The 114,674-nt window shown below is 59.6% G+C and carries 102 protein-coding genes, 1 tRNA gene, 2 rRNA genes, 1 pseudogene and 1 riboswitch (2 of these 107 running past the window's edge); of the genes and pseudogenes, 75 read left to right on the plus strand and 31 right to left on the minus strand.

Annotation, left to right across the window (positions count from 1 at the left end; genetic code table 11):
- From ACTG2S_RS03120 to ACTG2S_RS03130, 3 genes are all read left to right on the plus strand, one after another.
- Positions 1–2,144 (plus strand): 23S ribosomal RNA (locus ACTG2S_RS03120) (it extends 746 nt beyond the left edge of the window).
- 125 nt (positions 2,145–2,269) lie between these two features.
- Positions 2,270–2,384 (plus strand): 5S ribosomal RNA (gene rrf, locus ACTG2S_RS03125).
- A 95-nt stretch (positions 2,385–2,479) separates the two neighbouring features.
- A tRNA-Asp gene (locus ACTG2S_RS03130) sits at positions 2,480–2,556 on the plus strand.
- Between the two features lie 477 nt (positions 2,557–3,033).
- On the opposite strand, the gene ACTG2S_RS03135 is transcribed toward ACTG2S_RS03130, so the two are convergent.
- Together ACTG2S_RS03135 and fabR are read right to left on the minus strand one after the other, a co-directional pair.
- The gene (locus ACTG2S_RS03135) at positions 3,034–3,399 is read right to left on the minus strand and encodes a YijD family membrane protein (RefSeq protein WP_201998577.1); all 366 of its coding nucleotides are present in this window, start codon (positions 3,397–3,399) and stop codon (positions 3,034–3,036) included.
- Between the two features lie 19 nt (positions 3,400–3,418).
- A complete protein-coding gene (gene fabR, locus ACTG2S_RS03140) occupies positions 3,419–4,039 on the minus strand; it encodes an HTH-type transcriptional repressor FabR (protein WP_005339921.1) in 621 nt (206 codons plus the stop codon).
- Positions 4,040–4,186: 147 nt separating this feature from the next.
- On the opposite strand from fabR, the pseudogene ACTG2S_RS03145 reads away from it, so the two are divergent.
- A pseudogene (locus ACTG2S_RS03145) lies at positions 4,187–5,305 on the plus strand (fatty acid desaturase).
- A gap of 211 nt (positions 5,306–5,516) precedes the next feature.
- On the opposite strand, the gene ACTG2S_RS03150 reads toward ACTG2S_RS03145, so the two are convergent.
- A complete protein-coding gene (locus tag ACTG2S_RS03150; protein WP_005348505.1) occupies positions 5,517–5,672 on the minus strand; it encodes a hypothetical protein in 156 nt (51 codons plus the stop codon).
- 175 nt (positions 5,673–5,847) lie between these two features.
- Here ACTG2S_RS03150 and ACTG2S_RS03155 point away from each other — a divergent pair, with 175 nt between their 5' ends.
- Positions 5,848–6,474, plus strand: a complete 627-nt coding sequence (locus tag ACTG2S_RS03155) for a lysoplasmalogenase (protein ID WP_005348507.1) — start codon at positions 5,848–5,850, stop codon at positions 6,472–6,474.
- Positions 6,475–6,552: 78 nt separating this feature from the next.
- Here the strand turns inward: ACTG2S_RS03155 and ACTG2S_RS03160 are convergent, their stop codons facing one another.
- Together ACTG2S_RS03160 and ACTG2S_RS03165 are read right to left on the minus strand one after the other, a co-directional pair.
- Complete coding sequence (locus ACTG2S_RS03160) at positions 6,553–8,106, minus strand: DHA2 family efflux MFS transporter permease subunit (protein ID WP_274161694.1); 1,554 nt, start codon at positions 8,104–8,106, stop codon at positions 6,553–6,555.
- Complete coding sequence (locus tag ACTG2S_RS03165; protein WP_005348510.1) at positions 8,106–9,158, minus strand: HlyD family secretion protein; 1,053 nt, start codon at positions 9,156–9,158, stop codon at positions 8,106–8,108. The genes ACTG2S_RS03160 and ACTG2S_RS03165 overlap by 1 nt, the downstream gene beginning before the upstream one ends.
- A gap of 96 nt (positions 9,159–9,254) precedes the next feature.
- On the opposite strand from ACTG2S_RS03165, the gene ACTG2S_RS03170 reads away from it, so the two are divergent.
- Both ACTG2S_RS03170 and ACTG2S_RS03175 read left to right on the plus strand, forming a co-directional pair.
- The gene (locus ACTG2S_RS03170) at positions 9,255–10,157 is read left to right on the plus strand and encodes a LysR family transcriptional regulator (RefSeq protein WP_151287169.1); all 903 of its coding nucleotides are present in this window, start codon (positions 9,255–9,257) and stop codon (positions 10,155–10,157) included.
- A gap of 9 nt (positions 10,158–10,166) precedes the next feature.
- Positions 10,167–10,481 carry a putative signal transducing protein gene (locus ACTG2S_RS03175; RefSeq protein WP_005339933.1) on the plus strand — a complete coding sequence of 105 codons (315 nt, stop codon included), beginning with the start codon at positions 10,167–10,169 and terminating at the stop codon, positions 10,479–10,481.
- Positions 10,482–10,492: 11 nt separating this feature from the next.
- Here the strand turns inward: ACTG2S_RS03175 and ACTG2S_RS03180 are convergent, their stop codons facing one another.
- Positions 10,493–11,776, minus strand: a complete 1,284-nt coding sequence (locus tag ACTG2S_RS03180) for a dicarboxylate/amino acid:cation symporter (RefSeq protein ID WP_151287168.1) — start codon at positions 11,774–11,776, stop codon at positions 10,493–10,495.
- Positions 11,777–11,985: 209 nt separating this feature from the next.
- Between ACTG2S_RS03180 and ACTG2S_RS03185 the strand changes: the two genes are divergently transcribed.
- Both ACTG2S_RS03185 and ACTG2S_RS03190 read left to right on the plus strand, forming a co-directional pair.
- The gene (locus ACTG2S_RS03185) at positions 11,986–12,231 is read left to right on the plus strand and encodes a YecH family metal-binding protein (protein WP_274161693.1); all 246 of its coding nucleotides are present in this window, start codon (positions 11,986–11,988) and stop codon (positions 12,229–12,231) included.
- A 99-nt stretch (positions 12,232–12,330) separates the two neighbouring features.
- A complete protein-coding gene (locus ACTG2S_RS03190) occupies positions 12,331–12,930 on the plus strand; it encodes a YhgN family NAAT transporter (RefSeq protein ID WP_100647036.1) in 600 nt (199 codons plus the stop codon).
- Positions 12,931–13,006: 76 nt separating this feature from the next.
- Here the strand turns inward: ACTG2S_RS03190 and ACTG2S_RS03195 are convergent, their stop codons facing one another.
- A complete protein-coding gene (locus tag ACTG2S_RS03195) occupies positions 13,007–13,975 on the minus strand; it encodes a LysR family transcriptional regulator (protein ID WP_005357635.1) in 969 nt (322 codons plus the stop codon).
- Between the two features lie 276 nt (positions 13,976–14,251).
- On the opposite strand from ACTG2S_RS03195, the gene tatA reads away from it, so the two are divergent.
- The 3 genes from tatA to ACTG2S_RS03210 all read left to right on the plus strand — a co-directional run bounded on the left by tatA (position 14,252) and on the right by ACTG2S_RS03210 (position 16,383).
- The gene (tatA, locus tag ACTG2S_RS03200) at positions 14,252–14,413 is read left to right on the plus strand and encodes a twin-arginine translocase TatA/TatE family subunit (protein WP_005339944.1); all 162 of its coding nucleotides are present in this window, start codon (positions 14,252–14,254) and stop codon (positions 14,411–14,413) included.
- 16 nt (positions 14,414–14,429) lie between these two features.
- Positions 14,430–14,732, plus strand: coding sequence for a YfcZ/YiiS family protein (locus tag ACTG2S_RS03205; RefSeq protein WP_005339945.1), 303 nt, complete (start codon positions 14,430–14,432; stop codon positions 14,730–14,732).
- A gap of 229 nt (positions 14,733–14,961) precedes the next feature.
- The gene (locus ACTG2S_RS03210) at positions 14,962–16,383 is read left to right on the plus strand and encodes a transglycosylase SLT domain-containing protein (protein ID WP_429109768.1); all 1,422 of its coding nucleotides are present in this window, start codon (positions 14,962–14,964) and stop codon (positions 16,381–16,383) included.
- Here the strand turns inward: ACTG2S_RS03210 and ACTG2S_RS03215 are convergent.
- Entirely contained in the window at positions 16,361–16,537 is a 177-nt protein-coding gene (locus tag ACTG2S_RS03215) for a hypothetical protein (RefSeq protein ID WP_005339947.1), read from the minus strand. The genes ACTG2S_RS03210 and ACTG2S_RS03215 overlap by 23 nt on opposite strands.
- Before the next feature lie 73 nt (positions 16,538–16,610).
- On the opposite strand from ACTG2S_RS03215, the gene ACTG2S_RS03220 reads away from it, so the two are divergent.
- On the plus strand, positions 16,611–17,864 hold the full coding sequence (locus ACTG2S_RS03220) for a phospholipase D-like domain-containing protein (protein WP_439981973.1): 1,254 nt from the start codon (positions 16,611–16,613) through the stop codon (positions 17,862–17,864).
- Between the two features lie 532 nt (positions 17,865–18,396).
- Here the strand turns inward: ACTG2S_RS03220 and ACTG2S_RS03225 are convergent.
- The 6 genes from ACTG2S_RS03225 to ACTG2S_RS03250 form a co-directional block, all read right to left on the minus strand.
- Positions 18,397–20,952 carry a TRAP transporter permease gene (locus ACTG2S_RS03225; protein WP_274161691.1) on the minus strand — a complete coding sequence of 852 codons (2,556 nt, stop codon included), beginning with the start codon at positions 20,950–20,952 and terminating at the stop codon, positions 18,397–18,399.
- Positions 20,953–21,055: 103 nt separating this feature from the next.
- Positions 21,056–22,027, minus strand: a complete 972-nt coding sequence (locus ACTG2S_RS03230; RefSeq protein ID WP_252413139.1) for a TAXI family TRAP transporter solute-binding subunit — start codon at positions 22,025–22,027, stop codon at positions 21,056–21,058.
- Between the two features lie 414 nt (positions 22,028–22,441).
- Entirely contained in the window at positions 22,442–24,595 is a 2,154-nt protein-coding gene (locus ACTG2S_RS03235; protein WP_274161690.1) for a S9 family peptidase, read from the minus strand.
- Positions 24,596–24,829: 234 nt separating this feature from the next.
- Positions 24,830–25,261: a DUF411 domain-containing protein gene (locus ACTG2S_RS03240; RefSeq protein ID WP_005339953.1), complete on the minus strand. Its 432-nt coding sequence runs from the start codon at positions 25,259–25,261 to the stop codon at positions 24,830–24,832.
- Positions 25,262–25,307: 46 nt separating this feature from the next.
- Complete coding sequence (locus tag ACTG2S_RS03245; RefSeq protein WP_005348554.1) at positions 25,308–25,631, minus strand: hypothetical protein; 324 nt, start codon at positions 25,629–25,631, stop codon at positions 25,308–25,310.
- Between the two features lie 88 nt (positions 25,632–25,719).
- On the minus strand, positions 25,720–26,442 hold the full coding sequence (locus ACTG2S_RS03250; RefSeq protein ID WP_421340792.1) for an SDR family oxidoreductase: 723 nt from the start codon (positions 26,440–26,442) through the stop codon (positions 25,720–25,722).
- 142 nt (positions 26,443–26,584) lie between these two features.
- On the opposite strand from ACTG2S_RS03250, the gene ACTG2S_RS03255 reads away from it, so the two are divergent.
- The 5 genes from ACTG2S_RS03255 to ACTG2S_RS03275 all read left to right on the plus strand — a co-directional run bounded on the left by ACTG2S_RS03255 (position 26,585) and on the right by ACTG2S_RS03275 (position 31,706).
- Positions 26,585–27,427, plus strand: coding sequence for a LysR family transcriptional regulator (locus ACTG2S_RS03255; RefSeq protein ID WP_439981974.1), 843 nt, complete (start codon positions 26,585–26,587; stop codon positions 27,425–27,427).
- 101 nt (positions 27,428–27,528) lie between these two features.
- Positions 27,529–28,125, plus strand: coding sequence for a glutathione-regulated potassium-efflux system oxidoreductase KefF (gene kefF, locus ACTG2S_RS03260; RefSeq protein ID WP_068978326.1), 597 nt, complete (start codon positions 27,529–27,531; stop codon positions 28,123–28,125).
- Between the two features lie 67 nt (positions 28,126–28,192).
- On the plus strand, positions 28,193–30,049 hold the full coding sequence (locus ACTG2S_RS03265; RefSeq protein ID WP_439981975.1) for a monovalent cation:proton antiporter-2 (CPA2) family protein: 1,857 nt from the start codon (positions 28,193–28,195) through the stop codon (positions 30,047–30,049).
- A complete protein-coding gene (locus ACTG2S_RS03270; protein WP_274161688.1) occupies positions 30,046–30,432 on the plus strand; it encodes a SirB2 family protein in 387 nt (128 codons plus the stop codon). Before ACTG2S_RS03265 ends, ACTG2S_RS03270 begins: the two co-directional genes overlap by 4 nt.
- Before the next feature lie 287 nt (positions 30,433–30,719).
- Positions 30,720–31,706 (plus strand): helix-turn-helix transcriptional regulator, encoded by a 987-nt coding sequence (locus ACTG2S_RS03275; protein ID WP_005339987.1) that lies wholly within the window; start codon positions 30,720–30,722, stop codon positions 31,704–31,706.
- An 855-nt stretch (positions 31,707–32,561) separates the two neighbouring features.
- On the opposite strand, the gene ACTG2S_RS03280 is transcribed toward ACTG2S_RS03275, so the two are convergent.
- The gene (locus tag ACTG2S_RS03280; RefSeq protein WP_005342853.1) at positions 32,562–32,873 is read right to left on the minus strand and encodes a DUF1145 domain-containing protein; all 312 of its coding nucleotides are present in this window, start codon (positions 32,871–32,873) and stop codon (positions 32,562–32,564) included.
- On the minus strand, positions 32,857–33,486 hold the full coding sequence (gene rsmD / locus ACTG2S_RS03285) for a 16S rRNA (guanine(966)-N(2))-methyltransferase RsmD (protein WP_439981977.1): 630 nt from the start codon (positions 33,484–33,486) through the stop codon (positions 32,857–32,859). Before rsmD ends, ACTG2S_RS03280 begins: the two co-directional genes overlap by 17 nt.
- A 110-nt stretch (positions 33,487–33,596) precedes the next feature.
- Here rsmD and ftsY point away from each other — a divergent pair, with 110 nt between their 5' ends.
- From ftsY to hutH, 10 genes are all read left to right on the plus strand, one after another.
- Positions 33,597–35,402: a signal recognition particle-docking protein FtsY gene (gene ftsY / locus ACTG2S_RS03290; protein WP_376889916.1), complete on the plus strand. Its 1,806-nt coding sequence runs from the start codon at positions 33,597–33,599 to the stop codon at positions 35,400–35,402.
- An 89-nt stretch (positions 35,403–35,491) separates the two neighbouring features.
- On the plus strand, positions 35,492–36,160 hold the full coding sequence (ftsE, locus tag ACTG2S_RS03295; RefSeq protein ID WP_005339995.1) for a cell division ATP-binding protein FtsE: 669 nt from the start codon (positions 35,492–35,494) through the stop codon (positions 36,158–36,160).
- A complete protein-coding gene (ftsX, locus tag ACTG2S_RS03300; RefSeq protein ID WP_005339996.1) occupies positions 36,160–37,113 on the plus strand; it encodes a permease-like cell division protein FtsX in 954 nt (317 codons plus the stop codon). The genes ftsE and ftsX overlap by 1 nt, the downstream gene beginning before the upstream one ends.
- 451 nt (positions 37,114–37,564) lie before the next feature.
- Complete coding sequence (rpoH, locus tag ACTG2S_RS03305; protein WP_005339997.1) at positions 37,565–38,419, plus strand: RNA polymerase sigma factor RpoH; 855 nt, start codon at positions 37,565–37,567, stop codon at positions 38,417–38,419.
- A 125-nt stretch (positions 38,420–38,544) separates the two neighbouring features.
- Positions 38,545–39,204 carry a carbonate dehydratase gene (gene can / locus ACTG2S_RS03310; protein ID WP_005339998.1) on the plus strand — a complete coding sequence of 220 codons (660 nt, stop codon included), beginning with the start codon at positions 38,545–38,547 and terminating at the stop codon, positions 39,202–39,204.
- A gap of 11 nt (positions 39,205–39,215) precedes the next feature.
- The gene (hutC, locus tag ACTG2S_RS03315; RefSeq protein ID WP_257699653.1) at positions 39,216–39,920 is read left to right on the plus strand and encodes a histidine utilization repressor; all 705 of its coding nucleotides are present in this window, start codon (positions 39,216–39,218) and stop codon (positions 39,918–39,920) included.
- A gap of 154 nt (positions 39,921–40,074) precedes the next feature.
- Complete coding sequence (hutI, locus tag ACTG2S_RS03320; RefSeq protein ID WP_274161687.1) at positions 40,075–41,310, plus strand: imidazolonepropionase; 1,236 nt, start codon at positions 40,075–40,077, stop codon at positions 41,308–41,310.
- The gene (hutG, locus tag ACTG2S_RS03325) at positions 41,303–42,247 is read left to right on the plus strand and encodes a formimidoylglutamase (RefSeq protein WP_439981979.1); all 945 of its coding nucleotides are present in this window, start codon (positions 41,303–41,305) and stop codon (positions 42,245–42,247) included. Before hutI ends, hutG begins: the two co-directional genes overlap by 8 nt.
- Positions 42,248–42,300: 53 nt before the next feature.
- Entirely contained in the window at positions 42,301–44,010 is a 1,710-nt protein-coding gene (gene hutU, locus ACTG2S_RS03330; protein ID WP_274161685.1) for a urocanate hydratase, read from the plus strand.
- Positions 44,011–44,014: 4 nt separating this feature from the next.
- Positions 44,015–45,547, plus strand: a complete 1,533-nt coding sequence (hutH, locus tag ACTG2S_RS03335) for a histidine ammonia-lyase (protein WP_279498961.1) — start codon at positions 44,015–44,017, stop codon at positions 45,545–45,547.
- A 145-nt stretch (positions 45,548–45,692) separates the two neighbouring features.
- On the opposite strand, the gene ACTG2S_RS03340 is transcribed toward hutH, so the two are convergent.
- Both ACTG2S_RS03340 and ACTG2S_RS03345 read right to left on the minus strand, forming a co-directional pair.
- Positions 45,693–46,790, minus strand: a complete 1,098-nt coding sequence (locus ACTG2S_RS03340) for a calcium:proton antiporter (protein WP_005357691.1) — start codon at positions 46,788–46,790, stop codon at positions 45,693–45,695.
- A gap of 310 nt (positions 46,791–47,100) precedes the next feature.
- Entirely contained in the window at positions 47,101–48,627 is a 1,527-nt protein-coding gene (locus ACTG2S_RS03345; protein WP_439981981.1) for an EAL domain-containing protein, read from the minus strand.
- Positions 48,628–49,131: 504 nt separating this feature from the next.
- Here ACTG2S_RS03345 and ACTG2S_RS03350 point away from each other — a divergent pair.
- Positions 49,132–51,060, plus strand: coding sequence for an EAL domain-containing protein (locus tag ACTG2S_RS03350; protein ID WP_439981983.1), 1,929 nt, complete (start codon positions 49,132–49,134; stop codon positions 51,058–51,060).
- 76 nt (positions 51,061–51,136) lie between these two features.
- Here the strand turns inward: ACTG2S_RS03350 and ACTG2S_RS03355 are convergent, their stop codons facing one another.
- Positions 51,137–52,060 (minus strand): 1-aminocyclopropane-1-carboxylate deaminase/D-cysteine desulfhydrase, encoded by a 924-nt coding sequence (locus ACTG2S_RS03355; protein ID WP_439983221.1) that lies wholly within the window; start codon positions 52,058–52,060, stop codon positions 51,137–51,139.
- Positions 52,061–52,146: 86 nt separating this feature from the next.
- Here ACTG2S_RS03355 and ACTG2S_RS03360 point away from each other — a divergent pair, with 86 nt between their 5' ends.
- The 26 genes from ACTG2S_RS03360 to tldD all read left to right on the plus strand — a co-directional run bounded on the left by ACTG2S_RS03360 (position 52,147) and on the right by tldD (position 80,894).
- The gene (locus ACTG2S_RS03360; RefSeq protein ID WP_005340015.1) at positions 52,147–53,010 is read left to right on the plus strand and encodes a hypothetical protein; all 864 of its coding nucleotides are present in this window, start codon (positions 52,147–52,149) and stop codon (positions 53,008–53,010) included.
- A complete protein-coding gene (locus ACTG2S_RS03365) occupies positions 53,010–53,603 on the plus strand; it encodes a PilN domain-containing protein (protein ID WP_064338907.1) in 594 nt (197 codons plus the stop codon). The genes ACTG2S_RS03360 and ACTG2S_RS03365 overlap by 1 nt, the downstream gene beginning before the upstream one ends.
- On the plus strand, positions 53,603–54,250 hold the full coding sequence (locus ACTG2S_RS03370) for an MSHA biogenesis protein MshJ (RefSeq protein ID WP_439981985.1): 648 nt from the start codon (positions 53,603–53,605) through the stop codon (positions 54,248–54,250). Before ACTG2S_RS03365 ends, ACTG2S_RS03370 begins: the two co-directional genes overlap by 1 nt.
- Positions 54,243–54,572, plus strand: a complete 330-nt coding sequence (locus tag ACTG2S_RS03375) for a SctD/MshK family protein (protein ID WP_005342886.1) — start codon at positions 54,243–54,245, stop codon at positions 54,570–54,572. Before ACTG2S_RS03370 ends, ACTG2S_RS03375 begins: the two co-directional genes overlap by 8 nt.
- Before the next feature lie 70 nt (positions 54,573–54,642).
- Positions 54,643–56,316, plus strand: coding sequence for a pilus (MSHA type) biogenesis protein MshL (mshL, locus tag ACTG2S_RS03380; protein WP_058056298.1), 1,674 nt, complete (start codon positions 54,643–54,645; stop codon positions 56,314–56,316).
- 92 nt (positions 56,317–56,408) lie between these two features.
- Positions 56,409–57,299: an MSHA fimbrial biogenesis protein MshM gene (gene mshM / locus ACTG2S_RS03385; RefSeq protein ID WP_216947826.1), complete on the plus strand. Its 891-nt coding sequence runs from the start codon at positions 56,409–56,411 to the stop codon at positions 57,297–57,299.
- Complete coding sequence (locus ACTG2S_RS03390; RefSeq protein WP_439981987.1) at positions 57,296–58,375, plus strand: tetratricopeptide repeat protein; 1,080 nt, start codon at positions 57,296–57,298, stop codon at positions 58,373–58,375. Before mshM ends, ACTG2S_RS03390 begins: the two co-directional genes overlap by 4 nt.
- A 74-nt stretch (positions 58,376–58,449) precedes the next feature.
- Positions 58,450–60,159 carry an MSHA fimbrial ATPase MshE gene (gene mshE, locus ACTG2S_RS03395; RefSeq protein ID WP_005348611.1) on the plus strand — a complete coding sequence of 570 codons (1,710 nt, stop codon included), beginning with the start codon at positions 58,450–58,452 and terminating at the stop codon, positions 60,157–60,159.
- 3 nt (positions 60,160–60,162) lie between these two features.
- Entirely contained in the window at positions 60,163–61,383 is a 1,221-nt protein-coding gene (locus ACTG2S_RS03400; RefSeq protein ID WP_439981988.1) for a type II secretion system F family protein, read from the plus strand.
- 77 nt (positions 61,384–61,460) lie between these two features.
- Entirely contained in the window at positions 61,461–61,922 is a 462-nt protein-coding gene (locus tag ACTG2S_RS03405) for a hypothetical protein (protein ID WP_069555198.1), read from the plus strand.
- A 77-nt stretch (positions 61,923–61,999) separates the two neighbouring features.
- The gene (locus tag ACTG2S_RS03410) at positions 62,000–62,671 is read left to right on the plus strand and encodes a prepilin-type N-terminal cleavage/methylation domain-containing protein (RefSeq protein WP_005348617.1); all 672 of its coding nucleotides are present in this window, start codon (positions 62,000–62,002) and stop codon (positions 62,669–62,671) included.
- A 14-nt stretch (positions 62,672–62,685) separates the two neighbouring features.
- Positions 62,686–63,135, plus strand: a complete 450-nt coding sequence (locus tag ACTG2S_RS03415; RefSeq protein WP_021231582.1) for a prepilin-type N-terminal cleavage/methylation domain-containing protein — start codon at positions 62,686–62,688, stop codon at positions 63,133–63,135.
- Positions 63,136–63,191: 56 nt separating this feature from the next.
- On the plus strand, positions 63,192–63,680 hold the full coding sequence (locus ACTG2S_RS03420) for a prepilin-type N-terminal cleavage/methylation domain-containing protein (RefSeq protein WP_076493522.1): 489 nt from the start codon (positions 63,192–63,194) through the stop codon (positions 63,678–63,680).
- The gene (locus ACTG2S_RS03425) at positions 63,667–64,326 is read left to right on the plus strand and encodes a type IV pilus modification PilV family protein (RefSeq protein ID WP_069528451.1); all 660 of its coding nucleotides are present in this window, start codon (positions 63,667–63,669) and stop codon (positions 64,324–64,326) included. Before ACTG2S_RS03420 ends, ACTG2S_RS03425 begins: the two co-directional genes overlap by 14 nt.
- Positions 64,326–65,222, plus strand: coding sequence for a PilW family protein (locus tag ACTG2S_RS03430; RefSeq protein WP_236272298.1), 897 nt, complete (start codon positions 64,326–64,328; stop codon positions 65,220–65,222). The genes ACTG2S_RS03425 and ACTG2S_RS03430 overlap by 1 nt, the downstream gene beginning before the upstream one ends.
- Positions 65,212–65,682, plus strand: a complete 471-nt coding sequence (locus tag ACTG2S_RS03435; RefSeq protein ID WP_439981989.1) for an MSHA biogenesis protein MshP — start codon at positions 65,212–65,214, stop codon at positions 65,680–65,682. Before ACTG2S_RS03430 ends, ACTG2S_RS03435 begins: the two co-directional genes overlap by 11 nt.
- Positions 65,682–69,401, plus strand: a complete 3,720-nt coding sequence (locus ACTG2S_RS03440; protein ID WP_439981990.1) for a DUF6701 domain-containing protein — start codon at positions 65,682–65,684, stop codon at positions 69,399–69,401. The genes ACTG2S_RS03435 and ACTG2S_RS03440 overlap by 1 nt, the downstream gene beginning before the upstream one ends.
- A 204-nt stretch (positions 69,402–69,605) precedes the next feature.
- A complete protein-coding gene (locus ACTG2S_RS03445; protein ID WP_005340051.1) occupies positions 69,606–70,646 on the plus strand; it encodes a rod shape-determining protein in 1,041 nt (346 codons plus the stop codon).
- Between the two features lie 42 nt (positions 70,647–70,688).
- Complete coding sequence (gene mreC / locus ACTG2S_RS03450) at positions 70,689–71,579, plus strand: rod shape-determining protein MreC (protein ID WP_005340053.1); 891 nt, start codon at positions 70,689–70,691, stop codon at positions 71,577–71,579.
- On the plus strand, positions 71,579–72,064 hold the full coding sequence (gene mreD, locus ACTG2S_RS03455; protein ID WP_005340054.1) for a rod shape-determining protein MreD: 486 nt from the start codon (positions 71,579–71,581) through the stop codon (positions 72,062–72,064). Before mreC ends, mreD begins: the two co-directional genes overlap by 1 nt.
- 2 nt (positions 72,065–72,066) lie before the next feature.
- On the plus strand, positions 72,067–72,654 hold the full coding sequence (locus tag ACTG2S_RS03460) for a Maf family protein (RefSeq protein ID WP_005340055.1): 588 nt from the start codon (positions 72,067–72,069) through the stop codon (positions 72,652–72,654).
- A gap of 95 nt (positions 72,655–72,749) precedes the next feature.
- Positions 72,750–74,219, plus strand: coding sequence for a ribonuclease G (rng, locus tag ACTG2S_RS03465; protein ID WP_005340056.1), 1,470 nt, complete (start codon positions 72,750–72,752; stop codon positions 74,217–74,219).
- Positions 74,220–78,113 (plus strand): YhdP family protein, encoded by a 3,894-nt coding sequence (locus ACTG2S_RS03470; RefSeq protein ID WP_439981991.1) that lies wholly within the window; start codon positions 74,220–74,222, stop codon positions 78,111–78,113.
- A 34-nt stretch (positions 78,114–78,147) separates the two neighbouring features.
- The gene (locus ACTG2S_RS03475; protein WP_439981992.1) at positions 78,148–78,468 is read left to right on the plus strand and encodes a Dabb family protein; all 321 of its coding nucleotides are present in this window, start codon (positions 78,148–78,150) and stop codon (positions 78,466–78,468) included.
- A 25-nt stretch (positions 78,469–78,493) separates the two neighbouring features.
- Positions 78,494–79,312, plus strand: coding sequence for a carbon-nitrogen hydrolase family protein (locus ACTG2S_RS03480; protein WP_439981993.1), 819 nt, complete (start codon positions 78,494–78,496; stop codon positions 79,310–79,312).
- Between the two features lie 133 nt (positions 79,313–79,445).
- A complete protein-coding gene (gene tldD, locus ACTG2S_RS03485; RefSeq protein WP_439981995.1) occupies positions 79,446–80,894 on the plus strand; it encodes a metalloprotease TldD in 1,449 nt (482 codons plus the stop codon).
- 131 nt (positions 80,895–81,025) lie between these two features.
- Here tldD and ACTG2S_RS03490 read toward each other — a convergent pair whose 3' ends face one another.
- The 3 genes from ACTG2S_RS03490 to ACTG2S_RS03500 all read right to left on the minus strand — a co-directional run bounded on the left by ACTG2S_RS03490 (position 81,026) and on the right by ACTG2S_RS03500 (position 83,569).
- Positions 81,026–81,229: a hypothetical protein gene (locus ACTG2S_RS03490; protein WP_005340062.1), complete on the minus strand. Its 204-nt coding sequence runs from the start codon at positions 81,227–81,229 to the stop codon at positions 81,026–81,028.
- A 159-nt stretch (positions 81,230–81,388) separates the two neighbouring features.
- The gene (locus tag ACTG2S_RS03495; RefSeq protein ID WP_005348656.1) at positions 81,389–82,111 is read right to left on the minus strand and encodes a MarC family NAAT transporter; all 723 of its coding nucleotides are present in this window, start codon (positions 82,109–82,111) and stop codon (positions 81,389–81,391) included.
- A gap of 138 nt (positions 82,112–82,249) precedes the next feature.
- On the minus strand, positions 82,250–83,569 hold the full coding sequence (locus tag ACTG2S_RS03500) for an MFS transporter (protein WP_274161401.1): 1,320 nt from the start codon (positions 83,567–83,569) through the stop codon (positions 82,250–82,252).
- A gap of 166 nt (positions 83,570–83,735) precedes the next feature.
- Between ACTG2S_RS03500 and ACTG2S_RS03505 the strand changes: the two genes are divergently transcribed.
- Entirely contained in the window at positions 83,736–84,410 is a 675-nt protein-coding gene (locus ACTG2S_RS03505) for an adenine nucleotide alpha hydrolase (protein ID WP_139495042.1), read from the plus strand.
- Positions 84,411–84,517: 107 nt separating this feature from the next.
- Entirely contained in the window at positions 84,518–85,237 is a 720-nt protein-coding gene (aphA, locus tag ACTG2S_RS03510) for an acid phosphatase AphA (RefSeq protein WP_005342927.1), read from the plus strand.
- 72 nt (positions 85,238–85,309) lie between these two features.
- Here the strand turns inward: aphA and ACTG2S_RS03515 are convergent, their stop codons facing one another.
- Positions 85,310–85,576: a hypothetical protein gene (locus tag ACTG2S_RS03515; protein WP_005348674.1), complete on the minus strand. Its 267-nt coding sequence runs from the start codon at positions 85,574–85,576 to the stop codon at positions 85,310–85,312.
- A gap of 169 nt (positions 85,577–85,745) precedes the next feature.
- Here ACTG2S_RS03515 and ACTG2S_RS03520 point away from each other — a divergent pair, with 169 nt between their 5' ends.
- Together ACTG2S_RS03520 and ACTG2S_RS03525 are read left to right on the plus strand one after the other, a co-directional pair.
- Complete coding sequence (locus ACTG2S_RS03520; protein WP_005357745.1) at positions 85,746–86,567, plus strand: HDOD domain-containing protein; 822 nt, start codon at positions 85,746–85,748, stop codon at positions 86,565–86,567.
- A gap of 128 nt (positions 86,568–86,695) precedes the next feature.
- A complete protein-coding gene (locus tag ACTG2S_RS03525) occupies positions 86,696–87,193 on the plus strand; it encodes a GNAT family N-acetyltransferase (protein WP_076495867.1) in 498 nt (165 codons plus the stop codon).
- A 153-nt stretch (positions 87,194–87,346) separates the two neighbouring features.
- Here the strand turns inward: ACTG2S_RS03525 and ACTG2S_RS03530 are convergent, their stop codons facing one another.
- Together ACTG2S_RS03530 and ACTG2S_RS03535 are read right to left on the minus strand one after the other, a co-directional pair.
- Complete coding sequence (locus ACTG2S_RS03530; protein WP_005340085.1) at positions 87,347–87,523, minus strand: hypothetical protein; 177 nt, start codon at positions 87,521–87,523, stop codon at positions 87,347–87,349.
- A 506-nt stretch (positions 87,524–88,029) separates the two neighbouring features.
- On the minus strand, positions 88,030–89,307 hold the full coding sequence (locus ACTG2S_RS03535) for a cation:proton antiporter (RefSeq protein ID WP_021231596.1): 1,278 nt from the start codon (positions 89,305–89,307) through the stop codon (positions 88,030–88,032).
- Positions 89,308–89,523: 216 nt separating this feature from the next.
- Between ACTG2S_RS03535 and metH the strand changes: the two genes are divergently transcribed.
- Together metH and rimK are read left to right on the plus strand one after the other, a co-directional pair.
- Entirely contained in the window at positions 89,524–93,219 is a 3,696-nt protein-coding gene (metH, locus tag ACTG2S_RS03540) for a methionine synthase (RefSeq protein WP_439983223.1), read from the plus strand.
- Positions 93,220–93,450: 231 nt separating this feature from the next.
- Positions 93,451–94,347, plus strand: coding sequence for a 30S ribosomal protein S6--L-glutamate ligase (rimK, locus tag ACTG2S_RS03545; protein WP_005340088.1), 897 nt, complete (start codon positions 93,451–93,453; stop codon positions 94,345–94,347).
- A gap of 95 nt (positions 94,348–94,442) precedes the next feature.
- Here the strand turns inward: rimK and ACTG2S_RS03550 are convergent, their stop codons facing one another.
- A complete protein-coding gene (locus ACTG2S_RS03550; RefSeq protein WP_204384956.1) occupies positions 94,443–95,687 on the minus strand; it encodes a sensor histidine kinase in 1,245 nt (414 codons plus the stop codon).
- Positions 95,684–96,352, minus strand: coding sequence for a response regulator transcription factor (locus tag ACTG2S_RS03555; RefSeq protein ID WP_019446511.1), 669 nt, complete (start codon positions 96,350–96,352; stop codon positions 95,684–95,686). The genes ACTG2S_RS03550 and ACTG2S_RS03555 overlap by 4 nt, the downstream gene beginning before the upstream one ends.
- A gap of 88 nt (positions 96,353–96,440) precedes the next feature.
- Between ACTG2S_RS03555 and ACTG2S_RS03560 the strand changes: the two genes are divergently transcribed.
- The 12 genes from ACTG2S_RS03560 (at position 96,441) to thiH (ending at position 108,560) form a co-directional block, all read left to right on the plus strand.
- Positions 96,441–96,863, plus strand: coding sequence for a hypothetical protein (locus tag ACTG2S_RS03560; RefSeq protein WP_005340092.1), 423 nt, complete (start codon positions 96,441–96,443; stop codon positions 96,861–96,863).
- An 86-nt stretch (positions 96,864–96,949) separates the two neighbouring features.
- Positions 96,950–97,435, plus strand: coding sequence for a hypothetical protein (locus ACTG2S_RS03565; protein WP_279498977.1), 486 nt, complete (start codon positions 96,950–96,952; stop codon positions 97,433–97,435).
- 260 nt (positions 97,436–97,695) lie between these two features.
- Complete coding sequence (gene aerA / locus ACTG2S_RS03570) at positions 97,696–99,159, plus strand: aerolysin AerA (RefSeq protein ID WP_279499140.1); 1,464 nt, start codon at positions 97,696–97,698, stop codon at positions 99,157–99,159.
- Positions 99,160–99,283: 124 nt separating this feature from the next.
- Positions 99,284–99,697, plus strand: a complete 414-nt coding sequence (locus tag ACTG2S_RS03575) for a DUF350 domain-containing protein (protein ID WP_088870288.1) — start codon at positions 99,284–99,286, stop codon at positions 99,695–99,697.
- Between the two features lie 7 nt (positions 99,698–99,704).
- Positions 99,705–100,253 (plus strand): DUF1190 domain-containing protein, encoded by a 549-nt coding sequence (locus ACTG2S_RS03580; RefSeq protein WP_021231603.1) that lies wholly within the window; start codon positions 99,705–99,707, stop codon positions 100,251–100,253.
- A gap of 2 nt (positions 100,254–100,255) precedes the next feature.
- On the plus strand, positions 100,256–101,410 hold the full coding sequence (locus tag ACTG2S_RS03585) for a glutathionylspermidine synthase family protein (RefSeq protein ID WP_274161402.1): 1,155 nt from the start codon (positions 100,256–100,258) through the stop codon (positions 101,408–101,410).
- A 74-nt stretch (positions 101,411–101,484) separates the two neighbouring features.
- Positions 101,485–101,597, plus strand: a riboswitch (TPP riboswitch).
- 279 nt (positions 101,598–101,876) lie between these two features.
- Positions 101,877–103,868, plus strand: a complete 1,992-nt coding sequence (gene thiC / locus ACTG2S_RS03590) for a phosphomethylpyrimidine synthase ThiC (protein WP_274161403.1) — start codon at positions 101,877–101,879, stop codon at positions 103,866–103,868.
- Positions 103,865–105,472 carry a thiamine phosphate synthase gene (gene thiE, locus ACTG2S_RS03595; RefSeq protein WP_216947844.1) on the plus strand — a complete coding sequence of 536 codons (1,608 nt, stop codon included), beginning with the start codon at positions 103,865–103,867 and terminating at the stop codon, positions 105,470–105,472. Before thiC ends, thiE begins: the two co-directional genes overlap by 4 nt.
- Entirely contained in the window at positions 105,462–106,256 is a 795-nt protein-coding gene (locus ACTG2S_RS03600; RefSeq protein WP_274161404.1) for a HesA/MoeB/ThiF family protein, read from the plus strand. Before thiE ends, ACTG2S_RS03600 begins: the two co-directional genes overlap by 11 nt.
- Complete coding sequence (gene thiS / locus ACTG2S_RS03605; RefSeq protein WP_274161405.1) at positions 106,253–106,459, plus strand: sulfur carrier protein ThiS; 207 nt, start codon at positions 106,253–106,255, stop codon at positions 106,457–106,459. Before ACTG2S_RS03600 ends, thiS begins: the two co-directional genes overlap by 4 nt.
- 85 nt (positions 106,460–106,544) lie before the next feature.
- Positions 106,545–107,312, plus strand: coding sequence for a thiazole synthase (locus ACTG2S_RS03610; RefSeq protein ID WP_005357775.1), 768 nt, complete (start codon positions 106,545–106,547; stop codon positions 107,310–107,312).
- A gap of 21 nt (positions 107,313–107,333) precedes the next feature.
- Positions 107,334–108,560 carry a 2-iminoacetate synthase ThiH gene (gene thiH, locus ACTG2S_RS03615; protein WP_274161406.1) on the plus strand — a complete coding sequence of 409 codons (1,227 nt, stop codon included), beginning with the start codon at positions 107,334–107,336 and terminating at the stop codon, positions 108,558–108,560.
- A 376-nt stretch (positions 108,561–108,936) separates the two neighbouring features.
- Here the strand turns inward: thiH and ACTG2S_RS03620 are convergent, their stop codons facing one another.
- The 4 genes from ACTG2S_RS03620 to ACTG2S_RS03635 form a co-directional block, all read right to left on the minus strand.
- On the minus strand, positions 108,937–110,583 hold the full coding sequence (locus ACTG2S_RS03620) for an RNA-directed DNA polymerase (RefSeq protein ID WP_439981999.1): 1,647 nt from the start codon (positions 110,581–110,583) through the stop codon (positions 108,937–108,939).
- 305 nt (positions 110,584–110,888) lie between these two features.
- Positions 110,889–111,314, minus strand: a complete 426-nt coding sequence (locus tag ACTG2S_RS03625; RefSeq protein WP_274161755.1) for a GNAT family N-acetyltransferase — start codon at positions 111,312–111,314, stop codon at positions 110,889–110,891.
- Positions 111,315–111,342: 28 nt separating this feature from the next.
- Positions 111,343–111,978, minus strand: coding sequence for a Vat family streptogramin A O-acetyltransferase (locus tag ACTG2S_RS03630; protein ID WP_274161754.1), 636 nt, complete (start codon positions 111,976–111,978; stop codon positions 111,343–111,345).
- A gap of 23 nt (positions 111,979–112,001) precedes the next feature.
- Complete coding sequence (locus ACTG2S_RS03635) at positions 112,002–112,319, minus strand: DUF6968 family protein (protein WP_005355042.1); 318 nt, start codon at positions 112,317–112,319, stop codon at positions 112,002–112,004.
- A 348-nt stretch (positions 112,320–112,667) separates the two neighbouring features.
- On the opposite strand from ACTG2S_RS03635, the gene ACTG2S_RS03640 reads away from it, so the two are divergent.
- Positions 112,668–113,558 (plus strand): sensor domain-containing diguanylate cyclase, encoded by an 891-nt coding sequence (locus tag ACTG2S_RS03640; RefSeq protein WP_376897335.1) that lies wholly within the window; start codon positions 112,668–112,670, stop codon positions 113,556–113,558.
- Positions 113,559–114,028: 470 nt separating this feature from the next.
- A protein-coding gene (locus ACTG2S_RS03645) for an amino acid permease (RefSeq protein ID WP_005340121.1) crosses the window boundary here: on the plus strand, positions 114,029–114,674 show its 5' portion. The gene runs 629 nt beyond the window's last position; the window shows 646 of its 1,275 coding nt (coding positions 1–646); the start codon lies at positions 114,029–114,031; the stop codon falls past the right edge of the window.

Consider the following 114,674-nt stretch of genomic DNA (forward strand, 5'->3'; position numbering starts at 1 on the left):
GGGATGACCTGTGGCTGGGGGTGAAAGGCCAATCAAACTCGGAGATAGCTGGTTCTCCCCGAAAGCTATTTAGGTAGCGCCTCGGACGAATACTACTGGGGGTAGAGCACTGTTTGGGCTAGGGGGTCATCCCGACTTACCAACCCCATGCAAACTCCGAATACCAGTAAGTAATATCCGGGAGACACACGGCGGGTGCTAACGTCCGTCGTGAAGAGGGAAACAACCCAGACCGCCGGCTAAGGTCCCAAAGTTCTGGTTAAGTGGGAAACGATGTGGGAAGGCTCAGACAGCTAGGATGTTGGCTTAGAAGCAGCCATCATTTAAAGAAAGCGTAATAGCTCACTAGTCGAGTCGGCCTGCGCGGAAGATGTAACGGGGCTCAAACCAGGCACCGAAGCCGCGGATTCACACTTATGTGTGAGTGGTAGGGGAGCGTTCTGTAAGTCTGCGAAGGTGTATCGAGAGGTATGCTGGAGATATCAGAAGTGCGAATGCTGACGTAAGTAACGATAAAGGGGGTGAAAAGCCTCCTCGCCGGAAGACCAAGGGTTCCTGTCCAACGTTAATCGGGGCAGGGTGAGTCGACCCCTAAGGCGAGGCCGAAAGGCGTAGTCGATGGGAAGCAGGTTAATATTCCTGCACGACTTGTAATTGCGATGGGGGGACGGAGAAGGCTAGGTGGGCCAGGCGACGGTTGTCCTGGTGAAAGTGCGTAGGTGGTGTTTCTAGGCAAATCCGGAGACACAACACTGAGACACGAGACGAACACACTACGGTGTGGAAGCCATTGATGCCCTGCTTCCAGGAAAAGCCTCTAAGCTTCAGATTACAAGTCATCGTACCCCAAACCGACACAGGTGGTCGGGTAGAGAATACCAAGGCGCTTGAGAGAACTCGGGTGAAGGAACTAGGCAAAATAGAACCGTAACTTCGGGAGAAGGTTCGCTCTTGATGGTTAAGTCCCTTGCGGATGGAGCTGTCGGGAGTCGCAGTGACCAGATGGCTGGGACTGTTTATCAAAAACACAGCACTCTGCAAACACGAAAGTGGACGTATAGGGTGTGACACCTGCCCGGTGCCGGAAGGTTAATTGATGGGGTTAGCGCAAGCGAAGCTCTTGATCGAAGCCCCGGTAAACGGCGGCCGTAACTATAACGGTCCTAAGGTAGCGAAATTCCTTGTCGGGTAAGTTCCGACCTGCACGAATGGTGTAACCATGGCCATGCTGTCTCCACCCGAGACTCAGTGAAATCGAATTCGCCGTGAAGATGCGGTGTACCCGCGGCTAGACGGAAAGACCCCGTGAACCTTTACTACAGCTTGGCACTGAACATTGAACCTACATGTGTAGGATAGGTGGGAGGCTTTGAAGGCGTGACGCCAGTTGCGCTGGAGCCGTCCTTGAAATACCACCCTTGTATGTTTGATGTTCTAACGCAGGGCCCTGAATCGGGCTCGCGGACAGTGCCTGGTGGGTAGTTTGACTGGGGCGGTCTCCTCCCAAAGAGTAACGGAGGAGCACGAAGGTTGGCTAATCCTGGTCGGACATCAGGAGGTTAGTGCAATGGCATAAGCCAGCTTAACTGCGAGACGGACAGGTCGAGCAGGTACGAAAGTAGGTCATAGTGATCCGGTGGTTCTGAATGGAAGGGCCATCGCTCAACGGATAAAAGGTACTCCGGGGATAACAGGCTGATACCGCCCAAGAGTTCATATCGACGGCGGTGTTTGGCACCTCGATGTCGGCTCATCACATCCTGGGGCTGAAGTCGGTCCCAAGGGTATGGCTGTTCGCCATTTAAAGTGGTACGCGAGCTGGGTTCAGAACGTCGTGAGACAGTTCGGTCCCTATCTGCCGTGGGCGTTGGATGATTGAAGGGAGTTGCTCCTAGTACGAGAGGACCGGAGTGAACGAACCTCTGGTGTTCGGGTTGTCACGCCAGTGGCACTGCCCGGTAGCTAAGTTCGGAATCGATAACCGCTGAAAGCATCTAAGCGGGAAGCGAGCCCTGAGATGAGTCATCCCTGACCCCTTGAGGGTCCTAAAGGGCCGTTGGAGACCACAACGTTGATAGGCGGGGTGTGTAAGTGCAGCGATGCATTGAGCTAACCCGTACTAATTACCCGTGAGGCTTAACCATACAACACCCAAGAAGTGTTCTAAGGCTTGTAACAGATACCAAGCGAACTACTCAAAATTCAGTGGTAATGACAAAGCAAACTAGCCAAGTTGTTATTCACGTCAGCTTTTCAGATTAAGAATTTGCCTGGCGGCCATAGCGCCGTGGAACCACCTGATCCCATGCCGAACTCAGAAGTGAAACGCGGTAGCGCCGATGGTAGTGTGGCATTCGCCATGCGAGAGTAGGACACTGCCAGGCACCCAATTAAACGGTGATGTGAAAACACATAGCCGGCTGCGAGGATGACACCTCACAAGAAGCAGCAGAAGATTTAGCGAAAGCTAACCGAATGCGGAGCGGTAGTTCAGTCGGTTAGAATACCGGCCTGTCACGCCGGGGGTCGCGGGTTCGAGTCCCGTCCGCTCCGCCACTAATTTGAAGGCCTTCCCGATTGGGAAGGCCTTTTTGCTATGGGCGGTTTGTCCATAAGACCCACATATTTGCACACCAGAATCAACACAAAGCCCGCTCTCACGACCGCGCGTTGGTGTTTTTAGCGTGTTAAACCGCCAATGTCTGGCTTTTACCTGTCGGAAGAATGGCCAGATAGCCGATTATTCCCGCCATTTTCTGGCTATATCCGAGCCTTATCAGCGTCATTTACAGCCATTTGAACGCCTCTACAGATGGTCAAATCAGCCTTCTGCTGCCTGCTGACTACAGGGCAGCTCTATATTGACCACCCCCTCTTCCATTTGCACGTCGATCTTGAAGCCAAGCCGCTTGGCGAGGTTGGGAATACCGAGATTGCCGGATTAATCAGGTACCGTTCAAGCAAAGAGGCCTTCTCGACGGGAAGGCCTCTTTGCTTTATCTATCAGCTGATTACCATCACTCGGTCGATTTATCAGCGCTTCTCTTTGTTGCCAATGCTCAGGCCGAGCTTGATGGAGAGTGCTGCCAGTAACAGCAGCATCATGATCAGGGAGAAGAAGTTGCTGCCAAGCTCCGGGTATTGCACCTTGAGCAGCGCGGAGTGGCCGAAGACACCGATAAAGAAGCAGAGCAGGGTGCAGATGGGGGTGTTGCCCACCATGGGTTCATGGCGATAGTGCTGGAACAGCTGATAGGCCGCCAGCCAGAGGGCAATCAGCGGGAAGAAGGAGAAGGGCACGACTGAGTTTGTCAGTGCGGCCAGAGAGGCATCGCCACAGATACCAATCAGCATGGCCATGGCGAGCGGTTTTTTCGGGATCATAAGCTGTTCAGGCATGTCGTTCTCCATCCTGTGGTCATGGGTGAGGTTCACGGCGCTTCTGGTTTTGTACCTCGGCGCCCATGGCGATCATCCGCAGTTGGCGAATTGTTCGGTCGGAGAGTGCACGGCACTCTTCGCTGGTCATGTCGAGTGCATCGGCACCGGCACTGAAGACGATGGTGACCATGGCTTCTGCCTGGATGTAGGCATCTTCCCGTGGTGCTTCTGTGGTGGCTTCCAGATAATCGGTCAGCTCTGCGATAAAGTGCTGGATTTCGCGAGCCACCGCCTGACGAAAGGCGGCCGAGGTGCCGGAGCGTTCCCGCAGCAGCAGCCGGAAGATGTTGGGGTTGTTCTCGACGAACTCCATAAAGGTCTGCACCGAGGTGCTGATGACACTGCCACCACCGGCAATGCGCTGGCGTGCCTGTCGCATCAGTTGGCGCAAGGTAAGACCTCCTTCGTCAACCAGGGTCAGGCCCAGCTCCTCCATATCGCGAAAGTGGCGATAGAAAGAGGTAGGAGCGATACCCGCTTCGCGAGCGACTTCCCGCAGGCTGAGATTGGAGAAACTCCGATTGGCGCACAGTTGGCTGAATGCAGCATCGATCAATGTACGCCGGGTTTTTTCTTTTTGTTGAGCGCGAATACCCACGAAATCAGTCACCTTCAGCTTAACGAGGACAAATGATAACCCGAAGGCGCCTCAGGATCAGGTTTGTATCCTACTTTTTTACCATTGACCGTGAGGAAATCACCATAGAAAATAGCTAACAGCTGTTCGCTGAAAGGATGCAATGAGATGGCCAGACCCCCCATTATTTTCACCAATACCCTGCTGTTCTCCCTCTCCGGGATAGTGGCGTTGATTGTCGTGCCCTGGTACGGCATGAGCCACGGTTACGATCTCTGGCAGTAGGCCAGTTTCCTGTTGTTGTTCTGCCTGAGTGGTCTATCCATCACCGCAGGCTATCACCGGCTCTGGTCGCACAAGGCCTACAAGGCGCACCCTACTTTGCAGTGGTTGTTTGCCATCGGCGGTGCGTTGGCGCTTCAGAATTCTGCCCTGCACTGGTCGGCCGATCACCGCCGTCACCATCGTCATGTGGATGACAACGATAAAGACCCCTACAGCGCGGGGCGCGGCTTCTGGTATTCCCACATCGGCTGGATGTTGCGGGAGCATCAAGGAGATCGCTATGGCGATTACAATAATGTGCGTGACCTGCAGAACAACCCGGTGGTCGCGTTTCAGCACCGTCACTATCTGACGCTGGCGCTGGCTGCCAATCTGGGGCTGCCGCTGCTGCTCGGCCTATGGCACGGGGATATGCTCGGCATGTTGCTGTTGGCGGGCGTGCTGAGGATGGTGATGACTCACCACACCACCTTCTTCATCAATTCGCTGGCCCACATCTGGGGCAGTCAGCCCTATACCGACCGCAATACCGCTCGCGATAACGGCATCCTGGCTTTTTTCACCTTTGGCGAGGGGTACCACAACTTTCACCACCTGTTCGAGAATGACTACCGCAACGGCATTCACTGGTGGCAGTTCGATCCGACCAAGTGGTTGATTCGGCTCGCCTCCTGGTGCGGTCTGGCGGGGGATCTCAGATCCTCGCCGGAGGAGCGTATCGAACAAGCCCGGCTGCAGATGCAGCTGAAACGGGCACAAGCCAAGTTGCGCAAGCAGGAAGATCGCGAACTGTGGCAGGCGCTGCTGCAGGAGGAGTACGACAAGCTGAGCCAGCAGTTGCAACACTATTACGCCAGTCGCAAGCGGCTGCTGGAGCTGCGCAAGCGCAAGGCGCTGGCGCGCTATGACCGCCTCAAGCTGCAACTGGAGTACCGGGCCCTGCGTGACGGCTTCATCGCTGGTAAACGCAACTGGAGTCGTTTGCTGGCTGGTATTGCATGATGCCGTCCGGTTATCACAGAGACTAAAAGAGAAGACCGCCTGCTGGCGGTCTTCTCTATTTATGATTCAACTCAAGCTAGTTGGCTTGGCTCTGCTGTTGCTGCAACTGATCCAGTGCCTGTTGCTCCTGCTGGCTAAGACCCAGTTGTTCACAGGCCTGCTCAAAGCTAACCCCCGGATGGCACATCATGATATCCAATAACGGGAGGGCTTAGTTGGCTTGGCTCTGCTGTTGCTGCAACTGATCCAGTGCCTGTTGCTCCTGCTGGCTAAGACCCAGTTGTTCACAGGCCTGCTCAAAGCTGATCCCCAGATGGCACATCATGATATCGATGGCGGGCAGATAGTTTTTCATAGCTTCTTCCATGGTGATCCTCCAGACCCGTCACTTATGCCCTGAACCACTCGGGGCGGCAATTAGACTTTAGGCTTAGCCTGCCCATTTGATAAGCACCCCTGCCACTGGGGGAGGGAATTTGTTACCCTGCACCATGATAAAAACGGTTGCCGTATGACTGCGAGCAACAGGTGAGGAGCAGGGCATGTTATTGAGTTTCTTGATCATCGCTTCAGGTTGGTGGCACATCCGTGCGGCCTACGGTTCAGACAGCCGCCAGTTCTATATCAGCAAGCCTCTGACCATGCTGCTTATCATCGCGTTGGCGTTCGGCTACCAGAGTTATGACCACGATGGTTCCCACGCCTGGATCCTGCTCGGCCTTTGTCTCTCGCTGGCGGGCGATGTGCTGCTGATGCTGCCAAGCGATCGCTTCATTCAGGGGTTGGCGGCATTTCTTGTCGCGCATCTCTGCTATATCGTCGGTTTTGCTCAGGGGCCGTTGTTGCTCAATCTGGTGGATGGTTTGCTGCTGTTGCTGATCGCTGGCATGGTTTTTGGCCTGCTGTGGGGCAAGCTGGGGGAGATGCGGATCCCGGTCTTCTGCTACATGCTGGTGATCATTGGCATGGCCTGGGTGGCCGCCGGTGCCTGGCACGCCTCTCTCACTGCCGGTTCGGCCGCCGCTCTGGTGGGGGCGCTGATGTTCCTCTTCTCCGACAGCATGCTGGCGCTCGATCGCTTCCGCCGCCCCTTTCCCCACGCCCGCGCCTGGGTGATGAGCAGCTACTTCGCAGCGCAATTCCTGATTGCAGGGTCGCTGGCGGGATAACGTCTTCTGGTTGAGTGCAGGCAACAGATAACGAAAAACGGGCGCTTGCCCGTTTTTCGTTTTATGCCCTGCGGTTTTTCACGCCTCTAGCGGTTCGGCATCTGCTGCCCGTGGGGCGGGGGATTTGAGCAACAGCATCAGGCCGCTGGCGACCAGCAGGAAGATCCCCATGATGTAGAACACCTGGTTATAGGCCATGATGGCCGCTTCCCGGTTGATGGTGTTGGCGAGTATGGCGTGGGCTTGCTGCTGGGCAATCTCGGGGCCTGAACCCTGCGCCATCATGCTCTGGGCCAGCTGTAGCAGATAGTTTTGCCCCTCGATACTGCTGGCGGCCAGAGTGCTGCCAATCTGTAGCACATGGGTGCGGGTATCGTTGTCGAGCAGGGTCGCAATGATGGCGATACCGAACGCACCACCGAGGTTGCGCAGCACGTTGAGCAGGGTCGAGGAGGAGGGGATCTCGTCGTGGCTCAGGCTGGCGGTGGCGACCAGGGAGAGCGGCACCATGATGAAGGGCTGTCCCAGCGCTCGCACGATGAGCGAATGGATCAGCTGCGGCCCGGCGTAGTCGGCACTCATGTTGACGTTCATAAAGCAGCTGACGGCGAAGATCAGGAAGCCGAAACTCACCAGATAGCGCGGGTCTATCTTGTGGGTCAGTTTGGGCACCAGCGGCAACACCAGCAGTTGCGGCAGCCCCATCCACATCAGGACTTCGCCGATTTCCAGCGCGTTGTAGTTGTGGATCTGGGTCATGTAGAGCGGCAACACATAGATAGATCCCATCAGCGCCATGCCGAGGATCAGATAGGCGAAGCAGGCCAGCGCGAAGCGCGGGTTGTGCAGCAGCCGCAGATTGACCAGCGGGTGACGGCGGATCAGCTGGCTGATAACGAAGAACACCAGCGCCACAGCCGAGATGACCGCCAGTCGCACGATGAAGCTTGAGCCGAACCAGTCTTCCCGGTTGCCCTCTTCCAGTACCACCTCCAGCAAGCCGAGGCCAAGCGCCATGGTGACAATCCCGATGAGGTCTACCCGCTTGATCACGGCCCAGTCCACCGGTTTTTTATCCAGCCCGTGGGCCAGCATGGCCATCACCAGCAGTCCCGGCGGCACGTTGAGATAGAAGATGTAGTGCCACGACATCTGCTCGGTGAGCCAGCCACCGAGGGTCGGGCCGATGGCGGGGGCGAAGGTGGCGCAGAGGCCAAACAGCGCCATGCCGGTGGCCCGCTTCTGTAACGGCAACAGGGTGACGATGAGGGAGAAGGCCATCGGGATCAGCGCCCCGCCGGTGAAGCCCTGCAGCGCCCGGAAGACGATCATGCTGGTGAGGTTCCAACTGAACGAACAGAGCACAGAGGCGGCGATAAAGGCACCGGTGGTCCAGAGCAGGTAGCGGCGCACGCTCAGCCCCCGGCTCAACCAGCCGCTCAGGGGGATGGCGATCATCTCCGCCACCAGATAGGAGGTGGAGATCCAGGAGCTCTCGCTCAGGGTGGCCGACAGGGCCCCCTGAATGTCCTTCAGGGAGGCATTGGTGATCTGGATATCGAGGATGGCCATGAAGGCACCGATAAGGCCCCCCATGACCGCGATCCAGTTGCGACGTGGAATGGGTTCCATCAGTTGGCAGCCACCACGGGATCAGGGGTACGGGTATCCACGATCACTTCGGTAGAGAGACCCGGCAGCAGCTTGCCTGCCAGCGGGCCCGGCTCGGGGATGCGGATCTTGACCGGCACCCGTTGCACGATTTTGGTGAAGTTGCCGGTGGCATTCTCCGGCGGCAGCAGGGCGAACTTGGCGCCGGTCGCCGGGGCCAGGCTGTCGATGATCCCCTCGACCGGTTGATCCGGGTAGGCATCGAGCACCACTTCGACCTTCTGGCCCGGCTGCATATGGGCGAGCTGGGTCTCCTTGAAGTTGGCTTCGACCCACACCTGCTGCAGCGGCACCAGGCTGGCGACCTGCATACCGGACTGGACGTAGAGGCCTTCCCGCAGACTGCGCTTGCCAATGATGCCGTCAGCAGGCGCCCGCAGTTCGGTGTAGCCGAGCTCCAGCTTGGCCTGCTCCAGTTGTGCTTCGCTCAATGCCAGCTTGGCCAGATTCTGTTTGCGCTCGGCATCCAGTACCAGCAGTCGTTCACGAGCCGCCTGCAGGGCGGCTTGGGCCTCCCGGGCTTGCGCCTGATTGACCTGCAGCCCGGCGCGCACTTCGTCCAGACTGTCTTGCGAGCTGTAGTGGCGCTGGTTGAGCTGACTGATCCGGTTGACCTGCTGGCTGGCGCGCAGCTGTTCGGCATTGGCGGAGGCGACCTTGGCCTCGGCTTGCTGGATCAGGCTCAGTTGTTGGGTGCGGGTGGCGGCCAGATTTTCGGCCGTCGCCTGATTGAGGCGCAGGTCGGCTTCGGCCTCCGCGACCCTGGTTTTGTATTCGCGATCATCGAGACGGGCGATCAGTTGGCCCGCTTTGACCGGCTGGTTGTCGGTGACCAGCACTTCGCGGATATAACCGGGCAGTTTGGAGCTGATCCCGGTCACTTCACTTTGCAGATAGGCGTTGTCGGTGCTTTCAAAATAGCGGCCGTGAAGATACCAGTAACCGGCGAACAGCAGACCGAGCAGCGCCAATATCATGGCTGCCAGCAGGGGAATTTTTTTGTGTTGACTCATTTTTGTGATTCCTGAACTTAAGGGGCGCAGGCTAACACTGGTCAACTGTTTCGATTAGTATTGGTTCACGAGATATACAGTTTCACTGGTGCAACAATGGATCTCAATGCCGCGTTAATTCTGGTGCGTATCGTCGACAAGGGCTCGTTTACGGGGGCCGCCCGCGAGCTGGGGATGACCAAGGCGATGGTCAGCCGCCGCATCGCCGAACTGGAACAGCGGCTCGGTGTGCGTCTGCTCTATCGCTCCACCCGTCAGCTCACGTTGACCGAGGAGGGGGAGAAGTACTACCTGCACTGCAGCAAGGCGGTCGATGCCCTGACCGAAGCCGAGCTGATGCTGAGCGCCAGCCAGCAGGAGGTAACCGGCACCCTCAAACTGGCGGTGCCCATCGAGACGGGGCAACTGGTGGTCGGGCGCTTGGTCGCCAAGTTTTTGCAGGCCTATCCCGCCCTGCAGGTGGAGCTGGAACTGACCAACCGGGTGGTGGATCCCATCAGTGAAGGGCTGGATGCGGTGGTGCGGATTGGCGACATGAGCGACTCCAATCTGGCTGCGCGCCGACTCTGGAGCACCGGGAGGCTGCTCTGTGCCAGCCCGGACTATCTGGCCCGTAGTCCGGTCATCGAGCGGCCGGATGATCTGGCCAATCACGAGCGGGTGACGGTGAGCAGCGGGTTTCTCGCCTCTCACTGGTGTTTCGAGCTGGATGGCAGAGAGGTGCTGGTTGACCCCCCATCCCGTTTTCGGGTCAATAATATTACCTGTGCCCGGGAGGCGGCGAAGGCGGGGCTGGGGTTGGCCTCGTTACCCGCTATGCTCTGTCAGGATGAGCTGGCCAGCGGCGAGCTGGTGATCCTGCTGCCAGAGTGGCAGCAACCCAGGGTGCCGATTTATTTGCTGTTTCCGGAGCGGCAACTGATGCCGCGCAAGTTGCGGGCATTCATCGATTTCATGATTGATAACGGTGCCGAGTTTGGCATCGACAAGTTGTTGTAAGGGGGAGCTATGGATAACTGGATCAATCTCTATCGCGCCTCACACACTCTGGAGGCGCACGCGTTGAAAGGGGCGCTGGAGGCGGAAGGGGTGCTGGTGCGCCTCAATGGCGAGGGGCTGTCTGGCGCCCTTGGCGAACTGCCGGTCGACATGTTGCAGGTGACCCTGATGGTGCGGGCCGAGGATCGCAGCAAGGCAGGACGGGTCATCGAGCGTTACCAGCAACGTCAGGGAAACGGCTGGCTGTGCGGCCAGTGCGGGGAGGAGAACGGCGCCAACTTCGACGTCTGCTGGCGCTGTCATCACGATCCCCACGACAGCTGAGCTTTCTTCCGCTAGCGCGGCGGGAACTCGATATCTTCCCCTGCGCTGGCATCGTGATAGGTCGCCAGATCCAGCTCGTTTTCGCTGCGGGCGATCAGCACCGACACCAGAATATCCCCCGATACGTTGACCGTGGTGCGCGCCATGTCGAGGATCCGGTCAATGCCTGCAATCAGTGCCACCCCTTCCAGCGGCAAGCCCACCGCCGTCAGGGTCAGGGTCAGCAGCATCAACCCGGTGCCAGGGGTGCCAGCGGTGCCGATACTGGCCAGGGTAGCGATGCTGATGATGGTCAGGTAATCGACCAAGTGCAGATCCACACCGAATGCCTGAGCCACGAACAGCGCAGTCACTCCCTGATAGAGGGCGGTGCCATCCATGTTGATGGTGGCGCCGATGGGCAGCACCTTGGCGGTGATGGCGGGGGAGACTCCCAGCCGCTTCTCGGCGCAGGCCAGACTGATGGGCAGGGTGGAGTTGCTGGAACTGCTGGTGAAGGCCACCGCCTGTGCATCAACGATGCTCTTGAAGTAGTGCAGCGGATTGAGCCGTGCCAACAGGAGCAGCAGAGTGCTGTAGACCCCGAGCACGTGCAGCAGGCAGCCGAGGTAGACGGCGCCGATCACCTTGAGCAGCGGTAGCAGCAGGTCGAGGCCGTACTTGCCGGTCATCCAGGCCATCAGGGCGCAGACACCGTAAGGGGCGAGCGCCATCACCATCTGGGTCAGCTTGAACATCCCCTCTGCCAGCGAGGTGAAGAAGAGGATGGCGGGACGGCCACGGCGACCGCTGGCATTGAGGGCGACCGCCAGCGCCACCGCAAAGACGATCACTTGCAGGATCTTGCCATCCACCATCGCCTGTACCGGGTTACTCGGCACCAGATGGCTCAGCACGCTGGCCAGGGTGGGTGGTTCCGACATACCGACCCGCTCATAGGGGCCCATGTCGGCCCCCATGCCGGGTTCCAGCAGCCAGCCCATCATCAGGCCAATGCAGATGGCGATGGCGGTCGAACAGAAGTAGAGGCAGATCGCCTTACTGCCGATGCGATCGAGGGCCTTGCCCTTGAGCAGCGAGGTGAGACCGGCGATGACCGAGCAGAAAATGAGGGGCACCATCAGCATCTGGATGGTGTTGACGAACAGGACGCCAAGGGGCTTGAGCAGCAGGGCTTGCTCTTCAAAGCCGACGCCCAGACCCACCCCTGTCAGCATGCCGATCAGGGTCTTGAGCCAGAGTGGTCGGCGGGTCCAGATCTGCCAGGGCTTGAGAGCCTCTCCATGGAACAGCATGACGCCAATATCCTTATACATTGTCTGCGATGGCCAAAAAGGGGCGCCAGTGTAGCGATCCCTGACGCGGGTTGCCACATTATCGACAAAGCGGTGGCGGTGACCACTCCCCTGACCAGGTAATGCGCAATTTATTGGCCTATATCAAGATCCCTCCGGGCGGGGAGATATTTAATTGGCATTAAATATGTTCATTATTGAGGTGAGAGATGTCGCAATCGGTTCATGGTCACGAAGTGATGGAAATGATGCTGGCGCAAGGGGGGCAATTTACCCCTGCCAGCCTGAAACAGGCGATGGCCGAGCGGTTCGGTGCCGAGGCCCGTTTTCATACCTGCAGCGCCAGCGAGATGGATGCGGAAGCGCTGATCGACTTTCTGGTCGCCCGCGGCAAATTCATCGACTCGGCAGAGGGCTTCCAGACCCGCGCCGACAAGATCTGCAACCACGGTTAATCCCGCTGCGAGCGCATCATGGCGCTCGCTCAATTCTTCGCCCTTTGCTATATTTCGCCCCTTCTCTTTTCCCTATTCAGGGCGTAGCCCGGGCGTTGTATGGATACTTTTTCTGCCGCAGTCATGCTGTTTTTGATCATGGACCCGCTGGGCAACCTGCCGGTCTTCCTCTCTATCCTGCGTCATATCGATCCCAAGCGACGTCGCAAGGTGATGATCCGCGAGCTGCTCTTCTCGCTGGCCATCATGATGCTGTTCCTGTTCGTCGGTCAGCAGATCCTCGGTTTCCTCAACCTGCGGCAGGAGGCGGTCAGCATTGCGGGGGGCATTATCCTGTTCCTGATCGCCATCAAGATGATCTTCCCCAGTGAGGGGGGCGTGACCGGGCTGGCGGCGGGCGAGGAGCCCTTCCTGGTGCCGATGGCGATCCCGATGATCGCCGGTCCCTCGATCCTCGCCTCTTTGATGCTGCTGGCCAATCAGGAGCCCAGCCGGATGGTGGACTGGTCGCTGGCGCTCTTTATGGCCTGGGCCGCCAGCGCGGTGATCCTGATGTTCTACGAGGTATTCAACAAGCTGCTGGGTGAGCGGGGACTCACTGCGGTGGAACGGCTGATGGGCATGCTGCTGGTGATGATCTCGGTCCAGATGTTGCTGGACGGGGTACATCACTACCTGGCGGTGACCGGTCAGGGCTGAGCGGTTTACATCTTGAAGTGAATGAAACGGGGCTACGCAGAGCCCCGTTTTTTGTGCCGCCGAGAAGGGGGGGCGGTCACCCGTGAGTGGTCGCAGCGGGTTCTAGTTTGCTCATGATGAGGGAGAGCAGCAATTCTCGCAGCCAGCGGTGGCCCGGATCCTCGCTGTGACGCTGATGCCAGATGAGCAGATGGGAGATGCTGTCCAACCCGATGGGCAGCGGCAGCTGCAACAGCGGATAGACCTGGGTGGCGTGGCGGGCGTAGAGCCGGGAGAGGGTTACTATCATGTCGGAGTGCATCCCCATCCGCAGTGCCGCCTCGAAGGAGGGCACGGTTGCCTCGATACGCCGGTAGAGATCCTGCTCTGCCAGCTTGTGATCCAGCATCCAGCGGTCTCGCCCCTCGCAGTAAGTCTGCACATGGGGATAGCTGAGGTAGTGCTCCAGATTCCAGTTGGGCTCCCGCAGCGCGGGGTGGTGCTGCTGCACCAGACAGGTGAGATCATCGACCGCCAGCACTCGCTGACAGATGCTGTCGGGCAGGGTATCGAGCCGATAATCGGAGCTGATGCAGTTCTCCCGCACCGCGAAGGCGATGTCCACCTGTCCCTGACTCATCTCGGTCAGACTGTTCTCGGTCCACTCCTCGTAACGCAAGCGGATCCGTGGTGCCTGCCGCTTCAGCTCGCTCAGGTAGAGCGGGGCAAACAGGGTAAAGGCGCTGTCCATGCTGGCGATGACGAACTCCCGCTCCGAGCTGGCGGGGTCGAACTCGGGCGGCTGGATCAGGTTGTCCAGCGACAACAGGATGGGTTGCAACTGTTGTTGCAGCGCAAGGGCTCGGCCGGTGGGTTCCAGCCCGTAGGCGGAGCGGATGAAGAGGGGATCATTGAAGGTATCGCGCAGACGGCCGAGGGCTTTGCTGACCGCGGACTGGCTCAGATGAAGGCGGCGTGCTGCCTTGCTGCCGTTGCGCTCTTCCAGCAGTACCTGCAGGATAATCAGCAAATTGAGGTCGATGCGACCCAGTTGTTCCAGCAGCATGATATGAATCCTCTTCAATTCTAAGATGAATTTATACCATTTGTTTTCATATCTTGGCGATCTTATCCTCGAATGGTCTCAGGTTCGCATGAACCACTGGTACAGGATGTAGCGGTTGAGGGGACATGTAGCACAATCAATATGGCGACCTTTGGGTCGCCCTATTTTTTGGCTATGATTTATTTGCTCACTTGCACCTGCCTTGATTTTGCCCAACAATCCCTGCGCTCTATTTTGATACAAGTAACAGATATCTCTTTGTGAGGGAGTATCCCTATGGGACTCGGTGGAATTCATATCTGGCATATGCTGATCCTCTTGCTGGTCGTTGTGCTGGTCTTCGGCAGCAAGCGTCTTGCCAGTGCAGGTGAGGATCTGGGTACCGCCATCAAAGATTTTCGCAAGGCGATGCGTGACGACGCAAATCATCCGAAATAAGCAGTAGGAGTAGAAAATGTCTGTAGACGAGAAAGTTGAACTGAACGAAACCTGTGACAGCTGCGGCTGTTTTGCCGAGATCGGCACCATCATCGGCGAAGGCGACGATGTGATGGATCTGGTGATTGAAGCCGCTGCCGAGGCTGATGCCCGCGCCAAGCTGGCTGCCTATGAAGCACTGGCCAAACAGGTCACTGCCGAAGCTCAAGTGAGCAGCGAACTGACCCAGGGCGCCAACGGCGTTATCCTGAAAGCCCGCCTGCAATTCACCTGCACCGCCGAAAAACTGATTTTCGAAATGCGGGCCCGCTCTATCTGAGTTGTCTGATAACGCGGCAGGTTTGCCTGCCGTGTTGACCCTTCTGCTGTGGGTCGGCGTTCTATAGTTACTCTATCCCACAGACGTTTTTGCCCGGCGCGAGTCGGCCAACAGAAGGCGTAAATATCATGACGCAGCGATGGATCTCTGCCCCCAATCCCACCCTCTATCGTGATCCGTGCTGCCAACAGGCAGCAGACGTGACCTCAGCACAGGGGCAGCCATCGTGATGCGACGCTGGATCTGGGCGCTGCTGGCCCTCTGCTGTTTTCCCCTGCTCGCGGCTGAACTCAAGCCACAGCGTCTGCCCCAACCCGGGGACCTCGAAAGCATTCTGCAAAAGCGCGAACTTAGGGCACTGGTGGTCTATGAGCGCGGCTTCTACTTTCTCGATCGCGGCGCCCAGTACGGCATTCTGGTCAATCAGCTGCAAGGGTTCGAACGCTGGCTGAACAAGACCTATCTCGCCAAAGAGAAGGTCAAACTCAAGGTGGTCTACATCCCGGTGCGTCAGGACAAGCTGCTGGACTATCTGACCGAGGGGCGTGGCGATCTGGTGGCGGCAACCATGACGGTGACCCCGACCCGGCGTGAACAGGTGGCCTTCTCCCGGCCGCTCATTTCATCCATAGAGGAGTGGGTGGTGAGCCAGCAGAGCCTGCCCGCCTTCAGCCGCATTACCCAGCTCTCCGGCAGGCGGGTCTGGGTGCGCGCCAGCTCCAGCTACTACGAGAGTTTGCGCCAGCTCAACTGGTTGTTTCGCGAGTTGGGGTTGCCCCCCGTCTATATCGAAACGGTGCCCGAATACCTGCAGGATGGCGATCTGCTGGAGATGGTGGCCGCCGGCATTATTCCCCTGACGGTGACCGACAGCTACAAGGGGCGGATCTGGCTGGGTGGGATGATCTCCGGCCTCAAGGCTCACAAGTTGATCCCCCTGCGCAGCAACGGCACCAGTGCCTGGGCGCTGCGCAAGAACAGCCCCGAGCTGCTCAAGGCGGTCAATGGCTATCTGGCGAGTGTCAGCCGCAACAGCCTTTACAGCGACATGACCCTGCGCCGGCTGCTGGTTCGCAGCGATCAGATGAGCAATATCCTGGCGCCGGATCCCATAGGGCGCCTCGCGACCATTCGCAAGGTGCTGGAAAAGTACGCCAATCAATACGATCTCGACTGGCTGATGCTGGCGGCGCTTGGTTACAAGGAGTCCGGCCTCAATCCCAAGGCGCGTTCGCCCAAGGGGGCTGTGGGCCTCATGCAGCTGCTGCCCAGTACGGGGCGGGAAGTCGGCATCAACGGCGCCAGACTCACCACGCTGGAGGGCAATGTGGAGGCCGCCTGTCGCTACATGCGGTTGATCCTCGATACCTACTTCAATGATCCCAAGCTGGATCGGCTCAACCGCCACCTGTTTGCCCTCGCCGCCTACAACGCCGGGCCGAACCGGGTGCAGGCGCTGCGAAGCAAGGCGGAGAAGCTGGGGCTCGATCCCAACGTCTGGTTCGGCAACGTGGATCAGCTGGTGGCCAACGAAGTCGGACAGGGGCCGATCAACTATGTCGGCACCATCTACAAGTACTACGTAGCCTATCGTTTCAGCCTGCCCCAGATCGAGGGCAAGGCTGCCGCTATCGAAGCGGCTCAGCCCTGAGCCGGTTGACCGGCAGGGTCGCCTGCACGGTCGGCAATTGCCAGCCACCGTCCCTGTGTTGCAAAAACCAGTGAGCAGGGCCGGTGGCCGGGATGAGATCTGGCTGGCTGAGCTGGCCCAGATAGCGCAACATCGGGGTATCATGCAGTTCCATCAGCAACTCCTTTTGAATATGTGAAGAGGCTCGCCAGCGTTATGACACCCGGCCATGACAGCAGGATGACACCATGATCCCCGGATCCTTTGCCCTGATCGATGATCCCCTGCTGGCGCTCAAGGTGCGTTGCCACTGGATCCGCCATGCCCGAGAGCGGATCCAGGCGCAGTACTACAGCTGGGAGGAGGACAGCAGCGGCAAGCTGCTGCTGAGCGAGCTGCTTCACGCCGCCCGGCGTGGCGTCAAGGTGCAACTGCTGGTGGATGATCTCTATGCCGGTGACAACCGCTTTCTGGAGATGGTGGCTCACTACCCGGGGATCGAGGTGCGGCTGTTCAACCCCTTCTGGCTGCGAGGCTGGCGCCCGCTGGCACTGCTGCTGGAGGGACTGCTCAGCTTTCGCCGCATCAACCACCGGATGCACAACAAGCTGCTGCTGGTGGATGGCAAGCAGGCGCTGATCGGCGGGCGCAACATCGGCGATCGCTACTTCGGTCTGGATCCGCAAGCGCCCTTCGTGGATCTCGATCTCGCCTGTCAGGGGGGACTGTGCCAGCAGATGGCACAGGGGTTTGAGCAGTTCTGGCACAGCCGCTGGAGCCACCCCATCCGCCATCTGCTGCGCCGCGAGCTGCTGCCCGCCGAAATAGAGGTGGTCAACGACTTCCTGTTCACCATGACGGATCCGGCGGTAGCGACGGTCTACGATCTGCCCGCGGCGCTGTTTGACGAGAGCGATGTGCCGCTGCAATGGCATGAAGGGCGGGCCGAGGTGTGGTTCGACCGTCCCGGCAAGGGGCTGATCTCCCGCCCCACCACCGCCCGTCAGCTCTGGCGCCAGCTGGCTGACAATCCCGGCTCGCTGGGGCTGGTGACCCCTTACCTCATCCTTACTCGCGGGTTTCGGCACCGTCTGGCGCGGCTGCGCCAGCAGGGGGTCGCCATCGACATTCTCACCAACTCGCTGGCCAGCACCGATGTGCCGCTGGTCTATGGTGCCTACCAACGTTATCTAGGCTGGTTGCTGCGGCGCGGGATCCGGGTCGCCGAGTTTGACCATGGCCACGGCAGCCTGCACGCCAAGCTGATCCTGCTGGGGGAGGATCGAGCGCTGTTTGGCAGCCTCAACCTCGATCCCCGCTCGCTGTTTCTCAATACCGAGCTGATGCTGCATCTGCGCTGCCCGCCAATCTGCGAGGCGCTGCAAACGTGGCTGGCTCGCTGGCAGGAGCAGGCGGGTGGATTGCCGCGCAAACCCGAGGGGTGGCCAAGGCGACTGATAGCCCGCCTGAGCGACTGGTTGCCCCTGCGCCGTTGGCTGTGAGGCGGCCTTTTTTTGTGCGAGATCTCGCAAAGCCTTGTAAGCCATTGCTGATGCCCTTTGCGGGTGAATAACCATGCATGAACCTATCTTACTGTTTTATAACAATTTAGCGGTGATGATAAGGCTGTTTTTTGTACTCTGATGTGAATGGAATTAGCATAAAAACGTTTTTTATTTTGTTTTTATGCGTAATATTTCAGTTGCAAGGACAAACACGGCGGCCTGTCTGCCGTGTGGACGAAGGTTGTAACGGGTAGCTGGTCGGTTGCATTGCTGCAATTGGCGCGCACTTCAGATGGGTCGCGAACTATCGGAAAGTGAAACAGAGACCCGGCGTGGCCGGACTCCAATATGGAACATGCTATTTGCGAGGGGGTGACATGGACATGTCACCCCACTTTTTTGGCCGCTCGCCACCGTTTATCTTTTTCCATGATTGTTGCTCATCGCAAGAGCCGCAGAGGGCAAGGCAATAACAAGGCAATAAAAAGAGGGCCGCAATAGCGGCCCTCTGTCTCATCTGCCCGGTGGATTAACCGGCCTTGACGCTGCGGCGACGCTGCAGCCAGACGATCGCCCCGAACAGCAGGAAGCCCGGGATCCACATCCACTCCTTGGTCCAGCGCTCGGTCGGCGCCTTGACGGTGAGGATCTCCTGATCGAACTCCAGTCCCATGGTGGCGGCCGGGCTGCCAAAGGCGACGTTGTCGATCAGCGTCTTGCCGTCCTGCTCATAGAGGCTCAGCCCCAGATTGGCCAGCCGCTCTTCGCCATTTGCCCCATCCGGTACGGCGACCAGCAGGGTGAACTTGCGTGGCTTGCCCACTGCATCTTCACCGAGGATCCGCAGCCGCAGGGTGCTCTCCGCCTCCACTTCACCCATGGTTTGGGCCAGCTGGGCAGGTGGGGTCTCGCGATAGGGGTCGTGCACCATGTCCATCCAGAAACCCGGGCGGAACAGGGTGAAGGCGACCAGCAGCAGCAGCACGCTCTCGTACCAGCGGCTCTTCACCAGGAACCAGCCCTGAGTGGCAGCGGCGAAGATCAGCATGGCGATGGTCGCCACGATGAAGATCAGCACCCCGTGGGCGAAGTCCACGTCGATCAGCAGCAAATCGGTGTTGAAGATAAACAGGAACGGCAGCGCCGCGGTACGCAGGCTGTAGTAAAACGCCGTGATCCCGGTCTTGATGGGATCGCCCTTGGAGACAGCCGCTGCCGCAAAGGAGGCCAGTCCCACCGGCGGCGTCACATCCGCCATGATGCCGAAGTAGAAGACGAACAGGTGCACCGCGATCAGCGGCACGATCAGCCCGTTTTGCTGCCCCAGCGTTACCACCACCGGTGCCAGCAGGCTGGAGACGACGATGTAGTTGGCAGTGGTCGGCAGCCCCATGCCGAGGATCAGGCTCAGCAGGGCGGTGAGCAGCAGCATCAGCAGCAGGTTGCCCATGGAGAGGAACTCCACCAGATCCGCCAGCACCAGACCGACCCCGGTCTGGGAGACCGCACCCACGATAATCCCCGCGGTGGCGGTGGCAATGCCGATACCGATCATGTTGCGGGCACCTGCGACCAGCCCTTCCCGCAGATCCACCACGCCGTCAGCGACGGTGCCGTAGTCGTGCTTGCCGTCCTTGCGCAGCCAGTTGAGCAGCGGACGCTGGGTCAGCAGGATGATCACCAGCATCACGGTACCCCAGAAGGCCGACAGCCCCGGCGAGAGGCGTTCCACCATCAGGCACCATACCAGTACTACCACCGGCAGCAGGAAGTGCAGGCCGGAGAGCAGCACGGCGCGGGTGTTGGGCAACTCGGTGAGCGGCTTGTCGGGATCTTCGGCAGGCAGTGGTTCATTGCTGGCGGCGATCTTCAACAGGGCCACATAGGTGGCAGCCAGCAGTACCGAGATCCCCGGCAGTGCGTAGTCACCCAGTGCAGGTTTGAGCCAGCCGAGGCCATAGTAGACCGCCAGTGACAGGCCGCTGATGAGGGCCGCGCCAAAGGCAAAGCCGGTCAGGCGGCGCAGCCAGGGCTTGGGTTGATGGTTGCCGATGGGCTGCATGCCCAGTTTCAGCGCCTCCAGATGGACGATGTAGAGCAGCGCTATGTAGGAGATGGCGGCAGGCAGGAAGGCGTGCTTGATGATCTCCACATAGGGGATGCCCACATACTCCACCATCAGGAAGGCGGCGGCCCCCATCACCGGCGGCATGATCTGGCCGTTGACCGAGGAGGCCACTTCCACCGCCCCCGCTTTCTCTGAACTGAAGCCCACCTTCTTCATCATCGGGATGGTGAAGGTGCCGGTGGTCACCACGTTGGCAATCGACGAGCCGGAAATCAGACCGGTCAGGCCGGAGGCGACCACTGCTGCCTTGGCCGGGCCGCCGCGCAGGTGACCGAGCAGGCTGAAGGCGAGCTGGATAAAGTAGTGACCGGCACCGGCCCGCTCCAGCAGGGCGCCGAACAGCACGAACAGGAACACGAAGCTGGTGGAGACGCCAAGGGCGATGCCGAACACCCCTTCGGTGGTGATCCACTGGTGGTTGGCCAGCGCGGTGAAACCTACCCCGCGGTGTGCCAGCAGTCCCGGCATCCAGGGGCCTGCCAGGCTGTAAACCAGAAACACGATGGCGATGACCGCCAGTGCCGGCCCCAGGGCGCGGCGCGCCGCTTCCAGCAGCAGCGGAATGCCGATGCAGGCGGTCACCAGATCGGCGGTGGTGAGGGTGCCGGGACGCAGCGCCAGCGCTTCATACATCACGAACAGGTAAGAGGCGGCGCCAGCAGCGATCAGACCGAGGGCGATATCACCGAGGGGGACCCGATCCCGCGGCGAGGAGCGAAACGCCGGGAACACCAGAAAAGCGAGCAACAGGGCAAAGGTGAGGTGAATGGAGCGGGTTTCGGTGTCATTGAGTACGCCAAACCCCACCATGAAGGGGAGTGGCGAGGCGATCCAGAGCTGGAACAGGGACCAGGCCAGCGCCAGCGTGGTGATGATCCAGCCCAGCGGGCCCAGCGGCAGGCGAGCGCCCACATCCTGGGCGATCAGTTCCTCGGTAGAGAGTTGTTTATCTTGCATAGGGTTAACTTGTGCCAACGAGTACAACAAGAGCGACACCCGCCCCCGCAATCAGGCGGCGGACGGGTGTCGAAGAGAGTGACAAAGGCCCCGGGGCCTTCAATCAGAGCCAGCCGCGCTCTTTGTAGTAGCGGGCAGCCCCTTCATGCAGCGGTGCAGAGAGACCCACCTTGATCATGTCGGCCTCTTTCAGGTCGGCAAAGGCAGGGTGCAGGCGCTTGAAGCGATCCAGGTTGTCGAACACCGACTTGACCAGCTGATAGACCACTTCCGGATCGGTTTTGGCGCTGGTGGAGAGCACCGCTTTGCCACCGATGGAGGGGGTCGGTTTATCGCTGCCCTTGTAGATGCCGCCCGGGATCTCGGCCTTGCTGTAGTAGCTCTTCTCGGCCAGCAGCTTGTCGATGTCGGCGCCGGTCACAGGGACCAGTACTGCATCTGTGGTGGTGGAGGCTTCCTGAATGGCACCGTTCGGGTGACCGACGAAGTAGCTCATTGCGTCGATGTTGTTGTCACCGAGGGCGGAGGCCTGTTCGGCCGGTTTCAGCTCGGAGACCAGACCGAAGTCATCCTTCTTCCAGCCTTTGACCGCCATGATCTCTTCCATGGTGTCACGCTGGCCGGAGCCCGGGTTGCCGATGTTGACGCGCTTGCCCTTCAGATCGTCGAAGCTGGCGATCTTGGCATCGCGGCGAGCCAGGATGGTGAATACCTCGCTCTGCAGGGAGAAGACGGCGCGCATATCGTCCATAGCCCCTTCGGCCTGGAACGGTGGCAGCCCCTTCATCGCCTTGAACTGGTGGTCGGATTGCATGATGCCGAAGTTGAATTCACCGCTGCGGATGCCGTTGACGTTGGCAACACCGCCGCCACTGGCCGGGGCGTTGCACTTGATCTGGTGATCGGCGGCGCCGCGATTGAGGAAGCGGCAGATGGACTGGCCAGCGACATAGTAGACGCCGGTCTGACCGCCGGTGCCTATGGTCACGAAGCGCTCCTGCGCTTGTACCGGACCACCGAATGAAACACCGACCAGAGCCGCCGACAGGGCGCATGCCAAAGTTAATCCTTTCATTTTTTCTCCCTTTTCTTTGATTTTGTTTATCCGATCCCCGGATAAATTGATGGCAATCCCGTTCTGCGCCGGGCTTGCCCGCTCTTCTCGTTGCGCGAAAGCGGGGGAGTTGATTGCCCCCTTTTCCGGCGGTCACCCTCATCCTGTGGTGAGGCTACCGACCTCCTGTCGGTCGAAGATAAATTGGCCCCTGAGGGGCCAAATAAAAAGTTGCAAGCACTCCGATTAAGCACATTCACCCAACATAAATCAAACGAAATGGCAAAATAGCGGAGTTAAATCTTGAGAAACATGACCTCGATCATTCATTTTCTAGCCGAAGATTAATTTGATATGAAGGGAAATGGAAGAGGGAAAAACTAGGGTGGGATTCTTATGCGGCCCTTGTGTGACAAGGGCCGGGGTCATACTGGATCAGTTGGCCGGGGTGGCCAGATCCAGGATAAAGGCGTACTCCAGCGCGATATCTTCGTAGGCTTTGAAGCGGCCCGACTTGCCACCGTGGCCGGCGTCCATGTCGGTGTTCAGTAACAACTTGTTATCATCCGTCTTCAGCTCGCGCAGCTTGGCGACCCACTTGGCTGGCTCCCAATACTGCACTTGCGAGTCGTGCAGCCCGGTGGTGACCAGCAGGTTGGGGTAGGCTTGTGCCTTGACCTGATCGTAGGGGCTGTAGCTCTTCATGTAGTCGTAGTAGCGCTTCTGGTTCGGGTTGCCCCACTCGTCATACTCCCCGGTGGTGAGGGGGATCGACTCGTCCAGCATGGTGGTGACCACATCGACGAACGGCACCTGCGCCACCACGCCGCGATAGAGTTCGGGCGCCTGATTGATGACGGCCCCCATCAACAGGCCGCCGGCGCTGCCGCCCATGGCGTAGACCTGATCCTTGGCACCGTAGCCTTGCTCCACCAGCGCCTTGGTGACATCGATAAAGTCATTGAAGGTATTTTGTTTTTTCAGCAACTTGCCATCTTCGTACCAGTGACGGCCCAGCTCTTCACCACCCCGGATATGGGCGATGGCGTAGACGAAGCCTCTGTCCAGCAGGCTCAGGCGCGAGCTGCTGAAGTCGGGATCCATGCTGGCGCCGTAGGAGCCGTAGCCATAGACCAGCAGCGGATTCTTGGGCGCATCGGCCTGCTCTTTCTTGAACTTGTCCTTGCGATAGACCAGAGACACTGGCACCGATACGCCGTCGCGGGCGGTCACCCAGAGCCGCTCGCTGGCGTACTGGTCGGCCTTGAAGCCGGCCACCGGTTGCTGCTTGAGCAGGGTGCGCTTGCCACTCGCCATATCCAGCTCATAGGTAGAAGCGGGGGTGGTCATGGAGGAGTAGCCATAGCGCAGGGCGCTGGTATCCGGCTCTGGGTTGTAGGCGAGCCAGGTGACATAGGCGGGATCGTCGAAGGCGATCTCCTTCTCGTCACCGCTCTGCCAGTTGATCTGGCGCAGTCGGGTCAGCCCCTTGTTGCGCTCTTCCAGTACCAGCCAATCCTTGAACAGGGCGTAGCTCTCCAGCAGTACTTCCGGATTGGGGGCGATCACCGCCTTCCAGCGATCGACCGGGCTCTCCTTGGTCTCGTAGAGGCCGAAGTTCTTGCCATCCTTGTTGGAGCGTACATAGAAGCGGCCGCGGTAGTGATCCAGGCTGTATTCGTGATCCACCTGACGGGGCAGGAACAGGCGGGGGGCGTGCTCCGGCTGGTTGGCATCGATCAGCCGCGCTTCGCCGGTGGTGGTGCTGGAGAGGGCGATGACGATGAAATCTTCCGAGGTGGTGGCGTAGAGGCTGATGTAGAAGGAGTCATCCTTCTCCTCGTAGACCAGCTTGTCCGTGGCCGGATCCGTCCCGAGCGTGTGGCGATAGACCTGATAGGGCAGTAGGGTCTGCGGGTGCTTGCGCACATAGAAGACGGTCTTGTTGTCGTTGGCCCACACCAGATTGCCGGAGGTATTTTCCAGTTTGTCGGTGGCCCACTGACCGCTCTCCAGATCGAGGAACTGGATCTGGTACTGACGGCGGGAGAGGAAATCTTCCGCCACCGCCAGCCAGCGGTTGTTGCGGCTCACTTCAAGGGCGCCGAGGGCATAGAACTCGTGCCCTTCAGCCCGCAGGTTGCTGTCGAGCAGCAGACTTGACTGCTCTTCACCGAGCTTGGTGCGCGAGTAGATCCCGTACTCCTTGCCCGGTTCATAGCGGGTCTGGTAGCGGTAGCCATTCTTCACATAGGGTACCGACTCATCCTGCTGGGGGATGCGGGCGACCATCTCTTTGTAAAGCTGTTCGCGCAGGGGTTGGGTCGGCTTGAGGATGGCCTCGGTATAGGCGTTCTCGGCCTTGAGATAGTCCAATACCTCGGGCTTCTGCCGCTCGTCGTCGCGCAGCCAGTAGTAGTTGTCGATGCGGGTATCCCCGTGTTTTTTCAGCGTGCGGGGATGTTTGGCGGCCACGGGCGGCTGGATTGGATGTTCGCTTGTCAGCATGGCGGGCTCTTCATTGGCATAAGTGGGGGGGAGAACTGTCAGAAAGGCTAGCAGCAGAACTCCTCGGGAAAAGGTAAACATGTCGCATCCTTGGCGCTGGAAAGGGTTGGTAGACCTGAGCATCGGCTCCATGAATTGGCGTTAAATCTGCCCCTTGTTGCCGGTGGTTGCAAGCAATCCCTTGTTATTGCAGGAAATGTAATCAAAAAAAGCCGCTATCTCGCGATAGCGGCCCTCTTTCTGGCCATGAGCGGCAAGAGTCCGCTCAGGTGTGCCTCACATGATATGGTAGTGTCCTCTCATGGCCAGTTTTCGTCAGCCGGGGTAGCTCGACCAGCGGTTGGTCGCGCCCTCGTTGCTGATACTCAGTACCTCATAGGGATGGCCCGGAATATCCATGCCCGGCGCACTCTGGGGCATGCCCGGAATGGTCAGGCCACGGATCGCCGGTTTTTCCCTGAGCAGCTTCTGTACATCGGCGGCTGGTACATGCCCCTCGATCACATAGCCATTTACGATGCCGGTATGGCAAGAAGCCAGTTCCGGCGCGATACCGTATTGCTGCTTCACTGCGCCGAGCTGCTCGGTTTCGATGACCTCCAGTTCGAAGCCATTCTGCTCCATGTGCTCGTTCCAGCTTTGGCAGCAGCCACAATATTTGGATTTGTAGACGGTCATCTTCTCGGCCGCGAGAGCCGAAAAGCTGACGGTACCGGCCAGCATGGCCAGTAACAGGGGTTTGTACATCACTCACCTCAGATTGAAAGAAAAGATGCCCGATACGGGATGCGTTTCAGATCCGGGGGCGTGGGGGACGTTCGAGCCGCTCGCACGGAGCGTCCGGCATAAAGAGAGAGGGGGAGGCGAAGTCGGGGGTATCCGGTTCCAGCACGGCGACCGTCAGGCTGTCGCTGCCTACCAGCGTCATCGAGAGGGCGGTGGTAAAGCTGCCGCAGGGCATCGCTTTTTCCAGGGTGCGCTCGCTCTGGCTGCAGTGGGTGGTCAGGGTACAGAGGTCGGTTGCGGCCCGGCTGCCAAACGACATCAACACCAGCACCAGACTCCACAAGGGGAGCCAGCGACGGGCGTGAGCGAGTTGGCGACGGGTGAGAACCATGGAATGACTCGAAAATAACAAGGGGCACATGGTAACCCTGTGCCCCGGGGGAGGGTCAAGCCCTCCCCATGGTGTCAGTCAGCCAGGATTAAGGTTGCTGACGGGTCGCCGCCAGCACGATCTCGCGCACGCAGACGTTGGCAGGCTGGTTCCAGGCGTAGAGCACGGCATCGGCGATCACTTCCGGCGCAATGACGCCGCCCATCTGATCTTTCCAGTCGTGGTAACCGGCCTTGATGCTCTCGTCAGTGGTGTGGCTGAGCAGTTCGGTCTCGACCGCACCCGGGGCAATGGTCACCATCCGCACGCCGACATCGGCCACCTCTTCCCGGATGTTTTCGGTCAGGGCGTGCACGGCGAACTTGGTGGCGCAGTAGGCAGCATGGTTCGGGAAGGTCTTGCGACCGGCGATGGAGCTGATGTTGATGATGGTGCCGCTGCGGCGCTCCTTCATGCCTGCCAGCACTGCGTGGACGCCGTTCAGTACCCCCATCACGTTGATGTTGAGCATCTGCTGCCACTCGGCGGGATCCTGCACATCGGCCTGACCCAGCAGCATGACGCCGGCGTTGTTGACCATGCAGCCGACCGGGCCAAATTTGGCTTCTGCCTGCTGGACTGCGGCCTTCATGGCGGCGGTGTCGGTCACATCGACCCCGATGCAGAGGGTATAGGGCAGGTTCAGCGCCTGCATCGGCTCGACCCGGCGGGCCAGCAGCAGCAGCGGATGACCGGCGGCAGAGAAGGCACGGGCGATGGCGGCACCGATCCCGGCGGAGGCGCCGGTGATCACGACGAGAGATTTGGACATGGGTCTTTCCTTCTGATTCAAGAGTCGGTTTGAGCAAACAGGTGGCTGGCCAGCACGGAACCCAATCACTATAGTCACTGTATCTATAAGTGATAAATATTGTTTTCCGCTGGTTATCATCTGAAAAAACTATGGTTGGTTTATGCTGGACTTGAGATTGCTGCGTTTCTTCATCGCCATCTATGAAGAGAAGAACATCACGGCGGCGGCCGAGCGCTGCCACGTCAGCCAGCCCTCCCTCTCGGCGGGACTGCGCCAGCTGGAAGAGGCGCTCGGTGACAGCCTGTTTGTCCGGGGCAAGAAGGGGGTGGTGGCGAAAGATCCGGCCCACTATCTCTATCCTCACGCGGTCAAGCTGGTGGAGGAGGCGCGTCGTCTGCCGGAGCTGTTTCGCCAGAAGGCGACGCGTGCGAGGCTCAATATCGCCATCATGCCGGACTTGAGTCGCCGCCGGGTGGCCGGGCTGCTGCAGCAAGTACAGCGCGTGTTGCCGCAGCTGGATCTCACCCTCTCCGACTACACCACACCCGCCGACTGCCGCTTGACGCTGGATGCCTTGCGCCGGGAGGATGAGATCTTTCTGCCGCTGTGGGAGGAGGATTATGTGCTCTGCGTGCCGGTCGATCATTCCCTGGCCAGTCGCGAAAGGATCGAACTGGCCGAGCTGCAACATTATGATTTTATTGAGTGCCCGCCCTGCGAAGCCCATCAGCAGACTATCGGCTTGCTGGCCTGTGACCGCCTTACCCTCAATCTGGTGGCCAAGGCCGAGAGCAAGGGGTTGGTGATGGCGTTGGTGCTGGCGGGGGTCGGCATCAGTTTTCTGCCGGACGGGCTGGTGGAGGATGAGGAGGGGCTCTGTACTCTGCCGGTGAGCGGGCCGCGGATGTTTCGCCGGATCGGGCTCTGCTATCCCGCCCACCAGACCCTCAATCCGGCGCTGCGGGAGCTGATCCCCGAGTTGGCAGGCTATGGCGCTTCCTGATAAGGTCGCTCTCCTGTGCACCTTTACGATGCAGCTCCCCAGACTCCCCTTTTCTGTTTACCTCGCCTTGCACCGCAAGGCTTTGTTCGGGTGATGTGGTCATGAAACGCATTCTGGTTATTTTTTCCCATCCTGCGCTGCAGAGCTCGCGGGCCAACAAGCAGCTGTTGCAGGCGATTGAGGGGCTGGAGGGGGTCACGGTTCACGACCTCTATCAGCACTATCCCGACATGTTTATCGATGTGAAGCGGGAGCAGGCGCTGCTCTCTGAGCACGATATCATCGTCTTTCAGCACCCGTTTTACTGGTACTCCTGCCCGGCCATCATGAAAGAGTGGATGGATCTGGTGCTGGAGTATGGCTACGCCTACGGCCCCGAAGCCCACGCCCTCAAGGGCAAGCAGTGGCTGAGCGCCATCACCACCGGCGGGGCGCCGGAGTCCTACTGCAGCGAGGGGTACAACAGCCGACCGCTGCTCGATTTTCTGCTGCCATTTCAGCAGGCGGCCACCTTGTGCGGCATGAACTGGCTGCCCCCTTTCGTGCTGCACTCCTTTCACAAGATCAAGGATCCCGCCGCCCTGCGCCGCTGTGGGCAGGACTACCGTCAGCTGCTTTGCGCCTTGCGTGACGATCAGCTGACTCCGGAGCAGCTGGCCGGGCGTCCTTATCTGCGCGACTTGCTGGAGGTGCTCTGATGACACACGGGCAGCTTGTTGGCCGAGCTCATGAGCCGGAGCAGATGTTCATGCGGAGGGCCGACTGATGGGCCACGGGATCCTGTTTGATGCCTTTATCTACCTCTCCGCCGCCGTCATCGCGGTGCCGCTGGCCAAGCGCTGGGGGTTGGGCTCGGTGCTCGGCTACCTGCTGGCGGGGATCATCATAGGCCCCTTTCTGCTGGGGCTGGTGGGGGAGCAGAAGGATGTGATGCACTTCGCCGAGTTTGGCGTGGTGCTGATGCTGTTTCTGGTCGGGCTGGAGTTGCGTCCGGCCCTCTTGTGGCAGCTGAAGGGGCCGATCCTCGGCACCGGCGGCCTGCAGGTGCTGCTCACCACGGCGGCGCTGACCGGCGTGGCGCACCTGATCGGTCTGCCGCTGCAACAGGGGCTGGCCATCGGCCTCATTCTGGCGCTCTCTTCCACCGCCATCGTGTTGCAGAGCCTGCAGGAGCGCAAGCTGATGCAGAGCGAGAGCGGTCGCTCCGCCTTTGCGGTGCTGCTGTTTCAGGATATTGCGGTCATTCCGATCTTGGCGATCCTGCCGCTGCTGGCCATGGCGCCGGTCGCCAGCAATGGTGGCTCCGAGCTGGCGGGTTGGCAGCATGGTCTGCTGGTGGTCGCGGCCATCTCCGGCATCGTGCTGGGTGGCCACTACCTGATGCGGCCGGTATTTCGTGCCATCGCCCAGTCCCATATGCGGGAGATCTTCGTCGCCGCTGCTCTGCTGCTGGTGATCGCCATCGCTGTGTTGATGGAGTCGGTGGGGCTCTCACCCGCACTCGGCTCCTTCCTAGCCGGTGTGGTGCTGGCCGACAGCGAATATCGCCATGAGCTGGAGGCAGACATAGAGCCGTTCAAGGGCTTGCTGCTCGGCCTCTTCTTTATGTCGGTGGGGGCGGGGATCGACTTCGGGCTGTTTGCCGAGCACCCCTTCCTGATACCCACTCTGGTGGTTGGCCTGATGGTGCTCAAATGGCTGGTGTTGATGGCGCTCGGCTTCGTCATCCGCATCTCGCCGAGTCAACGCTGGACCTTCGGGCTGGCGCTCGCACAGGGCGGTGAGTTTGCCTTCGTGCTCTTCTCGTTTGCCGCGCAAAATCGGGTGCTGCCCGGCGAGACCATCTCGCTGCTGACGCTGGTGGTGGCGCTCTCCATGGCGCTCACCCCGCTGCTGCTGATCCTCAATGATCGGGTGATCCAGCCCTGGTTCGATTACCGTAACCAGAGCGACGCGCCGCAGCATGAGCAACCTGAGCTGGTGGAGCATCCGGTGATCATCGCGGGCTTCGGCCGCTTTGGTCAGATCGTGGGGCGCCTGCTGCACGGTCACGGCATCGGTACCACCATCCTCGAGCAGGATGCCAGCCAGATAGAGACCCTGCGCAAGTATGGCTATCAGGTCTTCTATGGTGATGCCAGCCGGATCGACCTGCTCCATGCCGCCGGGGCGCACAAGGCGAAGCTGCTGGTGCTCTCCATCAACGATCCGGCTACCTCGCTGGCGGTGATCGAGATGGTGCAGAAGCACTTCCCGCACCTGAAGATCCTGGCGCGCGCGCTGGATCGGCCCCACGCCCACGAGATCCTGCGCCACGGGGTCGAAAGCGTGCACCGGGAAACCCTGGGCTCTGCGGTCGATCTGGGGGTGGAAGCCCTGACCCAGCTCGGTTTTCGGGCCAACCAGGCCTGGCGGGCGGGGCAGACCTTCAAGCAGCACGATAACTGGCTGTTGCGCGAGCAGGTCAACTATCTGGACGACGAACACACTTATATCAACAAGAGCCTGCAATACCGGGAGATCCTCTCCGATCTGTTGCAAGACGACGAGGAGGGGCAGGAGCGTATCCATGCCCACAACTGGAATAGCGGGTTACCCGACGACGACAAGGAAGCAAAATGATTGCCTATTACCCCATGTTCAAACACCTGCATATGACGCTGGCGCTGGTCAGTCTGCTGCTCTTTATCTATCGCTGGAGTCTGGCGCTGGCCGGCAGCGCTCGGTTGCAGCAGAAGTGGCTGAAGATCCTCCCGCATATCAACGACACTTTCCTGCTGCTGTTTGGTGTGTTGCTGGCTGTGGCCTTGCAGTTGAGCCCGGGTCAACAACCCTGGCTGATGGCCAAGCTGGTTGCACTGGTGCTCTATATCGGTCTGGGTGTCATGGCGCTCAAGCGCCCGGCCCGCGGTCAGAAGCTGGTAGCCGGTGTGGCGGCACTGGCGGTGTTTGGCTACATGGTCGGTGCGGCCATCACCAAGTCAGCCTGGTCGTGGCTGATGTGAGCAAAAGGGGAGAGCTATGCTCTCCCCTGAAATCATATTCTGTGATGAATTAATTAATTGGAGTTTTATGCTAACAATAAATCGCAACATAGAACTTTCATTTGAGGGATTTTTGGCTAATTTTAGCCTCTAGCGGCTCCTTTTTTGAGTGCATTGTCTTTATAAATCAATTGGTTAATGTGTTTTGTATGAAAATGGCGACAGTTGTCGCAGCAAAACTTGCGACATAGACTGTCGCAAGTCACGACTAGCATACAGTCAACGCTAAACCAGTGAAGGCAAGCACCATGAGCAAGAAGCTGTTACGACAACTGACCTTGGCGCGTTGCATCCCGCACCGCCCTTACAAGCTGACCGCCAGCCAACTCCAGGTAAAACTGGAAGAGGAAGGTATCCACGTCAGTCTGCGTACCGTGCAACGGGACCTGGAGGAGATGTCCGGCATGGGACTGTTCGACCTCACCTCGGACGAGCGCAGCAAACCCCATGGCTGGTGCTTCGAGCGCCACGGCCTCAACGACTTTGCCAATATCATGCCGCTCTCGCTGGCGGTGGCCCTGAAAACCTGGAGTGATCAGGCGAGCCAACTGTTGCCGGCGAGTGTACTGACCGAATTGAATCCGCTGGTCGACAAGGCGAGCCAGGTGATCCGCGACAGCCAGAGTGAACTGGCCGAACGCTGGTTGGAGAGTGTCCATCAGTCACCGCGTCCGTTTGCTGGCAACCCGGAGATCCGCCGCAGCACCCTGATCCGCGATGCGCTTTGGCGTGGTCGCAAGTTCAGTGCCGAGATCCAGCGCGTGATCAAAGAGCGCACCGTATGGCTCTGCTACGACCGTATCAACCCGCTCGGCATTCTCAATCAGCCGGACGGTCCGATCCTGCTCTGCACTCTGTCCGAGCTGGATCCCAAGGTCTACGGCATTCCGTTTGACCATATCAAGAACGTGGAGCTGACCAACTTCAGCGCCACCCAGCCGAAGGATTTCAATATCCAGAAGCTGATCCGCGATCAGGGCTATCAGGATGTGAGCGGCCCGATCCGCTTCGTCGGCCGGATCGATGCCAACAGCCAGTCGCTGGTGGATAACCAGATCCCCGGCAATAATCCGCGCATGACCCGCTATGACAAGCGCAGTGTGGTGGTGGAGACAGAAGTGCAGGACACCCCGGAGTTTCGCAGCTGGTTGAACAACATCGGCGGTGAACTGGAAGTGCTGGCACCGGAATCGCTGCGCAAGGCCTATCTCAATCCGGCCAACCGCTTGAGCTGATTAAAAGATTGGAATGTTGAAGAGTCGAGCCTGGTCTCGGCTCTTTTTTTTGCGGTTTTTTTAAGCATTTTTATTCAACTAATTTTTAAGTCTTAACGTCAGGATTGAACCGTTTTCCTGCCCCGTTTTTGGGGGCGAAACCCGTGTAAGAGATCTGCCATAGCGACTGTAAGAGGCTGGCGCTTTGAGCCGTACGCGAAGCCATGCCAGAATGATCGAGCTTTCCTGTGAAACTAAATAAATGGCTGATATTAAAGGATTAGTTTTTAAGTTCGTATTTTTGGATGGGAGCTGCATCGGATCTTTATCATTGGATGGCCCTTGTTCGGGGTGCGCATTTCCTTAGTATGGGTCTCACAAGGACGGAGCTGGTCCGGCAGGATGCAGGGCAGCGCATAAAGATGGAATAGTCCGCAGGATGTGGACAAGGGACACCTCAGGATGAGCTCGATAATCAGGATGATTATCGTCACGGATGAATAAAGGAACACCGCGGGATGCGGCAGGACACTCTCGGGATGGGAGCAGAACGAACGGAACCTCGTTCTTCAGGATGAACAGGACCTCGCCGGATGCGAGAGGAATACTTCAGGATGAAGTGAGATAACCCGGATGGTTATCTGTCAGGAAGACGCAAGGAACCCCACAGGACGTGGTAATGGACACCTCCAGGATGGAGACAGGGAAGCAGTTCAGGATGAATTGCCAGGCTAGGAACGCCGCAGGACACGCCAACGGATTGGAAAGGGGATATTCCAAAGGATTAGGATAACGTCAGGGATTGCAGGGAGCATTGCAGTTCTACGGACAGGACGACACGACTCTAGGGGACGGCTACCGCCGTCCCCTTTTCTTTTATGGTTTGTCCGAGAGATTGCCGCGCTGGGCGGCGTTGACGATCTCTTGCAGGCGCTGACGAATGTCGACCATGCCAAACACGCCAAATATCAGCACAGTGACAAATTCGGCCTTGGTGACAGCGAAGTAGCGTTTGCAAGCTGCCTTGATCATGCTGGCCTGCAGCCAGTGCAGCAGGGCGACGATCACGCCGCAGACCGGCAGAAAGCCGTTGAGTTTGCCGGGCAGCGGGGCAATCAGGCTCACCAGCACGCCAAACCAGAAGAACAATATCAGCCCCATCGCCAACAGATTAAAGACTCGCTTCATTGTTTACCTCTCTTAGATGGAGTTGATAGCAGACCTGACCTGCTTGTTTGTCCTTGAGTAACTGCCAGTTGGCGGGCAGCGCCAGATCGGCCATCTCTTTTTCCCGCTCCAGATAGATGAGGGCGTCCGGCGCCAGCCAGCCGCGCTGCTCCAGCAGTTCGCACACTTGCGGCAGCAGCTCGCGGCGAAACGGCGGATCGAGGAATACCAGATCAAACGGCGTGGCCGGGCCTTGCAGCCAGCTCACTGCATCTGACTGGATCACCTGACCCTGACTGCTGCCGAGGGCGGTCAGGTTCTTCTTGATCTGGTCGGCGGCCCCTTTGTCCATCTCGATCAGGGTCACCTGCTCGGCATAGCGCGACAGCGCCTCCAGTCCGAGTCCGCCGCTACCGGCAAACAGATCCAGGCAGCGGGTGCCGCGAATGTGGGGGGCCAGCCAGTTGAAGATGGTCTCCTTGACGCGATCCGTGGTGGGTCTGAGCCCCTCCACATCCTTGACCGGCAATTTGCGGCCTCGCCACTGGCCGCTGATGATTCTTACAAAGCCCGATTTTCCTTGCGGGGCGGGACTCTTGCTCGGGTTGCTACGGCTGGATTTCACTCTGGGCATCGCGTTTCATCGTCAGAAAATAAAGTGGTAGTATAAGGCGGTTCATTTTTATGCCGACCCGCCAAGGGACGGCTATCTTAGCAGTCAGCCTTTGATGTGAGTATTTTTAGATGGCAAAAGGTTTGTTTTCCTGGCTGGGTTTCGGCCGCAAGAAAGAAGAGGCTGAGGCTGTCCAACCACAGACACCCCAAGCCACCCCCGTTACCGTTGAGCCCGAGGTCACTGCTACCCCCGCTCCCGTTTCCGATACCACTGTTTCCGATAGTACGCCGGCTGTTGCCCCCGAAGTGCCTGCCAGCGCACAGAATTCCGTTTTGCAAGATGATTGCTGCTTGCCTACCGAGCTGGACGATCACGGCCCGCTGGTGGTGGAGGAGTGCGCCTCCGATCTGGAGCCGGTGATCGTCAACGAAGCGCTGATCGCCGAAGAGGAGCGTGCCGCTGAAGCCGCTCGCACTGCCGCAGAAGCGCAAGCCGCTGAGGTCAAGGCAGCCGAAGAGGCTCGTATTGCTGCCGAAGCCCGCGCTGCGGAAGAGGCTCGCATTGCTGCCGAAGCCCGCGCTGCAGAAGATGCTCGTATCGCCGCCGAGGCTCGCGCTGCAGAGGAGGCTCGTATTGCTGCCGAGGCTCGCGCCGCGGAAGAGGCTCGTATCGCCGCCGAGGCTCGCGCTGCGGAAGAGGCTCGCATTGCCGCCGAAGCCCGCGCTGCGGAAGAGGCTCGTATCGCTGCCGAAGTCCGCGCTGCGGAAGAAGCTCGCATTGCTGCCGAGGCTCGCGCTGCGGAAGAGGCTCGTATTGCTGCCGAGGCTCGCGCTGCGGAGGAGGCTCGCATTGCCGCCGAAGCTCAGGCTGCGGAAGAAGCCCGTATCGCCAAAGAGGCCCAGCGAGCGGAAGATATGCGCCTGGTCGCCGCGATGGAGGCTGAGGCCGCCGCCCTTGCAGCCCTGCCGCTGGCCGCCAAGGTGGACGACGACACCCAGGACAAACCGCAGCGGGAGGGCTTCTTTGCTCGCCTCAAACGCAGTCTGGTACGCACCAAGGAGAATATCGGCTCCGGTTTCTTCGGCCTGTTCCGTGGCAAGAAGATCGACGATGAGCTCTTTGAAGAGCTGGAAACCCAGCTGCTGACCGCCGATCTCGGTGTGGATACCACCACTCGCATCATCGAAGGGCTGGTGCAGCACGCGGATCGCAAGCAGCTCAAGGATGCCGAGGCGCTCTACGGCCTGCTCAAGCAGGACATGGGCGAGATGCTGGCCAAGGTCGAACAGCCGCTGGTGATCGACACCAGTAAGAAGCCTTATGTGATCCTGATGGTCGGCGTAAACGGCGTCGGCAAGACCACCACCATCGGCAAGCTGGCCAAGCAGTTCCAGGCCGAGGGCAAGAGCGTGATGCTGGCGGCGGGTGACACCTTCCGTGCCGCTGCGGTCGAACAGTTGCAGGTTTGGGGTCAGCGCAACAACATTCCGGTGATTGCCCAGCATACCGGTGCCGACTCCGCCTCCGTTATTTATGACGCCATCGAGGCCGCCCGCTCCCGCGGGGCTGACGTGCTGATTGCCGACACCGCCGGTCGCCTGCAGAACAAGAGCAACCTGATGGAAGAGCTCAAGAAGGTGGTGCGGGTGATGAAGAAGCTGGATGAAGAGGCGCCCCACGAGATCATGCTGACGCTGGATGCCGGCACCGGCCAGAACGCCCTGAGCCAGGCCAAGCTGTTCAGTGAGGCGGTTGGCCTGACCGGCATCACCCTCACCAAGCTGGATGGCACCGCCAAGGGCGGCGTCATCTTCGCGGTGGCCGACAAGTTCCAGATCCCGATCCGCTACATCGGGGTGGGCGAGGGGATCGACGATCTGCGTCCCTTCGTTGCCAACGATTTCATCGAGGCGCTCTTTAGCCGCGATGAATAAGTCCGGCCGCGATGAGTCAGCTCAGCCGTGATGAGTAAGTGTTCCATACCCCGACTCCGGTCGGGGTTTGTCAATGTCAGGGAACCGTTATGATTCGTTTTGACAAGGTCAGCAAGGTATACAGCGGCGGCCATCAGGCGCTGCAAAAGGTCAGCTTTCACCTGCGCAAGGGAGAGATGGCCTTTCTGACCGGGCACTCGGGGGCGGGCAAGAGTACCCTCCTCAAACTGATCAGCGTGATGGAGCGCCCGACCGATGGTCGTGTCTTCTTTCATGGCGATGATGTTAGCCATATCCAGCGCAGCCAGATCCCCTATGTTCGCCGCCAGATCGGGATGATCTTTCAGGATCACCGCCTGCTGATGGACCGCACCGTGTTCGACAACGTGGCGCTGCCGCTGGTGATCGATGGCTACAGCCACGCCGATATCAACAAGCGGGTGGCGGCGGCGCTGGACAAGGTGGGGCTGCTCGGCAAGGAGCGTTACCAGCCGCGCATGCTCTCCGGTGGTGAGCAGCAGCGGGTCGGCATCGCCCGCGCCATCGTCAACAAGCCGCCGCTGCTGCTGGCGGATGAACCGACCGGCAACCTGGATCCCCAGCTCTCCATGGACATCATGCGGTTATTTCAGGAGTTCAACAATTTTGGGGTCTCGGTACTGATTGCCACCCACGATCTGGGGCTGATTGCTCGCATGCGCTATCGTACCCTGACCCTCAAGGCGGGTCGCATGTATTCGGCCGGGGAGGAGCTCTGATGGCTATCGTTCGTCATAAACAACCGCCGCTGCGCCGTCTGATGATGTACGGGGTTGACCATGTGCGGCAGGCGTTTGCCAGTCTCGGGGAGTTGTGGCGCAATCCGCTCGCCTCACTGATGACGCTGGCGGTGCTTGGCGTCAGTCTGGCGCTGCCCTCCTGCTTCCACGTGCTGCTGAAAAATGCCGAGGTCGTGGAGGGGAGCTGGCAGAGCAGTTCCCAGATCTCTCTTTACCTGCGCAAGGATCTGCCGGAGCAGAGCATTCTCGATCTGCAACACCGGATCCTGCTCTATCCCGAGGTGGATTCGGTCACCTACCTGAGCCGTGATGATGCGTTGCGGGAGTTTCGCGAGATCTCCGGCTTTGGCGATGCGCTCGATTATCTGGACAGCAACCCGCTGCCGCCGGTGCTGAGCGTCATTCCGGATCCACGCTGGCAGAACCCGGAAGGGGCCGCCGAGCTGCTCAGCAAGCTCAACAACGAGGTGGGGGTCGAACAGGGCAAGCTGGATCTGCAGTGGCTGACCCGGCTGCAGGGGATCATGAACCTGCTGCGCCACACCATTACCGGTATCGCGGTGCTGCTGCTCTCCGCCGTATTGCTGATCGTCGGCAATACCCTGCGTCTCAACATCCTCAACCAGCGTTCCGAGATTGAAGTGCTCAAGCTGGTGGGGGCGACCGACTCCTTCATTCATCGCCCTTTCCTCTATACCGGTATCTGGTTCGGGGTGATCGGCGGCATGCTGGCCTGGTGGCTGACCGAAGTGATGGTGATCTGGAGTGAAGGGGTGGTGAAGGAGCTGGCGGGCTTGTATAACAGTAACTTCCGGCTGGTTGGCATGGGAGCGGTAGACGGGATCAATCTGATCTTGCTGGGCGCCCTGCTGGGGCTGATTGCCTCCTGGTTCTCGGTCCATCGCCACATTCGCGACATCGAACCATCCTGATTACTTTGTCATCAAAGTAAATCGCTGGATTTTGAGAGGCGGATCAAGTAAAAGAGGGGCCGTTTCTGGCTTGGCCCCCATAGTCAGAGTATTCTGAATAACAATGATCTTCCGGATCTTCGCTAGATCCAGTGAACCTTCTGATTTATAAGCAGTCTATTAAAGCTGAAGCATTTATACGGGTGTGGCCCCTCTGCCTTGCTCGTCAGACTTGGCAAGCATGTGAAGGTTGCGAGCTCCGCAACAATGGACTTAGCATGCTACTTTTCGGGGGTCCTTCATTGTGACCCCCTTTTTTTGACTGTTCATTCATGATTCATCCTGCAGGCTTAAGATAAGCCGGTCTAAAACTGGGCATGTTCTTTGATACACGCCGCAGAATGGCATCCGGTCAGTAGACAGACCCTCTCAGGGTGTTAGACTGATTCGATTGAAAAGTAAGAGGTAACAGATGGGAACTTCATTGCAGCGCACTATGGCTCTGATTCCGCAAGGTAGTCTGGAAGGCTATATCCAGGCAGTAAACTCTATTCCTGTGCTGAGCGCAGAGGAAGAGCGTGAACTGGCTGAGCGTTTGCAGCAGGATGGCGATCTCGAGGCTGCCCGCCAGCTGGTTATGTCGCATCTGCGCTTTGTCGTTCATGTCGCCAAGAGTTATGCCGGTTACGGCTTGCCCCAGGCCGATCTGGTACAGGAAGGCAATATCGGCCTGATGAAGGCGGTCAAGCGCTTCGACCCTACGGTCGGCGTGCGTCTGGTCTCCTTTGCCGTGCACTGGATCAAGGCCGAAATCCACGAATATGTCCTGCGCAACTGGCGCATGGTCAAGGTGGCGACCACCAAGGCCCAGCGCAAGCTCTTCTTCAACCTGCGCAAATCCAAAAAGCGTCTGGGCTGGCTGAACCACGAAGAGGTTCAGGCCGTGGCGGCCGATCTCGGCGTCTCTGCCGCTGACGTGACCGAAATGGAAGCGCGGATGGCCAACTACGATCAGGCGTTCGATCTGGTGGGTGACGATGAGGAAGAGGGCGGTTTCGCTCCGGTTCACTATCTGGAGGACAAATCCTCCGATCTGGCCGCGACCATCGAGAACGACAACTGGGACGATCATGCCACCCGTCGCCTGAGCTCGGCCCTCGCCACCCTGGATGAGCGCAGCCAGCACATCATCCGCGCCCGCTGGCTCGATGATGACAGCAAGACCACTCTGCAGGAGCTGGCCGATACCTACGGCGTCTCTGCCGAGCGTGTGCGTCAGCTTGAGAAAAACGCACTCAAGAAGCTGAAAGATGCCATGGAAGCCTGATGCTTCCTCCCATAAAAACAGGGCCTGATGGCCCTGTTTTTGTTTCGCAGGGATCTGGTCGGCCTTGCTTTGGTTACCCTTGAGTGTGTTATGTTGCCGCCACTGCCACATTAGGGAGAGCAGAAGTGAAACTGTTGAACGACCTGTTTACCAACAACCGTGAGTGGGCCGAACGGATCAAAGCCGAAGATCCCGCTTTCTTTGCCACTCTTTCTGCCCAGCAGGCCCCCGAATACCTCTGGATTGGTTGTTCCGACAGCCGGGTCCCCGCCAACCAGCTGATGGGGTTGCTGCCGGGGGACGTCTTCGTCCACCGCAACGTCGCCAATCTGGTGGTACATACCGATTTCAACTGCCTCTCCGTGCTGCAATACGCGGTAGAAGTGCTCAAGGTGAAGCACATCATCGTCTGCGGTCACTATGGCTGCGGCGGCGTCAAGGCCGCGATGCAGAATCAGGAACTGGGTCTCATCGACAACTGGCTGCGCAACATCAAGGATGTCTACTTCAAATACGGTGAAGAGCTCGAGGCCATCGAGGATGAGCACGAGCGCTTCGACTACCTGTGCGAGCTGAACGTCGCCGAGCAGGTCGCCAACGTCTGCCACACCACCATTATCCAGAACGCCTGGCGCAAGGGGCAGGAGCTGGCCGTCCACGGCTGGATCTACGGGATCAAGGATGGCTTGCTGCATGATCTCGATCTCTGCATCAGCGGCCCGGATCAGATCCCCGATGTCTACCGCGCCTGGCCGGATATGCGTCCGCCCCACCGTCGGCGCTAGGGAGCTTCATGGTGGCGCCAGCTCTCTATCTGCAGATCAAGCAGCACATTCTGGACGGGATCCGCGAACGCCACTATCAGGCGGGGGACAGGATCCCGACCGAAGCAGCCCTGTGCGAGCTGTTCACCGTGAGCCGGATGACGGTCAACCGAGCACTGCGGGAGCTGGTGGCTGAGGGGTGGCTGGTGCGTACCGCTGGTTCCGGTAGCTTCGTGGCGGACAGGCGCACCGAGTCGCCGCTGCTGGCTATTCGCAATATTGCCGACGAGATCGCCGAGCGTGGCGGCGAGTACAGCGCCCGGGTGATCCGGCTGCAGCGGCTGGCCGCCGACGAGAAGGTGGCGGTACAGCTGGGACTGCGGGTTGGCGCCCCCATCTTTCACAGCCTGATCGTCCATCAGGCCGATGGCGAGCCACTGCAGCTGGAGGAGCGCTTCGTCGATGCTGGGCGCCTGCCTGGCTATGGCGAGCAGGATTTCACCCTGCAAACTCCCAACCGCTATCTGATGGATGTCTGCCCCCTCTCCGAGATGGAGCACGTAGTGGAAGCCGTGTTACCCAGCGCCGGTGAGGCGGGATTGTTGCAGATCCGCGTAGATTCCCCCTGCCTGTTGTTGCACCGGCGTACCTGGTCGGAGGGGCATCTGGTCTCCTACGCCCGTTTGCTCTCCCCCGGTTCCCGCTACAAGCTCAGTTCCAAGACTCAGCTGGAGTAAATGTCTATACAGCTCGATTTTGCAAAGCCCACCTCCTGGTGGGCTTTTTTGTGCTTAAACTCTAAGTTTGATGCTGTTATCAGGATGTGAATTTCGCTCTTCCTTTCGTCATAGAGATCGACTATAAGAATATGTATATACATTTGAGGTCGCTATGAACAAGGAACTGTTGAACTGCGAGCGGGTCTGGCTCAACGTGACGCCCGCCACCCTGAATGATGAGCTGGCCGACTACGGCCTGCTGCCGCTCCACGCCATCGGCGTAAAGGATGGCAAGATCCATGCGCTGGTGCCGATGGCCGAGTTGAAGGGGCCGTATCCCGCCCATTGGCTGGATATGCAGGGCAAGCTGGTCACCCCCGGCCTTATCGATTGCCACACCCATCTGGTCTTTGCCGGCAGCCGTGCCGAGGAGTTCGAGCTGCGTCAGCAGGGGGTGCCCTATGCCGAGATCGCCCGTCGGGGCGGCGGCATCATCAGCACGGTGTGTGCTACCCGCACCGCCAGCGAAGAGCAACTGTTCGAGCTGGCGTTGCCGAGGGTGACATCCCTGATCCGCGAAGGGGTCACCACGGTGGAGATTAAGTCCGGCTATGGCCTGACGCTGGATGACGAACTCAAGATGCTGCGGGTGGCCCGCCGACTGGGAGAGGCGTTGCCGATCCGGGTCAAGACCACTCTGCTGGCGGCCCATGCGGTGCCGCCTGAATATCGCGACGATCCCGACAGCTGGGTCGAGACCATCTGTCAGGAGATTATCCCGGCCGCCGCCGAGGCGGGTCTGGCCGATGCGGTGGATGTCTTCTGCGAGCACATCGGCTTCTCGTTGGCCCAGACCGAGCAGGTCTATCTGGCGGCGGATCAATATGGCCTGCCGGTGAAGGGGCATATGGATCAGCTCTCCAATCTCGGCGGCAGCACCCTCGCCGCCCACTTTGGCGCCCTCTCGGTGGATCATCTGGAGTATCTGGATCCGGAAGGGATCCTGGCGCTGGCCCACCGTGGCGTGGTCGCCACCCTGCTGCCCACCGCCTTCTACTTCCTCAAAGAGACCAAGCTGCCGCCGGTTGCCGCCTTGCGTAAGGCGGGGGTGGCGATGGCGGTCTCCTCCGACATCAACCCGGGTACCGCCCCCATCGTCTCGCTGCGGATGGCGATGAACATGGCCTGCACCCTGTTTGGCCTGACCCCGGTGGAGGCCATGGTCGGGGTGACCCGTCACGCCGCCAAAGCACTTGGCGAGCAGGATCGCCTTGGCCAGCTCAGGGTGGGCATGGCGGCCGATTTCCTGATCTGGCACTGCGCCCATCCGGCCGAGCTGAGCTACATGGTTGGCGTCGATCAGCTGGCAAGCCGCATCTTCAACGGCGAGGAGACCCTTCATGGATAAGTTCAACCCGATCGACATGTCGCTCTGGCAGGGGCGGCAGGATCCGGAAGATGGCGAACTGGCCCAGCGCTGGCACGACAAGGTGCTGCCCTGGACCGCCGGAGCACAAGACTCTGCCGGTGTAGTACTGCTCGGTTTTGCCTGCGATGAAGGGGTGCGCCGCAACAAGGGGCGTGTCGGCGCCGCCGGTGCGCCGCAAGCGGTGCGCAAGCTGCTGGCCAACACCGCTTGGCATCTGAGTCGCCCCGTCTACGATGGCGGGGATGTGAGCTGTACCGATGGCAATCTCGACGCTGCCCACGGCCGTCTGGCCGAGCAGGTCGCCGCTGCGCTTGATCTGGGCCACTTCCCGCTGGTGCTGGGGGGCGGTCACGAGGTGGCTTTCGGCAGCTGGAGCGGCCTCAACCTGCATCTGGCGGGTCAGGGGCGAGTCGGCATTATCAATTTTGACGCCCACTTCGACCTGCGCATGAAGCAGGAATTGGCAAGCTCCGGCACCCCCTTCTTCCATATTGCCGAGCAGTGTGCCGCTCAGGGCACGCCGTTTCACTACGCCTGCCTCGGGGTAGCCGAGACCGCCAATACCCAAGCCCTGTTTGCCCGTGCCAAGGCGCTGGGTGTGTGGCATGTGCTGGACGAGGCGATGACCCAGACCGAGCTGCCAGCCTTGCTAAGCGGACTGGACGCCTTTATCGCCCATTGTGATCACCTCTATCTGACCATCGATCTCGATGTGCTGCCCGGCAACCTGATGCCGGGAGTGAGCGCCCCCGCCGCCCGTGGTGTGGAGCTGGCGGTGATCGAACCGCTCATTGCCCATATCCGGGCCAGCGGCAAGCTGCGGCTCGCCGATCTGGCCGAGTACAACCCGACGCTGGATCAGGACAATCGCAGCGCCCGCGTGGCCGCGCGACTGGTTCATCTGTTGACCCGTTAACCCTTTGGCCGCCAGTCGCCGAAGGCACCCTATTGATACAACAAGGAGTGTGTATGTCTGTGCAACAGCAGGATCCCCGTCATGATCCGAACCGCATGATCCGTGCCCCGCGCGGTACCGAACTGACAGCCAAGAGCTGGCTCACCGAAGCGCCGCTGCGGATGCTGATGAACAACCTGGATCCCGAGGTGGCCGAGCATCCCCAGTCGCTGGTGGTCTATGGCGGCATCGGCCGCGCCGCCCGCAACTGGGCCTGCTTTGACAAGATCGTCGAGGTGCTGACCCGGCTAGAGGAGGACCAGACCCTGCTGGTGCAATCCGGCAAGCCGGTCGGGGTGTTCCAGACCCACAAGGACGCGCCGCGGGTGCTGATCGCCAACTCCAACCTGGTGCCCCACTGGGCCAACTGGGAGCACTTCAACGAGCTCGATAAGAAGGGTTTGATGATGTACGGCCAGATGACTGCGGGCTCCTGGATCTACATCGGTACTCAGGGGATCGTGCAGGGCACCTACGAAACCTTTTTCGCGGTGGCCAACCAGCACTTCAACGGCTCGCCTGCGGGGCGCTGGATCCTCACCGGTGGTCTCGGCGGCATGGGCGGCGCCCAGCCGCTGGCCGCCACCATGGCTGGCTTCTCGATGATCGCCGTCGAGTGTGACGAGACCCGCATCGATTTTCGTCTGCGCACCCGTTATGTGGACAAGAAGGCTCACAGCCTGGATGAGGCGCTGGCTATGATCGACGAGGCCAAGCAGAGCGGCACCGCCGTCTCCGTCGGCCTGCTCGGCAACGCCGCCGACGTCTTCGCCGAGCTGGTGGCCCGGGGCATCACACCGGATGTGGTGACCGACCAGACCTCCGCCCACGACCCGGTGCACGGCTACCTGCCGCAGGGCTGGAGCGTGGCCAAGTGGCGCGAGCTGCAGCAGAGTGCCCCGCAGGAGGTTAATCTGGCCGCCCGTCGCTCCATGGCCCGTCAGGTGGAGGCGATGCTGACCCTGCAAGAGCGCGGCGCGGCGACTCTGGATTACGGCAACAACATCCGCCAGATGGCGCTGGAGGAGGGGGTGACGAACGCCTTCGACTTCCCCGGCTTCGTCCCCGCCTATATTCGCCCGCTGTTCTGCGAGGGGATTGGGCCGTTCCGCTGGGTGGCCCTCTCCGGCGATCCGGAAGATATCTACAAGACCGATCAGAAGGTGAAAGAGCTGATCCCCGATGATCCTCACCTGCACAACTGGCTCGACATGGCCCGCGAGCGCATCGCGTTTCAGGGGCTGCCGGCGCGGATCTGCTGGGTTGGGGTCAAGGATCGGGTACGGCTCGGTCTGGCCTTCAACGAGATGGTAAAAAACGGCGAGCTGAAAGCCCCCATCGTCATTGGCCGCGACCATCTGGATTCCGGCTCGGTGGCGAGCCCGAACCGCGAGACCGAGTCGATGATGGATGGCTCCGATGCCGTCTCCGACTGGCCGCTGCTCAACGCCCTGCTCAACACCGCCGGTGGCGCGACCTGGGTCTCCCTGCACCACGGCGGCGGGGTCGGCATGGGCTTCTCCCAGCACTCCGGCGTGGTGATCGTCTGTGACGGCTCCGATGATGCGGCCCGCCGTGTGGGTCGGGTGCTGCGCAACGACCCGGCCACCGGCGTGATGCGTCACGCCGATGCGGGCTACGAGATTGCCATCAACTGTGCCCATGAGGCGAAACTGGATCTGCCGATGATTGACGGCGCCAACGGTGTCAAAGGAAAGGTGTAACACCATGTTTGAATTGACTATTACTCCGGGCGAGCTGGATCTTGCCACCCTGCGCCGCGTCAGCCGCGAGCCGGTACATGTTTCACTGGATCCGGCCGCCCTGCCGGGGATCCACGCCTCCGCCGCCGTGGTCACCAAGGTGATCGAGCAAAACCGGGTGGTGTATGGCATCAACACCGGCTTTGGCCTGTTGGCCAACACCCGCATTCCGGTGGAGCAGCTGGACGAGCTGCAGCGCTCCATCGTGCTTTCCCATGCGGCAGGGATTGGCGAGTACATGGATGACGCCACCGTGCGGCTGATGATGGTGCTCAAGCTCAACTCGTTGGCACGCGGCTTCTCCGGCATCCGGCTGACGGTGCTTGAGGCCCTGATGGCCCTCATCAACGCCGAAGTCTATCCGGTGGTACCGAAGAAGGGATCCGTCGGTGCCTCCGGCGATCTGGCACCGCTGGCCCATATGAGCTGCCTGCTGATCGGGGAGGGCAAGGCCCGCCACAAGGGCGAGCTGATCGACGCCGCTACTGCGCTGAAAATTGCCGGGCTCGAGCCTATCGCGCTGGCACCCAAAGAAGGATTGGCGCTGCTTAACGGCACTCAGGCGAGCACCGCCTTCGCGCTGGAAGGGTTGTTCCACGCCGAGGATCTCTACGCCGGCGCCATCACCATAGGCGCCATGAGCGTGGAGGCCGCCCTTGGCAGCCGCCGGCCGTTCGATGCTCGCATTCACGCGGTACGCGGTCAGCGTGGTCAGATCGATGCGGCCGCCTGCTATCGCCACCTGCTGGTGGATGGCAGCGAGATCGGCATGTCCCATCACAACTGCGAGAAGGTGCAGGATCCCTACTCATTGCGCTGCCAGCCGCAGGTGATGGGAGCCTGCCTGACCCAGATCCGCCAGGCCGCCGAGGTGCTGGTGTGCGAGGCCAACGCGGTCTCCGACAACCCGCTGGTGTTTGCCGATGACGAGGAGATCCTCTCCGGTGGCAACTTCCACGCAGAACCGGTGGCCTTCGCTGCCGATAATCTGGCGCTGGCTATTGCCGAGATTGGCTCGCTGTCCGAGCGACGCATGGCGCTGCTGATCGATTCCCGCATGTCGGGCCTGCCGGCCTTCCTGGTCAACAACGGCGGCGTCAACTCCGGCTTCATGATCGCCCAGGTCACCTCGGCGGCGCTCGCCTCCGAGAACAAGACTCTGGCCCATCCCGCATCGGTGGACAGCCTGCCTACGTCGGCCAATCAGGAGGATCACGTCTCCATGGCGACCTTCGCCGGCCGCCGACTGGCAGACATGGCCGAGAACACCCGTGGCATTCTGGCAGTCGAACTGCTGGCGGCGGCACAGGGGCTCGATTTTCGCGCGCCGTTGCGTAGTACCGAGCTGATCGAGCTGGCCAAGGGACGACTGCGGGCAGAGGTGAGCTTCTACGACAAGGACAGGTACTTCGCGCCGGATATCGAAGCTGCCGCCGCCCTGCTGGGCCGTGCCAGCTACAACGATCTGATCCCGGTCGGGGTGCTGCCCAGCCTGTAAGCCTCGATCACCCTTCTCCCCTGGCGGGAGAAGGGTTGGGGTTGAGGGGGAAGCCGCTTCACTGGCGCCGGTGAGGTCCGGGAGCAGATAACAAAAGACCGCCCAATCGGGCGGTCTTTGCGTGTCTGACGTTGGTTGAACGCAGTTATTCGTGTTCGAACATCAGGAACAGATAGACCACAAACAACACCAGATGGGTCGCACCATGGAGCACATTGGTGCGGCCGCTGCTGAAGGTTACTTTACAGACCATCAAGGTCGTGACCAGCAGCACCATATCGGCGGGGGAGAGGCCGAGGCGCACCTCCTGACCCAGCATGGAGCCGATAAAGAGCACGGCAGGCACGGTGAGGGCGATGGTGGCCAGCACAGAGCCGAAGTAGAGGTTCATTGCCCGCTGCAACTGGTTGTTGAAGGCGGCCTTGATGGCGCCGACTGCTTCGGGAGCCAGCACGATGCAGGCAACGATAAAGCCGCCCAGTGCGGCGGGCGCGTCCATGACATGCACCCCGTAATTGATGGGGATGGCCAGGGTCTTGGCCAGCAGGATCACCACCAGCAGGTAGGCGAGCAGCAGGATGGTGTGATAGACGTTGCTCTGCAGCGGGCCGTGGTGCTCCTCGTAATCCTCGTGATCGCTGTCGACGAAGAAGTGGCTGTGGCTGCGGGTCTGGATCAGCAGAAAGACCCCGTAGAGCAGGATCGAGATGATGATCAGCATCCACGACATGGCGCGCGACATACTGCCGATTGCACCACCCTCGGTGAAGTTGGGCAGCACCAGACAGAGCAGGGCGAGCGGGATGATGGCCACCAGATAGGATTTCACCCCGTCCAGATTGAAGCTCTGGGTGTGGTAGCGCCAGCCGCCAAACAGCAGGGTGAAGCCCACCAGACCGGTACTCACCAGCATCACTACCGCAAACATGGTATCGCGGGCCATGGTGGGGTTGGGCTCACCGGTCAGCATCACCGAGGAGATCATCACCACCTCCAGCGAGATGACCGAGAGGGTGAGGATCAGGGTGCCGAAGGGCTCGCCCAGCTTGATGGCGAGGGCATCGGAGTGGCGCACCACCGAGAAGATGGCCCAGGTGACGATGGCCAGTAGTGCCGCCGAAACCGGAAGATAGATCCCGAGCGGAGTTGTCTCTGTCAGCAGGTCACTGCCCAGGGTCTTGAAAAAGAGCAGGGTCAGCAGGCCAACGGGCAGGGCAATCTCTTGCCGGATAACTGTCTTCATAGGCAATGGTTCTCTATTGGGGGTCTTGACGACCGGATGACATAAACAGGTTGCTCGGTTATCGGTTGCGCAATAACCGGCTCCTTATGATAAAGGTTGTTATCCCCGTCAGGGCAGATCATTTTGTTGCTGAATGTAAATAAGGGGTGGCAGGAGCCGCTTCGATTTCACCATGGAGCCGGGCCCGGGTCTGCAGGGGGATTTACCCGCCTGATGGCTGGGCTGGGTTACGGCGCTACCGCCAGCATCAACCTGATGATGTCGAGCCGCTGGCCAAACCGTTTCACGGCCAAATCCTGCCATCTCTGTGTTAGCTGGCCTGCTGGTGTTGCAACTGCCACTCCCGTTGCCAGTGGGTCAGTATCTTCAGCGGCATGGGCTTGCCGAAGAAGTAGCCCTGGATCAGATAGACGCCGTGCTGGCTCAGATAGTCGACCTGCAACTGGCTCTCGACCCCTTCGGCGATCATCTCCATGCCCGATTCCCGACCGAAGACGATGATGGCATCCAGCACGCTGCGCTTGAGGTCATTGGTGCCTATGGTATCGACGAACATCTTGTCGATCTTGATCTGGCGGATCCCCAGGCTCTGCAGGTAGGCAAAGCCGCCGTAGCCGGTACCGAAATCATCCAGCTTGAAGTGATACCCCATCTGTTGCAGCAGGGTGATCTCCTCGGTGGCCGCCTTGATGTCGAGGATCGGCTTGCGCTCCGTCAGCTCGAAGGTGAGCCGGGTGGGTGAGGGGTTTTGGCTGTGAGCGAGCAAGGTGCGCAGCAGGGGCTGCTCGATATGGGCCGCCACCAGATTGACGCTGACCCACTGCTCCGGTGCCAGCTGCGGCAGGTCAGTGATCACCTGCTCCAGCAACTGTTCGGTCATCGGCAGGATCAGCCCCTGCTCCTCTGCATATTCGATAAAGGTGCCCGGGGGGATCAGCTCGTTTCCCCGCTGCCAGCGCAGCAGCGCCTCGAATCCCACCACTTGGTGGGTACGGGCATCCACTATCGGCTGGTAGAGGGGAATAAATTCCTTGCGGATCAACCCTGTTTGCAGCAGTCCCTTGAGGGAGCGCCGATAGCTGCGCAGCAGCCAGTATGTGATGCTTAACAGGGCGCCGAGTGCGATACCGAACCAGAGACCGTAGTGATTGAGTTGGTCATGGGCATATTGCTCCAGCGCTTTACCCGCCCAGACCGTCTGTTTGGTGAGTTCATTGGGATCGAAGAAACTCAGGCTGATATTGCTCTCTTCCTGTTTGATCTCTTGGTCGCCACGGGGAAAGTGGACTGTGCTTGCATCGGCATCCTGTCGGCTGAACTCCAGATAGAAGCAGTGGCTGCAGGGGTGTTGCAGCAGGTCGTGGCTCCAGCTGTTATCCAGCACCCAGTAGGCGAGGTTGTCGCCGGATCGGTAAAAGGCCACCAGCTCCTGTTCGGTATTGTATTTGGCCACTGTAGCGGTAATCCCCAACTTGCCAAACTTCTGCCCGCTATTCTGGAGCTCTTTGATCAGCGGGATCTCCACCCCCAGGCTGGAGCAGCTGTTGCCGGAGGCGAGCTCCAACCCTTGCAGGCGGATATGAGCGCTGTAGAAGCGCGGATCGCGCAGCAGCTCCATGTCTTTGGCGCCGCAGTTGAACTCAAATTGTGCCAGTTGTTTGTTGATGGCGGCATCCAGCTCCCGGTGGCGTACGGCCATGGCTCCCTTGAGCTCGGCAACCTTCTCTTCCAGCATATGAAAGGCCATCGGCTTGGCAAACCACAGGCCGAGAAACTGGCTGCCCACGACAGGCAGGACGAACAGCAACAGAGCGATCCAGACGGGTGATTTACGCAAAGGAAGTACCTGCCAGTTTCATGAGACACAAATGGACTTTGCCATCATAGAGCATTAGTGCAATCAATTTGAGTCCGAGTTGTCACACTTGTTGATTGATTTTTTAACTGCATGATTTTAAATGTTTTTATTATTAACTTTGGCTAGATTCAATCGCTGACCTGTCATAAATGACAATTGCTCAGCTTATCCGAACTGCATTAGAGTAGCCCTGCGGTTTGACTCACCGTGTGTTCAATACTCCTGTATCTGTTTTTTGTCAGTAGCACAGAGTGTTAGTTTTGATATGAGTGTTCCTTTTGGTCCCCTTTGAGGGACCATTTTTCTGTCTGTCATCCCGCCCTTTCCCGCGTCTGTAGCCCGTCATCCTTGGTATTCTCCCTCTGCTTTGGGTTATGCTTGCCCGCTTAAATTGCAGAAGCGGGATCTTCATCCATAGCTGTGGCCCGATCGCCGCTGCTACCATGAGGCGACATGGATGATGCTGGGCATACGGAAAGGCGCATGAAACTCACTACACAGCTTGTCTCATTTATCACCCTTTGCGTGATCGCTGCCATGGCGACCGTGCTGATTGGCGGGGTGTTCAGCTTTCGCGAGCTGGGCATGGAGTTGCAGCAAAAGAAGGTGGATGCGCTGGTCGAGGTGATCGACAAGCAGCTCGATGTTGCTCACGACATGGAAGATATGAGCCACTGGCTGCCCACTCTGCTGCGGGCTGCCCATGTGGTAGAGCTGGAGGTGCGTCAGAATAACCAGCGGGTCTACTGGTTCCGCGATGTGCGCAATCCGGTCGACGAACAGCTGCTGGTGCCATACAGCCACCCCCTTCCCCATCAGGCCGGCATGCAGGCCAACTTCAAACTGGAGCGCCCCTTCAAGGAGGCGGAATACTCCATCAAGGCGATGTCTGGCATCTCGCTGGGCATCTTTATCGTGGTGTTCGGTCTCTGGTACTCCATCCGCTGGCTGCGCCAGCAGTTGCGCGGGGCCGAGCTGCTGGGCATTCGCGCCCAGCTGATCCTCGATGACAAGCTCTCCAAACTGAGTCATGACCCCGCCGAAGAGTGGCCGGTGGCCGCCAGTCAGGCCCTCGATCATCTGCTCGCCGAGCTGGCGGATGCCCGCAAGGAGCGCAGCCGCTTCGACAACTTCATTCGCAGTAACGCCTTCGTCGACAAGATGACCGGCATCGGCAACCGGCTGTTTTTCGACAACCGGCTGGAGAGCGCCATCATGGAGGCGAGTGTGATGAGCGGCGGCGTGCTGCTGATCGATCTCGCCTGTCTGGAGGAGCTGGAGGCCGATCAGTTCGAACTGCTGGGGCACGATTTGATGATGGAGGCGAGCGCCACCATAGGTGCCTTCGTGCGCAAGCATAACGGTGCCCTGCAGGCCCGCTACGCCGGCCAGGTCTTTGCGGTGCTGCTGCCCAATATGTCCGAGAGCGAGATGGTGGATGGCGCCAGCCAGCTGCTCAAGAGCCTGCAACGGCTGCACTGGCCGCAGGAGGTCAATCCGGAGACTGCGGTCTATCTCGGCGCCGTCTGTTATCAGGCAGAAGACAGCCTGCTCAAGGTGCAGGAGGAGGCGGAGCTGGCCCTCAAGAGCGCCCGTCTGCAGGGGCACAACGGCTGGTTCCTCTACGAGAAGCAGCTGGATGAGGAGCAGAGCAGCAAGGGCACGGTACGCTGGCGCACCCTGATCAGCCGACGTCTCGAAGAGCACGGTATCGAATTTTATACCCAGCCGATCCAGCAGGATCGGGGGCAGGTGGTGCTGCAGCAGGAGCTGCTCACCTATCTGCACGACGAGCAGGGGCGTGCCCTGCAGGCGGGGATCTTCATGCCGATGGCGGAGAAGGTGGGCTTGTTGCTGCAACTGGATCGGCTGGTGGCGGAGCAGACCCTCACCCTGCTGCGCCAGCGCTCCGAGCAGAGCTGCCCCATCAGCCTGACCCTCAGTGCCCAGAGCCTGCTCAACCGCGAGTTCCAGCGCTGGCTCTTCTTCGCCCTGTTCCAGCTGCCGCGCAGCACCAACGAGCGGCTGATCCTGCAACTCTCGGAATCCCAGGTGACCCGTCACTTCGAGGCGCTCAAGCGGCCGCTGCGCTCTTTGCGGATGCTGGGTTGCCAGCTGGCCATCGCTCATGCCGGTCAGGATGTGGTGAGCACCCAGTACATCAAGGAGTTCGAGATCAACTTCCTCAAGCTGCACCCCAGTCTGGTGCGGGAGATCCATGCCCGTCAGGTCAACCAGATGGCGGTACGCAGTCTGGTAGGCGGTTGTGCCAATACTCGCACCCGGGTGCTGGCAGTGGGGGTGGAGAGTGGCGACGAGTGGAAGATGCTGCGCCACCTCGGAGTGCATGCCGGGCAGGGGCCCTGGTTTGCCGAGCCCCAGCGGCTGGTGCTGGAACCGGCTGGTGATTGAGACAAACAACAGAGGGTCGCCTTGGGGCGACCCTCTGTTGTTTGCGGTGCTGTTTGCGGTTGCCGTCAGGCGGGGATCACAGTCGCCCCTGCTCCCGCAGCCCGGCGAGCCCTTGCATGCCGCCGGTGTGGATAAAGACGATTTTGCTGCCGGTGGCGATGCGGCCCGCCGCCAGTTCGCGAAACAGACCCCACATTGCCTTGCCGCTGTAGATAGGCTCAAGGGGCAGATCGGTTGTGGCGCTGAAATCCTGCACCCACTGCCAGAGGGTCGGGCTGAACTTGGCATAGCCACCATCGTGGTGATCGAGCGCGATGCGCCAGCCGGGGATATGGGCAGCCGCGGGATGGAGGCGACACACCTCGTCAGCGATAAAGCCGCCTCCTTTCAGTACCGCAATGGCGAGGATCTGCTCCCGATCCCGTTTGCCAGCGATCAGGCCCGCCAGAGTGCCGCCGCTGGCGCAGGGCAGTACCCAGAGATCCGGCGAGAAGGGCACTTCGTCGACCAGTTCCGCCACGCCGGGTATGGCCAGCGGGCTGCTGCCCCCTTCCGGCACGATCAGGGTATCGGGGGCATCGAATTGGGCCAGCCAGTCGGGATCCTGCCGTCGCCGGTAACTCTGGCGGTCGACAAAAACGAGATCCATGCCCCAGCGCCGGGCATCCCGCAGGGTAGAGTTACTGACGGCGTCATATTCGCCCCGTATGATACCGGTAGTACGAAGACCAGATTGGCACCCCGCTGCCGCCAGCGCGTGGATATGATTGGAGTAGGCGCCGCCAAACGAGAGCAGATGCCGTTTGCCGTGCTCTTTGGCATGCAGCAAGTGGTACTTGAGCTTGCGCCACTTGTTGCCGGAGATGGCCGGATGGATCAGATCATCCCGCTTGCACCACAGCTCGACACCATAGCGGGTCAGCAACGGATGGTGGAGGCGTTGCAGGGGGAAGGGAGGATGGCTTGACCCTCTGAGTCGGCGGAAAGGCTGGCTTGCAATGGTGAGTCCGTCTTTTAATCTGGAGGCTAATCTGCTGTTTATGTTAATATTTCATACATTTAATCACTATTGATGGGCGGGCTTACATGAAACAACTGTTCAGACGGTCGACGCCAAGCCGCCAGGTCGGGCTCTTGCTGGCCAATGACAGGATCATGCTGGCTGCGGTGGGCAATCCCCCCGTCTTCGCGACGCGCACCATCAACGGCCCACAGGAGTGGGCTGTGGCCATGAACGAGCTGTTCAGCCGTCATGGGCTGGCCAAGTCTACGGTGCGGGTGGCCCTCGCCGCCAGCCTTTATCAACAGATCCAGATCGACAAGCCTGCCGTGCCTGACGCCGAGATGGCGGGGGCGCTCCCCTGGGCCATCAAGGATTATGTCAGCGAACCCGTACTGCAACTGGCGATGGATTATGTGGACTTGCCCACCCCGCCTGCCGGTCGTCCGCGCATCAATGTGATCTGCCTGCCCAAGAGCCGGGTGCAACAGCTGGCCGATGCCATCAACGGCATCGCCACCCTGCAATCCATCATCAGCGACGAATTGGCGCTGACCTCTCTCTATGACGCTGACGAGACGGTGCGCATGCTGCTGTGGCAGCCCAAGGGGCAGGATCTGCAACTGCTGGTCTTCCATCAGGGCGGGCTTTGCTTCTCCCGCCAGCTGCGCGGTTTCACCAGTCTGACTGGCGAACATGAGCCGGACAGCATGCTGCTCGATTCACTGGCGCTGGAGATCCAGCGCTCCCTCGACTATCTGGCGGGCCAGCTGAAATTGCCCGAGCTGGGGCAGATGCAGTTCGCCGTCGCCTCGCCCTTTATCGGTACCCTGGTGCGCCACATGGAGCAGACCTTCGGCTTTGCCGTCTCCGCCATGGCCAATAAAGCGGTGCTGGCTGGCGTCGAATACCTCTCGGCCTATGCCGCCGCCATCGGGGAGGATGCGTGATGAAACGTCAGATAAACCTCTATGGCGCCGAGTTTCGCCCCAAGCGGCAGTGGGCCAGCCTCAATCAGATGGCGCTGGTATGGGGCTTTGCGCTGCTGCTGATCCTGTTGACGGGTGTCGGTTACAGCTGGCAGCAGCAGCAGGTCAGCCGGGCGCTGGCGCAGCGCTCTGCCGAGCTGGAACTCAAGCGCAGTGAGGCGCAGCGGCTCGATGCCGAGCTGGCGCGCCATCAGGCAGATCCCCGGCTGCAACAGCAACTGGTCAACAAGCAGGATGAGCTGACGGCCAAGCAGGGGCTGATGCGCCAATTGGGCAGCCTGACCCTGCAAAAATCCCAGGGCTATGCCAGCGTGATGGCGGATCTCTCCCGCATTCGCAACAGCAACCTCTCGTTGCAGCGCATCGAGATCAACGAAGGGCGGATCAACCTCTCCGGCTTTGCCGGACGCAGTCAGGATGTACCGGCCTGGGTCAACCGCTTCAAGCAGACCTCGAGTCTGGTAGGCAAGGAGTTTGGTGAACTGACCCTCGGCCGTGACAAGGAGGGCCGTCTGACCTTCCAGTTGAGCGGCATTGCGCGGGAGAAACCCTGATGAACCTGAAAGCACAATGGCAGGCATGGTGCCAGCGTATCGCCGTGTTGAGCCAGCGGGAGCGGGTGTTGATCCTGCTGACTGGTCTGGTGCTGCTGGGCGCGGCCGGACTCTACGGCTGGCTCGATGGCGCCGATACCCGCCTGCAGCAGGATCGCATGGCCCTGAGCGCCGCCGAGCGCGACCTCGAGATCATGGAGCTGGAAAACCTCGGCAAACAGGCCCGGCTCAAGCGGGATCCCAATCAGGGAGTTCGCGACCAGCTGGCGCAAGTCGAGACGGATCTGGCCCGGATCGACGATGAGCTGAAGGCCCAGACCGTCGATCTGATCCCGGCGCACGAGATGCCGCTGGTGCTGGAGGCGCTGCTCTCCCGCTCCGCCAACCTTCACATGCTGGCGCTCAGTTCGCTGGAGCCTACCCCGCTGATGGCGGGGGAGCAGAAGGTCAATCTCTACAAGCATGGTATCCGGCTTCAGCTTGAAGGCGGCTATTTCGATGTGTATCAATATCTTAAAGCGCTGGAAGCCTTGCCGCGACACTTTTACTGGAAGCAGTTCGACTATCAGGTCAAAGCCTATCCCGGCGCGGTGGTGGAGATGGAGATCTACACCCTGAGTACCAGCAAGGAGTTTATCCGTGGCTAGAGTGTTTGCGTTGTGCTGTTGCCTGTTCAGCTTGCTGGTACAGGCGGAGCAGGTCGAAGTATTGCAAGATCCCACCGCGCCACTGGCGGATGTGGCGGTTGGCGCCCGTGCAACTGGCGAGAGCAGTGCCGGTTTGCCGAAGCTGCAGAGTGTGGTGCTGGGCAATGGCCCGGCACTGGCGGTACTCAATGGCAAGAGTTATCGGGTCGGACAACAGGTGGACGGCTATACGCTGGTGGCCATCAATGCCGATGCCGTGGTGCTGGAAAAGGCGGGAAAACGCCATGCGGTAACACTGTTTGCCAGCAAGATCCGGGTTTGAGTCGTGCTTGCCTCTCGAGAGGTGAATCGGCTTTATCGAGTTTAATTGCAAGTCAGGGTGCCCTAATTACATGAAAAAACACCGTCTCTGTCTGATCTCCGTGGCCATGATGGCTGCAGGCTGTACCACGTATCAGCACCCCGAGCCGACCCAGGCCAAGGATGCTCTCAAGCAGGCCATGAACGAACAGCAGAAACAGGCTGCCCCTCTGACCGCGTTGCCCAAATCGGTGCAAAGTGAATTGCTGCAGCTGAACCGGCCGCAGATGCCGGTCGGCATGCCGGAGAAGCGGCTGCGTATCGCGGCTCACGACGTGGAAGCGGTGGAGTTTTTCGGTTCCCTGTTCAAGGGCTCCCGCTACAGCGTGGCGGTTCACCCCGGGGTGGCCGGGCTGGTCTCCGTCGAGCTCAAGGATGTGACTCTGCCAGAAGTGCTGGCGGTGGTGGGTGATATGTACGGCTTCGACGTGCAGCGCAAGGGCAATGTCTTCCATATCTATCCGGCGGGTCTGCGTACCGAAACCATCCCGGTCAACTACCTGATGATGTCCCGTCGTGGCCTCTCCCGCACCTCGGTCAGCACAGGCGGGGTGACGGCCAATGACAGCAATAACAGCAGCGACAGCAGTTTTGACAGTGCATCGAACAACAACAGCGGCAGCAACAGCTCAACCAGCAGCAACTCGAGCGGTGACAACAACAACGGCACCCGTATCGAAACCGACACCAACAGCGACTACTGGACTGATCTGCGCGACTCCCTGCAGACCCTGATTGGCACGGGTGACGGTCGCGCCGTGATCACCAGCCCGCAGGCGGGTCTGGTCACCATTCGCGCCTACCCGAAAGAGCTCAAGGCGGTGCGTGAATTCCTGACCCAGTCCGAGAGTCACCTCAAGCGGCAGGTGGTGCTGGAGGCTCGGATCATCGAAGTTGCCCTCAACGAAGGGTATGAGCAGGGGGTGGACTGGAGCGGTCTCTCCGCCAGCTGGGATGGCAACAAGGGGATTACCGGTGGCCAGTCGTTGGCCAATACCCAGTTGCCTTCCACTCCCAACCAGATCTTTACTGCGCTCGGCGGGGGGGCTGGCTTTACCATCTCTGATGGCAACTTCAATGTGGCGGTCAACCTGCTCAAGACCCAAGGCGATGTGAATACCCTCTCCAGTCCCCGTGTCACCGCAACCAACAACCAGAAGGCGGTGATCAAGGTGGGGACGGACGAATATTACGTCACCAATGCGTCCACCACTATTACCACTACCTCGACGGGTACAGACAAGACACCTAACGTGGAGCTGACCCCCTTCTTCTCCGGTATTGCGCTGGACGTAACGCCGCAGATCGATGAAGAGGGGAAGGTGCTGCTGCACATCCATCCCTCGGTTATCGATACCGAAGAGCAAAACAAGGTGATCGACATGGGTACCTCGGGCGGCAAGTTGCAACTGCCGCTCGCCAAGAGCTCGATCCGCGAGTCGGATACCGTGGTGCAGGCCAATAACGGTGACATCATCGTTATCGGCGGTCTGATGAAGACCGACAAGCAGGAGATCGTCAGCAAGGTGCCGCTGCTGGGGGATATTCCCTGGGTGGGTGAAGCCTTTACCAACCGCCGCGAGAGCACCAAGAAGGTGGAGCTGGTGATCATGCTCAAACCGACCGTGGTGGAGAAAGATACCTGGCAAAACGAGCTGCAACGCTCCTCCGAGCTGCTCGACAAGTGGTATCCGGCCAAGGGCTGACCCATGACACCAGATGCGGTCACCCTTATCCCGAACGGCCTGTGCGGCCTTGCCAGCACAGGCTGCTTGCTTGCCGTTGCAGGTGAGTTCTCATGTACCTGACCCACTTCGGCCTGCAGGAGGCACCGTTCAGCCTCACTCCCAATACCGGCTTCTACTACGGCTTGCCGCCTCACGAAGAGGCGCTGCAGGTGCTGAACTGGGCGCTGGCGCAGGGGGAGGGCTTTATCAAGGTGACCGGCGAGGTGGGTACCGGCAAGACCCTGCTCTGCCGCAAGCTGCTCAGCGAGCTGGGTTCGGAAGCGCGTCCGGTGCGGCTTGCCTGGTTGCCCAATCCCCACCTCACTCCGGCCGAACTGCGCATCGCGCTGGCGCTGGAGCTGGGGTTGGCTGTACGGGACCAGAGCGAGCTGGATCTGACCGATCGTATCCATCGTCACCTGATCAGTCTGCACCAGCAGGGCAGCCGGGTGGTGGTGCTGATCGACGAGGCGCAAGCGCTGCCGGACGAGACGCTGGAGGCGATCCGCCTGTTCGGCAATCTCGAGACCGAATCGAGCAAGCTGCTGCAGATCGTGCTGTTCGGCCAGCCGGAGCTGGATACCAGACTGGCCAAGCCGCATCTGCGCCAACTGCGCCAGCGGATTGGCTTCTCCTACTGCCTGCGGCCGCTGCGTTTTGACGAGACCCGCGCCTATCTGGAGCACAGATTGCAGGTCTCCGGTTACCGCGGGGCACCGTTGTTTGCAGGTCGAGCCATGCGTCTGTTGTGGCGCGCATCGCGAGGGATCCCGAGACTGATCAATATCCTGGCGCAGAAGTGCCTGATGCTGGCCTATGGTCAGGGTGTGCGTCAGGTCGATAGCCGTCTGGTCCGGCTTGCCATTCGCGATACCGACGATGCCAGCCGCTTTGCGCCACGGCGCTGGTGGCCCCTGTTACTGTTGCTGGGGTGCGCCCTGGCTTATGGAGTCTGGCCATGAGCGTCATTAACCAGATGCTGAAAGATCTGGATCAGCGTCAGCAAGGATCCGATGGAGCTGCCGTCTATATTGCCCCTGCGCGTCAGCAGGGATGGTGGATGTTGCTGCTGACCCTGATCTGCGGTCTGGCACTGGGGATCCTCGGTTGGCGAACCTGGATCTACTGGCAGCAGACCCATACCGTGACGGCTGCCAGTGAAGTGATCGCCCCCGATGTGGTGGCAAGGGCCGCCGCGCCCGTCAGCCAGCCCGAGTCGGTCGAGGTGTCGGCTGCGCTGCCGCTGCCAAGTCAGGACGAGGTGAATGATGAGGTTGGGGAGCATGACTCTGGCGATACGGCCTATGGGGCGCCCTTTGATGCCTCCAGCGATGTTGACGAGTCCGAGCCGACCGATGAAGAGCTGCAGCCCGAGCTTTACGCCGAACTGGCGGCAGAGCAGCAGGCCGTCGCCAGCACACCCCGCAAACCGAGCGTATTGAAGATCGAGACGGTGGAGCTGTCGGCCAAGGAGCTGGCGGCACTGGCGGAGCGCAAGGCGACCACCGCCATGGCCAAGGGAAGCCTGCGGGATGCGCAGGACAACTACTATCAGGTGCTGGCCCACGACCCCTACAACCAGGGGGCGCGCGAGCAGCTGGCGGGGCTGCTCTACGGCGAGGGCCGCCTGACCGAGGCGCGTCAGCTGCTGGAAGAGGGGATCCGGCTCGATCCCCAACAGGCCGATTTTCGTCTGCTGCTGGTCCGCCTTGCCATCAGCGAGGGGCAACAGCAGCAGGCGCTTGGCTGGTTGTCCGGCTACCAGCCGGATCTCGCCAGCAACATGGACTATTACGCGACTTGGGCAGGACTGACTCAGGAGCTGGGCCAGAATGCCGATGCGGCGGCGCTCTATGTGAAGCTGCTGCGCCAGCAGCCGGATCAGGGCCGCTGGTGGCTTGGCCTCGGCGTGGCCGAGGATGGTCAGGGCCACAGCCAGCGGGCGCTCGATGCCTATCGCAACGCCTTGCTGCACGGCAACCTCGGCGAGGCGTCGACCAACTGGCTGGAACAACGAGTTGGTCAACTAACCCCTTGATAAACAGCAGATTCGATTAGCTAAGCCTAATCGGATGCGGCAACGGGTGTGAAGTAACAGAGATCGGAGCAAACATGGCACAACCCAGACTGAAAATGCGCCTCGGCGACCTGCTGGTACAAGAGCAGATCATCTCTGATGATCAGCTGCAGCTTGCCCTGCAGCAGCAGCGTCAGACCGGCCGCAAGCTGGGCACCACTCTCATCGACCTCGGCTTTATCAGTGAGGTGCAGTTGTTGCAGTTCCTCGCTCGCCAGCTGGATGTGCCCTTCTTCGATCTTAACAACCTCACCATCGACGCCGCCGCGGTGCCGCTGCTGCCCGAAGTGCAGGCGCGTCGCTATCGGGCGCTGGCGGTCAACCTTACCGACGACAAGGTGACGGTGGCGATGTCGGACCCGGCGGATCTGAGCGCACTGGATGCCGTCGCCGCCCTGCTCAGCCCGCGCATCATGGTGCTGGCGGTTGCGCGGGAAGGGCAACTGCTAGAGTATTTCGACCGCCTCTATCGCCGTACCCGCGAGATTGAGAGTTTCGCCGAACAGTTGCAGGAGGAGTATCAGGACTCCGGCTTCGAGCTGGGCTCCAGCAATCTGGGGGCTAACGACGAGGGGGAGGCAACGGTGGCCAAGCTGCTGCGCTCCCTGTTCGAGGATGCGGTGCAGGTGGGGGCGTCGGATATCCACATCGAGCCGGACGAGAAAGTGCTGCGCATTCGCCAGCGGATCGACGGCATCCTCCACGAGAATATCCTCAACGAGGTGCGCATCGCCCAGGCGCTGGTGCTGCGCCTCAAGCTGGTGGCGGGGCTCGATATTTCCGAGAAGCGCTTGCCGCAGGATGGCCGTTTCAACATGAAGGTACGCGGCCGCGATGTGGATGTGCGGATGTCCACCATGCCGGTGCAGTATGGCGAGTCTGTGGTGATGCGTCTGCTGGATCAATCCTCCGGCATCCTGTCGTTGACCGAGACCGGGATGCCGCCGGAGATCCTGACCCGTTTCCGTCGCCAGCTCAAACGCCCGCACGGCATGATCCTGGTGACCGGCCCGACCGGTAGCGGCAAGACCACCACCCTCTATGGCGCCCTCTCCGAGCTCAACCAGTCCAGCAACAAGATCATCACGGTAGAAGACCCGGTGGAGTATCGTCTCTCCCGCGTCAATCAGGTGCAGGTCAACCCCAAGATCGGCCTCACCTTCTCCAACGTGCTGCGCTCCACCCTGCGTCAGGATCCGGACATCCTGCTGGTGGGTGAGATGCGGGACAACGAGACGGTAGAGATCGGTCTGCGTGGCGCCATCACAGGTCACCTGGTGCTGACCACCTTGCACACCAACGATGCGGTGACCAGTGCCTTGCGCCTTATCGACATGGGGGCGCCCGGCTATCTGGTGGCGAGCGCCCTGCGGGCGGTGGTCGCCCAGCGGCTGGTGCGGCGGGTATGTGAGCACTGCGTCGAGGAGAAGGCGCCCGACGAAGGGCAGGCCACCTGGCTCACGGTGCTCTCCGGCGAGGCGCCTGGCCAGCACACCTATCACAAGGGCCGGGGTTGCCAGAGCTGCAACTTTACCGGTTATTCCGGCCGGATCGGGGTCTACGAGCTGCTGGAGCTGGATCAGCCGATGATGGATGCCCTGCGCCGCAACGATGCGGAAGGGTTCGCCAAGGCGGCCCGTCAACACGAACACTACCGGCCGCTGGCCCTCACTGCACTCGATTATGCCCGTCAGGGGATCACCTCGGTGGACGAGGTGCTGCGACTGGCCGAGGATTTGGGGTAAGCGATGGCTAACTTTGCCTACAAGGGGCGTGACAGCCAGGGCAACGCCACCAGTGGCGTGGTCGAAGCGGCCAACGAGATGGCTGCCGCCGAACAGCTGATGCGCCGTGGCGTGATGCCCACCGAGCTCAAACCGGGCAAGGCCAAATCCGCTGCCATCGACTGGTCACTGTTGCTGGAAGGGGGCGTCAAGCTGGATGAGCTGGTGATCTTCAGCCGCCAGATGTATGCCCTGACCCGGGCGGGGATCCCGATCCTGCGTGCCATCGCCGGGCTGGAGGAGAGCACTCACAGCAAGCCGCTCAAGCGGGCGCTTCACTCGCTGGGGGAAGATCTCGGCAACGGTCGCCCGCTGTCGAGCTCGATGCAGGGGCACCCCAAGGTATTCAGCAGCCTGTTCGTCGCCATCATCCATGTGGGTGAGAACACAGGTCAGCTGGAAGAGTCCTTTTTGCAGCTCGCCAACTATTTCGAGCTGGAGCTGGAGACTCGCAAGCGGATCAAGACCGCCATGCGCTACCCCAGCTTCGTGATGATCGCCATCGGTATCGCCATGGTGATCCTCAATATCATGGTGATCCCGGTGTTTGCCGGCATGTTCGCCAAATTCGGGGTGGAATTGCCGCTGGCTACCCGCATTCTGCTCGCCACCTCGCACTTTTTTGTCAACTATTGGTGGTTGCTGCTCGCCATTCTGGCTGGGATGGTGTTCGGTTGGCGCCGCTGGGTCGCCACCACCAAGGGTAAGCTGACCTGGCACCGCTGGCAGCTCAAGTTGCCGATCGTCGGCACCATCATAGAGCGCTCCCTGCTGGCCCGTTTTGCCCGCAGTTTTTCCATGATGCTCAAAGCCGGGGTGCCGCTGAACACGGCGCTGACCCTGGTGGCCGATGCAGTAGATAACGCTTATATGGCGGGGCGGGTACGGGATATGCGCGCTGGTATCGAGCGGGGCGAGAGCCTGCTTCGCACAGCCAGCAGCAGCGGCCTGTTTACCCCGCTGGTGATGCAGATGATCGCCGTGGGGGAGGAGACAGGTCAGGTCGATGACCTGCTGCACGAAGCGGCCGAGTATTACGAGCGGGAGGTGGATTATGACCTCAAGAGTCTCACCGCCCGCATCGAGCCGATCCTGATCGGGATCGTAGCAGTAATGGTGTTGATCCTGGCGCTGGGTATCTTCACCCCCATGTGGGACATGATGCGCGCTGTTCGCGGCAAGTAACTCGGCATCTTCACGCTTGAATGGTGGGACATGATGAGAGCCGTAAGAGGCAAGTGATCGGTGGAGTCGAGGGCTGGATGAGCAGACAGACGCAGCAAGATGATCGCTGGCTGACCGGATATCGGCGGATCGCCGTGATCATCCTGCTGATGGTGATTGTGGCGACCCTGGTGCGTAGCTATCAGGGCCACCGGGAAGAGGCGCAGCAGCTCACCCTCACTTTGCTGGGGGAGCAATTTGCCGAGCGGGCACAGCGTTTGCACGGCATTTGGCTCGATGAGCGGCGCCCGCAGACACTGCATGTCGCCGGCAAGGGGTGGCAGTTTGATGCCCGAGGCTGGCCCCTGGGGCTGGTGCCGCTGCAATCTCCTTCGGAAAATTGCCGTCAGTTGTGGCTGGCACTGATGGGTGAGACGAAGGGGGGCGTGCCTCCCCTGCAGGTTCTGGCCCTCCCCGATGGCAGTGGTTGCGAGATGGGGTGGGATGGTTATTGGCTGGTTTATCAGTTTTCTGACGGGCGGGTGATGAAAAAGCCTTGAATGAAACTAATCATATGACCCAACTACATGATTTTTTTGGGCCTGCATGAAATAATGTGGGGCATTACGGAGGGAGCATGACAATGAAACCAATGGCACCAACAATGCCGGAAAACGGGATGAGAAGACGGTCTGCCGGCTTTTCCCTCATTGAGCTGGTGATCGTTATCGTGATCCTGGGGATCCTGGCGGTGACTGCACTGCCGCGCTTTCTCGATGTGACAGATGAAGCGAAAAAGGCCAGCGTCGAGGGAGTCTCCGGCGGTTTTGCTACCGGCGTTTCGCTGGTGCGTGCTCAATGGGAGGCGGAAGGTCGCGCCAAACAGGACAGCCTCAATACCGTGCTCTATGACGGCAGCCGCTTCTATCTGACCACTCCGACCGATACCCAGATCAGCAACGGAGAGCTGTCGCCCGGCTATCCCATGGATACCGTTGCAAGCGGTAATCCCGATGTGGATCCGGCCAATCTGACCGCCGAACGTTGTCTCAATATTTGGGAGGGGTTACTGCAAAACCCGCCCAAGGCTACGGCCAGCTTCAATGAAGTGCGCGGTAGCGGCAATGACCTGAAATACTATGCCACAGTGAGCAGTAATGGACTGGATTCGGTCTGCCGTTACTATCTGGTCAATAGTTTGAGTAAGGGCAGTGATGGCAAGTATCAGGATCCGCAAGGCAAGACTGATGCATTTATGAGTTTCAGTTACCGCCCGGCGTCCGGTCAGGTGACCACAAATATTAATTAACAGAGGAAAGTGAAATGAAAAAACAGGCGGGTTTTACCCTGATCGAACTGGTTATCGTGATCATCATTCTGGGTATTCTGGCGGTTACCGCTGCACCCAAGTTCCTGAATCTGCAGGATGATGCACGTTATTCTGCCGCTCAAGGCGTGCAGGCTGCACTACAGAGCAGTTCTCAAATGATCTATAGCAAGGCTGCTATTGCTGGTCTGGAGAATACAGCTTCAGGAGCAACCGTATCTGTGGCAATCAGCACTACAGATACTGTGAAAACTAACTATGGCTATCCAGTAACAGATGAAGTTGCCAAAACCGTAACTTTGGATGGATGGTCAGAAGTATCTGGCAGCAAAGGCACCTTCCGTGCAGCAAGTGCACAAGATGACAAGTGTGACGTTACTTACGCTAATACTTTGACCAGCAATACCAATCGACCAACGATTTCTATCAACACTGCGTGTAATTGATTGATGTCTGAGCGAGGCTTCGGCCTCGCTTTCTCTTTTCCCTGATGAGAAAACCCATGCCTGCAACCAAGGGCTTTACCCTGATTGAACTGGTACTGGTGATCCTGTTACTCGGGATTCTGGCCGCCTTTGCCGTGCCAAAATGGCTGGGCAAAGGCGGCTTTGAAACTCAAACCGTGCGTGACGAGCTGCTTACCCGGCTGCGGCTGGTACAGACCGTCAATATGCACGAACCGGCCAATCGTTGTACCTCACTGCGGGTTGACGAGGGCCAGTTTGGCCACAGCACGCTCTCCCCTTGTGGCGATCCTGCGGTTATATCGAGCTGGAACGCTAATCAGCTCACCCGTGGCCGTCCGGTGACCCTGTCAGCCGGGATCTCCCTCTCCTCGAACAAGGGCACGCCTCCTTTTGTTATCCGCTTTGATCAGATGGGCCGCCCGCTCGGTAGCTGCGCCGGTGGCTGCGAGCTGCAAGTCACAGATGGCCGCGAAACCAGCCCCATCAAGATTGAATCCGAGGGGTTTATCCATGAGATCCCTTAAGCTCGGTTTTACCCTGATTGAGCTGATCGTTGGCATAGTGCTGCTGGCGGTGGCCTTGACCGGCATTCTTGGGTTGCTCATTAATCAGGCACCTCAGGCGGTGGATCCGGTGCAGCAGGTGCGTGCCGCCCAGCTGGCCCAGCGGCTGGCCAGCGAGATCTTGCAAAAGTCGTTTGATGAAAAGTCGGATCATAATGGTGGTCGTTATCGTTGTGGCGAGACCTTCAATGGCCAATTTTATGGGGATTGCAGTTGCCCTGTCGGTGTGACCTGTACCCAGAATCCTCCTGCTCCGGCGATTGCGGGTTGGCAGCCCAGCCAGTATGGCCCGGATGGTGGTGAACGGGAGCCCTATACCTTTAATGATGTGGATGATTATCAGACCAGCGTCATTTGTGCCAAGGGATGGGCTGAGGTTAACTGCTTGAACAGTGACTGGATTGAGGCGGCATTCTTTACTCAAGCCGATTCCAAGGTCGCAAGCGATGAGTATCGCAACTACCAGGTCAGGATCGCCGTGACGCCGGATGACCTGTTTGGCAGCCCGGGTCTTAAGGCAGAGTCTATCGGCAAGCGAGTTCTGTTGCAGGTGAAGCTGCCGGATGGGAGTGTGCTCGACTTCTCCTTCTATCGGGGGAACTACTGATGGAACGCTCCTGCTTGTCTGTCCGAATGTCTGCTCCTGCTGCTACTTCCGACGTCCGATTACGCCTGGCTGCTAATCGAACCTACCGCAAGCCTCGGGGTAACAGTGGCTTTACTCTGGTCGAGCTGGTGATGGTCATCCTGTTGCTCGGGATTATGGCGACCTTTACCAGCCAGTTTATCGGAATCGGCACCCAGATTTATGGCGATGCCAGTAGCCGTGAACAGTTGATGAGTGATGCCCGTTTCGCCATGGAGCGGCTTAACCGCGAACTGCGCGATGCGGTGCCGGGATCGGAGCGCATTGAAGATCAGAATGGTAATTGGCTGGACCAAGGCCCCTGTCTGCGGTTTTGGCCCATCAGCAACTCGGGGCGCTATCTTGCCCTCAATCGCCCGTCTGGCGCCTCGTCCACACTTGAGCTGGTCATGGTTGCGCCTCCTGTTGCAGTTGAGCCGGTAAACGACTGGTTAGTGGTGTTTCCCCAACCCGTTTCCAGCGGTACGCAGTCGATACGGGACCGCTGTGATTATGGTCGTTGCGTGGCGCAAGTTGAGGCTGTGGGTCCGGTGATCTCTGGAGCCCAATCAATCGGGTATAGCGGTGCGCTGCTGGATGGTACATCTCCCGGCATGAGAGTGTATTTTGCTCGCGAGCAGGTGCGTTACTGCGTATCTGGAGGGGCGCTATACCGAACCAGTGCAGGGATCAGTGCCGCTGGCAGCACCTTACCGCTAGGAGTCCTGATGGCCGAGTCACTTCGGCCTGGCAATGTCTTCTATCGTGAAACCTCGGCGTTTAACGCCGAAGGGGAGTTTGGCATGCGCTTTGTCTTCGAGCGCAAGGGGGAGTCGGTCACCTTCAACCACAAGATAGAGGTGTTCAATGTGCCCTGATCCACAGGCTTTCGGACGGATGCGAGGCAGCGCCTTGATGATCGCCCTGTTTGTGATTGTGGTGATGGCACTGCTGGCGGCTGCCATGGGCCGTTTTTTGGTCGATAGCGGCGAGAAAAATACGGTGGAGGTGCGCAGCGTGCGTGCCCTGCTGGCCGCCCAGAGCGGGCTGGAGATTGCCCTGTATCAGCTTTTTCCCAACCGACCGACCGCGCCACCTTCGGATCGATGCAGCTTGGTGCAGGAGGGGGGGCGTCAGTTTAGCAATCCTGGCTTGGTAGGCTGCAAGGTGGAGGTCATTTGCCAGGAGGTATCGGTGACCTATAACAACCAGAGCAGCACGGGCTATCGTCTCGAGAGTGTCGGAACCTGTGGTAGCTCCGACCTTAACAGTGCCAACCCTGATTTTGCCGTGAGCCGAACCCTGATGGTCGAAGCTTATGATGGAGGAACTCCCTGATGCGCAATTTATGGATCGTCGCAGCCGTGTGGCTATTTAGTGGCGCAGCAGGGGCGTTTCAGGTGATTGATACTGCAACCTATTTCCCTGCGGTAACTCAGGGTCATCGTGGGGACACGACCGATAGCTGTGCAGCCCTTAGTAATCCGGCATTAACTATGTATGGCTCCGCCAAGGTGAACGGTACTGCAGGGGCTGCACTCAATTACTGTGCCTCAACTCAAGGCTCCGGGATGCCGTTGGACGCGTGTGACAACGCAGATGGCTCTCGCCGCTTGTGTACTATTACCCGCAATACAATTCGTGGGTTATCTATTACCGGCGGCAATATCTTTTTATCAAGTAGTGGTTCAAGTGGGAATTTTACACAGTGCCAAGCTGGGCAGCAGTTGAGTGTCGGGAGTGCAACCTCAAACCAATTTAATTCCATCGCATTGAATACCAGCTGTTCGTTAAGTTTCTCCAGTGCTGCTACAGAATATCGGATCAAGTCGCTGGCATTGAACAATGGTGCCAAAGTGATTTTTTCATCTGGTGATTACTGGATTGAATCATTAACGATGAATCAGGGGACAGAAATTCAGATCCAGGGTGAAGTTCGTATTTTTGTCAAAAATAATCTTGAGCTGAATGATGCTATATTGAACGCCTCTGGTGAGGGTTCTCTACTGTTATTTGGTTATGGTGGGATTACTCTGAATGGCGGTAGTCAAATAAATGGTTACGTGTATTCCGATCAAAAATTGACGCTTAACAATTCAGCCATCATTCGTGGTCGTACGACAAGCCGTAGCCTGAATATGACGGATAATTCGGTAATCAATGATCAGACATTCACTCCCATACTTGGGTGTTTTTCAGATAATTTTCCTGGAACTGTGTTGAGTGACAAGTGGGTTGTCAAACGGACTTCTGGTACTTTTGACCCGAAGATTGTCAGCGGCCGATTACGGATGACTGAAGCGAGTGGTAACCAAGCTACCTCAGCGACTTATCAACGTTTATTCCCGGCTGCAAACAATTTGGTTGAAGTAACCTTTCGTTATTACGCATGGTCACCCAATTGGTGGAATACCGGGGGGGATGGATTAGCGGTGATTCTTTCTGATGCGACAGTAACCCCGCAGCCAGGTAGTTTTGGCGGTGCCCTTGGTTATGCCCAGCGTAATAATGGAACGTCCGGTTTTGCCGGTGGTTGGCTTGGCGTCGGGCTTGACGAATATGGCAACTTTTCCAACGGTAATGAAGGGAAAGTTGGTGGCCCAGGATTCCGTGCTCAAGCAATTGCGATTCGGGGGGGCGTCGGTTCAAGTTATCGCTATTTGGCAGGCACGGCAGCCAATCTTAATCCCAAGATTGATGTAAGTGGCACCAGTTCCGCCCAGCCCGGCCATCTATATCGGTTAAGGATTGATTCACGTGTGGCTGGCCGCTCCATGGTCTCGCTGGATAGAAATACTGGCTCCGGATTTAGTACCCTGGTTGCGCCATTCGATGCGATGGCGACCGCTGGGCAGGAGCAGGTTCCTGCAGATTTTTTGCTGTCGCTTACAGGGTCAACCGGAGGTGCCAACAATAACCATGAGCTGGATGATATCCAGATCTGTGCCCTGCGCTCCAACCCGATCGGGGTGCAGATTGATCATTTCCAACTTGATCACTCCGGTCAGCCACTGACATGCAACCCCGAGACGGTGACGGTCAAGGCGTGCGCCGATGCCGCTTGTACCACGCTTATCACGGACCCGGTTACTGCAACCCTGAGTCTTACCCCTACTTCTGCCAGCAATGGTTGGATTGGCGGCAATACGGTGACCTTTAGCGGCGGTTCGACCACGGTGCAGTTGCGCAACAATACGCCGACCGCGGTGACCATAGGCGTTTCCGGTTCGACTCCGACGACCAAGCCATTCAGTACCACCTTGTGCAAGGCCGGGGCCGGTACGCCCAGTGCGGCAGCCTGTACCCTGAACTTTGCCGATAGCGGCTTCTTCTTTGATGTGCCTGATACTTATTCCAACCAGCCTCAGGATGTGACTATCAGTGCGGTCAAAAAAGACGACATTACCAAGCAATGTGTGCCCGGATTTACCGGCGTGAGGTCTGTCGGCTTTTGGGGAACGTACAACAATCCAAATACCAATAGCTTTGGTAGCAAGATCTCCATCGATGGCAACACCATTGCAACTTATGCCGGCAGTGTTTCTTCACCAACACCAACCACCCTCGACCTGACTTTTGATAATCAGGGTAAAGCGACCTTGAAAAAAGTGACCTACCCGGATGCGGGTCAGATGAAGCTTTCAGCCAGTCATAATGGCAGTGGTGAGACGGCGGGTCTGGTGATGACGGGGTCCGACACGTTTGTGGCACGTCCTGTCGGCTTGTGTATAACCCCTCCGCAAGGGGTCTGCGCGGCAGGTGATAGCAGTTGTCCGGTATTCAAAAAAGCAGGGGAAACGTTCCAGGTGGATATCAAGGCGATGGCCTGGGAGTCGGCCAATGATGGGGATATCTGCGCTGGGAACCTGACTACGCCTAACTTTGCTTTGACTAACATCGCTCTTGCTACTCAACTGGTTGCCCCGATTCCCGGGCAAAATGCGCAGGTCGGTACAGCGAGCTATAACCACTCTAATGGGATGGGCATCAACAATATCAATAAGGTCACCCAGTCAGTCAGCGAGGTGGGTGTGTTCCGGATGACGGCGACGCCACCAGCCAATGGCTACTTCAATTACACCATCCCATCAGCCCAGAGCCAGCCGGTGGGGCGTTTTATTCCTGCCGACTTCAATCTGGTGAGCGGCGACATAGTGCCGGCTTGCAATGCGTTCTCCTATATGGGGCAACCCTTTGGTGTCATGCTGGATGTGCTGGCTCGTAATACGACGGGTGTACAGACCCGAAACTATACAGGGCCCTTTGCCAAGGGCGAAGCCTATCTCTCGGTTGCCAATGATAAGGATGGTAAATCCCTGTCGAGCCGCTTGCGCAGTCTGCAGCCGCTGCCATGGCTCGATGGCCGTGCGGCCTTGACTACCGGTAGCAGTGAGTTTGTGCGCCTCTCTGGCACGCAACCGGATGGTCCCTACAAGTCTTTGTTGTTTGGTCTGTATATGAGGGATAACGATGGCGACAGAACGCTGATTGCCAGCCCGAATTTCAATGATGCCGTGGTAGGTAACTGCAGTGGCAGCGGCTGTAATGCCCGTCAGATAGACAGTGTGCCTATGAAAGCCTATTTTGGCCGCCTGCAGGCTGGTACGGCGGCCGGCCTGGCCTCGGCGCCGCTGGCCATTCCACTGCAGATACAATATTACGAAGGGGGCAACTGGCTGCAAAACAAGGAAGATCAATGTACCCAGCTCTCTTTGGCCAATCAGGGGTTCACTTTCCTCAATCCGAGTCACACCTTTGATGCGGCGACTCGCGAGCTGAATCTGGGGGCGGGTCGCAAGATCAAGCTGGGGTTGGGTAGTTCTGCACCGGGTGGGGATGCTGCACTGGCGAAAGACGGAGAGATCCTGTTCCACTTTGCCAAGCCGGACATCTCGGTGCGCATTCCCTACAAGGTCGATTTGGCAAAACAGCCATCATCGCCACTCTGGTTGTCTGACCCAACGAGTGCCAATGACGGCAACCTGCAAGGTGAGGCCATTTTCGGCTCCAGCCGGGGTAATGACAGAATTATTTATCGGCGCGAAGTATTGCAGTAATTGATGTGTAAGGGGGGTTGGCTCAACAGCATCCCCCTAAATCCTTGTTTATTAGTGTTTGCAAGCGTGTGCGAGTGAGTGATGACTCGCATTTTTGTCGCGCCTGATTGATTGGCGACAGTTTGAGCGCTTGCCCATTGGGGTGGGCATTGGTAAAGTTAGCCGGTTTTCTGCACCTCCAAATTCTTAGGATTTCCCGTAGCCATGTTCAAAAAGCTCAGAGGCGTCTTTTCCAACGATCTGTCGATCGATTTGGGAACTGCCAACACCCTGATCTATGTAAAAGATCAAGGGATCGTCCTTAACGAACCCTCAGTTGTCGCCATTCGCCAAGAGCGCGGGAACGCCAAATCGGTCGCTGCTGTCGGTCATGCCGCCAAGCAGATGCTGGGCCGTACCCCGGGCAACATTTCCGCAATCCGCCCGATGAAAGATGGCGTGATCGCCGATTTCTACGTGACCGAGAAGATGCTGCAGCACTTCATCAAACAGGTTCACGACAACAACTATTTCCGCCCCAGCCCGCGCGTGCTGGTGTGTGTACCGTGCGGTTCAACCCAGGTTGAGCGTCGCGCCATCAAGGAGTCCGCACTGGGCGCCGGTGCCCGTGAGGTCTACCTGATCGACGAGCCTATGGCTGCTGCCATCGGTGCCGGCCTGCCGGTATCCGAAGCGACCGGTTCCATGGTGGTTGATATCGGTGGTGGTACCACTGAAGTGGCCATCATCTCCCTGAACGGTGTGGTCTACTCCCAGTCAGTCCGTATCGGTGGCGACAAGTTTGACGAAGCGATCATCAGCTACGTCCGTCGCAACTACGGCAGCCTGATCGGTGAAGCGACTGCCGAGCGCATCAAGCACGAGATCGGCTCCGCCTATCCGGGCGAAGAGGTGCGCGAGATTGAAGTCCGTGGTCGCAACCTGGCTGAAGGTGTACCGCGCAGCTTCACTCTCAACTCCAACGAGATTCTGGAAGCGCTGCAAGAGCCGCTGTCCGGTATCGTGGCTGCCGTTATGGTGGCGCTGGAGCAGTCTCCGCCGGAACTGGCTTCCGACATCTCCGAGCGCGGCATGGTGCTGACCGGTGGTGGCGCACTGCTGAAAGATATCGACCGTCTGCTGATGGAAGAGACCGGCATTCCTGTCGTCGTGGCCGAAGATCCCCTCACCTGTGTGGCCCGTGGCGGCGGCAAGGCGCTGGAGCTGATCGATATGCACGGTGGCGATCTGTTCCACTACGAATAAGACCCAAAGCCGGCCAGCGTGCCGGCTCTTTTTTGACGACCCATGAAACCCATTTTTGGTAGAGGCCCTTCGCTTCAGTTACGGTTGTTTCTCGCCGTCATCATCTCCATCGCTGCCATCGTCGCGGATTCCCGCTTCGGTGTGTTTACCCATGTCCGCGTCTACCTCAGTTCGTTAGTCAGTCCCCTGCAATACATGGCCAATGCGCCGGGTACCCTGCTCGACACCATGTCGACCCAGGTGCAGACCCGCGCCGATCTCATCGAGCAGACCAAACAGCAGGAGCAACAGCTGTTTACCCTGCGTGCCCGTCTGCTCAAAATGGATCAGCTGGAACACGAGAACCAGCGGCTGCGTGAGCTGCTGGGTTCGCCGGTGCACAAGGAGTCCCGCAAGATGGTGGCCGAGCTGCTGTCGGTGGATTCCGACCCCTTCAGCCATCAGGTGCTGATCAACAAGGGGGCGCTGGATGGCGTCTACAACGGTCAGGCGGTGATCAACGATCAGGGGGTGATTGGTCAGGTGCTCCACGTGGGCTCCACCACCAGTCGCGTGCTGCTGATCACCGACTCCAGCCATGGCATTCCGGTGCGGGTGCTGCGCAACGACTTGCGCGCCATTGCCTCCGGCAGTGGCGAGCTCGACAAGCTTGAGCTGCGCAACCTGCCACGCAACACTGATATTCAGGTGGGTGACCTGCTGGTCACCTCGGGTCTGGGTGGCCGCTTCCCGGAAGGTTATCCGGTGGCGACTGTGACCCGCTCCGAGTATGTGGAAGGCAAGCCCTTCGCTCAGGTCGAGGCCAAGCCGCTGGTGGAGCTGGACAGACTGCGCTATCTGCTGCTGCTGTGGACCGACAAGAAGCCTGAAGTACATGATGAGGATGGCGAACGGGCGGCTCCCGCTGCGTCCGCCGCAGGAGCCACTCGCTGATGCTAGAACCCGCCAGCGGCAGGATCTGGATCTGGATCTCGATCCTGCTGGCCTTGAGCCTGTCGATCCTGCCGCTTCCTTTCGAATTTGACCCCTTCCGCCCGGACTGGCTGGCCATGGTGCTCATCTACTGGGCACTGGCCTTGCCGCACCGGACCAACGTCGGCACCGCCTGGGTGGCGGGCCTGCTGCTGGATGTGCTGCTTGGCAGCACCCTCGGCGTGCGGGCGATGGCGATGGCCATCACCACCTATCTGGCGGCCTTCCAGTTCCAGAAGATCCGCAACTTCTCCCTCTGGCAGCAGGCACTGATCATCGGTGGCCTCTCGCTGGTGGGTAAAATGACGGTATTCTGGGCCGAGCATCTGTTCAGCCAGGCCAGTCTCAACTTCTCCTACTTTTGGTCGACGTTGACGACGATGCTAATATGGCCCTGGGTGTTTCTGGTGCTGCGCAAGGTGCGACGCCGCTTCAATATCAGGTAAATATGAACAAAAACAACGAACCACAACTCTATCTCGCCTCGGCTTCTCCCCGTCGCCGTGAGCTGCTGACCCAGATTGGCTACCGCTTCGAGGTGCTGAAACTGGATGTGCCCGAGCAGCGGGAAGAGGGTGAAAAGGCGCAGGATTACGTCTGCCGTCTCGCCCGTGACAAGGCGATGGCTGGCGTGGCGTGTGCGCCGACGGCGTTGCCGGTGCTGGGTGCCGACACCATAGTGGTGCTGGGCGACCGGGTACTGGAGAAACCGTCCGATCTGCTGGATGCCAAAGATATGCTGGAGTCCCTCTCCGGCAAGGTGCATCAGGTGATGACGGCGGTAGCGCTGGCCAGCAAGGATCGTTGTGACGTGCGTCTGGTCACCACCAACGTGGCGTTTCGCAAGCTGGACGAGGCCGAGATCGAGGCCTACTGGCAGACCGGTGAGCCCTGTGACAAGGCCGGGGCTTATGGCATTCAGGGTATTGCCGGCAAGTTTGTCAGCCGCATCGAAGGGAGCTATAGCGCCGTGGTCGGCCTGCCCCTGCTGGAGACAGACCTGCTGATCAAGCATCATCTGGAACAGCTCAAATAATTTCCCGTCAGCTGTGCTCTGCTGCGTTTCTCCCTTGCGCGCGTTGTACCGGATTGGCTCTATAGAATTCAAAACTGGAACAGGCAAGGTTACTTATGTCGGTAGAACTGCTGGTTAACGTTACCCCCTCCGAAACCCGGGTCGCTCTGGTCGAAAACGGTCTGCTGCAGGAAGTGCATGTAGAACGTCAGGCCAAACGCGGCATCGTGGGCAATATCTACAAAGGCAAAATCAGCCGGGTGCTGCCCGGCATGCAGGCGGCATTCGTCGATATCGGCATGGACAAGGCAGCTTTTTTGCACGCCTCTGATATCGTCCCCCACACCGAGTGTGTGGCGGTGAAGGAGAAGGAGCAGTTCCAGGTCGGTAACATCGCCGAGCTGGTGCGTCAGGGGCAGGACATCATGGTGCAGGTGGTGAAAGATCCGCTGGGTACCAAGGGTGCCCGTCTCACTACCGATATCACCCTGCCATCCCGCTATCTGGTCTTTATGCCGGGCAGCGCCCACGTCGGTGTCTCCCAACGTATCGAGTCCGAAGCGGAGCGGGAGCGCCTCAAGCGCACCGTGGCCGGTTATGTGGACGAGCTGGGTGGCTACATCATCCGCACCGCCGCCGAAGGGGTGGGGGAGCAGGAGCTGGAGCAGGATGCTGCCTTCCTGAAACGCCTGTGGCGCAAGATCCTCGAGCGCAAGCAGAAGTATCCCCCCTGCAAGATCCTCTACGAGGATCCCAGTCTGGCATTCCGGGTGGTGCGCGACTTTGTCGGCGCCGAGCTCGACAAGATCCGCGTTGACTCGCGCCAGAGCTTCGATCAGCTCAAGCGCTTCACCGAGGAGTACGTGCCTGAGCTGGCCAGCAAGCTGGAGTATTATCCTGGCGAGTCGCCGATCTTCGATCTCTACGACGTGGAGAACGAGATCCAGCGGGCGCTGGAGCGCAAGGTGGAGCTGAAATCCGGCGGCTACCTCATCATCGACCAGACCGAAGCCATGACCACGGTGGATATCAACACCGGCGCCTTTGTCGGCCATCGCAATCTGGAAGAGACCATCTTCAACACCAACGTCGAGGCGACGGCGGCCATTGCCCGTCATCTGCGCCTGCGCAATCTCGGCGGCATCATCATCATCGACTTCATCGATATGCAGTCGGAAGATCACCGCCGTCGGGTGCTGCACAGCCTGGAGCAGGCGCTGTCAAAGGATCGTGCCAAGACCAACGTCAACGGCTTCTCCCAGCTCGGTCTGGTGGAGATGACCCGCAAGCGCACCCGCGAGAGTCTGGAGCATGTGCTCTGCTCCGAGTGCCCCGAGTGCAAGGGGCGCGGCCGGGTCAAGACGGTGGAGTCGGTCTGCTTCGAGATCCTGCGGGAGATCATTCGGGTCAATCGTGCCTATGATGCGGATCAGTTCACCGTCTACGCGGCCCCGGCCGTGGCCGACTACCTCCATGGCGAGGAGTCCCACAGTCTGGCGGAGCTGGAAGTGTTCATCGGCAAGCAGGTGCGGGTAGTGAGCGAACCCCTCTGTGGTCAGGAGCAGTTCGACGTGGTGATGATGTAATTGGTCTATCGCTGGCTGAGTCGGGGCTGGTTGGCCCTGGGGGTCCTGTTCGTACTGATGGCCATGCTGGTCACGCTGGTACGGGTCGGAGGCCCTTTGCTGAATCAATACCGGGAGAGTCTGATCCACACTCTGCTGGGCGATTCACAACTCAAGGTCAGCGTGGAGCAAGTGGGGCTGGACTGGACACAGTCCGGGCCCGCCCTCGAACTGCAGCAACTCGCCATCGCCCCGGATTCGGGGCGTTTTGCCGTACAGCTCGGCAAAGCCTGGGTGCATCTCGACTTCTGGCGCACTATTAACGAGCTCAAGCCGGTCTTTGGCGAGCTGATCCTGAGCGATGGCGATATCACCATCGACTTGCGCCAACCGGCTGACGAGAGCCCCTCCGGCGATCCCCAGCAGGGCGCCCTGCTGCGCTTTCTGCTGACCCAGCTCTCTACCTTCGATGTGCACAACACTCGTCTCAGCGTCACCACTTCCCTCGGTGATCTCCGCGCCCTCGACATCGCCCAACTGCGCTGGCAGAACCGCGGCAAGCGCCATCAGGGGGTCGGCAAGGCTTACCTCATCAACGGGGTGGGCGAGAGCACCCTCGATCTGATTCTGGATGTGGACGCCCCGACTGCTCGGCTCGATCGCCTCAAGGGTCAGCTCTATCTGGGGGCCCGCCAGCTCGATATCACCCCGACCCTGGCCAAGATCCATGCGGGCGAACCCAAGGTTGCCGGTCAGCTCGACTTCCAGCTCTGGAGCGAGTTTGACAGCGGCAAGCTGGGCAATACCCTGCTGGCGTTTGGCAACAACTACCTGATCTGGAAGGATCCCAAGAAAGGGGATATGCACCGTTTCGGTCTCGATGGTGGCAAGATCCAGCTGCGCCGTGACGGCACTGACTGGCAACTGGCCAGCCACAACGTCACCTTCAAGCTGGACGGCAAACCCTGGTTGCAGAGCCGCTTGCAGCTGGAGCGGATCGGGGAGCGGGTGCAGGGCTATCTGCCCAGCATAGAGTTCGACAAGATCACCCAGATCAGTCAGTTGGTCTCGGCGCTCTACCCCACACTCTGCGAGACCCTGCGCCAGACCAATCCGCAGGGTTCGTTGCAGGGTCTGACGCTGCTGGCCAATGCCGACTGGCAGGATCTCTCCCTCAGTGGCCGCTTCAGCAAGGTGCGTCTCAAGGCCTGGCAAGATATACCCGGGATGCAGGATCTCAACGGCGAGTTCTGGCTTACCCCGACCGGCGGTAGCGCCAGATTGGCGCTGGCGAACGACAAGGTGGATCCCGCCCGTCACTTCAAGATGCCGATCCCGGTCGACAACTTCTCGGCCCGCCTCGACTGGTGGCGCGAGGAACAGGGCTGGGTGCTCTACGGGCAGGATATCGCGCTGGATAACCCGGACCTGACCCTGTCCAGCCGTTTCCGCCTCGATCTGTTCGAGCACCCTTTCCTCGCCCTGACCGGTCGCATCGATGTGAAGAATGCGGGCCATGCGGATCGCTACTTCCCGCTGCAGGCGATGGACAAGGGGCTGGTGGATTACCTGAGCGGCGCCATCAAGGGGGGCAAGGCCAAGGGGGCCGACCTGCTCTGGTATGGGGAGTTTCGGGATTTCCCCTACGACAACGGCAAGGGCATCTTCCAGGTGGCGGTGCCGCTGGAGCAGGCCACCTACGAGTTCTTCCCCGGTTGGCAACCGCTCACCGACCTGCAGATCGACCTGTTGTTCCAGAATGCCGGTCTCGATATGCGCAGCCGATCCACCAAACTCGGCAAGGCGAGCTCCGACTCGGTGCATGCCTGGATCCCGGATCTCTCCCCCGGCGCCCACCTCTATGTGGATGCCAAGGTGCAGGGAGAGGGCAAGGCCATCAGCGACTACCTGCAGGACTCTCCGCTGGGCAGTTCGGTTGGTCAGGCGCTGCGGGAGATCGAGATCCGCGGCCCGATGGCAGGATCGGTCAAGCTCGATATTCCTCTCGATGGCGAGAGCGAGGTGAAGGCGAGCGGTGATGCCATCTTCAGCAACAACAAGGTGCGGGTTGCCAGTCTGGATCTGCCGCTGGAGAAGGTGCTGGGGCGCCTCGAATATGACAACGAGCAGACCCGTTTCAGCAACCTCAAGGCGAGCCTGTGGAACCAGCCGCTGACCCTCGACTATCAGGGGCGCCAGCATCCGGATCACTATCAGGTCGACCTCGATTTCAAGGGGCAGTGGGATAGCCGGCGCCAGCCCACTGCCATCTCTTCGTACGGTATCCTCAACGGTCGCAGCAACTGGGGCGGCAAGCTCGGGTTGACCCTGCCCGAGAGCAAGCCGTTCAGCTTCCAGCTGGCGCTCGACTCCAACCTGCAGGGGATGGGGCTGGATCTGCCGCTGCCGCTGGCCAAGAGCAGTGCCAGCCGGCTGCCGCTCAAGGTGATCGCTCGTGGCCGGGATGGCAGCGCCGACATTCGTGCCGTGCTGGGGGCGGATGTGGATATGCAGACCCGACTGGTCTACGGCGAAGGGGTGCCTTATCTCAGCCGGGTGCGGGTCGATGTGGGTCAGCCGGGCGCCCGGGTAATGCGCGATGCCCCCATGCTGCTCGCCATCAACCAGCAGGAGGCCGATGTCGGTGGCTGGCTGGCGCGACTTAAACAATGGCTGCCGGCGCAGAATCAGACCGGCAACGCGGTGGTCGGCCCCGCCTTCCTGCCACAGGAGTGGTGGGTGGATGGACAGCTGGCCCGCGCCTATATCGGCAGCGCCACCCTCAAGGCGGCGCGTTTCACCGTGGGGCCGACCAATCAGGCTACCGAAGTGATGATCGACAGCCCCGATGTGATGGGGGTGATCCGCCTGCCCGCAGTGGCCAATCGCCCGGTGGATGCCAAGTTTGCCCGCATCTACTGGTCTGGCAAGAGTTCGGATCTCAGCCCGGATCCCGATGCCAAGCAGGACAACGCCATCATGGCCTCCATCCCCTGGTTGAAGGTGAGCTGTGTCGATTGCCGCTTTGGTGAGCTACCTCTTGGTGAAGTGAAAGGGGAGCTGGTGCCCGGCGCCAACAAGGTGACCCTCAAGGGGCTGGATGTGCGGCTGGCGGGGAGTCAGCTCACCGGCAGCGTCGACTGGCTGGCCGATGACAACCGGATGCAGACCCGTGCCCGTGGCAAGCTGACCAGCAACAACAGCGAGCTGCTGCTCAAGCGGCTCGGCTACACCTCGCCCATCGGTGATGCCCCCGGCTCCCTCGCTTTTGATCTGAACTGGCAGGATGTGCCCTACCGCCCGAGTCTGCCGACTCTGGGGGGAAGTGCCAACTATCAGCTGGAGGGCGGCACCCTGCGGGAGGTCAACGACAAGGGGGCGCGACTGCTCTCCCTGCTCAGCCTCGATTCCCTGCTGCGCAAGCTGCGGCTCGATTTTCGCGATGTGTTCGACAAGGGCTTCTACTTCGAATCCATGTCCGCCTCTGCCACCATCAAGCAGGGGCAGGTAAGCAACGATGATTTCTATATGAAGGGGGCGGCAGGCAACCTGCGCGGTGAGGGGATCGCCGATCTGGTGCGCTGGCGGCTCGACTACGAGCTGAGCTTCTCCCCCAATCTGGGGGGCACCCTGCCGGTGGTGGCGGCCTTCTCCATCACTCCGGTCACGGGTCTCTATGTGCTGGCCCTCTCCAAACTGCTGGAGCCGGTGGTGGATGTGGTGACCCGCATCGATTTTCGCATCTCGGGCCCGCTCGACGCACCCAAGCTGATCGAGGCGGGACGAGATCGCGCGCGCATCAAGCTCAACCAGCAGCAGAAAGAGGCGGTTGACGCCGTTGCCCCCGGCCTGCCGACCCAAGAGGTGACCCCTTTCCTGCTGAGCCCCAAACACGCGGGGCCTGCTCAGCGCTGAACGAGCGGCCCGGCACCATCACAAGGAGTGAGCCATGATCCGACATATCCTGCTGATCGCCTTCAAGCCGGACACCCAGCCTGCCCGGATAGATGCGGTGCGTACCGCCTTTCTCGCCATTCCCCATCAGGTCAGCGGCGTGACCGCCGTGGAGTGGGGTCGGGATGACAGCCCGGAGGGGCGGGCCGATGGGTTTACCCACAGCGTGCTGATGACCTTCGCCGACGAAGCAGCCCGCCAGCGCTATCTGCCCCATCCTGATCACGATGCCCTCAAGGCCATCTTCCGCCCGGTGCTGGAGCGCATCATAGTGCTGGATTACACCCTGCAGGCGGGGGATGCTGTCACCGTCTGATGGCCCAAGCGACAAGGAGAACGTCATGTGGTTAGCCGCAATACAGCTGGTATCTGGTCGTCACTGGCAGGATAACCGGGAGCAGATCGTCGCCGAGCTGGCGGCCTTGCCTAAAGAGCGGCCGCTACTGGTGCTGTTGCCTGAGAACTTTGCCCTGTTTGGCGAACGGCAGGGCTATCTGGATGGGGCCGAGGCCATAGATGAGGGCCCGATCCAGCAGCAACTGGCTGAATGGGCCCGCGATTATGGCATCTGGCTGGTGGCCGGTGCTATGCCGACAAGAATGCCGACCACCATCTCAGGTTCCGACCATATCCACACCAGCTCGCTGGTGTTTAACCCAAGCGGTGAGCTCAGGGGCCATTACCACAAGATCCACCTGTTTGACGTGGATGTGGCGGATAATCACGGCCGCTACCGTGAGTCGGAGACCTTCAGCCCGGGGGAGGCGCCTGTGTTGGTGGACTCTCCCTTTGGTCCCCTCGGCCTCTCGATCTGTTATGATCTGCGCTTTCCCGAGCTCTACCGCCAGTTGGCCCGAGCTGGTGCGCGCGTGCTGCTGGTGCCTGCCGCCTTTACCGCCGTGACCGGCGAGGTGCACTGGGAGCCGCTGCTGCGGGCCCGCGCCATCGAAAACCAGTGTTACGTAGTCGCTGCCAATCAGGGCGGCACTCACGAGACAGGGCGCCAGACCTGGGGCCACAGCATGGTGATCGACCCCTGGGGTCGGGTGCTGGCGAGCAAAGAGTCCGGGGGCGGCACAGTGCTGGCGAAGATGGAGCCCGGGCTTATCGACGAATTGAAACGCACCATGCCAGTGCTGCAACACGCCCGTTTGCTCTGATGGTGTGGTGAAAAATTGAAACGCAGCCGTTTGCCCGTGCTGGAGCATGCCCGTTTGTTGTGATGGTGTGGCTTGTTGCCAACCCGTCGGCAAGACGATTTAAAACAGCTCGTTACGAGAGTGGAGAAGAAGATTGAGTCTATTGAGCCAGGTTAGTGCCTCCCTGTTGGCCCCGAACGACCTCGATGAAGGGCGCCTGCAGCAGCTGCTCGGCAGCCTGATGAGCCATCAGGTTGAGTTCGGCGATCTCTATTTCCAGCGCAGCTGGCACGAGTCCTGGATGCTGGAAGATGGCATCGTCAAGGATGGCAGCTACAACATCGATCAGGGGGTCGGGGTGCGCGCCGTCAGCGGCGAGAAGACTGGCTTCGCCTACTCGGACGAGCTGAGCCTGCTGGCACTGCAACAGTCGGTGACTGCCGCTCGCGGCATCGCCGCCGCAGGTGCTCACGGCAAGGTGAAGGCATGGGCGCGCACCGAAGCGAACCTGCTCTATCCGGCCATGGATCCGCTGCAGACCCTCGACAAGCACCAGAAGATCGCCCTGCTGGAGCAGATGGACAAGTTCGCTCGAAGTCTGGATCCCGCCATCAATCAGGTGATGGCCTCCATCAGCGGCGTCTACGAAGAGGTGCTGGTGGCAGCCACCGACGGTACCCTGGCCGCCGATGTGCGTCCGCTGGTGCGGCTGTCGGTGACCGTGATCGCCGAGAAGGGCGATCGCCGCGAGCGTGGCAGTGCCGGTGGCGGTGGCCGCTTTGGTTACGACTGGTTCCTCGAACTGGACGGGCTGGAGAGCCGCGCTTTTGGCTATGTGCGTGAAGCTGTGCGTCAGGCGCTGGTCAATCTGGAAGCCATCGACGCGCCAGCCGGTACCATGCCGGTGGTGCTGGGCTCCGGCTGGCCTGGCGTGCTGCTGCACGAGGCGGTGGGCCACGGTCTGGAGGGGGATTTCAACCGCAAGGGATCTTCCGCATTTGCTGGCCGCATCGGCGAGCAGGTGGCCTCCAAGCACTGTACCATCGTCGATGATGGCACCCTGCCGGGTCGGCGCGGCTCCGTCTCCATCGATGACGAGGGCACACCGGGTGGCTACAACGTGCTGATCGAGAACGGCATCCTCAAGGGTTACCTGCAGGACAAGCAGAATGCCCGTCTGATGGGGGTACCGCTCACCGGCAACGGGCGCCGCGAATCCTACGCCGCCATGCCGATGCCACGCATGACCAACACCTATATGCTGGCGGGTCAGTATGATCCGGCCGAGATCATCGCCTCGGTGAAGAAGGGGATCTATGCCCCCAACTTCGGCGGCGGTCAGGTGGACATCACCTCCGGCAAGTTTGTCTTCTCTGCCTCCGAGGCTTACCTCATCGAGGATGGCAAGATCACCGTTCCCATCAAGGGCGCGACCCTGATCGGCAACGGCCCTGAGGCGATGAGCCAGGTCTCCATGGTGGGTAGCGACCTTGCGCTGGATCGCGGGGTTGGCATCTGCGGCAAGGAGGGGCAGAGCGTACCAGTCGGTGTCGGCCAGCCCACCCTCAAACTGGATCAGCTCACCGTGGGTGGCACGTCGTAGGTTGGGTTAGCCGCGCAGCGGCGTAACCCGATGCATTCAAACCCCGGCCCTTGCCGGGGTTTTGCTATTCAGGGAACCACAGGCAACAAAAAGCCCCGGTCGGTGGACCGGGGCTGGCGGGTTATTCGGTATCAGTTGACGGATATGGCGCGGGCGTCGATAAAATAGCGAGCGTTACCCTGTTTGTCGATCTGGATTTTGGCTACCAGCTGCTCTTGATCTTTATATTCCCAGCGTTGCTCGATCTTGGCGAGGGATGGGCTCGCAATCCCAACCACGTTCAGGTACTCGTGAAACAGGCTATGGCTCCCTATTTCGGTCAGCATCTTGTCCATCTGCATACTCTCCTGAAGTTGAGTGGGTATTCATCAACAAACCTATCAGCGTCCATCTGAATACAGTCTGTATGAAAAACAAACTAACTCATTTGTGTGTCAATAACATGATCAGGGACAAGATCAGTGCAGATCGTCAGGGACTTTTTGATACCGTTTTCAATCAGAGCCGGTGGGCTTCTGCGGCAACTGATCAAACGTGCCGGAAGCCTTTGGTAGCGCCGGTGCGGTTTGCACGGTCTGGCCGCCGTGGAATACCGGATCCTGTGCCACTTCCTTGATGCCGTTGATGCAAAACTGCATACCCATGCAGACCAGCAGGAAGCCCATGATACGGGTCATGGCGTCGATGCCGGTGGCGCCCAGGATCTTGCAGACCGGATCCGCCAGCTTCAACACTCCCCAGCTGATCAGGCTCATCAGGGCAAACGCCGTTACCACACCGGCGTAGATGGTGAGGCGGTTGTATTCGTCCGGCAGCTCGGCGATCTGGGCGGCCCCGCTTATCACCAGCGCCATGGTGCCGGGCCCGCACATGCTGGGCATGGTGAGCGGTACGAAGGCAATGCTCTGGTTTATATCGACCCCGCTCTGCTGGCTGGGGGCGGGGAACAACATGCGAAAGCCGATAAAGCCGATGATGAGGCCACCGGCCAGGCGCAAGCCCGGAATGGAGATCCCGAACAGATCCAGGATCGAGGATCCGATAAAGAAGGTGATGCAGAGGGTGCAGAACAGATAGATGGCGGCCAGATTGACCTGACGGCGCACGTGTTCGCGCGACATCCCCTTGCTCAGTCCCAGCAGCAGGGTGGCCGTGGTGGGCGGGTTGACCATGGGCAGCAGCGCCAGCAAGGTGAGTAATACGACCTGAAAGAACATCTTGAGCCTCGGATAAAGAGTTGGAAGCCATGGGGCGATGCGGGTGGCAGGCCCCAGAGGGAGGCTATCTTATGCTGGCGAAACTGAATATAAGCAGTACAAAAAAGCCCCGGCAGATACCGGGGCTTGTTGTTCGGGTCAGGCCGCTTGTGGCGCTTGCTGCTGCCGGATGGCCCGTTGCTGGAACCAGAGCCAGAGACCGATGGCGAAACCCAGCACCGACAGGCTTACCACATAGTGGGAGGGGGCCAGCATGTCGCTCTTCATCCAGAGGGTCACCGCCATCGGGGTGAGGCCGCCGAAGATGGCGTAGGCCACGTTGTAGGAGAATGACAGACCGGAGAAACGCACCACCGGCGGGAAGGCGTTGACCATCACGTAAGGCACGGCGCCGACAATCCCGACCGCAAAGCCCGCCAGCATATAGAGCGGCACCAGCTGGCTCGTGCCGGCCGCCAGACCGTGATAGAAGGCGTAGCTGGAGCCAGCCAGCAGCAGGGAGCCGAACATGAAGGTGAGACCGCTGCCCAGCAGGTCGATCAGTCGGCCATAGACGATGCAGCCGAGGGTCAGGGCAACAATCGCCAGCGAGTTGGCGGTCAGGGCGTCAGCCGGGCTGATGCCATAGATCTTCTGCAGATAGGTGGGGGTCATCAGGATCACCACCACGATACCGGCGGAGAGCAGCCAGGTGAGCAGCATGGAGACCACCACGCTGCTCTTGTGGTTGCGCAGCACCGACTTGAGGGGGAGCTCATCGGCCAGGGTCTTGTTGGCTTTCATCTCGGCGAAGACCGGGGTTTCGTGCAACCAGCGACGCAGGTACATGGCGACGATGCCGAAGATACCACCGAGCAGGAAGGGCACTCGCCAGCCCCACTCGCTCACTTCGGCTGGTGTCAGGTTCTTGTTGACCGCAGTGGCTATGAGGGAGCCAAGCAGGATGCCGGCCGTCAATCCCGCCGTGAGCGTGCCGCAGGCGACCCCGACCCGACGGGCAGGAACGTGCTCGGCGACAAACACCCAGGCGCCCGGCACTTCACCGCCGATGGCGGCGCCTTGCAGGATCCGCAGGCCCAGAAGGGCGATGGGGGCGCCGATGCCGAGCACCGCATAGGTGGGCAGCAGACCGATCAACAGGGTCGGCAGCGCCATCATGATGATGCTGAGGGTGAACATCCGCTTGCGACCGATGAGATCGCCAAAGTGGGCCATGATGATGCCGCCGAGCGGGCGGGCCAGATAACCGGCGGCGAAGATGCCGAAGGTCTGGAACTGGCGCAGCCACTCGGGAATGTCGGCCGGGAAGAACAGCTCGCCGATGACCACGGCGAAGAAGACGAAGATGATGAAGTCGTAAAACTCCAGCGCGCCGCCGAGGGCAGCCAGACTCAGGGTTTTGTAATCCTGTCGATTGAGGGGGCGGGCGTGATCGTGCTGTTGTGTGGTCGTGGTCATATCCGTATGTTTCCCATCGGTTTTTTTAGTTATTGTCACCCCGTGCAAGGGGCATATACAGGTGATCGAGAGTATGCTGCCTGCCTCTTGTGTGTAAATCGCGCAATTCGCAACACTGTCTTGCATCTTTTTGGGGCAATCCGAGTGCCCCGTTGGCGGAGGAATGATGGAAAAGAAACGGGTACTGCTCTCCTGGAGCAGCGGTAAGGATTGCGCATGGGCATTGCATCAGTTGCGGCAAGACCCCGCCATCGAGGTGGTGGGGCTGTTTACTACCCTCAATCAGGCATTCGAGCGGGTGGCGATGCACGGGGTGCGCAAGCAGCTGTTGACCGAGCAGGCCGCCTGTGTAGGGCTGCCCCTCATCACCATCGATCTGCCCTGGCCCTGCAGCAACGAGGATTACGCCCGCATCATGACCGGCTTTATCGCCGATGTGATGGCACAGGGGATCCGCCATATGGCCTTTGGCGACTTGTTCCTAGAGGATGTGCGCGCCTACCGTGAAAAGCAGCTGGCAGGTACCGGCATCGAACCACTATTCCCGCTGTGGGGCAGCAATACCCGTGAACTGGCGCCGCAGATGGTGGCCGCTGGGTTGAAGGCGCGGATCAGTGCTCTCGACCCGAACAAGCTGGATGCCAGCCTGGGTGGCCATGACTTTGACGAGGCACTGCTGGCGGCGTTGCCGGAGGGGGTCGATCCGTGCGGCGAGAACGGCGAGTTTCACACCCTGGCCTATGATGGCCCCATGTTCTCCCGTCCGCTCGGCATTCGGGTCGGTGAAACAGTGCTGCGCGACGGCTTTGTCTTTACCGATCTGCTGCCAATCAAGGATTAATTATCGGGCGTCAAATGCTCCCTTTTTGCAGGAGCATTCACAGATTTGAGAGGCGGGATGGGGGCACTATTGGCCCCCTCTTTTGATTGAAGGTGACAACCTGCCTTATGAAACACATCTCTCGTCCGGCGCTGCTTGCCTCCTTGCTGGCTGCGGCCCTCTCTCTGCCTGCCGTGGCGGGTCAAGCCGCTACCGTTCAGCCGATCCCTGCCGGTGTCACCACCGTCACTCTGGCCCAGCAGGCACCGATCCACTGGGTATCAGTGGAGCAGATTGCCAAGAGTCTGGATGGCCTGCCCCCGATGGCGGTCGGGTTTGATATCGACGATACCCTGCTCTTCTCCAGCCCGGGTTTTTATCGCGGCAAACAGGAGTTCTCGCCCAACGACGAGAGCTATCTGAAGAACCCCGCCTTCTGGGAGAAGATGAATAACGGCTGGGATGCGTTCAGCATGCCGAAAGAGGTGGGCAAGGCGCTCATCGCCATGCATCTCAAGCGCGGTGACCACATCTATTTCGTCACCGGCCGCTCGGCCACCAAGACCGAAACCGTGAGCCAGACTCTGCAGCAGACCATGAATATTCCGGCCGACCAGCTCAATCCGGTGATCTTCGCCGGTGATCAGCCGGGCCAGAACACCAAGGTGCAGTGGCTCAAGGATAAGCAGATGAAGCTCTTCTACGGAGACGCCGATGGGGATATCAAGGCGGCGCAGGAGGTCGGTATTCGCGGCATTCGTCTGCTGCGGGCCGCCAACTCCAGCTATCGGCCACTGCCGTTGGCAGGGGCGCTGGGGGAAGAGGTGATCATCAACTCCCAGTTCTGATCCGGAGTGGATCCATGCAAAAGGGCGGGACCATTGGCACCCGCCCTTTTTGCATCCGTTATCCAGCTAGGGTCAGTCGTCTGCCCACGGCATCTCGGGCAGGCTGTCGAGGAACTCGCCGTAACGGGTCAGATTGAAGGGGCCCTGATCGGCCTCCATCGCCATCAGCTCGGCACCGAGGGCGCAGGCGATATATTGCAGCGCCTCTTCTCGCGGGGTGCCCTTCATTACCAGCCGCATCAGGGTCGCCTTCACATGGGGCGGGTGACCGTCGTTGAGCTGGTTCTCCACCATCTCCAGCAGCGCGTCTTCATCAAAAAATTCCTGAGTGTCGTTCATGGGATATCCGCAACAGTGAATGTGGCGGCCAGTATAGCCTGAATGTGACTAACACCTTGAATGACCAGCGAATAAACAATCCGATGGGGAGGCCATTTGTTACCCATAATTAGGAGGAGTTTGCCAAGGCAAACAGGTTGGAACACAGATAACATGGATGGACACGCCTATGCCCACGATAGATTCCCTGCTGGCCGAGCCCAAGCTACTGCCCCAGATCCCGGAAGTGATGCGCGATTTGATCCAGACCTTCAATGAAAAGGATCCGGATCTGCTCAAGATCAGCAAGTTGATCAACAAGGACCCTGTCATCTCCGCCAAGTTGCTGCGGCTGGCCAACTCGGCCAAATTCGGCAGCAGTCGTCAGATCGGCACCGTCAATGAAGCCGCGGTGCGGCTGGGATTGGCGATGGTGCGCAACATGGTGCTGGCCTGCGGGCTCACCGAGTCGGTCACTGCAGTGCCCGGCATTGACCTCAAACATTTCTGGGGCTGCGTCTTCAACGTGGCGGAGCTGGCGCGTCGTCTGGCGGTGAAGAAGGGGATGAAAGGGGATGAGGTCTTTACCTGCGCCCTGCTCTACGATCTCGGCCGCTTGGTGATGCACGTAGGCTTGCCGGAAAACACTGTCCACCACATTCACGATCTGGAATTGCACAAGGGGCGCGCCAAGGCGGAAGAGCTGGTGGTCGGCTTCAACTATGCCCAGGTCGGGGCGGCCATGGCACGCTACTGGAAGTTCCCCGAGACCATCAGCAATGCGGTGGAGTATCACTACAACCCCATGCTGGCCAAGGAGTTCTCCGCCGAGGCCGGGTTGATCCATCTGGCGATCGTGCTGGCTGCGCAATCCGATGTGGGGGAAGAGGCGCCCCCCGAGTGGCCCCACAAAGTGGCAGACGCGCTGGGGCTGAGCTGGGCCGATTGTGCCGCCCAGTTCACTGCGCTGCGCGAGCAGGGTAATGGCTACGCCGGGTTGCTGGCTGCCTGAGCCCGTTTATCCCATCTCATCAGGGGCCAACGCGGCCCCTTTTTCATGGCAGATGGCGCCACAGGCTTGCCAGCTCGGGAGTGACGGGGCACTCTTTGCCCTTCACTTTCCGTTTGAGAGCCCTTGCCATGATTGCCTCCTCCCGCCTGATCCTGCGCGAAATGATCGTCACCGACGCCCCCTTCATCCTTGAGCTGCTCAATGACGGCGACTTTTATCGTTACATCGGTGATCGGGGCATTCGCACCCTCGAACAGGCGCAGGAGTATATCCAGCAGGGACCGGCGGTCAGCTATGCCCGCTATGGTCACGGACTCTATCTGGTGGAGCGCAAGGAGGACGGTGTCAGCCTCGGTATCTGCGGTTTGATCAAGCGCGACACCCTGGAACAGGTCGATATCGGTTACGCCTTCCTGCCGCAATATCGCGGTCAGGGCTACGCCATTGAAGCGGCGCAGGCCGCCCTTGCCGATGGCAAAAGCCGGTTGGGGATCGGGCAGGTGGTCGCCATCGTCACCCCGGGCAACGAGCGATCCATCGGCCTGCTGGCCAAGCTGGGGTTGGTGCGCAGTCGATTGGTCAAATTGAGCGAAGATGCTGACGAATGCCTGCTGCTGGAGCAGTGATCAAGGTCAGAGAGCTGAAAAGCAAATGGCGAGGTAGCTGTCATGCTGAGTGACAAGCAAGAGGCTGGATCTGGCTAAAGGCGTGAGAGAAGCAAAGAGGCCGCCGTGAGTTGCGGCCTGTCTGCATCGGGCGCTGCCGGAGGGCAGGCAGGATCAGTTGAGGTCTTCGATGGAGAACTCGCCAGCGATACCATCACAGGAGATGGCGAAACCGCCGCTGAAGCGGGTGCTGAACTGGATCAGAAACGCATCATTGTCGTGCTCTTGCACAGGCAGGTTGATGGGCTTGCTGCGACGCAGGGGCTTGTGTGTTTGTACTGCTTTCATCATGGTATTTCTCTATATAAATTAGGTGTTTGCTCCTTGTATTGGCAAATGTCAGGTCAATGGGCGCGGTCGATTGGGTGAACGACAAGCGCGCAGGAATACCCAGCCCGGTTAAGGGGCGTCTGCACTTTCAAGGAATATGCTGATGCATAAATCAAATTGGGTGGGCAGATCGGGTCTGCACCGTGAGAGCCGGGCAACGCAGGCAGACAGCCTGACGGTTCTCAAGGCGAGTAAATCAGAAGAAGGTTATGCGGGTACTGGCAGGATTCATCGTGAGGTGAAGCATTGCAGGGTAAACATAAACAGGGCTGATTAACTAGCCGACGCGCATTCTCTCCTCGAAATGAATAAAAAGCAAACAATAATTTGCCGATGTTGAAGTCCGTACGCTTTTCCTCTGTGTAATCAAGGTGCTATCAGCAGCAAATATCCGCAGCTATCCGCCATAAAAAGAGGGCTCCCGACGGGAGCCCTCTCTCATTCTGCAATCAGCACAGTGGGCCGACTCAGTAGTCGCCACAGGCCTTCTTGGCAGCCGTGATCATCGGGGTGATGGTCATGCCTTGCACCACGATGGAGAACATCACCACCGAGTAGGTCATCACCAGGATGACCTGACGCAGGTCGACGCCATGTTCCGGGATCATCATGACGCCGGAGGGGAGTGCCAGTGCCATCGCCATGGCCAGACCACCGCGCAGGCCACCCCAGGTGAGGATCCGCACCGAGAAGGTGTTGTAATTGCGGAATCGGCGGAAAGCCACATAGGGCAGCGACACGCTGATAAAGCGGGCGCCCAGGCAGAGCGGCACCGCAATGACCAGCAGGATCCAGTCACGCCAGGCGAGATCCAGCAGTACCAGCGCCAGACCGATCAGCAGGAACAGCAGGGCGTTGAGGAACTGGTCCATCAACTCCCAGAAGTGATCCAGGTGATGGCTGCTCTGCTCGGAGAAGCCGGAGTGACGGGTCCAGTTGCCGATCATGATGCCGGTGACCACCATGGCCAGTGCGCCGGAGACGCCGATCATGTTGGCAAAGGCAAAGCCGGCGGTCGGGATACAGAGGGTCAGCAGCAGCTCCAATGAACCGTCATCGGTGGCGCTGATCATCACGTGGGCGATGAGGCCCAGCACGGCACCGAACAGGATGCCGCCGAGGGCTTCGTGCAGGAACAGACCGGCTACGCTACCGAAGGTGGGCTCGACACCGCCAAAGGCGACGGCAAACACGGTGGCGAAGATGACGAGGCCAACACCATCGTTGAACAGGGATTCCCCTTCGATCTGGATGGCGATCTGGGGCGGCGCCTTCATCTTCTTGACGATGGCCAGTACGGCAATCGGGTCAGTGGGGGAGATCAGCGCGCCGAACAGCATGCAGTAGACCAGCGGCAACTCCCAGCCCAGCAGCTTGGCGATAAACCAGAAGCCGTAGCCGATGAGGAAGGTGGAGAGCAGGGTGGCAATGATGGCCAGAATGGTGATCTCCCACTTCTGGCTACGCAGCGCCTTGAGGTTGATGCCAAGGCCACCGGCGAACAGCAGGAAGCCCAGAATCCCCTTCAGCAGGAAGTTCTGGAAGTCGATGCTCTCCATGGTCTTGACGGCGAGAGGTTCCAGATTGAACCAACCCAGTTTGCCAAACAGCACCAGCAGTGCGGAGATCAGCATGGAGCCCGCAGTAATGGCGATGGTGGTCTGGATCTTCACAACATACTGGTTGGCAAAGGCGATAAAAATCGCCAACGCTGCCAGAAAACAGAGTGTGTAGTAGACGCTCATAGTTATTTTTTTCTCGTTGGTAGACAGCAAGCACGTATCCCTATGCAGGACGGGCATAGGTTACTCTCGGGCCCTATGTTACTCATTACCCATAAATGAGTATATGGTGGCGCATTTGGACTGATAGACGGCTAGATTTCCATTTTATTTGTTTGCTGTTAGGATGCTGTTTACGCAGTTGCATGGATGTAAGAGGAACACGCGGTGTCGAACGTAATGTCGAGCAGAGAGCCGAGCAAGCAGTCGGACGTAACAAAGAAGCTGGAAGCCTGCCTCAGGGAGCGGATCCTGATCATCGACGGGGCCATGGGCACCATGATCCAGGGCTACAAGCTGGGGGAGGCCGATTATCGGGGTGAGCGGTTTGCCGACTGGCATACCGACATCAAGGGCAACAACGATCTGCTGGTGCTGACCCGTCCGGCGGTGATCCGCGAGATCCACGAGCAGTATTGCGCTGCCGGGGCCGACATTCTCGAGACCAACACCTTCAACGCCACTCGCATCGCCATGGCCGATTACGAGATGGAAGAGTTTTCCGCCGAGATCAACCGTGAAGCCGCCCGTCTGGCCCGCACCGTGGCGGACGAGTGGACGGCAAAAGATCCCGCCAAGCCGCGCTTCGTGGCAGGGGTGTTGGGCCCCACCAACCGCACCGCCTCCATCTCGCCGGATGTGAACGATCCCGGCAAGCGCAATGTCACCTATGACCAGCTGGTGGCCGCCTACACCGAATCGACCCACGCCCTGATCGAGGGCGGCGCTGACATCATTCTGATCGAGACCATCTTCGATACCCTCAACGCCAAGGCCGCCGCCTTCGCGGTGGAAGGGGTGTTCGAGGCGCTGGGCTACAGCCTGCCGGTGATGATCTCCGGCACCATTACCGATGCCTCCGGCCGTACCCTCTCCGGCCAGACCACCGAAGCCTTCTACCACTCGCTGCGCCACGTAAAACCGGTGTCGTTCGGCCTCAACTGTGCGTTGGGGCCCGATGAGCTGCGCCAGTATGTGGAGGAGTTGTCTCGCATCAGCGAGACCCATGTCAGTGCCCACCCCAACGCCGGTCTGCCCAATGCGTTCGGCGAGTACGACCTCGATGCCGTCGAGATGGCGGCGCATATCCGCGAGTGGGCCCAAAGCGGCTTCCTCAACATGGTCGGCGGTTGTTGCGGCACCACCCCGACCCATATCCGCGCCATGGCGGACGCCGTGGCGGGCATCAAGCCGCGCGTGCTGCCCGAGCTGCCGGTGGCCTGCCGCCTGTCGGGCCTCGAGCCGCTGATCATTACCCCTGAATCCATGTTCGTGAACGTGGGGGAGCGCACCAACGTCACCGGTTCGGCCAAGTTCAAGCGGCTGATCAAGGAGGGGCTGTACGACGAGGCGCTCGATGTTGCCAAGCAGCAGGTAGAGAACGGCGCCCAGATCATCGACATCAACATGGACGAGGGGATGCTGGACGCCGAAGCGGCCATGGTGCGCTTCCTGAACCTCATCGCCGGTGAGCCGGATATCGCCCGGGTGCCGGTGATGATCGACTCCTCCAAGTGGGATGTGCTGGAAGCGGGCCTCAAATGCGTGCAGGGCAAGCCGGTGGTCAACTCCATCTCCATGAAAGAGGGGGAGGAGAAGTTTATCCAGCAGGCGAAACTGCTGCGCCGCTACGGCGCTGCCGTCATCGTGATGGCGTTCGATGAAGCGGGTCAGGCCGATACCCGCGCCCGCAAGTTCGAGATCTGCCAGCGTGCCTACCGGATCCTGGTGGATCAGGTCGGTTTCCCGCCGGAAGACATCATCTTCGACCCCAATATCTTCGCGGTAGCGACCGGCATCGACGAGCACAACAACTACGCGGTGGACTTCATCGAGGCGGTGAAGGACATCAAAACGCACCTGCCCCACGCAATGATCTCCGGCGGCGTCTCCAACGTCTCGTTTTCGTTTCGCGGCAACGAGCCGGTGCGCGAAGCCATTCACGCCGTCTTCCTCTACCACGCCATCAAGAACGGCATGGACATGGGGATCGTCAACGCCGGTCAGCTCGCCATCTATGAAGACATTCCGGCGGAGCTGAAAGAGAAGGTCGAGGCGGTGGTGCTCAACCTCAATGACAATGCCACCGAGGAGCTGCTGGCCATCGCCGAGAAGTATCGCGGTGCCGGTGCCCAGGCAGAGGATCCGCGGGATCAGGAGTGGCGCAGCTGGCCGGTGGGCAAACGGCTGGAGCACGCACTGGTCAAGGGGATCACCGACTTTATCGAAGAGGATACCGAAGAGGCGCGCGCCGGTGCCGAGAAGCCGCTGCACGTCATCGAAGGGCCGTTGATGGATGGTATGAACGTGGTCGGCGACCTGTTCGGTGCGGGCAAGATGTTCCTGCCGCAGGTGGTGAAATCGGCGCGGGTGATGAAGCGGGCGGTGGCCTATCTGCAGCCCTATATCGAGGCGGAAAAGTCGGGCGGCTCCAGCAACGGCAAAATCGTGCTGGCGACCGTGAAAGGGGACGTGCACGACATCGGCAAGAACATTGTCGGGGTGGTGCTGCAGTGCAACAACTTCGAGATTGTCGACCTTGGGGTCATGGTCTCCTGCGAGACCATTCTCAAGACTGCGCGGGAGGTCGGCGCCGATATCATCGGGCTGTCGGGTCTCATCACCCCGTCGCTGGACGAGATGGTGCACGTGGCCAAGGAGATGGAGCGTCAGGGATTCAAGCTGCCGCTGCTGATCGGCGGTGCCACCACCTCCAAGGCCCACACTGCGGTGAAGATCGAGCAGAACTACTCGGAGCCTGTGGTCTATGTCTCCAATGCCTCCCGCGCGGTGGGGGTGGCCCAGAGCCTGCTCAGCCCGGACCTGAAGGAGGCATTTGTCGCCCGCATCGACAAGGAGTACGAGATCGCCCGGGATCAGCATGCCCGCAAGCAGCCGCGCTCCCGCCCGGTCAGTCTGGCCCATGCCCGCGCCAACCGCCACCAGCTGGATTGGGTTGGCTACCAGCCCCCCAAGCCCCGCGAGCTCGGGGTGCAGAAGTTCGAAGATGTGGCCATTTCGGTGCTGCGCCCCTACATCGACTGGACGCCGTTCTTCCTCAGCTGGGAGCTGGCGGGCAAGTATCCGCGCATCCTCGAGGACGAGATCATTGGCGAGGAGGCGACCAAGCTGTTTGCCGACGCCAACGCCATGCTGGATCAACTGGAAAAGGAGCAGAGTGTGCGCTGCGCCGGGGTGATCGGCCTGTTCCCAGCCAACGCGGTAGGGGACAGCATCGAGGTCTACAGCGACGAGTCGCGCACCGAGGTCATCAAGGTGCTGCATCACCTGCGCCAGCAGAGCGAGAAGCAGGGCTTCCCCAACTACTGTCTGGCGGACTATGTGGCACCGAAAGAGAGCGGCAAACCCGACTGGATCGGCGCCTTCGCGGTGACCGGCGGTATCGGTGAGGAGGCCATCGCCAAGGCCTACAAGGCGCAGCACGATGACTACAACGCCATCCTTATTCAGGCGGTGTGCGACCGTCTGGCCGAGGCCTTCGCCGAGTATCTGCACGAGCAGGTGCGCAAGGTGCACTGGGGTTATGCCCCGGACGAGGCCCTCAGCAACGAGGAGCTGATCCGCGAAAACTATCAGGGCATCCGTCCGGCGCCCGGTTATCCGGCCTGCCCGGAGCACACCGAGAAGGGGAGCATCTGGGAGCTGCTGGAGGTGGAGCAGGCTATCGGCATGCAGCTCACCGAATCCTACGCCATGTGGCCGGGGGCGGCGGTGTCGGGCTGGTACTTCTCCCACCCCGAGAGCAAATACTTCGCGGTGGCGCAGATCCAGCAAGATCAGGTGGAAGATTACGCTGTTCGCAAGGGGATGACGCTGGCAGAGGCCGAGCGCTGGTTGGGGCCAAACCTGAACTGACTCCCGCGTGACATCGGTTGATCTTTAACGAGAAACGGCGGCATCCTTGCTCGGGTTGAACAACCTGCGCAGAGCCGCCGTTTAACCTGTTGGTCACAGTGATGTGGTAGCGTGCGGTTTGGTGTGGTTTGTCTTGTTGTCAGGATAAACAATTGGCGTTGTCTTGGCGCTGTGGCACCTTATACTCTCCCGCCCCATCCTGCCCAGGCATAGCCTTCTAGCGGAATTGTCATGAAGATCGCCATTTTATCCCGTGAGCCGAAAAACTACTCCACCCGCCGTCTGGTCGAGGTGGCACAGGCGCGCGGTCATCAGGTAGAGGTGCTCGACACCCTGCGTTGCTATATGAATATCGCTTCCCACAACCCCTCCATTCACTACGAGGGTGGGGAGCTGGGAAGTTATGACGCCGTGATCCCCCGGATCGGGGCCAGCATTACCGCCTACGGCACCGCCGTGCTGCGCCAGTTCGAGATGATGAACACCATGGCCCTCAACAGCTCGGTGGCCATCAGCCGTTCCCGCGACAAGTTGCGGGCGATGCAACTGCTCTCCCGCCACGGCATCGGCCTGCCCATCACCGGCTATGCCCACAGCACCCACGACGTGCCCGACCTCATCACCATGGTGGGCGGGGCGCCGCTGGTGGTGAAGCTGCTGGAGGGAACCCAGGGGATTGGCGTGGTGCTCTGCGAGACTCAGAAGGCCGCCGAGAGCGTGATCGAGGCTTTTATCCAGACCAACAACAACATTCTGGTGCAGGAGTATATCCGCGAGGCCAATGGCGCCGACATCCGCTGTCTGGTGGTCAATGGCAAGGTGGTTGCCGCCATGCGCCGTCAGGCCCAGCCGGGGGAGTTTCGCTCCAACCTGCACCGTGGCGGCACCGCCGAGGCGATCAAGATCACCCCGGAAGAGCGCGCCACCGCGGTGCAGGCTGCCAAGATCATGGGGCTGGATGTGGCGGGGGTGGATATCCTGCGTAGCGCCCGTGGCCCGCTGGTGCTGGAGGTCAACTCCTCCCCCGGATTGCAAGGGGTGGAAGCCGCCTCCGGCAAGGATGTGGCCGGCAAGATCATCGAGTTCCTCGAACTCAAGGCGAGCCGCAAGAATAAACCGGCGGAGTGAGCCTCAGGCTTGCATCTGTCAGATAGAAACAGGGCGCCCTCGGGCGCCTTGTTGCTATCTGGCTGGTGGGCTGGCGGTGCCACTGCTCCCTCACCCTAACCCTCTCCCAAAGGGAGAGGGAACTGTTCGGCAGTGATCATCGCCAGCCGGGCGCTGAAAATTCCGTCCTTCAGCCGGGTATCGATCTGCCAGCCCAGCTTCTCGCAGATGCGCTGGATGATGGTGAGGCCACAGCCGTAGCCGAGGATCTGATCCGGAGCCGCCGCCGTCGGGTTGCTGATGGTGAGCACCGGGCCACACAGCTCGATGTCGATATGTCCTTCGGCATAGCTCAGGGCATTTTTCAGCAGGTTGCCGAGGGCGATGGCGAGCAGGGAGAGGGGTGCATTTACTTCGCTGCTCTCATCCAGATTAAGCCGGATATCGAGGGCCTCCCGCTGCAATAGCGGGGCGAGGCGGGCCAGCTCCTGGCGGATCAGCGGGGTGACCTGTTGCAGCGGTCGCTCCACAGCCTCCTTGCGGCCCAGCAGCAGGAAGGTCTCGGTGAGCAGTGCCATCTCGTCGGCGGCGGCGCGGATGCGGGTGGTGGCGCGGGCGGCTGGCGCGGGCAGATCCGTCACCTTGCCGAGCAGGGCCGCCGAGCCCTGGATCACCATGTTGGGGGTGCGCAGCTCGTGGCTGGCGAAGCGGCTGAACTCCTGCTCGCGAGCGAATACGGCGCTCACCTCCTGCTTGCCGGCCAGCAGCGCCAGCTCGATATCCCGCAGCTCCTGCCAGGGGGCGTCGGGCTCGAAATCCGCTTGATCCGGGGTGAGGTGGGCGACCCTCTGTTGCAGCCGTTGCAGCGGCCCCGTGATATGGCGTACCAGCCAGATGCCGAAGCCGAGGCAGCCGAGCAGCAGGGTCACCCCGATCAGCCGGGTCGCCAGATGCAGCTTGTCTTCGTAGGGGTCGAGGTAGTCGTCAGCGTCGTCGTTGAAGACCAGATAGAGCAGTCCCTCGCCGGAGGGGTGGCGGGCCACCAGAAAGTGTTTGTCCTCCTTGCCCAGCTGGTGCTCGAAAAAGCCGGGAGTCTGGTAGGGCTTCAACCACTTGGGCAAGCGGCCCGCCTCGGTCCAGTAGCTGGAGAACTGTCTGGGGCTCGGGGCTGCCGCAGCCGGGCCGAGTCGCAGCCAGTCATCGCTGTAGCGGGTCACTTCGGCTTCCAGCCAGTGGCGCAGGCTCAGCTCTTCCATCTTGTCCTCGGCCACCAGCATTAGACCGGAGAGCAGGATCAGCAGCACCACCCCGGCGCCGCCGAGCGCCATGATCAGGCGGCGACGCAGGCTCGGCAGGCTCATGCGCTCACCAGTCGGTAGCCCTGGCCGTGGAGGGTCTCCAGCATGGGAGTGGGGAAGGGTTTGTCGAGCGCGTTGCGCAGGGCGTAGATGTGGCTGCGCAGGGCATCGGAGTCGGGCTCCTCATCCCCCCAGACGGTGTCGAGCACCTCCTGACGGCTGACGATGGCGGGGGCGCGGCGGGCCAGCAGGGCGAGGATTTGGAACGGGATCTTGCCGAGCTTGAGGGGCTCACCGGCACGGGTGGCGCGGCCGCTGGCGACATCGACCGTCAGATCGCCAAAGCTGATGGCCCCCACATCGCCGCGCGGGCCACGCAGGCTGAGGGCTTGCAGCCGCACCTCCAGCTCCTCCATGGCGAACGGCTTGACCAGATAGTCATCCCCTCCCGCCTTGAAGCCTGCCAGCTTGTCTTCCAGGCTGTCGCGGGCGGTGAGAAACAGCACGGGAGTGGCAATCCCCTGCTCGCGCAGGCGCGCTACCGTGCTGAGGCCATCGAGGCGCGGCATCATCACATCCATGATGATGACGTCGAAACGCTGTTCCTCCAGCAGTTGCAGCGCCGCCTGACCGTGATAGGCACAATCGAGGCGGTGACCGGCCAGCTCCAGATAATCCATGATGGTTTCCGCCACCTGAGGATTGTCTTCCACTACCAAAATCTTCATGCTTTGCTCTCCTGGTTGGCGAGCGTTTCACGCTCTTTTCACACCGGATTCGGCATCCTGTTTGCCAGTGTAACCCCGAGGATCCCTGATGAAGAAGTCTCTCTGCGCCCTTCTGCTGCTGATATTGTTGCCACTTGGCACCGCACAGGCGACCGAATTCAAACTGACCGGCCGCACCACCTGGCAGCTTGGCCAGTTGATGGTCAACGGCATGCCGTTCGTGATCGACGACCAGACCCGCTTCAAGGATTGGCTCAACGAAGATGATCTCGGCGGTACCTGGGTCGAGATGAAAGGGGTGGTGGAGAACGGCGTGCGCTATGTGCGCAAGGTCGAGGCCCTCGACGAAGATGACAAGGACGAGATGGATCTGGAAGGGCCGGTCGAAGGGGGGCGGATCTGGGGCTACACCACCTCGGACAATAGTCTGGCGCCATTCGAAGGGCGCTGGCTCGAGCTGGAATGCAAGTTTGACGGCATGCGCCTGAGCCGCTGCCGCGAGGATGACTGATCCGATCTCTGCGTTCCGATTAGAAATGCTCCCGAATGAAGCCCATGCTTGTCCTGCATGGGCTTTTTGTTCAGGGACGAACGAAGATGGAACAATCGAGAAAGTGGTGTGCATGGATGCTGGGTGTACCGCTCTGGGCGGCGCAGGCGGGAGCCGACGAATTGTGGCTGGTGGAGCTGGAGCACAGCGACGGCATCCGCCTGCAATTTCAGGGGGCCGAGGTGGAGCAGGGCAGTGCCGCCATCTGGCGGCAGGGGGAGATTTGGCCGCAGCCACTCAAGCCCGGCGACCAGCTCGCCCTGCTGGTGGCCGATGGCGTTGCCACCCGGATTGAGCTGCTGGCCGCCAGAGTCCCGCGGGCCAATCAGCCCTGGCAGCGGGCGCAAGATCGCCTGCAATCCTTCGATGACCGGCAGCTCACGCTGGCCACCCTGGGCACTGTGCCACTCAATCCGCAGGTGCGCTGGGTCAACGGTTCGGCCGCCGATCTGCATGCCGGGAGCGAGCTGGTATTGATCCGTTCGGCGGATGGCATATTGCAGGGAATTGAAGTGATCAATCCGGAAGAGTAATTCAGCATCTTCTTATTTAATATAGTTTCACCATATTGTGGCAGCCATTAAATAATGGCTGCCACAATATTTATGAGTTATTCCTCAATAAAGTCATCGCTCTAATTATTTTCCTGTATCACCATTATTTTGTTTGTCATAGATATTTTTTGGTGGTTTATTTTATTTGTGTCAGGTTTTGTCGGAGTCCATACCTGTCAAATGAAAAAGGATATTTCTACACAATAACAATTATCGTATGTCTGAAAGAGGGATAAATGATGAATAGAATAATTACCGCCAATCTGGCGTTTTTGGCGTCTTCATTGATGCTCGCTCAGGTGCAGGCGGCTGAACCTGTCTACCCTGATCAGGTCAAGTGGGCGGGCCTTGGCACGGGCGTCTGTGCCAGTGGTTATCGTCCTCTGACCCGCGATGAAGCCATGAGTATCAAGGGTAATCTGGTCAGCCGCATGGGGCAGTGGCAGATCACCGGGCTGGCTGATCGCTGGGTGATTATGGGGCCGGGATATAATGGCGAAATCAAACAGGGCACAGCCGGAGAAACCTGGTGTTATCCCAACTCACCGGTTTCCGGAGAAATACCAACACTCTCTGGCTGGAATATTCCAGCGGGTGATGAGGTCGATGTGCAATGGCGGCTTGTCCACGACAATGATTATTTTATCAAGCCAGTCAGTTATCTCGCTCATTATTTGGGATACGCCTGGGTGGGTGGAAATCATAGCCCCTATGTCGGGGAGGATATGGATGTTACCCGGGTTGGCGATGGCTGGCTGATAAAGGGAAATAATGACGGCGGCTGCTCCGGATATCGTTGCGGGGAGAAGAGCTCCATCAAGGTAAGCAACTTCTCATATACCCTGGAACCCGACTCCTTCAGCCATGGTCAGGTCACCGAGAGCGGCAAGCAGCTGGTCAAGACCATCACGGCCAATGCGACCAACTACACCGACCTGCCCCAGCAGGTGGTGGTGACCCTGAAGTACGACAAGGCCACCAACTGGTCGAAGACCGACACCTACAGCCTGAGCGAGAAGGTGACTACCAAGAACAAGTTTCAGTGGCCGCTGGTGGGGGAAACCGAACTGGCCATCGAGATCGCTGCGAGCCAGAGCTGGGCCTCCCAGAAAGGGGGCTCGACGACCGAGACCGTCTCGGTTGAAGCGCGCCCCACGGTGCCGCCTCACTCCAGCCTGCCGGTGCGGGTTGCCCTCTACAAGTCCAACATCTCCTACCCCTACGAGTTCAAGGCCGAGGTCAATTATGACCTGACCATGAAGGGCTTCCTGCGTTGGGGCGGCAATGCCTGGTATACCCATCCGGAGAATCGTCCGACCTGGGAGCACACCTTTGCCGTCGGCCCGTTCCGCGACAAGGCGAGCAGCATCCGCTACCAGTGGGACAAGCGTTATATCCCGGGTGAAGTGAAGTGGTGGGACTGGAACTGGACCATCAGTGAGTATGGCTTGCCGACCATGCAGAATAACCTGGGTCGTGTGCTGCGCCCGATCCGTTCGGCAGTGACCGGTGACTTCTATGCCGAGAGCCAGTTTGCCGGCGATATCGAAATCGGTCAGCCCCAGACCCGTTCCGCGGCCTCTGCCCAGTTGCGTAACGCCTCTGCTGAAGATGTGGCTCTGACCGGTGTGGATCTGGATCAGGAGGCCCTTGCCAACGAAGGGTTTGGCAATGTCAGTCTGACGGTGACTCCTGCCTATTGACCCAAGGGGTAAATCCCCTTGGCGGGGGGACCCTGTTTTCGTATCCGCCGTTCTCAAGGGGCCCATTGTGGTCCCTTTTTCCTTTCATTATGATGTCGACTCTTTTTGTCACAGGAACTGTGAGATGCTCTCCCAATTGCTCGGCTCCTTGAGTGGGCTGCTCCCCTTTATCGCTTACTTTCTGCTGGCCATGGCGCTGCTGGCGACCTTCATTCGCCTCTATACTTGGCTGACGCCACACCACGAATTTGCCCTGATCCGTTCGGGTAATCCGGCTGCTGCCACCGCGTTTGGCGGCGCGCTGATTGGCTTTGCGCTGCCCTTGGCCAGTGCAATCAGTCACTCTCTCTCCCTGCTCGATTGCGCCATCTGGGGCGCGATTGCCCTGCTGGTGCAGGTTGCCGCGTTTCGGGTAATGCAACGCTGGCTCACCGACCTGAGCGAACGGATCTCCCGTGGGGAGATGGCTGGCGCCATTTTGCTGGCTGCTGCGTCCCTGTCGGTAGGGCTGCTCAACGCTGCCTGCATGACCTACTGAGGATCCCATGAAGAGCAGCAACAAGCGAAGTAGCCAGGTCGCACTGGTCATGATGGTGCCGACAGCCTCTCTCTGGCTGCAGGGGTGCAACGAACGCCCCGAGCTGGCCTATGTCTACACCTCGGTCGAGACATGTGTCGCTGTCCCAAGTAATGATCCGGCTCGGTGCCAGCTGGCCTTTGAAGAGGCCCGCAGTCGCCACCTCCTGCGGGCGCCCCGTTATCCTGACCGGGTGGAGTGTGAGGCGGATTTTGGCGCAGGAGGGTGTGAGGATAAGGTGCCGCGGATGAGGGGGATTCTGACCAGCGGCGTTGCCATCGGAACAGACCCTCTCCCCGGGATCCCGACCCAGCCGCTCTATCAACGTACAGATGAGCCTTATGCGCTGCGCACCGCTCAGGGAACACGCTTGCCCGCAGGCAGTAGCCTGGTTCGGGTCTGCCAGAGTGCGGTGACACTGGAGCCCGCCTTACAAGTACGGCGTGGTGGCTTCGGTGGAGAAGCTGCGCGGCGAGCCAACTTCTGCCATAGCAATAGCTACAGCAGCGGAGGTTAAAGATGGAGCGCATTTCCTTACCCGAACGTCCGGATTGGCGCGAACGGGCTGCCGAGCTTGGTTTCGAGTTTCACACCTTCGATGGGGAGCCCTATTGGGATGAGAGCGCTTGCTATCGCTTCACCCTTTCGCAGATAGAGGATGATCTGGAGGCGCCCACCGAGGAACTGCATCAGATGGCCCTCTCGCTGGTCTCAAAGATAGTGGGCAGCGAAGAGTTGCTGACCCGGCTCGATATTCCCGAATACTGCTGGCCCGCACTGGAGGCCTCATGGCGACGTCGGGATCCCCATCTCTATGGTCGGCTGGATCTCGCCTATAACGGGCATGGGCCCGCCAAGCTGCTGGAGCTTAACTACGACACCCCCACCTCCCTTTATGAGTCGGGTTTTTTTCAGTGGATCTGGCTGGAGGATCAGCTGCATCGCGGTGTGCTACCAGCCGGAGTCGATCAGTTCAACTCCCTGCAGGAGAAGCTGTACGGCGCCTTCGCGGCCCTTGGCAATCGTGGCCCTTTGCACTTCACCTGCGTGGGCGAGAACCTGGAAGACAGGGGGAACCTCGACTACCTCATCGATATCGCCCTGCAGGCTGGTTGTGATGCCCGTTTTGTGGATCTGGAGGATATCGGCGAGCTGCTGGGCCAGCTAGTGGATCTGGGCAACGAGCCGATCCACGAGATATTCAAGCTTTACCCTTGGGAGTTCATGGTGCGCGAGCCATTTGGCCAGACGCTGCTCACAAGCCAGACCCGCTTTATCGAGCCAGCCTGGAAGATGATTCTCTCCAACAAGGGGATGTTGCCCCTGTTGTGGCAGGCCTTTCCTGACCATCCCAACCTGCTGCCCGCTTTTTTTGATCCCGATCCCGCTAGTCAGATGGCGCCGGGTTGGGTACGTAAGCCTCTCTATTCACGAGAGGGGGCCAATATCGAGCTGATGGATTATCAGGGTATGCGCTTGCATGAGCCAGGCCCATACAACGACTCGGGTTATGTGCTTCAGGCCTTTCACCCCTTACCCTGCTTTGCTGGCAGTTACACCTTGATCGGCAGCTGGGTGGTCGGCGATGCGGCGGCTGGCATTGGCATTCGCGAGGATGCGACCCTGATCACCAAAGACAGCTCCCGTTTCCTGCCCCATATCATCCTCGACTAGCCGTAGACCCCAAGGGGAGCAAGAGGTCGACTTTGTTAACGGCTTGTGCTTTAGATTTTCCCCCTTATACTGGCGCCATCTTGTCGGAGTGCTGACCGTCGAACGACGCGAAGCTGAGACCGTTAATTCGGGATCCGTGGAACCTGATCAGGTTAAAACCTGCGAAGGGAACAAGGGTAACTTGCGGGTTACCGCGCCGGAGGAGGGACAAGCCTCTTCCGCTCATCGAAGGGGTAACCCTGATGGGTCAGGGCGCACAGGAGGGAGTCTGTCCCGTCCGGTTGTCCAGCACGTGGGGCGCCTTGCCCACAGCGTGCAGAGAGCGGGAAGCGGCAGAACAGCAGCGCGGAGATCCATCCCGCACGCACTCCCTCCCGAGATAAAGACCCCGCCGCAAGTTCATCTTCTCCTCGAACTCCAGACAAGCAAACACCCATAACTTCAACCAGTTAATGTGAGTTTTGCTATGTCTACTTCTGTATCTGATACCGCCAAATCCAGCCGCCGCGAGCAGCGCTCCAGCGCTCAGGCCTTTATCGACAGCCTCAAAGGGATGGCTCATCCCAACTCCCGTCGCATTTTTATCGAAGGCTCCCGCCCCGATATTCGTGTTCCCCTGCGGGAGATCCAGCTGGCCGACACCTTCGTCGGCGGCACCAAGGAAAGTCCCAAGTTCGAACCCAACGAACCGATCCCGGTCTACGACACTTCTGGCCGTTACGGGGAGGAGGGGGTCGCCATCGACGTGCGCCGTGGCCTGCCGCGCCTGCGGGAGAACTGGGTGCTGGAGCGAGATGATACCGACGAACTGCCGGGGCTCAGCTCCACCTTCACTCAGGAGCGTCTGGCTGACGAGGGGCTCGACCACCTGCGCTTCGAACATCTGCCAAAGCCGCGCCGTGCCAAGCCGGGCCGCCGGGTCACCCAGCTGCACTACGCCCGCGCCGGTATCGTCACTCCCGAGATGGAATTTATCGCCATTCGCGAGAACATGGGGCGCGAGCGGGTGCGCTCTGAACTGTTGCGCACCCAGCATCCGGGCCGCGATTTTGGTGCCCGTTTGCCCCAGAACATCACCCCTGAATTCGTGCGCGATGAGGTGGCCGCCGGCCGCGCCATCATCCCCAGCAACATCAACCACCCGGAAGCGGAGCCGATGATCATCGGCCGCAATTTTCTGGTGAAGATCAACGCCAACATTGGCAACTCGGCGGTCACCTCCAGCATTGAGGAGGAGGTCGAAAAGCTGGTCTGGTCCACCCGCTGGGGCGCCGACACCGTCATGGATCTCTCCACCGGCCGTTACATCCACGAGACCCGCGAGTGGATCCTGCGCAACAGCCCGGTGCCCATCGGTACTGTGCCCATCTATCAGGCGTTGGAGAAGACCAACGGCATCGCTGAAGACCTCACCTGGGAGCTGTTCCGCGACACCCTGCTCGAACAAGCCGAGCAGGGGGTGGACTACTTCACCATCCACGCCGGCGTCTTGCTGCGCTTTGTGCCGATGACCGCCAAGCGCCTCACCGGCATCGTTTCGCGCGGCGGCAGCATCATGGCCAAGTGGTGCCTCTCCCACCACAAGGAGAACTTCCTCTACCAGCACTTCCGCGAAATCTGCGAGATCTGCGCCGCCTATGACGTGGCGCTGTCGCTGGGCGACGGTCTGCGTCCGGGCTCCATCTATGACGCCAACGACGAGGCTCAGTTCGCCGAGCTGCGCACTCTGGGCGAGCTGACCAAGATCGCGTGGGAGTACGACGTACAGGTGATGATCGAGGGGCCGGGTCACGTGCCGATGCACATGATCGAGCGCAACATGACCGAGCAGCTGGAGCACTGCCACGAGGCGCCTTTCTATACCCTGGGCCCGCTCACCACCGACATCGCCCCGGGTTACGATCACTTCACCTCCGGCATTGGCGCCGCGCTGATCGGCTGGTACGGCTGCGCCATGCTCTGCTACGTCACCCCCAAGGAGCATCTGGGGCTGCCCAACAAGGAGGATGTGAAGCAGGGGCTGCTTACCTACAAGATCGCCGCTCACGCCGCCGATCTGGCCAAGGGTCACCCGGGGGCCCAGATCCGCGACAACGCCATGTCCAAGGCGCGCTTCGAGTTCCGTTGGGAGGATCAGTTCAATCTGGCGTTGGATCCCGACACCGCCCGCGCCTACCACGACGAAACCCTGCCGCAGGAGTCCGGCAAGGTGGCCCACTTCTGCTCCATGTGCGGGCCCAAGTTCTGCTCCATGAAGATCACTCAGGACGTGCGTGACTATGCCGCCAAGCTTGAGGCTGTGGAGATCAAGCTGGTCGGTATGGATGGCCAGCAGGAGCAGGTGGTGGCTCAGGTGGAGAGCGGCATGGCCCGCATGGCTGAGACTTTCAAGGAGACCGGCGGCGAGATCTACCATCAGGCTGCGGCGCTGAAACAGGCCGCAGGGGAGGAGGCGTGAGCAGCGCAAGCGGGGCTGTCAGCCCCGCCGATCAGCTGCCTGTGACGGACTCGCGTCCTGTGGTCTGGACTATTGCGGGTTCAGACTCCGGCGGTGGCGCCGGCATTCAGGCCGACTTGCACACATTGCACGACCTTGGCGTGCACGGCTGTTCGGTTATCTCCGCCATTACCGCCCAGAACTCGGTGGCGGTGAAGATGGTTGACCCCGTGCTGATGCAGACCTTCACCGCCCAGATCGATGCCCTCGGCGTCGATCTGCCGCCTGCCGCCATCAAGATCGGCCTGCTGCCGACCCGGCTTCACGTCGAAGTGCTGGCCCGCCGACTGGCAACTATTGAGAGTCCCTGCGTGGTCTACGATCCGGTGGCCATCGCCAGCACCGGCACCCCGATGGCGGAGCCCAATATGCTGGAGGCAGTGCGCGAGCAGCTGTTGCCACGTCTGTCGCTCATCACCCCCAACGGCCCCGAACTGGAGGCCCTGACCGGCTTGCCGGTCAGCAGCCCCGAGCTGGTGCGCCTCGCCGCCCGCCGTCTGCGTGAACTCGGCGCCCGCGCCGTGCTGGTCAAGGGCGGCCATCTGGAGTGGAGCGGCGATCTCTGCCTCGACTACTACCAGGATGAGACCCGCGAATTCTGGCTCGCCGCGCCGCGTCTGAATACCCGCCACGGCCATGGCACCGGCTGCTGTTACGCCAGCGCCATCGCCGCCGTGGTGGCGCAGGATTATCCGGTGGAAGATGCCATTACCCTCGCTCGAGCCTACCTGCAACAGGGGCTGGCGGCGGCGCAGGGAGTGGGGGCAGGCCCTGGGCCCATCGCCCATCTTGGCTGGCCAGCCGATCTGGCCCACTTCCCCCGTGCCGTGCTGGCGGGCTCAATGCTCGATCGTCGTTTCGGGCTCTATGAGACAAGCAGTGCCCGCCTGCCGCAGGGCCCTTTTGCCGCAACCGAACAGCATCTGGGCCTCTATCCGGTGGTGGACTCGGTCAAGTGGCTGCGCCGCCTGCTGGGGCAGGGGGTCAAGACCATCCAGCTGCGGATCAAGAATCTGTCCGCCGCCCAGGTGGCACCGGCCATTCGTGATGCGGTAGAGCTCGGTCGCCACCATGGGGCGCGGCTCTTTATCAACGACTACTGGCAGCAGGCCATCGAGGCGGGCGCCTGGGGCGTGCATCTGGGGCAGGAGGATATGGAGACCGCCGATCTCGCTGCCATTCAGGCGGCCGGGCTACGCCTTGGCATCTCCACCCACGGCTACTTCGAGCTGATGCGGGCCCGCGAGCTGGCCCCCTCCTATATTGCGCTGGGTCATATCTTTCCGACCAACACCAAGACGATGCCTTCGCGCCCGCAGGGGCTGCTGCGGCTGCATCGATACTGCGCCCTGATGGCGGAGTGGCCGACGGTGGCCATCGGCGGCATCAGCGAGGAGCGGGTGGCGGCGGTCAAGGCAAGCGGGGTCGGCAGTATCGCGCTGGTCTCGGCCATCACTGCCAGCGACGACTGGCAGGGGGCGACCGAACGGCTGCTCGCGGCAGTGGGGGCGGGGGATGAGCCACGCTCGGCCACCGTTATACGGGAGGCAGAACATGCGCTCTGATGCTGCTTCTCTTAGTGACAAAGAGTATTTGCGATACGGCCGCCAGCTGATGCTGGCGGAAGTGGGCGAAGCAGGGCAGGCACGGCTGAAAGATAAGTCTGTGCTGATCGTGGGCTTGGGCGGGCTCGGTTCGCCGCTTGCCCTCTATCTGGCCGGGGCCGGTGTGGGCACCTTGTGGCTGGCCGATGGCGATACGGTCGATTCCAGCAACTTGCCGCGCCAGATCCTGTTCGATAGCGAGGCGGTCAACCACTCCAAGGCGGAGCTGGCCCGTGAGCGCCTGGCCGCCCACAACCCGCTGGTGGAGCTGATTGCCATTAACCAGCGGCTCGATGCCGCCAGCCTGCCGGAGTTTGTGGCCGAGGTGGATCTGGTGATCGACTGCTGCGACAACCTCGCCACCCGCCAGGCCATCAACGCCGCCTGCGTGGCTCAGGGCAAGCCCTGGATCTCCGCCGCCGCAGTGGGGTGGCAGGGGCAGCTGATGGCGCGCACCAGCAGTGAGCACGCCTGTTACGCCTGCCTCTATCCGCAGGATACCAAGGTGAGCCAGAGCTGTGAGACCAGCGGCGTCACCGGCCCGCTGGTCGGGGTGATGGGCTCTTTGCAAGCGCTGGAGGCACTGAAACTGCTGCTCGGGATGCCTAGCCCGGTCGCCGGCACATTGCGCCGCTTCGATGCCCTGAGCCATCAGTGGCAGACCCTCACTCTGGCCCCGGATCCCGATTGTCCGGTTTGCGGACAGCGCCGATGCCCGACAGACGATAAGGAGATCACCCCATGACCCTCACCATTCGACTCAACGATAAAGCGCAGCCGCTGGCGGCAGGGCAGAGTGTGGCCGATCTGCTGGCGGCGCAAGACGTTAATCCTCAAGGGGTAGCGGTGGCCCTTAACGGCGCCGTGTTGCCTCGTGGCCGCTGGGCCGAGACCCGTCTCAAGGACGGAGATGAACTTCACCTCTTTACCGCCATTGCGGGAGGCTGACCCATGATGCTCGCAGTCCCATCTTTGAGTGCTCTGCCTTGCGGCGGGGCCTCATTTCTTCTTATCGCAGTGGCCGGAGGCTGACATGCTGACAATTGCCGATCACACCTTCTCATCGCGCCTCTTTACCGGCACCGGCAAGTTTGCCCGCCCGGACCTGATGGCCGCCGCCATCGAGGCGAGCGGCTCCCAGCTGGTCACCATGGCCATCAAGCGGCTCGAGCCGGGCAAGGCCCATGACGATATCCTGAGTCCCTTGCTGCAACTCGGGGTCAAGCTGCTGCCCAACACCTCCGGCGCCAAGACCGCCGCCGAGGCGGTGTTTGCCGCCCATCTCGCCCGCGAGGCGCTGGGGACGAACTGGCTCAAGCTGGAGATCCACCCCGACCCGCGCTACCTGCTGCCCGATCCCATCGAGACGCTCAAAGCCGCCGAGCAGCTGGTGAAAGAGGGCTTTGTGGTGCTGCCCTACTGCGGGGCCGACCCCGTGCTCTGCAAGCGGCTGGAAGAGGTGGGCTGCGCCGCCGTGATGCCGCTCGGCGCCCCCATCGGTTCCAATCAGGGGTTGGTGACCCGGGAGTTTCTCTCCATCATCGTCGAGCAGGCCAATGTGCCCGTGGTGGTGGATGCGGGGATCGGTGCGCCGAGCCACGCCGCCGCCGCCTTTGAGCTGGGCGCCGATGCCGTGCTGGTCAACACCGCCATCGCGGTGAGCGGCGATCCGGTCGCCATGGGCCGCGCCTTTGCGCTGGCTTGCACTGCCGGTCGCAGCGCCTATGAAGCTGGCCTTGGCGCCCGCGCCCTGCAGGCGCAAGCCTCCAGTCCGCTCACCGATTTTCTGGGGGCGTTATGAACCATGAGAGAAGGGGCGGCCATGAATACTTCCCCTTTGCCCCAAGCACAGCCAGAGGATTGCCCCCCTCTCCCTCTGGGAGAGGGGCTGGGGGTGAGGGCTCAGGGGGAAATAGGATCAAAGATCGCCCCCTCCTTTCTCGACCGCTGGCAGGAGCTGGAGTGGGACGATATCGGCATGCAGATCCGCGCCAAGACTGCCGCCGATGTAGCGCGAGCCCTAAGCGCACCGCGCCGTACCCTGAGCGACTTTATGGCGCTGATCTCCCCAGCCGCCGAAGCCTATCTGCCGCAGATGGCGGCCGAGGCCGAGCGGCTCACCCGCCAGCGCTTTGGCAACACCATCGGCTTCTATGTGCCGCTCTATCTGTCGAACCTGTGCGCCAACGACTGCACTTACTGCGGCTTCTCCATGAGCAACCGCCTCAAGCGCAAAACCTTGAATGCAGAGGAGATTGAGCGCGAGTGTCTGGCCATCAAGGCGCGCGGTTTTGACAGCGTGCTGCTGGTGACCGGCGAGCACGAGCACAAGGTGGGGCTCGCCTATTTTCGCGAGGTGATGCCCATCATCCGCCGCCACTTCAGCACGGTGGGGATGGAGGTGCAGCCCCTCTCGCAGGCCGAATATGCCGAGCTGAAAACCCTCGGCCTCGACGCCGTTATGGTCTATCAGGAGACCTACCACGCCCCCACCTACGCCCGCCACCACCTGCGCGGCAACAAGCGGGACATCGCATGGCGCCTCGCCACGCCGGATCGGCTGGGCAGCGCCGGTATCGACAAAATTGGCTTGGGGGCGCTCATCGGCCTCTCCTCGGACTGGCGCGCCGACAGCTACTTTGTCGCCGAGCATCTGAGCTGGCTTGAGCGCCACCACTGGCAGAGCCGCTATTCGCTCTCCTTCCCGCGCCTGCGCCCCTGCACCGGTGGGCTGGAGCCTGCCGTGGTTATGTCGGATCGCCAGCTGGCCCAGCTTATCTGCGCCTGGCGCCTCTTCTCGCCGACCCTAGACTTGTCCCTCTCGACCCGCGAGTCCGCCACCTTCCGCAACGGCGCGGTGCGCCTTGGCATCACCCAGATGTCCGCCGAGTCGCGCACCCAACCGGGGGGCTATGCCGAGGGGGATGCAGAGGAGCTGGAGCAGTTCGCCATCCACGACGACCGCCCGGTGGGGGAAGTGGCCGCCGCCGTGCGACAGGCGGGGTTGCAGCCGGTGTTTAAAGATTGGGAACCGTTTTTGGGTCGTTAACGACGTTTACACCTGTGGTAACAGACAGCGGCAAGCAGATCGGAGGGGCAGATCCCCGCCACTGCTTGCCGCTTTGCTTTGTTCGCTGCAACAGGATTGTTTCGTTGGTGCGACGATGATTCTTGATACCGTTTCGCCAGTGCAAAAATCGTGGCTGCTGCTCAGCTTATCGCATGGGTCATTGCGACCATTAGCAGTGGCCGATTTGGGGGAAAGGGGTGGCCGGTGGCGGCTATGTAACCTGCGTAGGGTGCAATAAGCGGAGCGCATTGCACCGCTATTGTGACGAGAGCTGCAATTCACTTTATTCATTGCGCTCTGCGGTACTTCTTTAGTTGACGCGTCCGATTCATAAAGCATTAATTAATATTTATTATTAATACTCTATGTCGTCATCATCATCACATCTGTCTGCGCTATCAAAATACTCTTCATCTAGATCATCAAAATAAAAATTGTCACGTATATCAGCATCAATATCAAACCACTCCTCATTCAATCTTATAGTGTCTTTTACGTCAAAAATAGAGTGGCAAGTTGCATTTTCATTGTAGAAAGAAACGTTATTCTTAATTAGCTGGTTAAAAAAATAGTCACTGGTGATAAAAGTGGAATCACTGTTTTTTAACCACATCCTCTTGCCTGCCTCATATGTTAAAAGCCAATCTTCAGTCATTAGGCAATCACTGTTTGCATATTGTCTAAGTGTATCGGCCTTCAATGAGTGCTTAATTATTTTTGACTCATAAAGGTCTATCACCATTAGTTTGCATACATTGCTGGACATCTTTTCGATTTCTCGAACAACCTCTCTTTTTAAAGAGGTTTTCATTTCTTTTGCCAACCATAGTAACCAAGAGACTTCACCATGGTGGTCAGGTATAGCATGCTCTATAATCAAATTGTTACAAAATCTGTAGAGAGCTTTACTGTCAAGTGGGTAGTTATATTTCTTATAGGTGCTAAAAATATTTACAATTATCTGGAGTGTATTTGGAAAACCATATCCACACTTGAATAAATAAGACTCAAAAACATTCCAGTTGGATTTTTTAATTATGCTAGATGAGATCTGTTTTAGCGCGTACTTAACAATGCTTTCATCCTTAAATTGCTTCTCTAAAGCAAACACTCTTTGGAAATAGTTGTGTATATCATCTCTCTGTGCCCGTCTGGATGCAGAGATCGTTAGTTTTTTAATGCTGTACTTCCATGATTCTTCGACTAGATCTTTGACCTCTAATATCTTTGTCTTCGCAGCGCTAATCTGTAATTCATAATTTCCAACTATCTTTGTGAGCGTTGCAAGAGCTCTCTCCGCTTCCTCTCTAGCATTGAAGAATAAATAATAATCGTCAACATATCTAAACCCAGCTGGCCAATATTTCAATTCATCGTGGAGTTCTTTATCTATTGCTGATCCTATTATTTCAGATATTATGTGTGATGTGTCAGGACCGATAGGGATTCCCATTGTTTGGCCATCTTGTAATGCCATTGATCTTGCGTCTAACAAATTGCCATAATATTCGGGAACCTGCTTTGTATTCTTTTTTGCAACCGCTTTGGTATGTACAGCCCATGGAATAGAATGAGTGTAAATACTAGGAAAGTAACTTACTATATCCGTTATCAGTGCATACTTATAACCAGAAGACTTATTTATCTTGGCTTCATATAACTCGTTGAATTTGCTAATCTCTATTGATCTAAGTGAGTCAACAATTTTAGGTTTACTTAATGATATAGCACTTCTTCTATATAAAACCTCAATCTTTTGCCAGTGCTCATCTATTTCACTGGCAATATTGTAATATCCAATTGGGTTGAGAATGCTGGTCGTTCTTCTGTAGTAAGATGATCTTGCCACTGAGTATTTTTCAGCGCGAGTTTTAGGCGCTCTTTGAGCTTTCCATGCAGGTTCAAAAAAATCACATTTCTCAGAAAATAAGATTGAGTTAAACGCAGGGGGTAATTGTATAGGAAAAAAGCCATTCTTTAATAGATTCTTTAATCTACTCATTTAATTTTCGCCCCTCAATTCACATTAATTTTATAAATCAATTTAAAAATTTTTGGTAGTATACTGAAGACTAGTGTTTTCCTAAAACAAATTTTTCCAAAGGTGTGATATGTAGCGTTCAGAATTGGAAGGTGTTCCCTATGAGATATTATTCTTCTCTTCCGGTAGAAAATGATTTACTTCATTTATGTATCCTAATTTTTGTTGAAAAATGACAGGCCAACGGGGTTGGAGTCCATCTTGATGCTGATTAACAAGCTCTTCATGCCACCAGTTTCAATCATGGGGAAAGGCTCCCTTTTGTATTAACTTTGCTTTTTCAGAAAGTAACTGATATGCCCCGGCGGCATATCGGGCAGCTGGCCAAAGACCTCGTAACCCTGCTTCTGATAGAAGGGGAGGGCTTGAAAACTGGTGGTTTCCAGATGGTAGTTGCTGATGCCCTTGCTTTGGGCGTACTGCTCCATGGCGCCGAGCAGGCGGCCGCCCCAGCCGTCGCGGCGGATGCTTTCGTCGATCCAGAGCCAGTCGACGTGCAGCCAGCCCCACTTGATGTCGGCGATGATGCCGCCGTGTACCTTGCCCTCTTCATCCTTGATAAAGCTGGCGATCCGCTCGCGCCGAAGTTCGAACAGTTGAGAGCCTGCCTGGCTTACGTTGTAGCCCGTCAGGCCAATGCGCAGCGCTTCAACATCATCGTCCTGAGGCGGTTGGGGTGGGGTTAGTTGCATAGTGCTTCCTGCTTGATGGTGATTGTCGCTATGGGGTTGCTGCTTCCAGTGCTGCTATCTCGCCGCCGCTGATAAGCGGCAGGTTGCGGCTGATCTGCTCCACCGGCCAGTCCCACCAGGCGATGGCATTGAGACGGGCGATGGTGTCGTCGTCGAAGCGGTAGCGGATCACCTTGGCGGGATTGCCGCCGACCACGGCGTAGGCGGGCACGTCACCGGTGACCACGGAGCTGGCGGCGATAATGGCGCCGTTGCCGACTTTTACTCCCGGCATGATCAGGGCGTCATAGCCAATCCAGACATCGTTGCCGATCACGGTATCCCCCTTGTAGGGGAGGCTGCCCGGGGCGGGGGCGGCGCTCTCCCAGCCGTTGCCGAAGATAAAGAAGGGGTAGGTGGAGAAGCCGGAGGTCTGGTGGTTGGCACCGTTCATGATGAACTTCACCCCGCGGGCGATGGCGCAGAACTTGCCGATGATGAGCTTGTCGCCGATGAAGGGGAAGTGGTAGAGGACGTTGCGCTCGAAGCCCGCCGAATCCTCCGGATCGTCGTAATAGGTGTAGTCACCCACCTCGATATTGGGCCCCTTGATGGTGTTCTTGATAAAGCACACCTGGGGAAAGCCGTTCATGGGGTGAGGATTGGCGGGATCGGGTCCGTGCATCTGGTCTCCTTGGATGGGCCGGGCTAGAGCGCCGGGAAGTAGCAGGCGCTCATGTCGATTGGGTGATCTGGGCAATTGGGCAGATAGAACTGCCAGCCCGCATCGGAGAAGGCGCGCAGTTCGGTTTCGACAAACTTGATGGCGAGGCTCAGGGCCTGCAGGCTGTCGATGCCGTAGATAAAGGTCTTGTCGCTCAGCCCCGCCAGCTTCACCTTGCAGCGCCAGTCACCGCTGGCGGACTTGGGATCCGGCTCGGGGGCCTTGATGGCGATCTTGAGGGTGAGCTGTTCCCCTTCGGTGCTGATGGCGTCGAAGCGGGCGGTAACGATGGCGTTTTTCATCTGGCGATTCCTTTTCCGTGGTACAGCCCCTGCGGTTGCGGGTGGCTGGCTCCCTGATGGCTGATGAGGTGAAAACTGGACTCAGGACGGCCAGCGTAAATGAACTTGTGAGTTGAAACAATGGGATATGCGCGACCGGGGGAGGGGGCTTTCGCCGCTGTGAGCGAGCGCAGTGGCGGGAGTATCAACGCGCTGGCCACCTGTGGTGGCCGAGAGGCTGGCAGGCTGCTAGATGTAAAGGATTGTTGGCTGTGGCCGCAGATTTTTCTGCGCTGCCGATGAGGGCGCGTGAGTCCTCTTGAGGCAGAATATCTCCCCCCTGTTTGACGTTGAAGTACAGGAGTCTCCGTGGCGCTTTCGGTAACCCAGCTTTATGAAGTGATGGCCCAGCTGCCAGATCCCGTCTTTATCCTCAGTGAAGATGGCTATTACGTGGAATATATCGGCGGCATGGAGCAGCAATCCTATCACGACGGCAATCCGCTGGCGGGCAAGCAGCTGGCCGATGTGCTGCCACCCGAGATGGCCATGTGGGTCAAGGCGCAGGTAGCCGAGTCGCTGGCGAGCGGTCAGGTGCGAGTGGTGGAGTATGAGCTCTCAGCAGCCGAGGTGGGGGGGATTAATGCTGCCGTCGGGCCGCAAGGGATACAGCGTTTCGAGGGCAAGATTGCGCCGCTGCCCTCCCTCTATGACGGCAAGCGGGCGGTGGCCTGGGTGACCCGCAATATCACCCGCCAGTACGAGTTGCAGCAGCGACTGCTGCGCCAGAGTGAAACCGACCAGCTGACCGGCCTCTACAACCGCCGTTTCTTCTTCGAGCACTGCCAGCCGTTGCGGGCAGGGGAGGCGCCTTGCGGCCTCATCATGCTCGACATCGATCACTTCAAGCAGCTCAACGATCGTTACGGCCACCAGCAGGGAGATCGTGCCTTGCAGCGCTTCAGTAGTTGTATCGATGCCCTGTTGCGGGCGGATGACCTCTTTGTGCGCAGCGGTGGCGAGGAGTTTCTGATCCTGCTGCCGCGGATCGATGAAGCCGGTTTGCAGCAGATGGCGGAGCAGATCCGTGCCGCCGTCGAAGCGCTGCCTGCCGATCCGGTCGCCATCACGGTCAGTCTGGGCACAACCCTGGTGCAGCCGGAGGAGGAGATCAATCAGGCGCTGGCCCGGGCCGACGAGTGGCTCTATCGGGCCAAGCGGGCAGGCCGTAACCGGGTGGCGCACTGCCCGGCAGGTTGAGAATGCCACCCCGGTCGCTGTGGGAAATAGCCTGCGCTTTTACTCTGAATAAATTGGCTGACATCACTGTCAATTAGTATAAAGTTGGCCGTATTATTTAACTCATATTCCACAGCTTAAGGTGTTAATATTATCGGCCTGATCGCTGGTCTTATTTGTGTTGTTGGGCAACAGCATGAGGTTTTATCGGTATGTTATCAAACAGGCGTGAATCTGGTTTTGGGTGACGAATGTGATACATCCTGTTGTCTTTTGAAACATTCCGATTCAAACAGTCATGAATTATTAACCTTGACCCGGATTGCGATTTCAACGATGGTAGCGTGGCAGCTCCGTTTCTCTCCGGTGGCCCTGTTGGCCGCTGGCGGCGTTGTTTTTTTATGTGCAGGGCGATATGCAACGACATATCTCCAGCCTGTCATTCGGGCCAATAAAAATAATGATGACAGATTAATAAGGTATATATTGCAATGAGTGTTTCTATTGCTGAAAAGAGTAACCCTGTTTCAAAATTGAAATGGGAGAAAAGCGATTCGGTATGGACCATGGGCCTATATGCCACTGCTGTCGGTGCCGGTACGTTATTTCTCCCTATTACGGTTGGCAGTAATTCCCCGGTTATTTTGCTATTTATTTTATTGCTGGCTTTTCCGCTCTCTTATTATTCCCACCGGGCATTGAGCCGCTTTGTGCTCTCCAGCTCCCACAAGGAGGGGGATATCACCCATGTGGTGGAGGAGCACTTCGGTGCCAAGGCGGGCAAGCTGCTGATGCTGGTCTATCTAATGGCCTTCTACCCCATCATTCTGGTCTACAGCATCTCCATCACCAACGCGATCCAGAGCTTTGTAGTTCACCAGCTGGGGGATGCCGAGCTTCCGCGCGGCTTGCTGGTGCTGGGGGTGATGCTGGGCCTGCATCTGGTGCTGCTGGCCGGCAAACAGATCGTGGTGTCGGCCATCAGCGTGCTGGCGCTACCGATGGTCGCCTTTCTGATTGGCCTCTCCATCTATCTGCTGCCCCAGTGGAGCCTCTCCTATTTCAGCGAGAGCCAAGCAGTGGATTGGCGTGATCCGGCGTTCTGGAAATCCCTCTGGCTGATCGTGCCGGTGATGG

Source organism: Aeromonas sp. 82P (assembly GCF_051919365.1).
In the GTDB taxonomy this organism is placed as follows: Bacteria; Pseudomonadota; Gammaproteobacteria; order Enterobacterales; family Aeromonadaceae; genus Aeromonas; species Aeromonas veronii.

Coding starts and splice junctions, on each gene's coding strand:
- ACTG2S_RS03135 (WP_201998577.1), bottom strand. CDS start 3,399: ATGCCTGAACAGCTTATGATCCCGAAAAAACCGCTCGCCATGGCCATG.
- ACTG2S_RS03525 (WP_076495867.1), top strand. CDS start 86,696: ATGATTGCCTCCTCCCGCCTGATCCTGCGCGAAATGATCGTCACCGAC.
- ACTG2S_RS03535 (WP_021231596.1), bottom strand. CDS start 89,307: ATGAGCGTCTACTACACACTCTGTTTTCTGGCAGCGTTGGCGATTTTT.
- ACTG2S_RS03435 (WP_439981989.1), top strand. CDS start 65,212: ATGTGCCCTGATCCACAGGCTTTCGGACGGATGCGAGGCAGCGCCTTG.
- thiC (WP_274161403.1), top strand. CDS start 101,877: ATGTCTACTTCTGTATCTGATACCGCCAAATCCAGCCGCCGCGAGCAG.
- ACTG2S_RS03410 (WP_005348617.1), top strand. CDS start 62,000: ATGACAATGAAACCAATGGCACCAACAATGCCGGAAAACGGGATGAGA.
- ACTG2S_RS03230 (WP_252413139.1), bottom strand. CDS start 22,027: ATGAAAGGATTAACTTTGGCATGCGCCCTGTCGGCGGCTCTGGTCGGT.
- ACTG2S_RS03425 (WP_069528451.1), top strand. CDS start 63,667: ATGAGATCCCTTAAGCTCGGTTTTACCCTGATTGAGCTGATCGTTGGC.
- ACTG2S_RS03495 (WP_005348656.1), bottom strand. CDS start 82,111: ATGTTCTTTCAGGTCGTATTACTCACCTTGCTGGCGCTGCTGCCCATG.
- kefF (WP_068978326.1), top strand. CDS start 27,529: ATGAAACGCATTCTGGTTATTTTTTCCCATCCTGCGCTGCAGAGCTCG.
- ACTG2S_RS03240 (WP_005339953.1), bottom strand. CDS start 25,261: ATGTACAAACCCCTGTTACTGGCCATGCTGGCCGGTACCGTCAGCTTT.
- ACTG2S_RS03365 (WP_064338907.1), top strand. CDS start 53,010: ATGAAACGTCAGATAAACCTCTATGGCGCCGAGTTTCGCCCCAAGCGG.
- ACTG2S_RS03390 (WP_439981987.1), top strand. CDS start 57,296: ATGAGCGTCATTAACCAGATGCTGAAAGATCTGGATCAGCGTCAGCAA.
- tatA (WP_005339944.1), top strand. CDS start 14,252: ATGGGACTCGGTGGAATTCATATCTGGCATATGCTGATCCTCTTGCTG.
- ACTG2S_RS03625 (WP_274161755.1), bottom strand. CDS start 111,314: ATGCAACTAACCCCACCCCAACCGCCTCAGGACGATGATGTTGAAGCG.
- ACTG2S_RS03225 (WP_274161691.1), bottom strand. CDS start 20,952: ATGCAAGATAAACAACTCTCTACCGAGGAACTGATCGCCCAGGATGTG.
- rpoH (WP_005339997.1), top strand. CDS start 37,565: ATGGGAACTTCATTGCAGCGCACTATGGCTCTGATTCCGCAAGGTAGT.
- rimK (WP_005340088.1), top strand. CDS start 93,451: ATGAAGATCGCCATTTTATCCCGTGAGCCGAAAAACTACTCCACCCGC.
- ACTG2S_RS03575 (WP_088870288.1), top strand. CDS start 99,284: ATGCTCTCCCAATTGCTCGGCTCCTTGAGTGGGCTGCTCCCCTTTATC.
- ACTG2S_RS03175 (WP_005339933.1), top strand. CDS start 10,167: ATGGATAACTGGATCAATCTCTATCGCGCCTCACACACTCTGGAGGCG.
- ACTG2S_RS03185 (WP_274161693.1), top strand. CDS start 11,986: ATGTCGCAATCGGTTCATGGTCACGAAGTGATGGAAATGATGCTGGCG.
- hutU (WP_274161685.1), top strand. CDS start 42,301: ATGTCTGTGCAACAGCAGGATCCCCGTCATGATCCGAACCGCATGATC.
- ACTG2S_RS03170 (WP_151287169.1), top strand. CDS start 9,255: ATGGATCTCAATGCCGCGTTAATTCTGGTGCGTATCGTCGACAAGGGC.
- ACTG2S_RS03250 (WP_421340792.1), bottom strand. CDS start 26,442: ATGTCCAAATCTCTCGTCGTGATCACCGGCGCCTCCGCCGGGATCGGT.
- aerA (WP_279499140.1), top strand. CDS start 97,696: ATGAATAGAATAATTACCGCCAATCTGGCGTTTTTGGCGTCTTCATTG.
- ACTG2S_RS03360 (WP_005340015.1), top strand. CDS start 52,147: ATGAAACAACTGTTCAGACGGTCGACGCCAAGCCGCCAGGTCGGGCTC.
- ACTG2S_RS03635 (WP_005355042.1), bottom strand. CDS start 112,319: ATGAAAAACGCCATCGTTACCGCCCGCTTCGACGCCATCAGCACCGAA.
- ACTG2S_RS03195 (WP_005357635.1), bottom strand. CDS start 13,975: ATGCTGCTGGAACAACTGGGTCGCATCGACCTCAATTTGCTGATTATC.
- ACTG2S_RS03610 (WP_005357775.1), top strand. CDS start 106,545: ATGCTGACAATTGCCGATCACACCTTCTCATCGCGCCTCTTTACCGGC.
- mreD (WP_005340054.1), top strand. CDS start 71,579: ATGCTAGAACCCGCCAGCGGCAGGATCTGGATCTGGATCTCGATCCTG.
- rsmD (WP_439981977.1), bottom strand. CDS start 33,486: ATGCCCAGAGTGAAATCCAGCCGTAGCAACCCGAGCAAGAGTCCCGCC.
- ACTG2S_RS03205 (WP_005339945.1), top strand. CDS start 14,430: ATGTCTGTAGACGAGAAAGTTGAACTGAACGAAACCTGTGACAGCTGC.
- ACTG2S_RS03275 (WP_005339987.1), top strand. CDS start 30,720: ATGAGCAAGAAGCTGTTACGACAACTGACCTTGGCGCGTTGCATCCCG.
- ACTG2S_RS03620 (WP_439981999.1), bottom strand. CDS start 110,583: ATGAGTAGATTAAAGAATCTATTAAAGAATGGCTTTTTTCCTATACAA.
- ACTG2S_RS03550 (WP_204384956.1), bottom strand. CDS start 95,687: ATGAGCCTGCCGAGCCTGCGTCGCCGCCTGATCATGGCGCTCGGCGGC.
- ACTG2S_RS03370 (WP_439981985.1), top strand. CDS start 53,603: ATGAACCTGAAAGCACAATGGCAGGCATGGTGCCAGCGTATCGCCGTG.
- ACTG2S_RS03280 (WP_005342853.1), bottom strand. CDS start 32,873: ATGAAGCGAGTCTTTAATCTGTTGGCGATGGGGCTGATATTGTTCTTC.
- ftsX (WP_005339996.1), top strand. CDS start 36,160: ATGGCTATCGTTCGTCATAAACAACCGCCGCTGCGCCGTCTGATGATG.
- ACTG2S_RS03430 (WP_236272298.1), top strand. CDS start 64,326: ATGGAACGCTCCTGCTTGTCTGTCCGAATGTCTGCTCCTGCTGCTACT.
- ACTG2S_RS03420 (WP_076493522.1), top strand. CDS start 63,192: ATGCCTGCAACCAAGGGCTTTACCCTGATTGAACTGGTACTGGTGATC.
- ACTG2S_RS03180 (WP_151287168.1), bottom strand. CDS start 11,776: ATGCTGTTCCATGGAGAGGCTCTCAAGCCCTGGCAGATCTGGACCCGC.
- ftsY (WP_376889916.1), top strand. CDS start 33,597: ATGGCAAAAGGTTTGTTTTCCTGGCTGGGTTTCGGCCGCAAGAAAGAA.
- ACTG2S_RS03480 (WP_439981993.1), top strand. CDS start 78,494: ATGTGGTTAGCCGCAATACAGCTGGTATCTGGTCGTCACTGGCAGGAT.
- ACTG2S_RS03245 (WP_005348554.1), bottom strand. CDS start 25,631: ATGGTTCTCACCCGTCGCCAACTCGCTCACGCCCGTCGCTGGCTCCCC.
- ACTG2S_RS03405 (WP_069555198.1), top strand. CDS start 61,461: ATGAGCAGACAGACGCAGCAAGATGATCGCTGGCTGACCGGATATCGG.
- ACTG2S_RS03585 (WP_274161402.1), top strand. CDS start 100,256: ATGGAGCGCATTTCCTTACCCGAACGTCCGGATTGGCGCGAACGGGCT.
- ftsE (WP_005339995.1), top strand. CDS start 35,492: ATGATTCGTTTTGACAAGGTCAGCAAGGTATACAGCGGCGGCCATCAG.
- ACTG2S_RS03400 (WP_439981988.1), top strand. CDS start 60,163: ATGGCTAACTTTGCCTACAAGGGGCGTGACAGCCAGGGCAACGCCACC.
- ACTG2S_RS03500 (WP_274161401.1), bottom strand. CDS start 83,569: ATGACCACGACCACACAACAGCACGATCACGCCCGCCCCCTCAATCGA.
- ACTG2S_RS03630 (WP_274161754.1), bottom strand. CDS start 111,978: ATGCACGGACCCGATCCCGCCAATCCTCACCCCATGAACGGCTTTCCC.
- ACTG2S_RS03415 (WP_021231582.1), top strand. CDS start 62,686: ATGAAAAAACAGGCGGGTTTTACCCTGATCGAACTGGTTATCGTGATC.
- ACTG2S_RS03265 (WP_439981975.1), top strand. CDS start 28,193: ATGGGCCACGGGATCCTGTTTGATGCCTTTATCTACCTCTCCGCCGCC.
- ACTG2S_RS03150 (WP_005348505.1), bottom strand. CDS start 5,672: ATGGAAGAAGCTATGAAAAACTATCTGCCCGCCATCGATATCATGATG.
- ACTG2S_RS03210 (WP_429109768.1), top strand. CDS start 14,962: ATGCGACGCTGGATCTGGGCGCTGCTGGCCCTCTGCTGTTTTCCCCTG.
- hutG (WP_439981979.1), top strand. CDS start 41,303: ATGGATAAGTTCAACCCGATCGACATGTCGCTCTGGCAGGGGCGGCAG.
- aphA (WP_005342927.1), top strand. CDS start 84,518: ATGAAACACATCTCTCGTCCGGCGCTGCTTGCCTCCTTGCTGGCTGCG.
- thiS (WP_274161405.1), top strand. CDS start 106,253: ATGACCCTCACCATTCGACTCAACGATAAAGCGCAGCCGCTGGCGGCA.
- ACTG2S_RS03490 (WP_005340062.1), bottom strand. CDS start 81,229: ATGGACAAGATGCTGACCGAAATAGGGAGCCATAGCCTGTTTCACGAG.
- ACTG2S_RS03155 (WP_005348507.1), top strand. CDS start 5,848: ATGTTATTGAGTTTCTTGATCATCGCTTCAGGTTGGTGGCACATCCGT.
- ACTG2S_RS03515 (WP_005348674.1), bottom strand. CDS start 85,576: ATGAACGACACTCAGGAATTTTTTGATGAAGACGCGCTGCTGGAGATG.
- ACTG2S_RS03270 (WP_274161688.1), top strand. CDS start 30,046: ATGATTGCCTATTACCCCATGTTCAAACACCTGCATATGACGCTGGCG.
- mshE (WP_005348611.1), top strand. CDS start 58,450: ATGGCACAACCCAGACTGAAAATGCGCCTCGGCGACCTGCTGGTACAA.
- ACTG2S_RS03580 (WP_021231603.1), top strand. CDS start 99,705: ATGAAGAGCAGCAACAAGCGAAGTAGCCAGGTCGCACTGGTCATGATG.
- ACTG2S_RS03475 (WP_439981992.1), top strand. CDS start 78,148: ATGATCCGACATATCCTGCTGATCGCCTTCAAGCCGGACACCCAGCCT.
- mshM (WP_216947826.1), top strand. CDS start 56,409: ATGTACCTGACCCACTTCGGCCTGCAGGAGGCACCGTTCAGCCTCACT.
- mreC (WP_005340053.1), top strand. CDS start 70,689: ATGAAACCCATTTTTGGTAGAGGCCCTTCGCTTCAGTTACGGTTGTTT.
- metH (WP_439983223.1), top strand. CDS start 89,524: ATGTCGAGCAGAGAGCCGAGCAAGCAGTCGGACGTAACAAAGAAGCTG.
- ACTG2S_RS03350 (WP_439981983.1), top strand. CDS start 49,132: ATGAAACTCACTACACAGCTTGTCTCATTTATCACCCTTTGCGTGATC.
- ACTG2S_RS03255 (WP_439981974.1), top strand. CDS start 26,585: ATGCTGGACTTGAGATTGCTGCGTTTCTTCATCGCCATCTATGAAGAG.
- hutI (WP_274161687.1), top strand. CDS start 40,075: ATGAACAAGGAACTGTTGAACTGCGAGCGGGTCTGGCTCAACGTGACG.
- ACTG2S_RS03445 (WP_005340051.1), top strand. CDS start 69,606: ATGTTCAAAAAGCTCAGAGGCGTCTTTTCCAACGATCTGTCGATCGAT.
- rng (WP_005340056.1), top strand. CDS start 72,750: ATGTCGGTAGAACTGCTGGTTAACGTTACCCCCTCCGAAACCCGGGTC.
- ACTG2S_RS03235 (WP_274161690.1), bottom strand. CDS start 24,595: ATGTTTACCTTTTCCCGAGGAGTTCTGCTGCTAGCCTTTCTGACAGTT.
- ACTG2S_RS03560 (WP_005340092.1), top strand. CDS start 96,441: ATGAAGAAGTCTCTCTGCGCCCTTCTGCTGCTGATATTGTTGCCACTT.
- hutH (WP_279498961.1), top strand. CDS start 44,015: ATGTTTGAATTGACTATTACTCCGGGCGAGCTGGATCTTGCCACCCTG.
- ACTG2S_RS03600 (WP_274161404.1), top strand. CDS start 105,462: ATGCGCTCTGATGCTGCTTCTCTTAGTGACAAAGAGTATTTGCGATAC.
- ACTG2S_RS03520 (WP_005357745.1), top strand. CDS start 85,746: ATGCCCACGATAGATTCCCTGCTGGCCGAGCCCAAGCTACTGCCCCAG.
- ACTG2S_RS03440 (WP_439981990.1), top strand. CDS start 65,682: ATGCGCAATTTATGGATCGTCGCAGCCGTGTGGCTATTTAGTGGCGCA.
- ACTG2S_RS03340 (WP_005357691.1), bottom strand. CDS start 46,790: ATGAAGACAGTTATCCGGCAAGAGATTGCCCTGCCCGTTGGCCTGCTG.
- ACTG2S_RS03215 (WP_005339947.1), bottom strand. CDS start 16,537: ATGGAACTGCATGATACCCCGATGTTGCGCTATCTGGGCCAGCTCAGC.
- ACTG2S_RS03160 (WP_274161694.1), bottom strand. CDS start 8,106: ATGGAACCCATTCCACGTCGCAACTGGATCGCGGTCATGGGGGGCCTT.
- ACTG2S_RS03460 (WP_005340055.1), top strand. CDS start 72,067: ATGAACAAAAACAACGAACCACAACTCTATCTCGCCTCGGCTTCTCCC.
- mshL (WP_058056298.1), top strand. CDS start 54,643: ATGAAAAAACACCGTCTCTGTCTGATCTCCGTGGCCATGATGGCTGCA.
- ACTG2S_RS03565 (WP_279498977.1), top strand. CDS start 96,950: ATGGAACAATCGAGAAAGTGGTGTGCATGGATGCTGGGTGTACCGCTC.
- ACTG2S_RS03190 (WP_100647036.1), top strand. CDS start 12,331: ATGGATACTTTTTCTGCCGCAGTCATGCTGTTTTTGATCATGGACCCG.
- ACTG2S_RS03220 (WP_439981973.1), top strand. CDS start 16,611: ATGATCCCCGGATCCTTTGCCCTGATCGATGATCCCCTGCTGGCGCTC.
- ACTG2S_RS03555 (WP_019446511.1), bottom strand. CDS start 96,352: ATGAAGATTTTGGTAGTGGAAGACAATCCTCAGGTGGCGGAAACCATC.
- ACTG2S_RS03165 (WP_005348510.1), bottom strand. CDS start 9,158: ATGAGTCAACACAAAAAAATTCCCCTGCTGGCAGCCATGATATTGGCG.
- thiH (WP_274161406.1), top strand. CDS start 107,334: ATGAATACTTCCCCTTTGCCCCAAGCACAGCCAGAGGATTGCCCCCCT.
- ACTG2S_RS03530 (WP_005340085.1), bottom strand. CDS start 87,523: ATGATGAAAGCAGTACAAACACACAAGCCCCTGCGTCGCAGCAAGCCC.
- ACTG2S_RS03505 (WP_139495042.1), top strand. CDS start 83,736: ATGGAAAAGAAACGGGTACTGCTCTCCTGGAGCAGCGGTAAGGATTGC.